The sequence below is a fragment of the Escherichia sp. HH091_1A genome (genome assembly GCF_030295175.1).
Taxonomy (GTDB): domain Bacteria; phylum Pseudomonadota; class Gammaproteobacteria; order Enterobacterales; family Enterobacteriaceae; genus Escherichia; species Escherichia coli_F.
This window is the reverse complement of sequence record NZ_AP025747.1, coordinates 576,717-692,059: the sequence shown is the minus strand read 5'-3', so window position 1 is coordinate 692,059 and position 115,343 is coordinate 576,717. Positions and strand designations below refer to the sequence as shown.

Genomic DNA, 115,343 nt, shown 5'->3' with positions numbered 1-115,343 from the left:
CCGTTTTCGCTGGCAACCCGCCTGACCTTTTTTATCAGCCTTGCCACCATTGCAGCGTTTTTCGTCTTTGCCTGGATCATGATCCACTCGGTAAAAGTGCATTTTGCCGAGCAGGATATTAATGATTTAAAAGAGATTAGCGCCACATTCAGGCGTGTTCTTAATCATCCCGAAGAGACACAAGCCCGACGCTTAATGACGCTGGAAGATATCGTCAGTGGTTATTCCAACGTGTTGATTTCTCTGGCAGATAGCCACGGTAAAACGGTGTATCACTCCCCCGGTGCGCCGGATATCCGCGAGTTTGCACGTGATGCCATACCCGATAAAGACGCTCGGGGCGGCGAGGTGTATCTCCTTTCCGGCCCGACAATGATGATGCCAGGCCACGGTCACGGGCATATGGAACACAGCAACTGGCGGATGATTAACTTGCCGGTTGGCCCGCTGGTGGACGGCAAACCGATTTATACGCTCTACATCGCACTGTCTATCGATTTTCATCTTCATTACATTAATGATTTGATGAATAAACTTATTATGACCGCATCGATCATCAGCATCCTGATCGTCTTTATCGTGCTGTTGGCGGTACATAAAGGCCACGCGCCAATTCGCAGCGTCAGCCGTCAAATCCAGAACATTACCTCGAAAGATCTCGACGTTCGCCTTGACCCGCAGACCGTGCCGATTGAGCTGGAACAGCTGGTACTGTCGTTCAACCATATGATCGAGCGTATTGAGGATGTCTTTACCCGCCAGTCCAATTTCTCAGCGGATATCGCCCACGAAATTCGCACACCAATTACGAATCTCATCACGCAAACGGAAATCGCCCTCAGCCAGTCGCGCAGCCAGAAGGAGCTGGAAGATGTGCTCTACTCTAATCTCGAAGAGCTGACGCGAATGGCGAAAATGGTCAGCGATATGCTGTTTCTCGCTCAGGCCGATAACAACCAGTTAATCCCCGAAAAGAAAATGCTCAACCTGGCGGATGAAGTTGGTAAAGTGTTCGATTTTTTCGAGGCGTTAGCGGAAGATCGCGGCGTAGCACTACGGTTTGTTGGCGACAAATGTCAGATTGCGGGCGATCCGCTGATGCTGCGTCGGGCGCTAAGCAACCTGCTTTCTAACGCCCTGCGTTATACGCCGCCCGGAGAGGCAATTGTAGTGCGCTGTCAAACGGTCGATCACCAGGTGCAAGTTACCGTCGAAAACCCCGGTACGCCCATTGCGCCCGAGCACTTACCGCGTTTGTTTGACCGTTTCTACCGCGTTGATCCTTCCCGCCAGCGAAAAGGTGAAGGTAGCGGTATTGGTCTGGCGATAGTGAAATCGATTGTTGTCGCGCATAAAGGCACGGTTGCGGTAACGTCAGATGCGCGGGGGACAAGGTTTGTTATCGGGCTACCGGAGAGGGAGTGATTGGTCAGATAATGCAGTGGATGTTAATTGAATTGAGAATTAGCTATTTCGTCACGAGAAAAAGCGTAAAATCCGTTTCGTGCAGATGGTGAGTTTTATCAGGGTATGGCAGTAGCGCAACTGCCTTCGGATAATATATATAGTGTGAATGTATACCCCAGATAACTTCACCATCCAAATATATTCTTGAGATTAAAATATCGTATATTAATCGTATGGGTGAAAATCCTGTTAATATTTTAACGAATCATGAGTACTATAAAGTGGAAAAAATCATAGAACAGATAAAACCATTTTGGACAAAATATGATTCTTTGTCAGAAAAAGATATGATGTTGTTAGAGTCCAATTTCACGCATCGTTTTCCAGAAGATATGAAAGAGTTTTTTCTGTGGTCTAACGGTGGAGCAGGTAAATTTCACAATATTTACATTTCCTTGTGGCCATTAGACGAAATCAAGGAATTAAATGATGGTTATTTAATCAATCATTATCTAGGTGAACAGTTCATGGCTTTTGGTTCTGATGGTGGGCCGATATGTTTTTTACTGGATTATCGTAATCCAGAACACACCAGAATATCTTCCGTAAATTTTGGTGACCTGGATATAGCTGAAGTAAAACAAATAGCAATTTCATTCGATGTTTTTTTAGAGTTGGCAGGAAATGGAGAAATTATAAGTAATAATTTATAATCAAGTAATTTCCCCTCACGCTGGCGATTGTCGTGGAATGCAGCGAAATTAATTTTATGAATAATAAAGTATTAGGGCAGGATTAAGACATAAGATACGGATAAAATTCTCATATACAAAGGATTACGAATGGCAACTGCAAGGATAAATGTTTTTTGCACGAATGAAGAGCTGTCTGATTGGCTCGCTATTATAGCCTCAAAGTATCAATTACATTCGATTTGGTTTGCGCTACAAGATGAATACTCTCAACAACTAAATATTTTAACAGAAAAAAATCCCTGTTGTAGCATATCGAATTTATCTTATGCCCAGCATTAAATCTAACAATAGAAAAATAAAGTTTAGTAGCATTGATCGTTGTTGTGGTTGGATTGAAATAAAACCGGGGCATTTAGTTGAGCATAACGGGGCAAAGATGTTACAACTTACTGAAATTAACACTACTGATTCTGAGAATAAATTAATATGTTTATGCAAAGCCATTAACTGGCTTAAACGACAGATTAAAACCAATGAATTTTCCGGTGTAACGGGAAAGAATAAAATTTATGGTGGAGAAACTATTCACCCTCATATTTTCTATACGCATCAAGCCAAATCTCTTTTTTATGATAAAGTAATATGGAAACAAGACTTCCTATTCAATTCTGTATATGAGCCATTTATTTCATAGTTTTCAGCAAACAATATTAACCACGATGAATATGACTAAAAAAGAAGCATTAGCATTCCTTGCTCTAAATCACCCTATGCCTAATGATTATGACATCACACAGGAACTTATCAATAAATATGACGACGTAAGACTTTATTTTTGTGCAAATCCTGCTGAAGAGGCTATCCCATTATTTTTACAATCCTTTGGGGAAGGTGATGGCTTAGGAGTATATCAGTTGGTTGAAGATTTTTTGTTTAAATGTGATGAAAATATTGTAGTATCCAATATAGCCAGCATACTGGAAAATCCTCTGACAATAAAAAGCGTCCGATATTGGTGTACATTATTGGCAATGGCTTTCCCGGACAACATCTTAATTAAAGGATTAAATATTTCTCTACATTCTGATGATGAGGATACTCGAGACATGGCTATGTTAAGTTTAAAGATGATTACAGAGGAATATAAAACATTTGAATTCCAATAATTCCCCCTTGCATAAAAGATCACCATCATGACAAAAACACAAGCAAAGTTGCTTATTTATAAAGCATTTGTTATTTTAACGTTCTTTATTTCCTGGTTGAATATTAAACTTAATTAATCTAAAGAGAAATGAAGTTAGCCTTCCTGTACCCACAGCAACGCCGTCTTTTTGTTCAGCACGGGGAAAATGTTCTCCCCTGCTCACCTCCTCCAGGCACTTCCACAACATGATGACCTGATCGGTTGCCGCCTATCCTCCTCACTATGACCTTCACCTCCGCGCTTTTGTCTACATTCTACACAATCGGCAACTTTTATAACCAGTGTAAAAATAACGTGCCGCAATAATCCTACCTATTAATGATAAAAAGCTGTCACAATTCATAAAAAACTTTAATATACGCCACCCTAAACATAACCAGCGTTAATGTAAGGTTTTTGTGTGGACTGGCTTCTTGATGTTTTTGCAACCTGGCTCTACGGCTTAAAAGTAATCGCGATAACGTTAGCGGTCATCATGTTCATCAGCGGGCTGGACGATTTTTTTATTGATGTCGTCTACTGGGTACGCCGCATTAAACGCAAGTTGAGTGTTTATCGCCGCTACCCGCGAATGAGTTACCGCGAACTGTATAAACCAGATGAAAAACCGTTAGCGATTATGGTTCCGGCGTGGAATGAAACGGGCGTCATCGGCAATATGGCCGAGCTGGCGGCGACCACGCTCGACTATGAAAACTATCATATCTTTGTTGGCACCTACCCCAACGACCCAGATACTCAGCGTGATGTTGACGAAGTGTGCGCTCGCTTCCCAAACGTGCATAAGGTAGTCTGCGCGCGTCCTGGCCCCACCAGTAAAGCCGACTGCCTGAACAATGTGCTGGACGCCATCACCCAGTTTGAGCGTAGCGCCAATTTCGCTTTTGCTGGTTTTATTCTGCATGACGCCGAAGACGTAATTTCACCGATGGAATTGCGTCTGTTCAACTATCTGGTCGAGCGTAAAGATCTGATTCAGATCCCGGTATACCCATTCGAACGCGAATGGACGCACTTCACCAGCATGACTTACATTGATGAGTTTTCAGAACTGCATGGCAAAGATGTTCCGGTGCGTGAAGCCCTCGCCGGACAAGTGCCCAGCGCAGGCGTCGGCACCTGTTTCAGCCGCCGCGCCGTGACTGCACTGTTAGCTGACGGTGACGGTATCGCTTTCGACGTGCAGAGTCTGACTGAAGATTACGACATTGGTTTCCGCCTGAAAGAAAAAGGTATGACGGAAATTTTTGTCCGTTTTCCGGTGGTGGACGAAGCCAAAGAACGCGAGCAGCGTAAATTTTTACAGCACGCGCGGACATCAAACATGATCTGCGTGCGCGAATATTTCCCCGATACCTTTTCAACGGCGGTTCGGCAAAAGTCTCGCTGGATTATCGGCATTGTTTTCCAGGGCTTTAAAACCCATAAATGGACCTCCAGCCTGACACTCAACTACTTTCTCTGGCGTGACCGCAAAGGGGCAATCAGTAACTTTGTCAGCTTCCTCGCGATGCTGGTGATGATCCAGCTTTTGCTGTTGCTGGCGTATGAAAGTTTCTGGCCCGATGCCTGGCATTTCCTTTCTATTTTTAGCGGCAGCGCATGGTTAATGACCCTGCTGTGGCTAAACTTTGGCCTGATGGTTAACCGTATCGTACAGCGGGTGATTTTCGTCACTGGCTACTATGGCCTGACGCAGGGGCTGTTATCTGTCCTGCGTCTTTTCTGGGGCAACCTGATTAACTTCATGGCCAACTGGCGCGCGTTAAAACAGGTACTTCAACACGGCGATCCACGTCGTGTCGCGTGGGATAAAACAACGCATGACTTCCCCAGCGTGACTGGCGATACCCGCTCGTTGCGTCCGTTAGGTCAAATCCTGCTGGAAAATCAGGTCATCACTGAAGAACAACTCGATACAGCACTGCGTAATCGCGTCGAAGGTCTACGCCTGGGCGGTTCAATGCTGATGCAGGGGCTGATTAGCGCCGAGCAGCTGGCACAGGCGCTAGCAGAGCAAAACGGCGTGGCGTGGGAGTCCATCGATGCCTGGCAGATCCCTTCTTCGCTGATTGCCGCGATGCCGGCCTCCGTGGCGCTGCATTATGCGGTGCTACCGCTGCGTCTGGAAAATGATGAGTTAATTGTCGGCAGTGAAGATGGTATTGACCCGGTTTCGCTGGCAGCCCTGACGCGTAAAGTCGGACGCAAAGTGCGTTACGTCATTGTTCTGCGTGGACAAATTGTCACGGGGTTACGTCACTGGTATGCACGCCGACGCGGTCACGATCCGCGGGCAATGTTGTACAATGCGGTTCAGCATCAGTGGCTCACGGAACAGCAGGCCGGTGAAATCTGGCGGCAATATGTGCCGCATCAGTTCCTGTTCGCCGAAATACTGACCACGCTCGGTCATATTAATCGTTCAGCAATTAACGTGTTGTTATTGCGCCATGAACGCAGTTCTCTGCCGCTCGGCAAGTTTTTGGTCACCGAAGGCGTTATCAGCCAGGAAACGTTGGATCGCGTCCTGACAATTCAACGCGAATTACAAGTTTCGATGCAATCACTATTACTCAAAGCAGGTTTAAACACAGAACAGGTTGCGCAACTGGAGTCCGAAAATGAAGGAGAATAACCTTAATCGCGTCATCGGATGGTCTGGTTTACTGCTGACGTCTTTATTGAGTACCAGCGCACTCGCAGACAATATCGGCACCAGCGCAGAAGAGCTGGGGCTGAGCGATTATCGCCATTTTGTTATTTATCCCCGTCTCGATAAGGCGCTGAAGGCACAGAAAAATAACGACGAAGCAACCGCCATCCGCGAATTTGAATATATACACCAGCAGGTGCCGGATAATATTCCGCTGACTTTATACCTTGCGGAAGCCTATCGCCATTTTGGTCATGATGACCGGGCGCGGCTGTTGCTTGAGGATCAACTGAAACGTCACCCAGGAGATGCCCGACTTGAGCGCAGTCTGGCGGCTATTCCAGTTGAAGTGAAAAGCGTTACGACTGTTGAAGAACTGCTTGCCCAGCAAAAAGCGTGCGACGCTGCGCCGACCCTGCGTTGTCGCAGTGAAGTCGGGCAGAATGCCCTGCGGCTGGCACAATTACCTGTCGCCAGAGCGCAACTGAACGATGCGACGTTTGCTGCATCGCCGGAAGGAAAAACGCTGCGAACCGATCTGCTGCAACGGGCAATCTACCTCAAGCAGTGGTCGCTGGCAGAAACGTTGTTCAGTGAATCACGGCAACAAAATACATTAAACGCAGCTGAGCGCCGTCAGTGGTTTGATGTTCTGCTCGCAGGCCAGCTGGATGATCGGATCCTGGCGCTGCAATCAGAGGGGATCTTCACCGATCCACAGTCGTACATTACTTACGCGACCGCGCTGGCTTATCGTGGCGAAAAAGCACGCCTTCAGCGTTATCTCGCTGAAAATAAGCCGCTGTTTACCACGGACGCACAAGAGAAAAGTTGGCTCTATCTGTTATCTAAATACAGCGCCAACCCCGTTCAGGCGTTGGCGAATTATACGGTACAGTTTGCCGATAACCGCCAGTATGTTGTTGGCGCGACGCTACCGGTGCTGTTAAAAGAAGGTCAGTACGACGCAGCGCAAAAACTGCTTGCCACCCTCCCCGCCAATGAAATGCTTGAGGAGCGTTATACCGTTAGCGTGGCGACTCATAACAAGGCTGAAGCTCTGCGTCTGGCACGATTGCTGTATCAGCAAGAACCGGCAAATCTTACCCGCCTGGATCAACTGACCTGGCAACTGATGCAGAACGAGCAGTCACGCGAAGCTGCCGATTTATTGCTGCAACGCTATCCTTTCCAGGGCGATGCGCGTGTCAGCCAGACTTTAATGGCGCGACTGGCGTCTCTGCTGGAAAGTCATCCTTACCTGGCAACTCCGGCGAAGGTGGCGATTTTATCGAAACCCTTACCGCTGGCGGAGCAACGTCAGTGGCAAAGTCAGTTGCCGGGTATTGCAGATAATTGCCCGGCAATAGTTCGCTTGCTGGGCGATATGTCGCCTTCCTACGATGCCGCCGCCTGGAACCGTCTGGCAAAGTGTTATCGGGACACGCTACCCGGTGTGGCGTTGTATGCATGGCTTCAGGCCGAACAACGGCAACCGAACGCCTGGCAACATCGTGCGGTAGCCTATCAGGCGTATCAGGTTGAGGATTACGCCACCGCACTGGCGGCCTGGCAGAAAATCAGTATTCACGACATGAGCAATGAGGATCTGCTTGCTGCTGCCAATACCGCCCAGGCGGCAGGAAATGGTGCGGCTCGCGATCGCTGGCTTCAGCAGGCAGAACAACGTGGGCTGGGAAACAATGCCCTCTACTGGTGGCTGCATGCGCAACGTTACATTCCTGGTCAGCCGGAACTCGCACTGAACGATCTCACGCGCTCAATCAATATTGCGCCTTCTGCCAACGCTTACGTTGCGCGGGCGACAATTTATCGCCAACGTCATAATGTCCCGGCGGCGGTGAGTGATTTGCGCGCCGCTCTGGAACTGGAACCGAATAATAGCAACACCCAGGCAGCGCTCGGTTACGCCTTGTGGGATAGCGGTGATATCGCACAGTCGCGGGAAATGCTCGAACAGGCGCATAAAGGGCTACCGGACGATCCGGCACTTATCCGACAACTGGCCTACGTGAACCAGCGTCTGGATGATATGCCTGCGACGCAGCACTACGCCCGGCTGGTGATTGATGACATTGATAATCAGGCGCTGATAACCCCACTGACCCCAGAGCAAAATCAGCAACGCTTCAATTTCCGCCGTCTGCATGAGGAGGTCGGTCGCCGCTGGACGTTCAGTTTCGATTCTTCTATCGGCTTGCGTTCCGGCGCAATGAGTACCGCTAACAATAATGTCGGCGGCGCAGCGCCAGGGAAAAGCTATCGTAGCTACGGGCAACTGGAAGCCGAGTACCGCATCGGACGCAATATGCTGCTGGAAGGCGACCTGCTCTCGGTTTACAGCCGTGTATTTGCCGATACCGGAGAAAACGGGGTGATGATGCCGGTGAAAAATCCGATGTCCGGCACCGGTCTGCGCTGGAAGCCGCTGCGCGATCAGATCTTTTTCCTCGCCGTCGAACAGCAGTTGCCGCTGAACGGGCAAAATGGCGCATCCGATACCATGCTGCGCGCCAGCGCCTCATTCTTTAATGGCGGCAAATACAGCGACGAATGGCACCCGAACGGTTCAGGCTGGTTTGCCCAAAACCTGTACCTCGATGCGGCGCAATATGTCCGCCACGATATTCAGGCGTGGACGGCAGATTATCGCTTAAGCTGGCATCAGAAGGTGGCGAACGGACAGACTATTGAGCCTTACGCTCACGTTCAGGACAACGGTTATCGTGATAAAGGCACTCAGGGCGCGCAGCTTGGCGGTGTCGGGGTCCGCTGGAATATCTGGACCGGCGAGACGCACTACGACGCCTGGCCGCACAAAGTCAGTCTCGGCGTCGAATATCAACATACCTTTAAGGCGATTAATCAACGTAACGGAGAGCGCAACAACGCGTTTCTCACCATTGGAGTGCACTGGTAAATGCGTAAGTTCATTTTCGTATTGCTGACACTGCTTTTGGTCAGCCCTTTTTCCTTTGCGATGAAAGGTATTATCTGGCAACCACAAAACCGTGATAGTCAGGTTACCGATACCCAGTGGCAGGGGCTGATGAGTCAGTTACGTTTGCAAGGCTTCGATACCCTGGTTTTGCAATGGACCCGTTACGGCGATGCATTCACCCAGCCAGAACAGCGCGCATTATTGTTTAAGCGTGCCGCAGCTGCGCAACAGGCTGGCCTGAAGCTGATTGTCGGACTGAACGCCGATCCGGAATTTTTTCTGCATCAGAAACAATCATCCGCGGCGCTGGAAAGCTATCTTAATCGCCTGCTGGCAGCCGATCTCCAGCAAGCCAGATTATGGAGCGCTGCGCCTGGCGTAACGCCGGATGGCTGGTACATCAGCGCGGAAATTGACGACCTGAACTGGCGCAGCGAAGCCGCCCGTCAGCCTTTGCTAACATGGTTAAACAACGCGCAGCGGTTGATTAGCGATGTTTCGGCAAAACCGGTTTATATCAGTAGTTTTTTCGCCGGAAATATGTCGCCCGATGGCTATCGCCAACTGCTGGAACACGTTAAAGCAACCGGCGTTAATGTCTGGGTACAGGATGGCAGCGGCGTTGATAAACTCACCGCTGAACAGCGTGAACGTTATCTACAGGCCAGCGCCGATTGCCAAAGCTCCGCCCCAGCAAGCGGCATTGTTTATGAACTGTTTGTCGCCGGTAAAGGCAAAACCTTTACAGCGAAACCGAAACCGGATGCTGAGATCGCCTCGCTGTTAGCGAAACGTTCCTCTTGCGGTAAAGACACGCTCTATTTCTCTCTGCGCTATTTGCCCGTCGCACACGGCATTCTCGAGTATTAAATCCCCTCCAGGTAAGTCGGGTACGACCTGACTTACCACTTTCGCTCTCGTCAGAATTCCATCAAGATTAATTGCTAAAAAGCGTGCTAAAGAAAGAAGATCGTTATCGGCGAACGGGCCGATCACTCATGCAGGAAGCATAGATCCTTTGAGCGGAGTTTCTGATATCTGAGGAGTGCGAAATGCAATTGAGCAGCAGTGAACCTTGCGTGGTGATCCTGACCGAAAAAGAAGTAGAGGTAAGCGTCAATAACCATGCCACGTTTACCCTTCCGAAAAACTACCTGGCCGCCTTCGCGTGCAACAATAACGTCATTGAACTCTCAACGTTAAATCACGTATTAATCACCCACATCAACCGTAACATCATCAACGATTATCTGTTGTTTTTAAATAAGAACTTAACCTGTGTAAAGCCCTGGTCGCGGCTGGCAACCCCGGTTATCGCTTGTCATAGCCGTACACCGGAAGTGTTCCGGCTAGCCGCCAACCACAGCAAGCAGCAACCCAGCAAACCCTGCGAAGCGGAGTTGACGCGCGCATTGCTTTTTACCGTATTGTCTAACTTTCTTGAGCAATCGCGGTTTATTGCCCTACTGATGTATATCTTACGCAGCAGCGTCCGCGACAGCGTCTGCCGCATTATTCAAAGCGATATTCAGCATTACTGGAATCTGCGAATTGTCGCCAGTTCGCTCTGTTTAAGCCCCAGCCTGCTCAAAAAGAAATTAAAAAACGAAAATACCAGCTATAGCCAGATTGTCACAGAGTGTCGTATGCGTTACGCCGTACAGATGTTATTGATGGATAACAAAAATATCACTCAGGTAGCGCAATTATGTGGCTATAGCAGCACGTCGTACTTTATCTCTGTTTTTAAGGCGTTTTACGGCCTGACACCGTTGAATTATCTCGCCAAACAGCGACAAAAAGTGATGTGGTGAAGGGCAAAGCGGAAACAGATAAGACTGGCATAAATGAAGAAGAAATGGCGCGCCCTGCAGGATTCGAACCTGCGGCCCACGACTTAGAAGGTCGTTGCTCTATCCAACTGAGCTAAGGGCGCGTTGATACCGCAATGCGGTGTAATCGCGTGAATTATACGGTCAACCCTTGCTGAGTCAATGGCTTTTGATCTGGTTGCTGAACAAGTGAACGACCACGTCTGATTTTCTGATTTATTTCGCTATAGCGGCAAACAAACGCACCCCGCTGCGCATCTGAATCAAGAAAACCCGTATTTTCATGTATCAAAGTACAATTTCCAGCCCTAACGGAAAATTGTCCTACCCTGTGAGACTGGTAACTATGAAACCAACGTCGGTGATCATTATGGATACCCATCCTATCATCAGAATGTCCATTGAAGTTCTGTTGCAAAAAAACAGTGAATTGCAGATTGTCCTGAAAACGGATGATTACCGCATAACCATCGATTATCTCCGAACCCGTCCTGTTGATTTAATCATTATGGATATAGACTTGCCCGGTACAGACGGTTTTACCTTCCTGAAAAGAATCAAACAAATCCAGAGTACGGTGAAGGTATTATTTTTATCATCAAAATCAGAATGCTTTTATGCGGGCAGAGCGATACAAGCGGGTGCTAACGGTTTTGTCAGTAAATGCAATGATCAGAATGATATTTTTCATGCCGTCCAGATGATTCTCTCTGGATACACTTTTTTTCCCAGTGAAACGCTCAACTATATAAAAAGTAATAAATGCAGCACCAATAATTCAACAGCTACGGTGCTATCTAATCGTGAAGTGACTATATTACGCTATCTGGTTAGCGGATTATCTAATAAAGAAATTGCCGACAAACTATTACTTAGCAATAAAACAATTAGTGCGCATAAATCTAATATTTATGGCAAACTCGGTTTGCATTCAATTGTAGAACTTATCGACTACGCCAAATTATATGAATTAATATAATATTAATTATAATTGATCATAAATATCGCATCCGCTTTCGCCACACCTGGTTGGACACCGCTGGCTAACGCTCGATAATTGGCAAAAAAGTTTAGCGTTACATTGCCATTTGCATCTACCTCCTCAGTCGGGCTCGCCTCGCCCAGCGCAAGCCGGGAGCGATCGCTCTTGCGTAATTCGATGGCGACGGTTTGTGCCATTGCGGGATCGTCCAGGGCCAGCAGGTTGGCATCGGATGCCGGCGTTCCCGTAAATAAAATCGCGACTGATCCCGGAGGACATCCTTCCAGGCGCAGACTAAAAGGAACAGGTGCCGTGGTATCGCCAGCGGTCAGTAGTTGTGTCGTAGGCCATCTGCCTAAATCTACCGTCTTATCAACATCCGCTGTGTTTACGGTACAGGAGAAATCAACAACGTTACCGTGCAAATTGATATTAATCGTTCCTAAAGGGTCAGCTGCCCATCCACTGGAACTCCACAGTAGCCCGCAGAAACAGCTAAAGATTACTCTTCTCATTCTCCGTACCTCATTGATAATCGACGCGTAAATACCCCAGCGCGCTAAACGGCCCTTCGGTCGGTTTTTGACCGGTAATACTGATAGGCCAGGCGCGAAGTGTGACATTGGCTGCCGCAGCTGCATCCAGACGGAAAGGAATAACGCTATTGAGATCGTTAGGCGTGATCGGCGTATCGTTCTGATCGGCGACAATAAAACCTAAATCCTGATTGTCCGACACCATCGCCTGACCAGAAACGGCACTGGCTTCCAGACGCATTGTTAAATAAGCCTGCGCAGCAACATTCGTACATTTGATCGCAATATTCTTGGTTTGTGGCATGACACCATTAGGTCGATTCCCCGGCCCTGCCGCACTAAATAACGATGCACCGATATCACCAAAATCAAATTCAACAATTTGCCCGGCATTTAATTCGCAGTTTTGCGGTACTTCAACCCGGCCACCAAAACTAATGGTATAAACAGGTGTAACCAACGGATCGTAAGGCGTTGATGTCACATACACGGTAAACATCACCTGTCTGGGGATCTCCACCATGTTAATAAAAGGACGAATAACCTTTAAACGAAATATCAAACGAGAATCCATCACCCCGAACGGAAGGTTTTGCGAAACGTTAGGATCTGTTCCCATACGGATATAATTTTGCGGGGGAAACTGAATATCCATCACGCTATCAACCAGACTCATCGCACCTAATAGATAATCATTTAATTGCATATATTTATAATTATCGATAGTTTCCTGAACAACAAAGTTGGTGACATAACTACGGTATGTATAATTCACCAGCGTACCGGGTGGGCAAATTGCTGACACACCTACCCAGCCGGATTTTTCCGGTAAAACAACAATCTGACCTGGCTGGTTATTGGTGCTATTAAAGACATTTGAGAGATCATAGTGTTCATCTTCTGCTACGCCAGTACTATTTGCACAAACAGTAGCCCACGATATGTTCGTTAACCACAAACATGCCATTGCCAATAATGACCTGCAGATTATCTTCATTGATAATTTCCTTTATGAGCCAGGATGTGTGCAAACTGCCGAAATAACAGTGACGGCTTGCTGTAAGCTTTGCTTCGGCAATACATAGTGCGCAATGCAGCGTGAGTTCGCGCCGTCTCCCCACTGAACCAGTAATTCACCAGACAATGGCGCACCACTTAAATAAACTTGCCCGTCATCACCCACCATACTGGTTATTCCGGTACTGTTTTCCCGTACCAGTGATCCAAACGGCACCGGTTTTCCGCCCTGGGTAACGGTAATGAGCGCCCGCACGCCTATGCGGGTATCAAAATTGGCACGAACCAACGCGCCTTGCGTCGGCACAACGCTGCTAATATTTTTTTCAACATCGATGGAATTCCCCATCGTATTGGTATCAAGCGCGATACGGTTATACCGATAAACCGTGGCATACGGCATCACCGCATAGCCGCGCCAGTCGGTTAAAATTCCAGTTTGATTTTCAATGCGTACACCGCCTGCGCCAGGCGCTTTAATCAAAACATTGGTATCCCCTAAAGGCTGGCTCAGCGTTATACCATTTTCATGCCCGACCACACCGCCAGACAGCTGCCAGTTAACGTCATGTTGATCGCGGTCGTAGTTATACCCGACCCCCAGCGTACCGTAAGCGGCCTGCCAGTTTGCCGTGGCGCTGCCCGTGTACCCATTATTCGAGGTATCGCCCTGGCTTACGTGATAACTCAGGTTGTGGCCTTCCAGTAAGGTCCCACCAACGCCTGCCAGCCAGCTATTTTGCCCGTTGCTGTTACGGTTGGCGTTAAAGGAGGCATAAGCGCGATCGAGCGCATTTTCCCGGGTGTAGCGACGTTTGGTCAGAACATTGAAAGGCACTGAAACATTAAGTCCGACAATACGTTCGTTATCGGGGATCCCTACAGATTCATTCCACGAAAATGAGAGTGAATAACTGATGCCAACCCAGCTGCTGGTATACCCCACCTGATACCAGGTATCTGAATCCGAAGTATTCCAGTATTTTTGATGGGTACCAGAAATATAAAGCGAGCCAAAGTCATTAAGTGATTGTGAAATATTTAACTGCAAACGGTCTTTACGACTAAAGCGTAAATTGTGGTAATTCACGATTATCGGTTCATCGCGATGCTCACCGTCATAATCGTAATCATATTCGTACCCCTCCATTCGACGATACGCAACATCATCAAGGGTATAAAAACCTTGTGTCGAATAGCGGTAACCCATTAACTGAAAATTGGTGCCGAAAGTGTTCATTGATTTCGCATAGAGGAAGCGAATGGAATCCCCCTCATGACGACTGTCGTCGGCTAACTGACTGCGCGCATGCGTTACATCCAGCGACACTGCGCCCCAGTTCCCGAGGTTGCGCCCCAGCCCTAACAAAAAGGCGGTGTAATTTGCAGATAATTGCGTCCCGCCGTAGGCAGTAAATTCCTGTGGTAAACCGCCGAGTGCCGTGCCCTGAAAAAAGAAAGGCGACGATTGCTGACTATTACCGCTACGAAAATCGCCCGCCGTCAGGTCAAATTTGAAACGCCCTTCGCGTTGTAAAATTGGCACTGTTGAATACGGAATAGTGTAATTCTGCTGATTACCATCGCGTTCGTCGATGGTGACGTCCAGATCGCCATTTGAAGATGTCGGGTGCAAATCTGTAATTTCGAAAGCGCCGGGGGAAACATAGCTTTGATAGATAATAAAACCATTTTGCCGAATCGTTAGCTGGGCCGCCGTACGGGCAATCCCACGTACCGTTGGGGCAAACCCTTGCTGGCTATCTGGATACATATTATCAGAAGAATAAAGCCGTACACCTCGAAATCCGACGCCATCGAAAATATCACTCCCTGTATTACCGTCTCCCATTACCAGTTCACTTTTCAGCGGAATAATGGCGCGCTGTACCCAGGTGCCAATATTATTCCACTGTTCTGAATGATATCCATTTCCGCGAAAATAGTTCCAGGAACCATTGTTGCGTAAACGCCACGGGCCAATATTAATCCCACTAAGTTCACTAAAAAAATAGCTATCGTTACCATTACCTCTGTTACCGGTGAAATTATAATTCAGGAGTAAAGCAGGAATACCTTCATCCCACTCTTCAGGCGGAATGTAACCGTGAGCGCTACTCAACAACGCTATCTGAGGAATAGTGATGTTCAGGCGCATCGCTGCAAAATCAAAGTTAATTGTGGCATCAGGTACAGCTTTCAGTAAATTAATGCATTTATTATTTTGCTGCTGGGCTAACTCGGGGAATGCACTGCTATTAAGGCCAATTCGTTCAAGGAGTGCCTGGTTAAAACAAGGCATTAACCCACCTGATTTATCACCTGTATTTACTGTCGTCGATTCAAATACGATATCCTGTGAACCAATGAACTCATCATTACGCCAGAGATCCACCCGATACACACCCGCAGGTTGATGATTACCTCTCTCAAAGCGCGATAAATCAGCAACGGATGTGCCATTCTCTAATAAAAATGCCGGGTTGAAATAACTTTCCGCATAACTTAAAAAGGAGGGTAAAATGGCAAGAGATGAATAACAAATTCCGGCCAGACACCAGGTATACCTCTGCGGAATATCCGTAGTAGTGGGTATTTTCATAATTAGCTCTGATATTGTCAGATGATTCGGTTAGTTTAAGTTCACTTCTCTGACCGGAGTTACTGAACCATAATCATTAACGGTCTGAAATTTCAGTTTTCCCCGCACTCCTGAGGGTAAGGGAATTTGTGAATTAACTCTGGGTGCAGCCATAGCATTCCCCAACTTTTGGCTGCCCACTTGCAGGTTAACCAGGGTGACATAAAAAGGTGATGGATTATGAACATTGATATAGTTACCGGATCGCGAAAACTTGAGTGTGTCCGGCGCTTCTGCGGGTAATTCTTGTAGCTGAATTGGACGGAGAAATAACTTCATGCGCGATAAAATCGCCAGTTGCAAAACATTCCTGCCGTTCAATGCATTTTTATCTACCGAAGGGATCGTCTTAACATTCATCCAGAACAAAGACTCACGATCTGCCGCCAGCGGTGGACCGGTGTAAATAATACGCAAGGTATTTTCGCTTTTGGGTTCACTAACAAACAGTGGCGGTGTAATGATGAATGACTTTTCTTTTACACCGCTACTGTTTTCAATCCACGAATTGACCAGAAAGCGCTCATTGGTATGGCTATTTCTAATCCATACCGCAGTCTGTTTAGCATCAGCGGGATAAATAATACGCGTGGCACCTAATGCGATCCCTCCGGCAGCATGGGCGCTGGCCGAAATGATTAAATAAAATATAATGGGCATCAATAACTTTATTTTAGTCATCATAGTTAATACGCCTTGTGTATTCCTGACGGCAAAAATAAGGAGTATAAAGAAATGATTGCTTTGGTTTATTACAACACATCATTCCCTTTTCATTTAATAAAGCGGCATGATACAAAGTGAGCGTGATTTCGATTTACATTGCCACCATACCGCTTCAGACAACCGGTACATTACTTTGTTATAAGACGTGATATATAATTCAAAACTACGTAGTTTTGATTATTCGTATCTCATAATAAAAGTCGCGTCAGCATTTGCTTGCCCTGCTGATGCACTTGTACCGGTGCCTTTATAACGCGCAGAAAAATGAAGAACGTTGGTCCCGGGGATCAAGTTCTGGTTGGTTGAGAAGCTATTCCCATCAGGTTTGAGAATTGCGGATGTATTATCAAGTATTTCAATACCGACACCCGTTGCTGTTGTTGTATTGGTACTGGATGCAATGGCCAATAAATTATCATTGATTGCATCCGCCTGACCAGAAAATGCAACGGCAGCATTAGCGGCAACAACAGGATCGCAGTCGTTCAACTGTATAGTGAATGGAATTAATGCAGAGGTATTACCAACAGCATTGAAAATATCGGTACGATATTGACCGAGTGTGACAACCTGGTCTGCCGAGTCAGTATTCACTGAACAGGCAGCATTCACCAGTTCGCCTTCAAAGTGAATTGTACCGCCATCTACAACGGCAGCATAACTACCCGTAGCGGCGAATAGTGCGGCAGCCAGCGCAGACGAAATAAATCTTAATTTCATATATATTCCTTCAATCTCATTTATCGACTCCACATCCGTATATAACCGATTACTTTATTTAAGACACTGATAGTAGTAAAATTCCTTTTTATCCTCTAAGAATGTCTTAATTGAAAATATGCACTCTATTCTAAAAAATAGAGAGCCCCGTTAGATGAATATTTCCGCGCAAAATATATTCAACACAAATATAGACCTGAAGCGGTAAATTACCAGGCTGAAAATTCTTTTTATATTGTCAGGTATTTCTTAAATTATCTTAATCCTTAGACAAGGAAATAAATCAGTTCCAGATTTACAACGTCATCATGGACGAAAAATGAAGCTTTCAATCTCAGCGACGGTGCGCCTCACCTTCGCAAGAGGTCGCTTCACGCGATAAATCTGAAACGAAACCTGACAGCGCGCCCCGCTTCTGACAAAATAGGCGCATCCCCTTCGACCTACGTAACAGATGGAATCCTCTCTCTGATGGCAGCAAAGATTATTGACGGTAAAACGATTGCGCAGCAGGTGCGCTCTGAAGTTGCTCAAAAAGTTCAGGCACGTATTGCAGCTGGACTGCGGGCACCAGGACTGGCCGTAGTACTGGTGGGTAGCAACCCTGCATCGCAAATTTATGTCGCAAGCAAACGCAAAGCTTGTGAAGAAGTCGGGTTCGTCTCCCGTTCTTATGACCTCCCGGAAACCACCAGCGAAGCGGAGCTGCTGGAGCTTATCGATGCGCTGAATGCCGACAACACCATTGATGGCATTCTGGTCCAACTGCCGTTACCGGCGGGTATTGATAACGTCAAAGTGCTGGAACGAATTCACCCGGACAAAGACGTTGACGGTTTCCATCCTTATAACGTCGGTCGTCTATGCCAGCGCGCGCCGCGTCTACGTCCTTGCACCCCGCGTGGTATCGTCACACTGCTTGAGCGATACAACATTGATACCTTCGGTCTTAACGCCGTGGTGATTGGCGCATCGAATATCGTCGGTCGCCCAATGAGCATGGAACTGCTGCTCGCAGGTTGCACCACCACCGTGACTCACCGCTTCACTAAAAATCTGCGTCATCACGTAGAAAATGCCGATCTACTGATCGTTGCCGTCGGTAAACCGGGCTTTATTCCTGGTGACTGGATCAAAGAAGGCGCGATTGTGATTGATGTTGGCATCAACCGTCTGGAAAATGGCAAAGTTGTGGGCGACGTGGTGTTTGAAGACGCGGCTAAACGCGCCTCATACATTACGCCTGTTCCGGGCGGCGTTGGCCCGATGACGGTTGCCACGCTGATCGAAAACACGCTACAGGCGTGCGTTGAATATCATGATCCACAGGGTGAGTAACATGGCGACATTTTCTTTAGGTAAACATCCGCACGTTGAGCTGTGCGACTTGCTGAAACTGGAAGGCTGGAGCGAAAGCGGTGCGCAGGCGAAAATCGCGATTGCCGAAGGCCAGGTGAAAGTCGACGGCGCGGTTGAAACGCGCAAACGCTGCAAAATCGTCGCCGGTCAGACAGTGAGTTTTGCAGGTCACAGCGTACAGGTTGTTGCCTGATCCCTTTCCCGGCCTGTATCAACAGGCCGGTTCTCTTTTCAGACTTTTGCCCTCTACGCCCCGTTCATCCATGCTGATAGCATCGACATTTTGCCGAAGCGACCATCATGCCAACCGTTATTACGCACGCCGCCGTTCCCCTTTGCATTGGTTTAGGGTTGGGTTCGAAAGTCATCCCTCCGCGCCTGTTATTTGCCGGAATCATCCTGGCGATGCTGCCCGATGCTGATGTATTGACATTTAAATTTGGCGTTGCTTACGGCAATGTTTTTGGTCATCGCGGGTTCACCCATTCGCTGGTGTTTGCGTTTGTTGTCCCGCTGTTATGTGTGCTGATTGGACGTCGATGGTTCAGGGCTGGGCTGATTCGCTGCTGGCTGTTTTTAACCGTTTCGTTGCTATCGCACAGCTTGCTGGATTCGGTAACCACTGGCGGTAAAGGCGTTGGCTGGCTGTGGCCGTGGTCAGATGAACGCTTTTTCGCTCCCTGGCAGGTGATTAAAGTCGCGCCGTTTGCATTGTCTCGTTACACCACGCCGTACGGGCATCAGGTGATTATTTCTGAATTGATGTGGGTGTGGTTGCCGGGGATGCTACTGATGGGAATGTTGTGGTGGCGCAGACGATAACCGGATGCGAAAACTCGCATCCGGCAATAGCGCAATTACTTACGACGCCAGGTGGTCCCTTGCGGGCCATCTTCCAGCACGATCCCCATCTCGTTAAGACGGTCACGCGCCGCATCTGCCGCCGCCCAGTCTTTCGCTTTACGGGCATCCAGACGCTGTTGAATTAAGGCTTCAATCTCAGCCACTTCGCTGTCGTCTGCCTGCGCGCCGCTTTGCAGGAACGCTTCCGGTTCTTGCTCCAGCAGGCCCAGCACGGCTGAAAGTTTACGCAGATGAGACGCCATCGCGTTTGCCGCTGCCATATCTTCTGCTTTCAGACGGTTCACTTCACGCGCCATATCAAACAGCACGGAATAGGCTTCCGGGGTGTTGAAATCGTCGTCCATCGCTTCAATAAAGCGCGCTTCAAACGCTTCGCCACCGGCAGGCGCAACGGTTTTATCTGTGCCGCGCAGCGCAGTGTAGAGGCGCTCCAGCGCCGCACGCGCCTGCTTCAGGTTCTCTTCGCTGTAGTTCAGCTGGCTGCGATAGTGGCCCGACATCAGGAAGTAACGCACGGTTTCCGCGTCGTAGTATTTCAGCACATCACGCACGGTAAAGAAGTTACCCAGCGATTTGGACATCTTCTCTCGGTCAACCATTACCATCCCCGAGTGCATCCAGTAGTTCACATACTGACCATCATGGGCACAGGTGGACTGCGCGATTTCGTTCTCGTGGTGCGGGAACATCAGGTCTGAACCACCGCCGTGGATATCAAAGTGGTTACCCAACTGCTTGCAGTTCATTGCCGAACATTCAATGTGCCAGCCTGGACGGCCTGCGCCCCACGGAGACGGCCAGCTCGGTTCGCCCTCTTTCGACATCTTCCACAGAACGAAGTCCATCGGGTTGCGTTTGTCGTCGACCACGTCAACGCGCGCGCCTGCCTGCAGCTGGTCGAGATCCTGACGCGACAGCACGCCATAAGTTGGATCGGTCGGTACGTCGAACATCACGTCGCCGTTGTCCGCCACATAAGCGTGACCTTTGGCGATCAGTTGTTCAGTGAGTTCAATAATTTCTGCGATATGGTGCGTCGCACGCGGTTCCATATCCGGGCGCAGAATATTCAAAGCATCAAAATCTTTGTGCATTTCGGCGATCATGCGATCCACCAGCGCTACAAAGCTTTCGCCATTTTCATTGGCACGCTTGATGATTTTGTCGTCGATATCGGTAATGTTGCGCACATACTTCAGCTTATAGCCGAGGAAACGCAAATAGCGTGCAACCACGTCAAAGGCAACAAAGGTACGCCCGTGACCGATATGACAGAGATCGTAAACGGTGATTCCACACACGTACATGCCGACTTCCCCGGCGTGAATAGGCTTAAATTCCTCTTTTTGGCGTGTCAGAGTATTGAAGATTTTTAGCATCGAAGATTCCGTTTAGACATGTGTGGGTAATTGAGTTGCGTATAATACCCATATTTCCCGCGCGAATCAGCATACATTGCGTGATGATCCGATCGTGCGGTTATGCTATAACACCACCCTATATATGACCCGAATCGGGTTGAAGCACCAATCAAACGGAACAGGATGCAAAAATGGTTACTTTCCACACCAATCACGGCGATATTGTCATCAAAACTTTTGACGATAAAGCACCTGAAACAGTTAAAAACTTCCTGGACTACTGCCGCGAAGGTTTTTACAACAACACCATTTTCCACCGTGTTATCAACGGCTTTATGATTCAGGGCGGCGGTTTTGAGCCAGGCATGAAGCAAAAAGCCACCAAAGAACCGATCAAAAACGAAGCCAACAACGGTCTGAAAAACACCCGCGGTACGCTGGCAATGGCCCGTACTCAGGCACCGCACTCTGCAACTGCACAGTTCTTCATCAACGTGGTTGATAACGACTTCCTGAACTTCTCTGGCGAAAGCCTGCAAGGTTGGGGTTACTGCGTGTTTGCTGAAGTGGTTGAAGGCATGGACGTGGTAGACAAAATCAAAGGTGTAGCAACCGGTCGTAGCGGTATGCACCAGGACGTGCCTAAAGAAGACGTTATCATTGAAAGCGTGACCGTTAGCGAGTAATCGTGGCGACACTCTTTATTGCAGATCTTCATCTCTGCGTGGAAGAACCGGCGATCACCGCCGGTTTTCTGCGTTTTTTAGCGGGGGAAGCCCGCAAGGCCGACGCGCTGTATATTCTTGGCGATCTGTTTGAAGCATGGATTGGCGATGACGATCCCAACCCACTCCATCGCCAGATGGCCGCAGCGATCAAAGCGGTATCCGATTCCGGCGTTCCCTGTTATTTCATTCATGGCAACCGTGATTTTCTGCTTGGCAAACGCTTTGCCCGTGAGAGTGGCATGACGTTATTGCCGGAAGAAAAAGTGCTCGAACTTTATGGTCGTCGGGTGTTGATTATGCATGGCGACACGCTGTGCACCGATGACATCGGTTATCAGGCTTTTCGCGCCAAAGTCCATAAGCCGTGGCTGCAAACGCTATTCCTCGCCCTGCCGTTGTTTGTGCGCAAACGCATTGCCGCGCGAATGCGAGCGAACAGCAAAGAAGCCAACAGCAGTAAATCGTTGGCGATCATGGACGTTAACCAAAACGCGGTGGTCAGTGCGATGGAAAAACATCAGGTGCAATGGTTGATTCACGGGCATACCCATCGCCCGGCGGTGCATGAACTGATCGCCAATCAGCAACCTGCTTTCCGCGTGGTACTGGGTGCCTGGCATACGGAAGGTTCGATGGTGAAAGTCACGGCGGATGACGTTGAGTTGATCCATTTTCCATTTTAAAAAACGCGCAACTTTGCTGATTTCATAGCCGCGCAACCGTTTTCCTTGCTCTCTTTCCGTGCTATTCTCTGTGCCCTCTAAAGCCGAGAGTTGTGCACCACAGGAGTTTTAAGACGCATGTCTTCCCGCAATAATCCGGCGCGTGTCGCCATCGTGATGGGGTCCAAAAGCGACTGGGCTACCATGCAGTTCGCCGCCGAAATCTTCGAAATCCTGAATGTCCCGCACCACGTTGAAGTGGTTTCTGCTCACCGCACCCCCGATAAACTGTTCAGCTTCGCCGAAAGTGCCGAAGAGAACGGTTATCAGGTGATTATTGCGGGCGCAGGCGGCGCAGCGCACCTGCCGGGCATGATTGCCGCCAAAACGCTGGTGCCAGTGCTGGGTGTGCCAGTACAGAGCGCCGCACTGAGCGGTGTCGATAGCCTCTACTCCATCGTACAAATGCCGCGCGGCATTCCGGTGGGTACGCTGGCGATAGGTAAAGCTGGCGCGGCAAACGCGGCGTTACTGGCAGCACAAATTCTTGCAACTCATGATAAAGAACTGCACCAGCGTTTGAATGACTGGCGCAAAGCCCAGACTGATGAAGTGCTGGAAAACCCGGACCCGCGAGGTGCGGCATGAAACAGGTTTGCGTCCTCGGTAACGGGCAGTTAGGACGTATGTTGCGCCAGGCAGGCGAACCGTTAGGCATTGCTGTCTGGCCGGTCGGGCTGGACGCTGAACCGGCGGCGGTGCCCTTTCAACAAAGCGTGATTACCGCTGAGATCGAACGCTGGCCGGAAACCGCATTAACGCGCGAGTTGGCACGCCATCCAGCCTTTGTGAACCGCGATGTGTTCCCAATTATTGCCGACCGTCTGACTCAGAAGCAGCTTTTCGACAAGCTTCACCTGCCGACTGCACCGTGGCAGTTACTTGCCGATCGCAGTGAGTGGCCTGCGGTGTTTGATCGTTTAGGTGAACTGGCGATTGTTAAGCGTCGCACTGGTGGCTATGACGGTCGCGGTCAATGGCGTTTACACGCCGATGAAACCGCACAGTTACCGACTGAATGCTACGGCGAATGTATTGTCGAGCAGGGCATTAACTTCACTGGTGAAGTATCGCTGGTTGGCGCGCGCGGCTTTGATGGCAGCACTGTGTTTTATCCGCTGACGCATAACCTGCATCAGGATGGTATTTTGCGCACCAGCGTCGCTTTCCCGCAGGCCAACGCACAGCAGCAGGCGCAGGCCGAAGAGATGCTGTCGGCGATTATGCAGGAGCTGGGCTATGTGGGCGTGATGGCGATGGAGTGTTTTGTCACGCCGCAAGGTCTGCTGATCAACGAACTGGCTCCGCGTGTACATAACAGTGGTCACTGGACGCAAAACGGTGCCAGCATCAGCCAGTTTGAGCTGCATCTGCGGGCAATTACCGATCTGCCGTTACCGCAACCGGTGGTCAATAGCCCGTCGGTGATGATCAACCTGATTGGTAGCGATGTGAATTATGACTGGCTGAAACTGCCGCTGGTGCATCTGCACTGGTACGACAAAGAAGTGCGTCCGGGCCGTAAAGTGGGGCATCTGAATTTGACCGACAGCGACACATCGCGTCTGACCGCGACGCTGGAAGCATTAATCCCGCTGCTGCCGCCAGAGTATGCCAGCGGCGTGATGTGGGCGCAGAGTAAGTTCAGTTAACCTGGTACTCATATTCCTGCCGGATGCGGCGTGAACGCCTTATCCGGCCTACTAATCCGGTACCCATTGTAGGCCTGATAAGACGCGTCAAGCGTCGCATCAGGCATGGTGCGCCGATTACCGGATGCGGCGTGAACGCCTTATCCGACTACCAATCCGGTACCCATTGTAGGCCTGATAAGACGCGTCAAGCGTCGCATCAGGCATGGTGTGCCATATGCTGGATGCTCCCATCACGACAGCGAAATACAGGTCCCCGCTTCGCCCGCCAGCGTCTCTTCAATCCGCGATAACGCCCCAATCCACGCAGGTTTACCACGGCTTCTGACATAGCCACTTACCGCCGTCACCTTCGGTCCCATCGCCCCATCGGCTTTGGCAAATGGCGCTAACTCATCCGGTGTGGCATGGCGAATGGCGCGTTGCTGCGGCGTTCCCCAGTTTTCATAAACCGCGTCAGCATCGGTGAGGATCACCAGTCCATCGGCATTAATCTGCTCGGCAAGCAGCGCCGCGGCGAGATCTTTATCAATCACCGCTTCACTCCCTGCTCCGTCATCCGTCACCGGAACACCGCCGCCGCCACTGCAAATCACCACATGCCCCTCTTTGAGCAACAACTCGATGGCTTCACTGTCGAGAATTTTACGCGGTTGCGGAGATGCCACCACCCGGCGTAAATATTTACCATCACGTTTCATCTGCCAGCCATAAGCCGCTTCCAGTACCTCTTGTTCTTCTGGCTGATAAACCGGACCGATAAACTTCTCTGGCTGCAAAAACGCCGGATCATCAGGCGAAACTTCAATGCGCGTCAGCACCGTCGTGACAGGCGGCATCTGCGGCTGTGCGCTCAAGCTCTGCGCCAGCATATAGCCAATCATGCCCTGGCTTTCCGCCACCAGCACATCCAGCGGATACGGTTCTACCTCTTTCCACGCCAGATTCTGTAACGCCAGCAGCCCCACCTGCGGCCCGTTGCCGTGAACAATCGCCAGCCGATAAGTACGCGCCAGGCGCGCCAGCGCGGGAACAGCACTGGCAATATTGCGATATTGATTTTCTGCCGTCAGCGCCTCACCGCGCTGGAGTAAGGCATTGCCCCCAAGAGCTACAACCAGTGTTTTCATGGTGTTCCTTGTAATAATTGTTGACCAAGCCAGAACCCCAGCAGCGTATCTGCCCCTGACGTATGCCCCAGCGCCAGCAGCGAATCAATCGCAACAGCGGTACGTTTCGGGCAACTCAGAGCATGAACAAAGTGCAGGAGTGGCGAGGCGAAATAGCCGTGCGCGGCGTAACGTAAATAATTAACGCTCACCGCCGTGGTAACGAGTTGAAGATTGTCGGAACAGGCAAAAAACGGGCGACCGGAGCGCGCATCTAAAGCGCCATAATACCAGGCTGCCAGCAGCATTCCGCTCAGCGTGTCATCATGACTCGGCGTTAATCCGGGGCCTTTACCCAGCCAGTGCCGCCAGTCGGTCTTAACGCCATTGAGCGCGGCCTGAAAACAGTGACGAAACTGGCGTAATTCAGCGGGAAGCGGATCACCTGCCGCCAACGCCAGCGGCCCGAAAAGCCCGGTTTCCTCCGCGCGTTGCATCCATGCCGCTGCAAGCGGTTGAGGATGCGCAGGCGGCGTAATACGCAGCAAACAATAACGCTGTGGCTGTTTAACCGTGAAACGCCCGAGGCGAATCCCTTGAGCCATAACCTGTGGTCGTTCATTGCCGCATAATCCACCGCATAACGCATCGAATTGCGCGCGGCGAAGCACCCATCCTCCGGGACCGAAACCACTTCCCTGACGATGCAGCGTTAACAATTCACCGCTTTCCGTCATCAGGTTAATCGCCCGCCGCCACACGCCCGCTAACCGCCAGGACTGGCGATAATTCGGTGCACTACGGCTGGCAAGCAGAGGATGGATGATCGTCATTGCGCGTTCCTCAACCAATCCCCATGCTTTCAGCCAGAGCTTCCAGCGCCTGTTCAAAGCACGCCAGCGGTGCCCGCACAGTGCCTGCACCAATCTGCCCGATCCCCGCCTCTTTATGGGCGATACCCGTATTGATGAGTGGTGTAATGCCGGTTTCTACCACGCGACGAATATCCAGCCCCAGACACGCGCCCTGGAAATCCCAGCCAGGGATCTGCAACTGCATATTGCGCTCAAGGAAGATTTCTGCCATCTCTTCAGATACAGCTCTGGCTGCTTCCATACCACCTGCACCGACAAAGCGTGTTACGCCAGGGGCGGCGATCATTGCCGCACCACCGATACCAAAGGTTTCGGTAATCGCGCTATCGCCCATATCCGGGTTCGCCTGCTCCTGCGAGAAGCCGGTGAAAAACAGACCTTGCGGAGTGTTAACTGGCGCAGTAAACCAGCGCTCGCCCAGCCCACTTACCCGAATCCCGAACATATTGCCGTTGCGGGTCATAGCCGTGACGATGCTGCCCGCGCGGATCATCGCGCCTGCATCCATCGCCGCCTTGCAATAGGCCATCGCGAGGTTGAGGAAGAACTGATGGTCACGCTGAGGAAATCCATCACTTCCGCAATGTGCTGTTTATCATGATCGAGGCGAGCAATTTGTGGGGCCAGCGCACGCATTAACAGTGCTGAGGAAGCAATATTGCGCTGATGGAATTCATCGCCCATCGTAATGCCCTGCGCCATCATCGCGGTGAGATCGATACCGCGCTCCATGCGCCCCAGCGCCGCGCTTAATACCGGCATTAACACATCACGCATCCAGCGATGGCGAGTCAGGACATCTTCGCCGTAAGCGCCAAAACGCATCACTTTACCGATACCTTCATTGAGGTTGCAGTACGCCCGGTTACCGTCGGTCACGTTCTCGACCACCAGCATCGGCATACTGGCAGAAGTAATTCCGCCCATTGGCCCGACGGCATTCACATGGTGACAAGGAATGAAGTTCACTTCCCCCTGCTCCAGCATCGCCAGTGCCTGCGCTTCATCTTTCGCCCAGCCTTCAAACAGACACGCACCCACGCACGCCCCTTTCATGGGGCCGGTCATCTCCTGCCAGCGCATCGGCGGCCCGGCGTGAAGCAGTGTTTTACCCTGATTTAATTCATTAATGAGTGAAGACGCCGGTTGCACATCCAGCCAGTGTGGACGAGCGCGACGAATTTGTTCGATAACCGCAGCATTGGCTTGCGCCACTGATGTAAACATGGGAACCCCTTATTGCAAACATTCTAATAAACGAGCCAGTTTTTTATTGCCGCCAGCGACTGGTGACCATTGGTAATGCACAACCGGTTTGCTGGCGCTTTGTAGTTCCAGCGCAAAGCTGCGTAATCCGATGTTAATCATGGCGACGTTTTCCAGTAATGACGGTGTGTGTGGCTGTGTGGCAGGCGAGTGCGGATGAATTAACGCCGCCGCCAGCAAGGTGGCTTCCGGCAGCGAACTCACTACCGCGATCCCTGCATCTTCCAGCGTGGCGATTTGCTGCGAGCGGCATTGCGGGTCACGTTCAGTGCCTGTCACTGTGGCAATGGCATACAGTGGTTGATTGTCTGAACGCGCGGCACAGGCTTTTTGCCAGGCGCTTACCAGCGAGGCTGCAGGATCGGTGGTCGCACCGAAGCCAATCACCACATCAAGCAGCAATACGCGCACTTGCGGTTTAGCGCCGAGATCGGCAATTAACTGGTTGCGTAAGGTTGGGTCGATCATCGGATGGGGACGCCCGACGGTGTAAAAATCATCGCCCAGGTCGAGGATCTGATGTCCGTCGGCGTCGAGCATCATGCCGTGATGATGGGCATCGTCGGCTACCACGCCAAGATGCCTGGCAAGTAATCCCGCCGCTTCGGCGGCTAACGTACCGCCGGTATACAAGCCGCAAATAAATCCGCTGCTGACAGGTGCTATCGCGTTACGTCGCGCCGTAACGCGTGAAAGCAGGCAAGCCAGGCGCGCAGCCTCATCCAGCGAGGAGGCAAACCAGACATTTTCTTCGCGGGCCACCGCTGGGGTATAACCTAAAAACAGCGCCACCGTCGGTTTGCCGGTTGCTTTCATGGCATTAACAATTTTCAGACGCACAGCTTCGGCAGGCGGTTTTGAAACAAACGCCAGCACTTCGCTTTTCGCATCGGTGCTTAACATTTCCAGCGCCGTTAGCGCACTGATGCCGCCCACTTCACGGCTGAGATCGCGCCCGCCAAGACCAATCGCGTGAGTAATTCCCTCACCTGCCAGCGCAATCTGTGAGCACAGCTCCTGAATCCCGGTACCGGAAGCGCCAATGACGCCAATGTTGCCTTCCGGCATCACGTTAGCAAAAGCCAGCGGCGTGGCGGCAATCATCGACGTACCGCAGTCTGGCCCCATCACCAGCAAGCCTTTTTCCCGTGCGCGGGTTTTAAGTTGGATTTCATCTTCCAGCGTGACGTTATCGGAGAACATCATCACGTTGAGGTTGCGATCCAGCGCCTGGTTCGCCAATTCCGCCGCATACTCGCCAGCCACTGAAATCAGCGCCAGATTGGCATCGGGTAATTTCTGACAGGCACTGTCCCAGCGACGCACCAGCGTCAACGCCTGGCTGCTGCCCGTTCCCTGCGCCAGTTGCTTTAGCGCCTCTTCAAGCTGCCGCATAATCGCCTGCGCGATCCCTGCATCCGCCGCTTCGCTACGAATCGCCACGCAAATATCGTTCGGCGTGGCGTTATTAAAATCGTCATGCCAGAAACCTGTAGTCTCTAATAACGCTTTATTGGCGGGCGTACCCATCATTACGGAAACATCATCAACATTTTCTGATTCGCTGAGTTTTCGTGAAATAATCATTAAACTGACCGAATCCTGAAAACACCCTTTTTTAATAAAGGCGTGGATCATAACAACTCCTTAAAAATTGCACCCATGGCAATTGCACGAGCAGTGTTAATGTGGCGATTACGGTATCGATGACAACGAGTAAATAAGGTGATGAATATCACACAGACATTATTAACAAAAGAATTCAAATAACCGCCAGACTATTACGCGTTATTTTTTAATAAGCATAGTTGTATTAAAAACCAGGTTAAAAGCGAGCGGATTATCAAATAAATTCTAACTATATTTTTTTGCATGTCTGGATCACATAATCCAGATATTTTCCCTGTATGTTAATTGCAGTCATGCTTCACACCGTCGTTAAAAAGGAAGACAGATGAAAATCAGTCGGGAAACACTCCACCAGCTAATCGAGAATAAACTCTGCCAGGCTGGGTTAAAACGTGAGCACGCTGCAACCGTGGCTGAAGTATTGGTTTACGCCGATGCCAGAGGGATCCACTCTCATGGCGCGGTGCGCGTTGAATACTACGCAGAGCGCATATCAAAAGGCGGCACCAACCGCGAACCAGAGTTTCGTCTTGAAGAAACCGGACCGTGCTCGGCAATTTTACATGCCGACAATGCCGCCGGACAGGTCGCGGCAAAAATGGGTATGGAACATGCCATCAAAACCGCCCAGCAAAAAGGCGTTGCGGTGGTCGGTATCAGCCGGATGGGTCACAGCGGCGCAATCTCTTATTTTGTGCAGCAGGCAGCCCGCGCCGGATTGATTGGCATTTCGATGTGCCAGTCCGATCCAATGGTGGTGCCGTTTGGCGGCGCGGAAATTTACTACGGCACTAACCCACTGGCCTTTGCCGCACCGGGAGAAGGCGACGAGATTCTTACTTTTGATATGGCGACTACCGTACAGGCATGGGGAAAAGTGCTCGACGCCCGCTCGCGCAATATGTCTATCCCGGATACCTGGGCGGTCGATAAAAACGGTGCACCAACAACCGATCCCTTCGCGGTTAACGCCCTGCTCCCGGCTGCCGGACCGAAAGGTTATGGCCTGATGATGATGATCGACGTCCTCTCAGGCGTCTTACTCGGCTTACCGTTCGGGCGTCAGGTCAGTTCGATGTATGACGATTTACACTCCGGACGTAATTTGGGGCAATTACATGTAGTTATTAACCCGAGCTTTTTCTCCTCCAGCGAATTATTCCGTCAACATCTTAGCCAGACCATGCGCGAATTAAATGCCATTACCCCCGCGCCCGGTTTTAACCAGGTTTATTATCCCGGACAGGATCAGGATATTAAGCAACGCAAAGCCGACGTCGAAGGCATCGAAATTGTTGATGATATTTACCAGTATTTAAATTCCGACGCGCTTTATAACACGTCATACGAAACGAAAAATCCCTTTGCGCAATAATTGTTGAGACAGGACTTTCTTATGATTACACATTTCCGTCAAGCCATAGAAGAAACGCTGCCCTGGCTTTCCTCTTTTGGCGCTGACCCAACGGGTGGAATGACCCGTTTACTTTATTCGCCGGAGTGGCTGGAAACCCAGCAGCAATTTAAAAAAAGAATGGCAGCAAGTGGGCTGGAAACACGTTTCGATGAAGTGGGGAATTTATACGGCCGCCTGAACGGCAGCGAATACCCTCAGGAAGTGATTCTGAGCGGTTCGCATATTGATACCGTGGTTAACGGCGGTAACCTCGACGGACAATTCGGCGCACTGGCGGCGTGGCTGGCGATTGACTGGCTGAAAACGCAATACGGCGCGCCGCTGCGAACGGTCGAAGTGGTGGCAATGGCGGAAGAAGAAGGCAGCCGCTTCCCGTATGTCTTCTGGGGCAGTAAAAATATCTTTGGGCTGGCGAATCCTGACGACGTGCGGAATATCTGTGATGCCAAAGGAAATAGTTTTGTCGATGCAATGAAGGCTTGCGGATTTACTCTGCCGAACGCCCCACTAACTCCGCGTCAGGATATTAAAGCCTTTGTCGAACTGCATATCGAACAGGGCTGTGTGCTGGAAAGTAATGGGCAGTCAATTGGCGTGGTGAATGCAATTGTCGGGCAACGTCGCTATACGGTGACGCTGAACGGCGAATCAAACCATGCAGGCACCACGCCGATGGGTTATCGTCGTGATACGGTTTACGCTTTCAGTCGCATTTGCCATCAGTCAGTTGAGAAAGCGAAAAAGATGGGCGATCCGCTGGTGCTGACCTTTGGCAAGGTGGAGCCGCGCCCGAATACGGTGAATGTAGTGCCGGGTAAAACCACGTTCACTATTGATTGTCGTCATACCGACACTGCCGTGTTGCGCGATTTTACCCAACAGTTAGAAAACGACATGCGGGCGATTTGCGATGAAATGGACATTGGTATTGATATCGATTTATGGATGGACGAAGAACCCGTGCCGATGAACAAGGAGCTTGTCGCCACCCTGACAGAATTGTGTGAAAGCGAAAAACTGAATTATCGGGTAATGCACAGTGGTGCCGGGCACGACGCACAAATTTTCGCGCCTCGCGTGCCGACCTGCATGATTTTCATTCCCAGCATCAACGGGATCAGCCATAACCCGGCGGAACGCACCAATATTACCGACCTTGCCGAAGGGGTCAAAACGTTGGCACTCATGCTTTATCAACTTGCCTGGCAGAAATAAGGAGTTATAAATGGGATATTTAAATAACGTCACCGGTTACCGCGATGATTTACTGGCTAACCGTGCGATTGTTAAACACGGTAATTTCGCGCTGCTAACCCCGGACGGTCTGGTAAAAAATATTATTCCGGGCTTTGAAAATTGTGACGCAACAATCCTCTCCACGCCAAAGCTGGGGGCCTCTTTTGTTGATTATCTGGTCACACTGCATCAAAACGGGGGTAATCAGCAGGGCTTCGGTGGCAAAGGAATTGAAACCTTCCTGTATGTGATTTCTGGAAATATCACTGCCGAAGCTGAAGGGAAAACATTTTCCTTAAGCGAAGGTGGTTATCTTTATTGCCCGCCAGGCTCCTTAATGACTTTTGTTAACGCCCAGGCCGAAGACAGCCAAATCTTTTTATATAAGCGTCGCTATGTTCCGGTAGAAGGTCATGCGCCGTGGCTGGTTTCTGGCAATGCCAGCGAACTGGAACGCATTCATTATGAAGGCATGGACGATGTTATTCTGCTGGATTTTCTGCCCAAAGAGTTAGGTTTTGATATGAACATGCATATCCTCTCTTTTGCGCCAGGTGCCAGCCACGGTTATATCGAAACTCACGTCCAGGAACACGGTGCCTATATTCTTTCCGGTCAGGGGGTTTATAACCTCGACAATAACTGGATCCCGGTGAAAAAAGGCGATTACATCTTTATGGGCGCTTATTCCTTACAGGCCGGTTATGGCGTAGGGCGTGGTGAAGCGTTCAGCTATATTTACTCGAAAGATTGCAACCGTGATGTTGAGATTTAAGTCATACCACTCGCCTGATTATTTTTAGCTATGTTGGATTTTGCCACGGTTTATACCGTGGCTTTTTTTGTAGTCAATTCAGGTAAAAAAAAGATGCGATATAAATCGCATCCGCTTTAAAGGTAAGAGTCAGTTTTTAATTCCCTGACCTATTTTAATGGCGCAGGCAATATTTCGCGCACAGTTGAAGAGATTGGTTTCACCGCTGGCGAGCACTTCGGCTAAAGGTGCCAGACGTGGCAAAATGCTGAATACCGCGTCAATGCCGTACTGGTGCACCACTTCCACACCATCACCCAATACACCAGCAATCCCAATCACCGGGACATTAAACTGCTTCGCCACCGATGCCACACCCAGCGGCGCTTTACCGCCTGCCGTTTGCGAGTCGATGCGCCCTTCCCCGGTGATCACCAGTGCTGCACCCTGCACCGCGTGCGCAAGATTGACCGCATTCAACACAATCTCAATACCCGGTTTAATATCCGCATTGAGGAATACCGCCGCCGCAATGCCCATACCGCCCGCCGCGCCGCCGCCCGCCATCTGGCAGACGTTGATTTCGGTTAGCTGTTGTAAAACACGGGCGTAATTTTGCAGCCCCTGTTCCAGCTCTTCGACCATTTCTGGCGTTGCCCCTTTTTGCGGGCCAAACACCGCCGCCGCGCCGCGTGCCCCTACCAACGGATTATCTACATCGCACGCTACTTCAATATGGCAGTTCGCCAGTCGCGGATCGCATTCCTCTATCTCAATGCTTGCCACGCGCGCTAAATTGCCGCCGTTAGCCGCCAGCACCTGACCGTCGGCATCGAGAAAATGCACACCGAGCGCCTGCGCCATGCCCATACCGCCGTCGACCGTCGCGCTACCACCAATGCCGAGAATAATATGGCGAATATCGTTATCCAGCGCATGGCGAATTAACTCCCCCGTACCAAAACTGGAGGCCAGCAACGGATTACGCTTCTCAGGCGCGACCAGCATCAGGCCACTTGCCGCCGCCATCTCAATCATCGCAGTTTTCCCGTCGCCGGTAAGGCCATAAAAAGCATTCACTTTTTCGCCCATCGGTCCACAGACTTCAAGTGTCACGATTTTGCCGCCCGTCGCTGCGACCATCGCCTCCACCGTCCCTTCGCCGCCATCCGCTATCGGCAAACAGATATAGTGCGCATCGGGAAATATGGTCGAAAACCCGGCTTTAATTGCCTGACAACATTTTTCTGCACTTAAGCTCTCTTTAAACGAGTCTGGCGCAATGACAATCTTCATTATCAATCCTTTTTCAACAAATTATTCGATGCGTTCCCACGGAATAAGATTATCCATAAGAACAGCCAGTAAAATTCCGACCAGTAAGCCGTTACTGAGCAGAGGACGAAGCGTTAATGGAAGGTCTTGCAGATACACAGGCGGTAATGCCATTAAAAATATGCCGACAAATAACGGCAATGCGAGTCGATAAATATTGCGAGCGGTAAACGTTATTTGCTGACTAAACACCAGCGCGGAAAAGAGTAAAGGCAGATAAGAAACCAGCATGACCGCGCTACTCACTGGTAAGGGGATACTGCAAAACAGTCGCGTGAGTGCCGGAACCAGTGCCACCAGCAGGCAAATAACGCTGCCATAAATAAACGAACGCCGCGTGTAATCGCCAGTCTGGGTTAATAAACCAATGGATGAAACAAACGGTGAAAATGGAATTACCGCCAGCGGCACGGTTATCAGCGTCATAAATCCGGTCGCCACAAAGCTGCGACGATAACGCGTATTCCCCGCGCCCTGTTGCGGATAAAAAACATCCGTGCCACGAATCGCACCGTAGGTATTGCTGATATTTACCAGACCTGTAATCACCGCCGTCAGAATAATCCCCGGCAACAAAGCACCGCCACTGCCAAGCGGGAACCACTGCCAGTGCAACTCACCGGAAAGCGAATGCGAAGAAGAAAAGCAAAAGTACCACAACAACCAGCCGGTTATCGTACCAACCAGTAAGCCGTAACGGGCAAAACGTTGCGGCAGAAAAATAATCATTGCCAGTACCAGGCACATCACCGCGACCGAGAGCGCGAACGGCGGTAACTGAATTTTAAAATTCGGGTCGGCTATGCCAAACGGCAGGCCGAGCATACCTTTGAAAAAGATAGTGGTCAGCTGCGCGCCCAGCATCAACATAAACAAGACCATCACCGACGGCGTAAATAACCGCGCCAGGCGATGACCTAATCCGCTAAAACCAATCAACATCGTCAGCACGCCAGAAATCGCAATCCCCACCGCCAGACTGGTAGCGATATCGTTGATCGGGGTCCCGCGCGATGCTTCGCCAAGGGTGATAGTAAGGATGGTTCCCCACCACAGGCCGCCCGGACCTTCCATAATAGCGCGACGATGACCGCAGAACGCCTGAGCGAAACAGGCCAGCGCGGTAGCAAGAAAAGCATATTGCGTGAGCGTAAGCAGGCTACTTTGCGGCAACTGAAAAGCCGAAAGTAGCGTAGGAGGAACCACAACCGTGTTGCAAAAAATAAAGAAAAACCACTGAAATCCTGATAACAGGCTTTCACGGCTCACTGCAAAATTGAACATAAACACACCTTAACCGGAGAATGCCCGCCGCAAGGACGGGCATTGCAGGGGCCAGATTACTGCTGATGTTTAAGGATAAATTGACCTTTCGGCGCAACAGGGAAGCCCTGTTCGATGTCGTAAATCACATCACCACGTAAGAGGGTTTTCGTGATACGCGCGCCAATGGTACGGCCAACATACGGGCTGACTTTGTGGCGATATTCCAGATCGTCATTGGTAAGAACGTAGCTGCTATTCGGCTGAATGAAGACGAAGTCGGCATCTTTTCCTGGGGCGATACGGCCTTTTTGCTGCAGACCGAAAATATCTGCTGCGTTAGTCGCCATTAATTTGCCGAACATCGGCAGAGACATACCGCGTTTCTGTACTGCTTCATCGAACATCACGTCCATGCAGCTTTGCAGACCGGCGATACCGCCCCATGCTTTCATGATGTTGCCTGCTTTCATTTCCGGCGGGCATGGAGAGTGGTCGGAAACCAGGCAGTCGATTTCACCGTTAAACAGTTTTTCCCACATGCCTTTCTGGTTTTCCAGATCGCGGATCGGTGGTGAACACTTCGCCAGAGTACCGATTTCTTCGAACTGATCGGTATCCAGTACAAAGTAATGCGGGCAGGATTCACAGGTAACGTCCTGGCCTTCCTGACGCGCACGAGTCACCTCTTCAACACCTTCCGGGCTGCTGATGTGGCAAACGTGCAGACGGCAACCGGCGACTTTCGCCAGGTACAGTACGCGGCGAATCGCTTCCACTTCGGTAAATACCGGACGCGAAGCCACATAGTCATGAGCGGTTACGCGACCTTCGCGCTTCGCTTCTTCCCCCAGTTCGTCACAGATCAGCGCGTTTTCGCAGTGCACCAGCACCGGCTGTCCCAGTTCGCCCAGCTTCTGCGCACCTTTGAAGAACTGCCAGTCATTGACGTCACGGAAGTCGTTGTCGATACCGCGATCGCCACAGGTCGCAACGAAGCATTTGAAGCCGACAACGCCCACTTCATCCAGCTCATGCAGACGGTCGATGTTGTAAGACACCAGGCCACCGAGTTGCGCCGCATCGATAGTCAGCTTGCCTTTAGCGGCATCAAATTTCAGTTCAATCGATGCGCGGTCAACCGTTGCAGGCAGCTGGTTGAGCGGCATTTCGATCATGGTGGTGATACCCCCTTTTGCCGCTGCGCGAGTACCCGTTTCATAACCTTCCCAGTGGCTACGACCCGGTTCAGAAATATGGGTGTGCGCATCAACCATGCCTGGCGAAACCACCAGACCAGACGCATCCATCACTTCTTTTGCATCGCCCAGATCCTGACCGATAGCGGCAATTTTTCCGCCTTTAACGGCGATATCTACAACGCGAGCTTCGTTTTCTAAAATAACGGTGCCGTTTTTAATGATTAAATCAAAAGACATAACAAACTCCTTGTAAAATACAGATTGGTTTTTTAACTCAATGTTCAATATCGGGATTAATTAACCTGTGACTTTTTGTTCTCCTGTTTTTTCTGCTGCAGTACGTTTCTTTAATAAGGCGTAGGCCGCAAAGGCGACGATGACGCCGACAAACCATGAAACGCGTGATAAAGGCTCCATGAACGGAATAAATTTACCACCGAGAGATAAAATAACGGCGACCAGAGTTACTGAGAACGCGGTGAGGTTAAAGCCGTTATCGTAATATTTATAATCGCCTGCTGCGGTGTACAGCTCATCAAGATTAATTTGCCCACGCATCACCACAAAATAATGCGCCATCATCACACCAATGACCGGACCAAGCATTCCGCCGATAATATCGAGGAACAGATAAATACTGTCCTGATTTTCCATTAACTTCCACGGGCAGATCAGCAGGCTGATAATACTGGCAATCAGTACGCCGTTTTTATAGGTCAGTTTCGTCGGTGCAATAGCGGCAATCTGATAACCAGCCGGAATAATATTACCGGTGGCGTTAGTGGAGATAGTCGTCATCAGAATAACCAGTACCGCAAAGAACGAGGCAAACAGGCTATCCCAACGCTGAACAATATCCAGCACGTTCCAGGTGTCAGCGCCGTAGTGAATACTGGCTCCGGCAATAATACATACCCCGGCGACCGCAAACAGAATATAGGCCACAACTAAACCCAGCGTTTGCCCCAGCGCCTGCTCACGAAACGAGTGGGCGTTTTGCGTAAAGTCGGATGCGCTCACCGCCGGTGCCGCCCAGACCGCAACCACCGCGTTGATCACCACCAAAAACAGGAAGCCACTGTTTTCTGCTTTCTGAATACCGCTCGGGATGTAGTCAAAGATGGGACCAATCCCGACGAGCGAAATCGCCCAAATTGCCATGCCGCCGAAAACGATATAGATACACGGATTAAGAATAGCGGTGAATTTATTTAAAACTTTGCCACCACCGAAACCGATTCCGACGTTCACCAGCCAGAAGAGTACGAAAGTGATTAAGCCCGGTAGAGAAAGCCCTAACAGGGTAAAATCACCACCGAGAGTTAAAAATCCCGGCCAGATTTTGCCAATCAGGATCAAGCAGGCCAGCGATCCGGCGTAACATTGCAGGCCAAACCACATAATGGCAGCAATCCCGCCTCTTAATAATCCGGGAAACAGTGCACCACGTACGCCGTAAGAAGCACGCAGGATCATGGCAAACGGTACGCCGTATTTACTGCCCGCAGCACCGTTTAATACCATTACCGCGGCAATGAAAAAGGCACTGAGGATAATTGCCAGCATAATACTAAAGGTAGACAAGCCGAGAATAAAAAAGCCGCCAACCATCACATAATTGGGAACGTTATGAACCGAACCCATCCATAAGGTAAAATAGTTAAATGTTTTCCAGGTCCGCTGGCTTTGCGTTTTCGGCAATAGATCTTCGCTATAGCCGCGTTGCTGGAATAGTTTTCTCTGATGTTCCATAAATCCCTCTTAATTTCACGTATCGAATAACGCTGTTTTTAATCTAGCTATGAGGAACAAATAAAAAACAAATATTATTTTAAATACTGAAGCAACATCTTTGGCTGCTTTCTTTTTTAATATTGCTGGCCGATTCATTTTCTGATATCGGCCATTTTTATTGCGGGTATCAGGCCAGTTTATGGTTAGCCATTAATTCCAGCGCCTGCACTAACGCAGAGTGATCCAACTGGCTGCCACCGTTTGCCGCACAGGTATTAAACAATTCCTGGCAGGTCGCGGTGTTTGGCAGGTTCAGCGCCAGTGCTTTCGCACTTTGCAGTGCCAGGTTGAGATCTTTCTGGTGCAGCGCAATTTTGAAACCTGGATTAAAGGTGCGTTTAATCATGCGCTCACCGTGAACTTCCAGAATACGTGAGGAAGCAAAGCCGCCCATCAGCGCCTGGCGCACACGTACCGGATCCGCTCCGGCTTTTGAAGCAAACAGCAGGGCTTCAGAAACCGCTTCAATATTGAGCGCCACGATAATCTGATTTGCCACTTTGCAGGTCTGGCCGTCGCCGTTACCGCCCACGAGGGTGATATTTTTACCGAGCAGTTCAAACAGCGGTTTAACACGTTCAAATACCGCTTCGTCGCCGCCAACCATAATCGACAACGTCCCTTCACGCGCGCCGATTTCACCGCCGGAGACGGGCGCATCGAGATAATCGCCGCCCAGTTCATTCACCTGACGAGCGAAACGCTTAGTTTCAATCGGGGAAATGGAGCTCATATCAACAATGGTTTTGCCCTTCAGCGAGGCTTTGGTACAACCATTTTCACCAAACAGAACTTCTTCAACCTGTGGCGTATCCGGCACCATAATAAAAATGATGTCCGATGCTTCCGTTACCTGGCGCGCAGTTTCAACACTGACGGCACCCAGTGACAGTAATTCATCAACAACCGGACCAATGGTTGTGACATGCAGTTGATGACCGGCACGCGCCAGATTAATGGCCATCGGTGTACCCATAATGCCTAAGCCAATAAATCCCAGTTTCATAATTAACCTCTTTTAAATTTCGCTTTTCCTGAATTCAGACAACACGATCCCCTGCCAACTTAGCGGCCTAAAAAAGCATTGCCTGAACAGCGTTACGTTTTAACGGTACGGATCCATCCAGTGTAAACCGGCTTCCGTGGTGGTTTGGGGTTTATATTCACACCCAACCCAACCGTTGTAGTCAGAATTTTCAATTACCGTAAAGAGATACTCATAATTAATTTCTCCGGTTCCCGGTTCGCCGCGATGCGGATTATCGGCAATTTGCAGGTGGCCAATTTTATCGGCCCATTGAGTCATAGTGTTGGTTAATTCACCTTCCATCCGCTGCATATGATAAATGTCATACTGAATTTTCAAATTGCAGCAACCAACATCATCAATCAATTTCAGCGCCTGTTGAGTTCCGGTGAGATAGAAACCAGGAATATCAAAATGGTTAATAGGTTCAATCAGTAATAAAATATCTTCTTTCATCAGCATATTCGCGGCATAACGCAGGTTTTCTACAAGCGTTGCGTGAATCTGTTCACTGCTGAAACCAGCCGGCGTTTTACCGACCAGACAGTTGATTTTTTTATTACCCAGCGCACGAGCATAACGAATCGCTGCTGCTACGCCATCCCGAAACTCTTCTTCACGGCCAGGAATACAAGCAATACCGCGCTCCCCCGCCGCCCAGTCACCCGCCGGTAAATTGTGCAGAGTATGTTCGAGTTTATTACTCGCCAGCACCTGTTTTAATTCTTCAATGTCGTAGTCATAAGGAAACATAAATTCAACGCCGCGAAAACCACACTGCGCTGCTTTCTCAAAACGGGCGAGAAAATCATATTCACCAAATAACATCGATAAATTCGCAGAGAAACGTAACATTATTTATCTCCCTTATTCATAGTGCATGAAGCAGGTTTCAGTCGGTGCATCCACTGCGTTATCGGCGATATCTTCAAATTCCATGACATTATCCAGTTCGCTGCCCATCGAAATATTGGTCACACGTTCGAGAATAACTTCCACAACTACCGGAACACGGTATTGATTCATTAATGCTTTCGCCTGTTCAAATGCCGGAGCAATATCTTCCGGTTTGAAAACACGAATCGCTTTACAACCTAAACCTTCCGCTACTTTTACGTGGTCTACGCCGTAACCGTTCACTTCGCTGGAGTTAATATTTTCGAATGCGAGCTGTACGCAGTAATCCATATCAAAGGCGCGTTGCGACTGACGAATCAGCCCCAGATAGGCGTTATTCACCAGCACATGGATGTACGGAATGTTGAACTGTGCGCCAACGGCTAATTCTTCAATCAGGAACTGGAAGTCGAAGTCACCGGAAATCGCCACCACATTGCGCTCTGGATCAGCGGCACACACGCCCAGCGCTGCCGGAATGGTCCAGCCCAACGGGCCTGCCTGCCCACAGTTGATCCAGTGGCGGTCTTTAAAGACATGCAGCATTTGTGCCGCAGCGATTTGTGACAGACCAATGGTGGTGACATAACAAACATCGCGACCAAAGGCTTTGTTCATCTCTTCATACACGCGCTGCGGTTTCACCGGCACATTGTCGAAGTGGGTTTTGCGCAGCAAAGTGCGTTTGCGCTGCTGGCAGTCGGCGACCCATTCTTTACGACACGGCAGACGACCCGCTTTTTGCATCTCCTGCGCCACTTCAACCAGTAAAGTCAGGGCAGCTTTAGCATCAGAGACAATCCCCAGATCCGGGCACAGCACGCGGCCAATTTGCGTCGGCTCAATATCGATATGGACGATTTTGCGCCCTTCGGTGTATTTCTCTACCGAACCGGTATGACGGTTGGCGAAACGGTTACCGATACCAAACACCATGTCGGACGCCAGCAACGTTGCGTTACCGTAACGATGCGCGGTTTGCAGACCCACCATCCCGGCCATCAGTTCGTGGTCGTCCGGGATACAGCCCCAGCCCATCAGCGTTGGGATCACCGGAACGCTGGTCAGTTCAGCGAACTGTTGTAACAGTGCAGCTGCGTCAGCATTGATGACCCCGCCCCCGGCAACAATCACCGGACGTTCAGCCTGGATTAACATTTCGACCGCTTTTTCAATCTGCATACGGCTGGCAGCAGGTTTATAGACCGGCAGCGGTTCGTACATGTCAGGATCAAACTCGATTTCCGCCACCTGAACGTCGAACGGTAAATCCACCAGTACCGGACCCGGACGACCAGAACGCATCAGGTGAAATGCCTGTTGCAGCACGCGAGGCACCAGCGCCGCTTCACGAACTGTAACCGCCATTTTGCTGACCGGTTTAGCGATAGCTTCGATATCTACGGCCTGAAAATCTTCTTTATGCAGACGGGCGCGCGGTGCCTGGCCGGTAATGCACAAAATAGGAATAGAATCAGCAGAAGCGGAATAGAGCGCGGTGATCATGTCCGTGCCCGCAGGACCGGAAGTCCCCAGACATACGCCGATATTCCCTGCCGTTGCGCGGGTATAACCTTCCGCCATGTGCGAAGCACCTTCCACATGACGCGCCAGAATGTGACGAATACCGCCGTGCTTACGCATCGCTGAGTAAAACGGATTGATTGCAGCTCCCGGAACGCCGAAGGCGGTGGTGATACCTTCTTTCTCCAGCACATACATTGCCGCGTCAACGGCTCTCATTTTTGCCATTTTATTCCTACCTCTATTAATTGGAAAAATTTTCCAACTTTCAAATTTTGTCAAAAAAACCCGCTCCGCAGAGCGGGATGCGACAGACACTATGGATGTGCTTTCAGTCCCAACGCCGTGCTGATATCGCGGGCGGTGTCTCTGACCAGCTCACCCTGACTGACAAAACGATCTTCTGTCAGTCTTGATGAAGGCCCGGAGATGGAGATAGCGGCAACAACGCTACCTACATCATCGTAAATTGCTGAAGCTATGCAATTCAGACCTACAACATGCTCTTCTTTATCTACGGTATAGCCCAGTTCACGCGCTTGTTCCAGGTCCTTCAGCAAGGTGGGCATATCCACAAGCGTAGTTGGCGTAAACTGCTGCAAACCGGTTTGCAGAATGATGCTCATCAACTCCTCTTCCGCCAGCGGATAAAGCAGCGCTTTGCCCGCACCGGAAGCATGCAACGGCAGACGACTGCCCAGCGGCGCACACATCCTGACCATCGATTTACATTCTAACTGACCAATTAATACTGCTTCATTGCCGTTACGAATCGCGACATTGACCGTTTCGCCGGAAAGTAACATCAAGCGGCGCATAAACGGCCCGGCGACGGAGAGGACATCGCGGTTATGGATGTACGCCGCACCGACGTTAAAGACACCTAATCCTATATGCCACCAGCCTAACTGACTGTCCTGATAGACAAAATCCGCTGCCTGTAAAACCTTCAGCAAGCGAAAGGTCGTGGAGAGCGGCAAATCCAGATTGAGAGAAATATCGCTAACCGACGAACTTCCCCCACTTTTTTCCAGATATTGCAGAATCGCAATTCCCCGCTCTAACGCCTGTGCGCCCTTTTGTGCCACAGGCTCCGCCTGTCCTGGCCTGCCGCGCCGTCTAACTTCCGTCATACCTACGTTAACTCCGACCTACAAGTGAGCATAAACAATGAACAATTAGTTTATCTTATGCAAGTCGGTTGCAGGCGTCACGCAAAACAGAGTTCCTGTTCAGGAATACTTTCAACATCACAGTTGTCACTGCCGCCGCGATCGATGGTCAGAAAATCGGTGACGCGCTGCCAGGCAAAAAGTGGGTGATGCCAGACGTTACGATGATAATTCACTCCCTGTTCACCGTTGGTGATAAACGCCCGCAGGGTTGACAGGTCTGGTTTGTCGTCACCTAACGCCACGACCACCACAAACACTTCCCCTTTCATCGGAATAAAGGCCTGAGTGCCCAGCGGATGACGTTCGAGTTCGTGAATGGTCAGCGGCAGATTCGCCGGTTGCGCGCGGTTAATGCTAATAAGCGTACGGTCTTGCTCAAGAATCTCAACCAGCGCCAAATCGTGGTAACGCTCCACCAGGCCATTGTTAATATGGAAAAAATCCCGTTGCTGCGTTTCGATTACGTCGCCATAAGCACTAAAGGCTTCCTGACTTAACGGTAATACCTGAAGTTTCATCTTTTTGTCCTTGTAACATAATTCCGTTCAACCACCGCCGACCGGTCAATGTGGTTCAATAACAGGCAATCTAAAACCTTAAGAGAACAACATCAATACAAAAGTTGGAATATTTTTCCAAAACTAGATTTAGTCCACAAATCACACAGGGTTATCATGTAAAAATACTGATAAATCAGAGGATAAGAAAATCACGCAACTTGCGGATTTAAAAGGGGATACCTGAAGATGTTCGATCCAGAAACCTTGCGGACTTTCATTGCGGTTGCTGAAACAGGAAGTTTTTCAAAAGCGGCAGAACGATTATGTAAAACCACGGCGACGATCAGTTATCGCATTAAACTTCTGGAAGAGAATACCGGAGTGGCGCTGTTTTTCCGCACGACTCGCAGCGTGACGTTGACAGCGGCTGGCGAGCATCTACTTTCTCAGGCCAGAGACTGGCTGAGCTGGCTGGAAAGTATGCCCAGCGAGCTGCAACAGGTGAATGATGGCGTGGAACGCCAGGTGAATATTGTCATCAACAACCTGCTCTACAACCCCCAGGCCGTCGCCCAGCTGCTGGCGTGGCTGAATGAACGTTACCCCTTTACCCAGTTTCACATCTCCCGACAAATCTATATGGGCGTCTGGGACTCGCTATTGTACGAAGGTTTTTCACTGGCTATCGGCGTCACGGGAACCGAGGCGCTGGCAAATACCTTTAGTCTTGATCCCTTAGGATCGGTGCAATGGCGCTTTGTCATGGCGGCGGATCATCCGCTGGCGAAAGTTGAAGAGCCGCTAACAGAAGCGCAGTTGCGGCGCTTTCCGGCGGTTAATATTGAAGACAGCGCCCGCACCTTAACCAAGCGCGTCGCCTGGCGTTTGCCGGGGCAAAAAGAGATTATTGTTCCCGATATGGAAACGAAAATCGCCGCCCATCTGGCGGGCGTTGGCATTGGTTTTTTGCCAAAATCACTTTGCCAGTCAATGATCGATAATCAACAATTGATCTGCCGGGTAATCCCAACGATGCGCCCTCCTTCGCCATTGAGTCTGGCATGGCGCAAATTTGGCAGTGGCAAAGCGGTAGAAGATATTGTGACCTTGTTTACTCAGCGCAGGCCGGAAATCAGCGGATTTTTAGAAATTTTCGGCAACCCACGCAGTTAAAAATCAAGTTTCCTTGCGCGTTGGCGCGTAAAATAGCGTGCAAGCTGATTTGAGGTTCACTTTTAACTATGCAAGAGAGACACACGGAACAGGACTATCGTGCCCTGCTGATTGCTGATACGCCCATTATTGATGTTCGCGCCCCTATCGAGTTTGAGCAAGGCGCAATGCCCGCCGCTATCAATCTGCCGTTAATGAATAACGATGAACGCGCCGCCGTTGGCACCTGCTATAAACAGCAAGGGTCAGACGCGGCGCTGGCGCTGGGGCATAAACTGGTGGCGGGTGAAATTCGTCAGCAGCGTATAGACGCCTGGCGGGCAGCATGCCTGCAAAATCCGCAAGGTATTCTCTGCTGCGCCCGTGGCGGTCAACGTTCGCACATTGTGCAACGCTGGCTGCATGAAGCGGGGATTGATTATCCACTGGTGGCAGGCGGTTATAAGGCGCTGCGCCAGGCCGCGATTCAGGCGACCATTGAACTGGCACAAAAACCGATAGTGCTGATTGGCGGTTGTACCGGCTGCGGTAAAACGCTGTTAGTGCAACAACAGCCGAACGGAGTTGATCTGGAAGGGCTGGCGCGTCATCGCGGTTCGGCGTTTGGTCGCACGTTGCAACCGCAACTTAGCCAGGCGAGTTTTGAAAATCTGCTGGCTGCCGAAATGCTAAAAACCGACGCCCGTCAGGATTTGCACCTGTGGGTGCTGGAAGATGAAAGCCGGATGATCGGTTCGAATCACCTGCCGGAATGCCTGCGCGAGCGAATGACTCAGGCGGCGATTGCGGTGGTAGAAGATCCGTTTGAGATCCGTCTTGAACGCCTGAACGAAGAGTATTTCTTGCGTATGCATCATGCTTTTACCCATGCGTACGGCGACGAACAGGGCTGGCAGGAGTATTGCGAATACCTGCATCACGGACTTTCGGCGATTAAGCGTCGGCTGGGGCTACAACGCTATAACGAACTGGCTGCAAGGCTGGATGCGGCGCTGACAACGCAACTTACCACCGGCAGCACCGACGGTCATCTGGCCTGGCTGGTGCCGTTACTTGAAGAATATTACGACCCGATGTATCGCTATCAGATTGAGAAAAAAGCGGAAAAAGTTGTCTTTCGCGGTGAGTGGGCGGAAGTGGCGGAATGGGTTAAGACGCGGTAATGAGGGACACGGTGCCTGTTTCATAAAGATCATTTATACCCGTCATACTTCAAGTTGCATATGCGTTGGCAAGTTATTCAGGGATAGCCGGATGAGTGACATCACCATCCGGCTTAAGATTCCATACTATAATAATTCGAGTTGCAGGACAAAACGCCAGTGGCGTTTTGAACAACGCTTGCGTTGACCCTGAAAGGGTGAGGCCTAAGGCCGAGTAACGCGACAGGCGAGTGACAAATTCGTCGGGAACGAATTTGACCAGCCTCTGGCTGGCCTTCGGTGAAAGGCATCCTGCCTTTCAGTCATCCCCAGTCACTTACTGGGGTGAGCGACAAATCCGCATGGAGCGGATTTGAACGCTGCTTGCAGCGGTCCCGTAAGGGGTGAGGCCCATGGATGGGCCGAATAACTCGCAGACGCAGCACATGCAACTTGAAGTATGATGGGTATATACACAATGAACTTCAAGACACTTGCTTCGGTATCTGGAAATTATCATTAATTCTAGATGCGACCAGCCTTGCTATATCTGGCAATGTTTCTTCAAAAACGTCGATATTGTATCCCAGAAATCTCACACACTGCTGAACCGGCATGTTCATTAATTATTTATCCAGGCCATTTGCAATCAGTACCATCACTATTATATGCCTCAATATTTTCTTCAAACTCAGTTATTTTTCCACTTTTCGATTTATAGTAAGAGCTATTAAATCTTGCACCCTGCGTAGCAACAACATACAATCCGTTGACTTTACATCCTATAACCTCACTCCATGTATATGTAAACTCTGAAGGTCTATCATCGAAAGTCACTTCCAATTTTTTCGTAAATGCAAGAGGTATGAAATTTGAGGATATTCCATAAACCACATAACCTAAAACAACATCACCAGAAGATACTTCAACAAATTTTAAATTTATCTTCCCGAAACTAAAACAGCCAACCGTAGTTTGATATTTAGCAAATAAGAAAAAGGGCATCAAACAAAAAATTAAAACAAATAATTTAACTTTCATATCATTTACTCCAATTCAGTTATTCGCCTCTGTACAAAAGCACACACAGATTTTGAATTAATGGCGTACAAAAACATAATCGGATGAAAATACCACACCGGAATATTACTGATATAGCGGGATCTTACTCATTCGCTAGACTGAAAATGCAATTGAACAGAAATTTCTTACTAGTGTTTTTATCAGATGATCGGAAAGGAAATCAACTCACTGGCAAGTATCATAAGCTCAAATTGGCATATTGTATATTCCCATAAATACTTTTATTTTTTGATTAACATACTCAATACTACACATCACTAATTGAGAGAAGATTAACTTCATCATCTTTGATTAGGTACGTTTTTTAATTTTCAATGACGCATCATAAAAAAGGGCTTACCAAGTTTAACACTAATAACAGGATATAAAGAAAACATATTGCTATATGAATCCTTTGGCGATGTTTTGGTTATGGTAATCTTTCCTTCTTTCAAGTGCTCTGCTATTATATGAAATTGAATCGGTCTTGTTGCATCACTTACCCGCAATGGATTACCAGCGTAAGCTTCATATCCTCCACCATTATTCATATGTAAAATAGTGTATTCGTCATTTAAAAATGACTGCTTACTATCGTAGACTTGGTAGTATATATTACTTATATCAAGATAAATTACTAGACTGGCCCCCTGAATCTCCAGACAACCAGTATCACTTAAATAAGTGATAGTCTTAATACTAGTTTTTAGACTAGTCATTGGAGAACAGATGATTGATGTCTTAGGGCCGGAGAAACGCAGACGGCGTACCACACAGGAAAAGATCGCAATTGTTCAGCAGAGCTTTGAACCGGGGATGACGGTCTCCCTCGTTGCCCGGCAACATGGTGTAGCAGCCAGCCAGTTATTTCTCTGGCGTAAGCAATACCAGGAAGGAAGTCTTACTGCTGTCGCCGCCGGAGAACAGGTTGTTCCTGCCTCTGAACTTGCTGCCGCCATGAAGCAGATTAAAGAACTCCAGCGCCTGCTCGGCAAGAAAACGATGGAAAATGAACTCCTCAAAGAAGCCGTTGAATATGGACGGGCAAAAAGTGGATAGCGCACGCGCCCTTATTGCCCGGGATGGGGGGGAGTAAGCTTAGTCAGCCGTTGTCTCCGGGTGTCGCGTGCGCAGTTGCACGTCATTCTCAGACGAACCGATGACTGGATGGATGGCCGCCGCAGTCGTCACACTGATGATACGGATGTGCTTCTCCGTATACACCATGTTATCGGAGAGCTGCCCACGTATGGTTATCGTCGGGTATGGGCGCTGCTTCGCAGACAGGCAGAACTTGATGGTATGCCTGCGATCAATGCCAAACGTGTTTACCGGATCATGCGCCAGAATGCGCTGTTGCTTGAGCGAAAACCTGCTGTACCGCCATCGAAACGGGCACATACAGGCAGAGTGGCCGTGAAAGAAAGCAATCAGCGATGGTGCTCTGACGGGTTCGAGTTCTGCTGTGATAACGGGAGAGACTGCGTGTCACGTTCGCGCTGGACTGCTGTGATCGTGAGGCACTGCACTGGGCGGTCACTACCGGCGGCTTCAACAGTGAAACAGTACAGGACGTCATGCTGGGAGCGGTGGAACGCCGCTTCGGCAACGATCTTCCGTCGTCTCCAGTGGGTGGCTGACGGATAATGGTTCATGCTACCGGGCTAATGAAACACGCCAGTTCGCCCGGATGTTGGGACTTGAACCGAAGAACACGGCGGTGCGGAGTCCGGAGAGTAACGGAATAGCAGAGAGCTTCGTGAAAACGATAAAGCGTGACTACATCAGTATCATGCCCAAACCAGACGGGTTAACGGCAGCAAAGAACCTTGCAGAGGCGTTCGAGCATTATAACGAATGGCATCCGCATAGTGCGCTGGGTTATCGCTCGCCACGGGAATATCTGCGGCAGCAGGCTTGTAATGGGTTAAGTGATAACAGATGTCTGGAAATATAGGGGCAAATCCAATTACTATAGAGATATACTTAATTTTTCATTTAGCATTAATGATGTATCCATGGAATCTATACATCTTTCAATATCAGTTATTTTTTCTTCTATATACGTAGCATAATTTTTTGGCACTGGCGTGTTTAGCCCTCATATACCCTCATTAACTAAGACACCATTTTGCTTGCTTTTTACATTGTAATAAAGACAATCAATATTGAATTTATTATTTTTATATTTCAGTGTTGTATATACAGTAAAATCATGCAGCGAACGCCCATCTAAAACAATTGCGAGCGTGTCAGAAAAAAGTCAAATGAATAAGATGGATTATTTTCATAATCAGTCATAAATTTCATCTTTCTTATTTCATGATCAACGATCGCATAGATCTCATGATTAGATTCATCATATCCATAAATGATTTCACCACCAGTACTGGCAGTAGCAGTAGCAGTAGCACTACTACAAATCAACATAATTACAAGTACATATCTAGTCAAGTTGAAAATCCTTAGGGGCAGATGATGTTTTTTCCAAGATGGATTGAAATTTTTCAACATAAGAATCCATTAATTGCTTCTGATATTTTTCATTAATTATTTTTCGCGTATTATTATATTAAATTTTATCACTGTTAATATATGTGGGGATTTTTACTCGTAAAAATCCCCGCCTCAATCCCAAATCATAATTGATACAGGACACAACTCTAGCAATGGTATCGTGAATAGTTTTCTTTAATAAGGCACGTCTCAATTCTTGAACATAAATTCGAATTATTTAGTAAAAAAACATCATCCACGGGAGTATTACCTATTTTTGTATAATGCTATATTTATAGTAAACAATTCACAAGAAAATATTATTACTAATATTTATATTCCTCCCACTGAGCACCGTATCGATGCTTTAACAGTTTAACTTTAATTTCATCATATGTTTTAACTTTACTACCATCAATCTTAAGGCGAATTTTATTCGAGGTGATATCAACATAATTTCTATTTTCCCCACCCGCAGGGAAAAAATCAAACATAAAATTAGACATGTTTTGTTCTTTTTTCATGAGAGCTCCATACTCACACATGTCATTTATATTTTGTATGTATGGAGTGCCCCCCTGACATGATGGATAATGAAAATCAATTATAGTAAAAAGCGATTTATTGACACTCCTCTGAAAGAACCACTTATTATTTACAATACGATAGGTTAAAGATTTAAATGTATACCAGTGACTTCCTGGAAGAAAAGAGTAAGCTTCATTAAGATTGACAGTAAATACCTTAGTTTCTCCAGAGGAAAGCTTTACCCATTCTGATTTTATATCACAATTATCGCCCATACCAAAATAAAGCTCATCATTGGCATCATCCTCAACAAAATCACATATATTGTTGCGGAAGGACGGAATTTCAGATAGAAACCACTTGTGGATATTAAAAAAGAATCCTCACATAAAGGAGAAAAAAAATAAGGCTCCGATGTGTGTGAGGAGATAGGTAATAATCGTCTATGAATGAAATTTTCGCTACCCCCCAAATTTGTAAAACTTATTTTTGCTAACACACGAGAGTCAATTTGCTTAACGGTTAATCTAACATCAACATCAAACATATTACGATTTGGCAATTTTTCCTCGACTCCGTCAGTGTAATGTGATAACTCAAGTATATTGTCCTCAAGAGTCATCGAATTTAATTTTTGTTCGGAAACATATTGTGCAATAACCTCATCATTGCAGTATCCATGAAATGAAATAAACATTAGCACTGCAATCTTAACTAATCTCAAAATACTTTTCAATATTGTATGCATTATTAAAAACCAGCGGGTCATGTTTTGATTTTAATTCTTTTGCATTGGCAATTTCTCTTTTTTTTCCCAAATCGTTACTGCTTAATCCACCATAATACTGTTCTCCATCCCAGATAATAAAAAGGTGAGATAACTCATGGCATAATGTGGAGACTCGAGAGTTTTCTCCCGTTGGATTTTTACATGTGAAATTTTGTAAGATATCTATAGATATTCTTTCTCGATACTCTAACTTTAAAAGTTCAGCCTTCGACTTATTTTTATACTCACTACTTTGGTATTGGGGCCGATTTAGATCTATATGAGTCGTCTGAGCAGCCGGTATACGGGCTGAACCATTGACTAAATTGGTATAATTTTTAAAATTGCCATATATTAGTTGTACATTATCTTGCGTTCGAGTTTCAATGATCAAGCTATCACAAATCATGATCATTCTGTAAACCCCCTCTTTTATAAAAGTATGTGCGTCAATATTCTTGGTTTGTGGAGTGAAGTTCCCATTATTATCTGACTTTTGACAAGGAGCATAGTGTTCCATTGTTATAATAGCATCACCTGGTAATCCAAATATATCTTCAAAATTTTTCTGATCTGCTGGTGTCCATGCTTCCAGATTTTTCGCTCTGATATTCAATACTCGCTTTGTTTCTTCCAAAGCAGGCGTTATCATGTTGTAAAATTGATCAGTAACCTTTGCTTCTTTTTTACATATATTGCCTTTTTGAGTTACCCCTTGTGAACTTCCTTTGTTATTATTCATAAACACCTCCCTCAATCATATCTATACTTTGATGCAATAGCCTGACTTTTATCGTCAGCTCACTGTCAGTGATAAATATTTCCGTATACCCATCCTTATCCGTTTCCCCTCGCGCTTGTGTGCCGTCCTCAAAAAAGGCAATGTAGCGTGTTTCTGAATACGGTATCCCGTCATCGTCTGTAAAATGAAACTGGAGGGTGTATTTCTCAGGTTCATCCTTATCTTCATTGTCGTTCCCAGAATCATTTCCATCGCCACCACCGACCCCGCCATTGCCTTGCCCGCCCTCTGCACCACCATCTTTATCACTACCTTCATCCGTCAGTGCCTCCAGCACGCCCGGTTGCAGTGTCGGTACCGGAGTCCCCGGACTACCCCCACCATTCAGATTTATCTTCGGCCCCCAGGGAAAGATTACGAAAGCCCGCTCCCCGCAAGGACTGACGCCAGATACTTTCTGTCCATGGCTGCTTTTCGCATCTTACGTCTTAACCCTGCCTTGAATACCTTATCATTCGTCAAAATATTAATAGCGATGTGCCGTATCCCTGAAAATAATTCTGCTGCATTTCCTCTTCTTATTTTGCAGTCGTCTTCATTCATTACCACGTCCAGACGCCAGTGCAGCTTATTCTCCACGTGCCCGTGGTTTCGGATTGCTGTGGCGAACTTCTCTGCGGTTAAATCAGCAGAACTGATATAATATCTGACCGTCATTTCTGGCTCTTTCTTTTGTTCTGCTATTATGGACCGAAAGGAGACTGCCACGCATAATTTCTTCAGCCCTTTCCATTCAAACGTGAAATCAATAAGTTCATCAGGGACATCGCAAACAATATGAAGACGGATTTCTTCTCTGCCGTGACTAAAATGCGAATTATTTAGTACAAAAAAAGCGGCGCACCTTGTTCTTTCCCAGATTCCTAATATGGCAACTTTAAGTTATCGCCGTCTATACTTATAGAAATTTCATCAGGGGTGACGTAAATAGAATTTTTTTCATCCTCAATTGCCCATAACTGATTAATAAAAAAGTGTTTTTTTTCATCTAATAACAAATTATCACATGTAGTAAAATTATTAATATCAAAAAGATCATCAGCACAATTAATTTTTAAATTTAAAAAATAAAGAAAAATATTATTGATTGATTTGAGTGTAAACCACTTGTCATTAACAAATTTATAGCCAGATGATTTTATAAAATAATAATTATCTCCTGGTATAAAGGCATACATATCATTTAAGGTTATACTCAACAAAAAACTACGACCTGGTTTAATAGTATTCCACCGTTCAGGATTCGTATTAATTTCAAAAGGACATGAACCACCTAAGTAGTCCAACGTGATATTCCCAGAGTTGATTCTGAATGGTTTTTTGCATATTGCATCATATTCATCTCCTTTTCCATCTTTTACTTTCATAGGTAGATAATATTTAGAAAAAAAATACGTGGTAGAGCTTTTGTTAGTAAAGGTTATGTTAGCAAAAATCCTGTTATTTTTTTTACTCATAGCTAATTGAGCATTGACATCCGCTATATAATTTATATGATTACATTTTTTCTTACACTCATCATAATTTTCGATAGGATAAATTAATGGCCTTCCTTTGATATCTCTCTCAAGCCCAAACCCGTATTTTTTTATTAAAACCATTTCATCTGCAGTCGATTGAAAGGAATAGAAAAATATAATATTTACGATTGTCATTATTATGATTTTTTTTATAGCTTGCAGCATTAATATATTTCTCGACTTATTAGTTAATGGAGAAGTGCTTTTTCTAATTCCGCTATTTTTTTCTTAACTAAATTGCTTAATATTTCATCATTAATCGAGTCTATCTCACTTTCAATTAATCTTATTTCAAAATATCTTTCTATGTTATATGCATTCTCAAATATTTGATCTTTTTGTTTAGAGATCAGTTTAGTTGCAATACGGATATGTTCGTCATATGAAACTTCATCCTCTTTGCACGTTGAATATTTATCAGTAGTTGTATAATCCTGTGACCACATACCACCTTTTTTATTATCCCTATAATACCACTGAATATGAGACATTTCATGACATAAAGTAGCAACATGAGAATCCTTTCCCGTTACTGGATTTTTTTGCCATCTCTATACTCAAATTTTGCGCCTATGTTAATTATATAGGGCATATCCTTACTTGGGCTGACGAATGCTGCAAATTCATTACAACCTGTATAATTTATAAAACTGCTCATTGTTAAATCATTAGCTATAATCATTAATCTTCTCACACCATCCATCATAAGAAATCTAGCATTCATGCGCCTGCCTGTATTATGTCCATATTTTCTTATATTAACTTCCTTATTTCCTTTAACACCAAAGATCTTACTGAAATCATATTCCTCCTGTGCTCCCCATCTCAAAAGATCATCTGCTCTTTTTATCAAAACCAACTTTTGTGCCTTACGAGCCTTATCAATCATTATTTTAAAATGATCAGTTATTTTTTGCTCTTTCACACATTCTTCTGGCTCTGGCTTTGGTTGTCCAGAAGTTTGATTATTATCGTCCATAGTGTCCTTCCATTGAGAGAAAATCATCATTCGCAAATAGCAACTTCACTTTAATTTCATGTTTGCTAGATACAAAAAAACGCTCTGTATACCCCTCTTCATCCGTTTCTCCGCGGGTCTGCGTGCCATCCTCAAAGAAGGCAATGTAGCGGGTTTCTGAATACGGTATCCCGTCATCGTCTGTAAAATGGAACTGGAGAGTATATTTTTCAGGTTCATCCTCATCGTCACCTCGATCATCACCACCACTTCCGGTCACGCAGTTCCCTCCAGAGTTTTCATTTTCTTCTCCGGAATCACTGCCATCACCACTCTTCTCATCCCCCAGTGTCTTCAGCACCGCCGGTTGCAGCGTCGGTACAGGCGTCCCCGGACTGCCTCCCCCGTTCAGATTTATCTTCGGCCCCACTATATCCACGCCCCCTGAATGGATGACCACAAACGAGCCACCCAACTTCAGGCTTATCCGGCTGCTGCTCTCCAGCACGATATCCCCGTCCACCTTTATCCCCAGCGCACCACTCACCTTCCTCGCCAGGTCCCCCTTCACCACCAGGCTGTGTTTCCCCTCCACCAGACTGATATGGTTCCCCGTCGTCTTATGCTCCTGCTTCCCTTCCACCGTCACTTTACGGTCGTTTCTGACGTACAGACCGTCATCGTGACTCACGCTCACCGTCCGGTCATTCGTCACCTTCAGAGTCTGGTCATTACGTACCGTGATACGCCGGTCGTTCGCCACCGTGATACTCTGGTCGTGGCCCCCCTCTTTTCTGGTACCGACCTGAACCGTCTGACCCTTCACCACCGTTATCTTCTGGTCGTTACCGATGGTTTCCGTATGGTCATGTTTCACATCCGTTGTCCGGTCGTTGAGCACCTCCGTATCCATGTTCTTCTGGGCGTGGATATACACCTGCTCACTGTCCGTCGCATCCTCGAAACGCAGTTCATTAAAGCCGCTTCCTTTATAGGTCTTCGAGCGGATGGTCATCTGCGTCCGCGTGCCCGGTAAATCCCCCGGTGAACGGTTGTCTTCATGGTAGGTCCGCCCCGTCACAATGGGCTGGTCCGGGTCGCCGTTCAGAAAGTCCACTATCACTTCCTGACCCACACGCGGTATCGCCAGGTTACCGAACCCCGGTCCCGCCCATGCCTGCGACACCCGTATCCAGCACGAACTCTCCTCCGTCATCCCGTGATAACGGTCCCAGTGAAACTTCACCCGTACCCGGCCATGCTCGTCGCAGAATATCTCCTCACCCTTCGGCCCGGTCACGATGGCACTCTGCGGGCCGTCCACCTTCGGCTTCGGCAGCGGCGCGTGACGCCACGTCCTGTCTGCCGGTATCACCTCAAACTGATTGCTCAGTGTCGTCCCTTCACCGTGACTCCCGTGCAGCGCCTGCGGCTGTTCTCCCCGCAGTGTGCTTCCCACAACCTGCCATTCCCGGTTCAGCGTCGCTGACGGATGGCCCGTCAGCCGGAACCGCGTTCCCGGCCACAGTCGCGCCGTGTTACACACCCCGCTCGCCGTCTCCGCCCCGTTCCGCCACCCTTCCGTCTGGTAACGCGCAAAATCCTGGCCATGCTGCTCATCCTTGAAACGCCCCGGATAATCAAATATCTCGTACTGCGTTCCCTGTCCGTTCAGGCTCTCCCCGTCATGGCTGTAGTACCCCGGCCACCCCGGCGTTTTGAACGTATAATCCTGCGTCTCCACCGACGCCACGCTTATCTGCGCACGGTAACGGAAGTCGCGGATGTACTCTGTCGTGCCTCCGGTCGTGGTATTCGGGTTAAACGCCAGCGCCCCCATTCCCGTCAGCCCCGCCACGTCATCACACACCGCCAGCTTCTGTTCCGGCCCGTCCTGACTGCAGCGTTCATAAAAGAAGATACCTTCCTCCGCCCACAGCCGGGTCAGGAATGTCAGGTCGCTCTCCCCGTACTGCACGCAGAACTCCCGCGCCGGGTGCGCCTCATAGAACAGCGGCATCCACGCCGTCACCCCGTTCTCTCTCAGAAGCTGTGCTGATATCGTCTGAATGTCCTGCTGCTGGAAGATACGGAAGTTCTGCCGTAACCCTGCCCGCCACAGCGGCGGGCTGATGCTCAGGGAATAACGCATCTGCCAGTCGTTGTTCTCACCGAGCTGCACCTCCGTCACGATACCGCTGACGTAACGCTGCGGGATATCACCCTGCCAGACCGTCAGCACCGCGCTCTTCTCCAGAAAATCCTCCGCCGTCAGGTCGGACAGCCCGCTGGCGATATCCACATCCAGGATGAACGGTGTGCAGTGGTGCTGGTACAGACGGAAGCTCACCACCGCCGTCGCCATCTCCACGATACCGTCCACCGACAGCGTGAAACGTAATCCTTCTGAGGACATATAAACCCCATAGCTACCGCACTCATGGTGCAAACCCTACAGAATTATAAGAAAGACTTAAGTGAGATATCCGTCAGATAGCAACTATTAGGAAAATATTTATATACATTTCATGAATACATTCATTAATACCGAGATGTTTTTGTCTATATAAACAGAGCAAGCTAACGTCCTCACTCCATGAAAGAAACTACGTAGGGGCCTTTCGGTCCATAACAACTTTTTCCCTGTTATATCCTGACGTTCTGGTCTACTGGTGTAGTCATGCATATTGCAACGTTCTACCCATGGAAAGATAAATAAAGCCAGCTCTCCGCAAGGACTGAAGCGAGGTGCTTTCTGTCCATAGCTGCTTTTCGCAACTTACTCCTTAACCCAACACTGAATTTCTTATGATTTGTCACAGTATGAACTTTTAATTTCATACATTGCTCTTTAGTCAATAGAAGAAAAATAAGGACCCTCTCCCAAACGACACAAATAACCTGCAAATGGGAAATGACTTATTACTTAGAAATTTGCAGAGATATAAATCACGAGATATATCCACCTTTTGAGTTAACAGTTACAGACGTTATAACATTATCTTTTATCCAGATATCAACAAAAAAGTCCTTACCACAATAAAGACATTCACAATATCCTTCAGAGATAAAGTTGTCCTTAAGTTTATTTCTGGTTATATTAATAAGTTTATCGCCAGGATTGTAATGTACTAAATTTCCAGATGGCACAAACATCTCAATTTCACACTGTCCTGACGTTCCACATCGAGGGCAAACGCACCATGCTTTCAATAAATCATAATTCGACATTATATTACCTTAATTTATTTCACATTAGCATCCCCCCTTGCAAACCACAACTAAACTATTCCCATAAAATACAACGAGATAATTTTACTGTTAAACATACATTCACAAAACTCAGGGGAAGAAAAATGACCATCAGTCAAAAATAAAGATAGTTTGCTTAGGGCGAAATCTATTGAATCAAGCGACAAGTATAATTTTATTACTAGTGAGTCCTGTATCAGGACATCATCTTCATTGGACGATTGTAAAAGTAGTAAATTTTTATACGCTACAGGTGATATGTTTTCCAGTCTGATAGGTTTGCTTGCTCCCGTCTCCAATAAACTATAAAGAGCACAAACCATCTCATGAGCATCATCTTTCTCAAAATGTAAATGAAACCCGCCCAGAGATTTATTAGCAATCATAATACGTTTCTAAAGTTGATTTGAAATTTTGCATTTCATGCTCATCAAAAAAATAAATATATTTTAACTACAAAGCAAACATCACAGCGCATAGCGGTTAATATTCTACCTTAACGACTTTCATTCCTCTTTCAATCATACCATTAATTAATTGATAATACTCTTTATCCCCTACATCTACTATTAGAACATGTCCGGTAAGTTCATTGATGAATAAATACTCAGGTTCCTCATCTGTACCAGCATTTGAAATAACCCAACCTGGATCAGTACCATCTATAAAAAACTCCCACTCTTTAAAATTAACACTCATTTAATCCTCCTTTTTATACTCGCAAGAAAAGGAGAGTATCGTTTCTAACTCTGAAATAAAAGTATGATAAAAGACAGGACCTGGCCTCATTGAATGTTATTTCTCAATTCTTGATAGTTTTTGCCGGATGCGGCTTGAACGCTTATCTGGCCTACACAATCTTGCAAAATCAATATATTGCACGCTCTTCGTAGACCAGATAAGCGTAGCGCATCAGGCAATCTAACACCTGTCATCACCCCGCAAACTGCCTGAACAGCGCCTTACCCTTAACCAGTCGCGCACCCAACCAGCCGCCGAAAAGCGACAGCAGCAGTGCACCGCTACAAGGCAGAACAATCCACAATCGCCAGTCTGGCTCCCACGGGAAATCAAACACTTTTGATTGCAGTACCGCCAGTGCCGTTTCCGCACCAATTGCGGCCACCAGGCCGGAGACAAACCCGAGCATGGCGAACTCACACCACAATGTCGTGCGCAGCAGTTTTTTGCCCGCACCGAGAGTGCGCCACACCACCAGCTCCTGATGACGCTGACGCATTCCCACCTGCACCTGTGCCAGCAACAGCAACATACCGCAGGCGGTGACCAGCACCACCATCACTTCCAGCGCCCGACTTACCTGCTCCAGCACCTGACCGACCTGTTTTAAAATCGCGCCAATGTCTAACAGGCTAATGGTCGGGAACTGGCGGTTGAGTTGCGTCAACATGCCGTTGCCATTCTCCCAGCGGAAACTGGTAAGCCAGCTCTGCGGTTGCCCGTCTAATGCCCCTTCCGGGAAAATAAAATAGAAATTAGGCCGCAGACTTTCCCAGTCCACTTTGCGCAGGCTGGTCACTTTAGCGCGGAACTCCTGGGTATCGCCCATAAAGGTGACGGTATCGCCGAGGGTAACATTTAAGCGTTTCGCCAGCCCCTCTTCCATCGATACTTCATCGGCTTTTGGCGGCCAGTTACCAGCGACAATCGGATTATGATCGGGCCGCGTATTTTGCCAGGTGAGATTGAGTTCGCGGTTGAGCGCCTCATCTTCATTGCCTTCTGTCGGCTTGCCGTTAATCGCCGTCAGCCGCGCCCGCACCACCGGATAAAACGATTCCGGGACTATCTGATGTTCCGCGAGGAACGCTTTTAGCGGAGTAACCTGTTCTGTGGCGATGTTGATTAAAAAGTAGTTCGGGCTTTCTGGCGGTAGCTGCTGCTGCCAGCGGTCGAGCAGATCGCCACGCAACACCAGCAGCAGTGCCAGCAGCATAAAGGAGAGCGAAAATGCCGAAAGCTGGCTTAACGTTGACCACGGCTGACGTAACAGGCGGCTAACCGCCAGGCGCAGAGGTAGCGATTTCAGCGTCATGCGGCGAAGTACATTCAGCAGCATCCAGCCCAGGACACCGCACAGCAAAGCCAGTGCTACCGCGCCCGCCAGCACCGCCCAGAGCAGCATACTGCCGCCCATCAGTCCGGCGAGCAGTAGCACAACCACCACACTGACAATCGGCAGATAAAACTTGAGCGGCCAGATGTTCGCTACCACATCATTTCGTAATACCCGTAAAGGCTGCGTTGCCAGCAACAGTCGGTATGGTCGCAGCCCTACCAGCAGCGAGATGACGGTCATGGTGCCGAGCGCCCACAGCCACGGCCAGAGGCTGGCAGGCGGTAGTGCGGCTGGCAGCACGGGTTTGAGCAGTACCATCAACACGTTTTCGAACAACAGACCTATAGCCCCGCCGGTAACGGCTGAAAGTACCAGCACCATCAACCACTGACCGACAATTAACTTACGCAATTGCGCTCGCCCTGCTCCCAGCGTTTTGAGGATCGCCACCAAGTCGTAGCGACTGCGACAGTAATGATTCATCGCCACCGCGACCGCCGCCACCGCCAGCAGCAAGGTCAGAAGCGCCGAAAGCAGCAGGAACTGTTGCGAGCGTTCCATTGAGCGCCCCAGCGCGCCTTCGTCCTGTTCCAGACCGTACCAGCGTTGTTCGGGTTTAAGCTGAGGTAACAACCATTTCTCATAGCCGTCGAGCTGGTTCTCGCTGCCGCCGAATTTATAGCGCCAGGTGACCCGACTCCCCGGCTGCACGGCTCCGGTTTTATCGACATCCGCCAGATTCATCATCAGACGCGGAGCCATCTGGAAGGGGTTAAAACCGGAATCCGGTTCCTGAATCACTTCTCCGGCAATCCGCAAGGTGGCATCGCCCACGTCAATGGTGTCGCCTGTTTTCAGGTTAAGCAGTGCCATCAGGCGTGGGGCCAGCAATACGCTGCCCGCCTGCGGTTTCAGGCCAGGGGGATTGGTTTGCAGATCGCCATACATCGGGTAGATATCATCCACCGCTTTAACATTCGCCAGCTGCGGCGTATCGCCCGCAAAAGTCATCGTGGCGAAAGTCAGCTGCTTGCCGACTTTCAGGCCGCGCTTTTGCGCTTCCTCCAGCCACGCTTGCGGCACTTCGCGTGAACTGCGCAACGCCCGATCGCCCGCCATAAACTCACGGCTTTGCTGGCTTAAGCCCTTCTCCATGCGATCGCTGATATTGCCCAGCGCCAGCACGCAGGCCACCGCCAGGCTTAGCGCCAGCCAGACAATTAATAGCGACGGCGAGCGCCATTCGCGCCAGAACCAACGTGCAATCATGCTTCCTCCTGCAACTGCCCGTTCACCAGCCGTAAGCAGCGGTCGCAACGTGCCGCCAGTTGAAGGTCGTGGGTCACCATAATCAACGTGGTGCCATGTTCACGGTTGAGAGAAAACAGCAGGTCGGCAATTTTATCGCCTGTCTGGCGGTCAAGGTTGCCGGTGGGTTCGTCGGCAAACAGCACATCAGGCCGACCGTTAAAGGCACGCGCCAGCGCCACTCGTTGCTGTTCGCCGCCGGAAAGCTGTGCCGGAAGATGATCAAGACGTTTACCCAGCCCTAACTGTTCGAGCAACGCTTTCGCCCCATTACGACTTTCCACGCTACTCTCACCGCGCAGCAGCGCCGGAAGCTCGACGTTTTCCAGCGCGTTAAGGGTAGGAATTAACATAAATGACTGAAAAACAAAGCCTACGTGCTTCGCGCGCAACTTTGCCCGCGCTTCTTCGTCCATATTATGTAGCGGTTGTCCCACCAGATTTACTTCGCCACTGCTGCCGTCATCCAGTCCGGCGAGGATCGCCAGCAACGTTGACTTACCCGATCCCGACTCGCCTACCAGCGCGATGGTCTCGCCACGTTTGACAACCAGCTCAACTCCGGTGAGGATGGAGAGTTCATGCTCCCCCTGACCGACGGACTTCTTAAGATGATGAACTTCAACAATGTTTTCCGCTGGCATTTGCCCTTCCTGTTCCTGGTCCTGTTAACCTTCCGTGCCGCCGCAGCGGACACGTTATTGATTCTGGGTGATAGCCTGAGCGCCGGGTATCGAATGTCTGCCAGCGCGGCCTGGCCTGCCTTGTTGAATGATAAGTGGCAGAGTAAAACGTCGGTAGTCAATGCCAGCATCAGCGGCGACACCTCGCAACAAGGGCTGGCGCGCCTTCCGGCTCTGCTGAAACAGCATCAGCCGCGCTGGGTGCTGGTAGAACTGGGCGGCAATGACGGTTTGCGTGGTTTTCAGCCACAGCAAACCGAGCAAACGCTGCGCCAGATTTTGCAGGATGTCAAAGCCGCCAACGCTGAACCATTGTTAATGCAAATACGTCTGCCTGCAAACTATGGTCGCCGTTATAATGAAGCCTTTAGCGCCATTTACCCCAAACTCGCCAAAGAGTTTGATGTTCCGCTGCTGCCCTTTTTTATGGAAGAGGTCTACCTCAAGCCACAATGGATGCAGGATGACGGTATTCATCCCAACCGCGACGCCCAGCCGTTTATTGCCGACTGGATGGCGAAGCAGTTGCAGCCTTTAGTAAATCATGACTCATAAAGCAACGGAGATCCTGACAGGTAAAGTTATGCAAAAATCGGTCTTAATTACCGGATGTTCCAGTGGTATTGGCCTGGAAAGCGCGCTCGAATTAAAACGCCAGGGTTTTCATGTGCTGGCAGGTTGCCGGAAACCGGATGATGTTGAGCGCATGAACAGCATGGGATTTACCGGCGTGTTGATCGATCTGGATTCGCCAGAAAATGTTGATCGCGCAGCCGACGAAGTGATCGCTCTGACCGATAATTGTCTGTATGGGATCTTTAACAATGCCGGATTCGGCATGTATGGCCCCCTTTCCACCATCAGCCGTGCGCAGATGGAACAGCAGTTTTCTGCCAACTTTTTCGGCGCACACCAGCTCACCATGCGCCTGTTACCCGCGATGTTGCCGCACGGTGAAGGGCGTATTGTGATGACCTCATCGGTGATGGGATTAATCTCCACGCCGGGTCGCGGCGCTTACGCAGCCAGTAAATATGCGCTGGAGGCGTGGTCGGATGCGCTGCGCATGGAGCTGCGCCACAGCGGAATTAAAGTTAGCCTGATCGAACCCGGTCCTATTCGCACTCGCTTCACCGACAACGTCAACCAGACGCAAAGCGATAAGCCGGTCGAAAACCCCGGCATCGCCGCCCGCTTTACGTTGGGGCCGGAAGCGGTGGTCGACAAAGTGCGCCATGCTTTTATTAGCGAGAAGCCGAAGATGCGCTATCCGGTGACGCTGGTGACCTGGGCGGTAATGGTGCTCAAACGCCTGCTGCCGGGGCGCTTGATGGACAAAATATTGCAGGGGTGAGTTGAAGCCCGCGCTTAAGCCCCCATGTCAAAGAAAATATCGACAACAGAGAGCGACTCCATGTCCGTAGAAAATATTGTCAACATTAACGAATCTAATCTGCAACAGGTTCTTGAACAGTCGATGACCACACCGGTGCTGTTCTATTTTTGGTCTGAACGTAGCCAGCACTGTTTGCAGTTAACCCCAATTCTGGAAAGCCTCGCGGCGCAGTACAACGGGCAATTTATTCTGGCGAAGCTGGACTGCGACGCGGAGCAGATGATTGCCGCCCAGTTTGGTCTGCGCGCGATTCCGACCGTGTATCTGTTCCAGAACGGGCAACCGGTAGACGGCTTCCAGGGGCCGCAACCGGAAGAGGCGATCCGCGCCCTGCTGGATAAAGTGCTGCCGCGCGAAGAAGAGCTGAAAGCGCAGCAGGCGATGCAACTGATGCAGGAAGGCAATTACACCGATGCCCTGCCATTGCTGAAAGACGCCTGGCAGCTGTCAAGTCAGAACGGGGAGATCGGCCTGCTGCTGGCAGAAACGCTGATTGCGCTGAACCGTTCTGAAGATGCAGAAGCCGTGCTGAAAACCATTCCTTTGCAGGATCAGGACACCCGCTACCAGGGGCTGGTGGCGCAAATTGAACTGCTGAAGCAGGCGGCTGATACGCCGGAAATTCAACAGTTGCAACAGCAGGTGGCAGAGAATCCAGAAGATGCCGCACTGGCGACGCAACTGGCACTGCAACTGCATCAGGTTGGGCGCAATGAAGAGGCACTGGAGTTGCTGTTTGGGCATCTGCGTAAAGATCTCACCGCAGCAGACGGTCAGACACGTAAAACGTTCCAGGAGATCCTTGCTGCGCTGGGTACGGGTGATGCACTGGCGTCGAAGTATCGCCGCCAGCTGTATGCGTTGTTGTATTGATTTTCCGTTGAAATGCGATGCTGTGCTGGTTTGTAGGCCTGATAAGACGCGCCAGCGTCGCATCAGGCATCCGCGCATAGCCGCCGGATGCGGCGTGAACGCCTTATCCGGCCTACCAAACCGTGCTAATTCAATATTTATTTCTTCGTCAATTGCGTCACCACCAACTGGTGGCGCGAATTATAAAACTTACGATAGGTTAAATAGCAGGCAATAATGGTCGACAAGCTGGCGGTTGAGAGCAGCATAAAGGTCACCATAATCTGATATTTAATCGCCTTCACCGGATCAATCCCGGCAAATATCAGCCCGGACATCATTCCCGGTAAACTCACTAAGCCTACCGTTTTTGCTGAATCGACCGTCGGAATTAAAGCCGCGCGAATACTGTCGCGAATCAATATCGCTGAAGCCTGTTTCGGCGTCGCGCCAAGACTCAGTTTCTCCTGAATCTGTTGTTGTTCGCTAATCACCCGTTGCCCTAAATTGTTGTAACACAGCCCTACCGCCACCATCGCGTTACCAGCAATCATCCCGGCAATAGGAATCACCTGCATCGGGATAAACTCAATCGACCCTGAGAGAATCAGCACCGCCAGGGTAATTCCTGCCCCGACCGTAATGGCAATAAACGATGAGATAAAAGCTTTAGCAATATATTTACTGCGTTTTTGCGCGTTCCACGCCGCATTAAAGCAGATAAATAACACCATCAATAATGTCAGGCTGGCATCATCCACGCTGAAAATATACTTCAGCACATAGCCGACAATAATCAGCTGAATTATCGCGCGCCCGACGCTCCAGAGAATATCTTTCTCCAGCGCCAGTTTTTCTTTATGGCTAATTAAGATTGCCACCACCACCAGCATCAATGCCAGTGCTAATGATTCATTAGTAATATTATGCGAGTTCATAGCGTGCTTCCTGCATTTCTCCGGCATGCGGTTGCAGTGTAATCACTTTATCCGCATGATTAATTTCGTCTTTATCGTGTGTCACCCACAGCACGGCAATATTTTGCTCGCGCACATAACGGTGGATCATCTCATTAACGTTATGTTTATTACTTTCATCCAGCGCACTGGTGATTTCGTCGAGCAATAAAACCTTCGGCATAAATTGCAGGTTACGAATCAATGAGATGCGTTGTTTTTCACCACCAGATAGCTCGGCGATATTCTTCGTCAAAATGCTGTCCGGTAAAGCGAAGCGTTCAAGAAAATCGAGAAAAATGGCCGGGTCAGGCTGCTGGTTACGGATCTGCCAGGGAAAAATCAGGTTATCGTATACCGTATCGCCAAACAGCGTCGGCGTCTGGGCGCAGTAAGATACTTGCTGGCGGTAGATTTCTGGCTTGAGTGTACTGACATCCTCACCTTCAAACAGCAACGTTCCGCTGGTTGGGCTGATTAATGAAGCAACAATTTTCAGCAGCGTACTTTTGCCACAACCGGAAGGGCCGGTAATTAACTTAAATTCGCCAGCACGTAGCGAAAAATTGATGTTATTAAGAATCTTCGTATCACCCGCCAGATATCCTACGTTTTGTAGCTGAAGCAAAGGACTATTTTCCTGCATCGCTGTTCCCTTTTTCTGATTTTTACTAAAAACAGTTTATCCTTCGCAGGAATAAGGGGGAACTCTCTTTCAGTAATCAGGTATAATTTGTTTAATCAAGCAGCAATTTTGCTGATTATGGACGGTACAACAGGAGGTTTTTCCGATGCTTATCTTTATCCCGATTCTCATTTTTGTCGCGCTGGTCATTGTCGGCGCGGGTGTTAAAATCGTGCCGCAGGGCTATCAATGGACGGTAGAACGCTTTGGTCGCTATACCAAAACGTTACAGCCGGGGCTCAGTCTGGTCGTGCCGTTTATGGATCGCATTGGTCGTAAGATCAATATGATGGAGCAAGTGCTCGATATCCCTTCTCAGGAAGTTATCTCGAAAGATAACGCCAACGTTACCATCGACGCCGTGTGCTTTATTCAGGTGATTGATGCCCCGCGCGCGGCTTATGAAGTCAGCAATCTGGAGCTGGCGATCATCAATCTGACCATGACTAACATCCGTACCGTACTGGGTTCAATGGAACTTGATGAAATGCTCTCTCAGCGCGACAGCATCAACTCACGCCTGCTGCGTATTGTCGATGAGGCCACCAACCCGTGGGGGATTAAAGTCACCCGTATTGAAATTCGCGACGTGCGCCCACCGGCAGAGCTTATCTCTTCGATGAACGCGCAGATGAAAGCGGAACGTACCAAACGCGCTTACATCCTTGAAGCGGAAGGGATCCGTCAGGCGGAAATCCTCAAAGCCGAAGGTGAAAAACAGTCGCAAATCCTGAAAGCGGAAGGTGAACGTCAGTCGGCATTCTTACAGGCCGAAGCGCGTGAACGTTCTGCCGAAGCGGAAGCCCGCGCCACCAAAATGGTGTCTGAAGCCATCGCCTCCGGTGATATTCAGGCGGTGAACTACTTCGTAGCGCAGAAATACACCGAAGCGTTACAGCAGATCGGTTCGTCCAGTAACAGCAAAGTGGTGATGATGCCATTAGAGGCCAGCAGCCTGATGGGGTCGATTGCCGGGATTGCTGAGCTGGTGAAAGACAGCGCCAACAAACGGACTCAACCATGATGGAGTTAATGGTCGTTCATCCACATATTTTCTGGCTAAGTCTCGGCGGTTTGCTGCTGGCAGCCGAGATGTTGGGCGGCAATGGTTATCTGTTGTGGAGCGGCGTGGCAGCGGTGATTACCGGCCTGGTGGTCTGGTTGCTGCCGCTGGGCTGGGAGTGGCAAGGGGTGATGTTTGCCATCCTGACGCTGCTCGCCGCCTGGCTGTGGTGGAAATGGTTGTCGCGACGGGTTCGCGAACAAAAGCACAGCGACAGTCATCTTAACCAGCGCGGGCAGCAGCTGATTGGCCGACGTTTTGTGCTGGAATCACCGCTGGTCAATGGGCGAGGTCATATGCGCGTCGGCGACAGTTCATGGCCTGTCAGCGCCAGCGAGGATTTATCCGCAGGTACGCATGTTGAGGTGATTGCGATAGAAGGGATAACGCTGATTATCCGTGCGGTCATCGCCTGACGCGTCTTATCATACCTGGAAATCTGTACCAAAACCCATGCCGGATAAGGCGCTCGCGCCGCATCCGGCATGTGGCCCTCGACATGGGGGTTAATTGAATTTTCGGCTAAGGAGTGGCCATGCTTTTTCCCTTTCGAAAACCTGAAGTACGTCTGCTGAAAAATACCGCTGCGGGCGTCATTTTTTCGGTGAAGTCAGGTAAAGGATTTCTGCGTCAATGTGTGAGTTACGATCCGCACCCTTATGGGCTTATCCGTTCGCTCTGCTGGCAGGATGTCCCGTTAATACGTTTCTGGTCCGAGACTGGCTGCCCCACCTGTGCGGAATTTGTCTACAGCGGTTTTGCGGATGATGAACAGGGAGCCGCCCGGTTTTTGTCTGCTCTCGAAAACTGGAATCGCCCGTGGTCTGGCATGACGGACGCTTTTGCCGCGCTGACACCGCTGTTCTCATGCATGGCTGATGGCTATTATCTGCTCGAAGATCGTGAACTTTACCCGACGGATGGCAACGGGCATTTCTTTTGGGCGGCAACGGACCATAGCGCCAGTAATCCGGCGACCGTTGCCGTCTGGGATCCTGAATATTGCTATTTCAGTGACACCGCCCCCTGTTTTCTTCTACCCGGCCAGCCGCCATCACATTTTAATCCTGAGCGTGCGACGTTTTATCGCGATAAACCGGACGCCCGCGCTCTGGCCTGGTATCGCCCTGATTCCTATCTCTGCGTTCTGCTCGACGGACACCATAAAGCAACAGCCGCCGCGCTGGAAGGGCGACCGCTCAAAACACTGGTACTCAGCACGGCAACCCGTTTTAATGATGAGCAACAAACCCTGGTATTTCCGGGCGGAGAATGTCTGCACAAAACAGAGCTACTGTGCCAGGTTCCCAAACTCACTGAGTGGAAAACATTACCGCCCGGCGCATGGGAGAGTTTCGGCCCTGATAAGCACATCAGCCCATCCGAAACCTGGTCAGAAGAGTTGCAGCAGAGCGTCAGTCGGTACCCTTCACTGGATCAAGCCTGGCAAATTGTTGAGGCCGGGAATTTGAGCGAAGCTCGTATTAAGCGCATGATCCAACAAGGTTTGGAGGGGGATGAAAAGGCTGATGTTATTTTGCAGGCACTGTTTTCCACATACTCGCCGCTTTTTGTTGACTTTGCTCGATTCGTTATCAGCCATCCGGCATACGCCATTTATCGCCCTCTCACCTTCCGGTTGATGGCGCAAAACCGAACGCCGCAAGCAGATGCTTTTTTTCTGGATTTTGCCATCAATGATGACGGCGAACGTCCGGAGTTGACGAAAATAATGGACGACTATTTTCGCAAGCCTTAATCACCCCGCCCGATGATGACAGCAGCCGGAGAGATTTTCGATAATTGGGCAGTCGGCGCTGTCATCACCGGGGCAGGCATTCGCCAGCGCCAGTAGCTGGTCGCGCATGGATTGCAGCTCCTCAATGTGCCGTTCGATCTCCGCTACCTTCTCCAGCGTACGACGTTTGACGTCGGCACTGTGACGCTGCGGATCGTTAAACAGATTCACCAGTTCGCCGCTCTCTTCCAGGTTAAAGCCCACCTGGCGCGCCTGGCGCAGTAAGGTCAGTTCGTTGAGATGCTGCTGCGTGTAGGTTCGATAACCATTTTCGCTGCGCATCGGCGGTGTCACCAGTCCCTTCTCTTCATAGAAGCGAATGGCTTTGCTGGTCAGGCCGGTAATTTTTGCTACATCGCTAATGTTCATCGTTCGCGCAACGCCTCCTGTGCTTTGTTAAAGGGTTTCAACAGATAATCCAGCACGCTTTTTTTGCCGGTGCGGATATCGACCGTCGCCACCATGCCGGGAAATATCGGAAACTGCTGTTTATGTTTATTTTCCAGATGGTTGCTGAAAGTGCGAATGTACACCCGATAGTAATAAACATCGCGTCGCACTTCATCCTGCACGGTGTCTGGTGAAATCACCGCCACTTCCCCCGGCAGGCCGCCGTAGATGGAGTAATCGTAAGCGGTTATTTTCACCAGCGATTTTTGCCCCGGATGGATAAATGCCACATCGCGTGGGGAGATTTTTGCCTCGATCAGCAGTTGCTCATCCAGCGGCACGATAGTCATAAGTTTACCACCAGGGGCGATGACGCCGCCAACCGTGGTGACGTCAATGTCCTGAACAATGCCTCGCACCGGCGCGGTAAAGTTGAGCCGGGTGAGAGAATCTTCCCGCCCGCGGATCACCGAACGCTGGGTTTCCACTTCCGCATTGGCTTTCGCTAACTCTTCGCGCGCCTGTACGTAGTATTGCGTACGCACGTCGCTAAGTTTGTTTTCCAGTTCATTGGCCTGGCGTTGCAGGCGCAGCACTTCAACGCTGCTCGCCGCCCCCTGTTTCACCAGCGGCTGGGTCATCGCCAGTTCGCGGTTGACCAGGCTAATCCCCTGCGTCAGCCCGGTGGTGGCTTTGTTCAACCCGTCGCGGCGAGTGTTATATAACGCCGTTTCCGACTCGATAAGTTCGGGGAATTTATTCAGTTCGTCAGGGAAGACCAGCGGTTTATTACTCACTTCCGCCCGCAGCCGCGCCGAGGTTGCCAGTGCCGCATACAGCCGCGACATCGCTTCCTGGACGTCGGATTCCGTTTTGGTGCGGTTAAGCTGCGCCAGCGGCTGCCCCTGTTCGACAATATCGCCAACCTTCACGTCGAGATGATACAAAATCCCGCCTTCCAGAGACTGCACCACCTGTTCGCGTCCAGAAGGTTCTACCGTGCCGCTGCCGGTGGTGACTTCATCAAGCTGGAAGTACCACGCCCAGCCGAGAAAACAGAGCAGCATCACAGCGGTAACGCGCACCGCCAGCGCCGAACGTGGCAGGCGGGGTTCAGTCAGGCCACGGTTGTATTGCAGTTGTCCGTTCATGCGGCAGACCCCTTATTCTTCTCCTGCAACACCACGCGTCGCGTCGTGGGTTCGCCCTGTTCACGCAAAATGGTCTCTTTCGCGCCGTCCATCACAATGCGCCCCTGATCCATCACAATTATCCTGTCCACCAGTTGCAGCATTGCCGTGCGGTGAGTAGCGATGACCAGCGTGCGATGCCCAATCCACTGTTTTAGTTGTTCAATTAAATACGCTTCCGCCATTTCATCCAGCGAGGCGCTGGGTTCATCAAGCAGGACGATATTGGGTTGAGAGATGAGGAGCCGCGCCAGCAGCAGCGTTTGCCGCTGGCCGCCAGAAAGACCAAATCCCCCTTCCTGAATCATGTAGTTAAGGCCGTTTTTCTGCTTCTGCACAAAGGGCAGCGCCCCGCTGAGGGTTAACGCGCGTTCGATATCTTCATCGCTGGCTTCCGGCATCCCCATGGTGAGGTTTTCCCGCAGCGAACCGAAGAACAGTCGCCCGGTCTGGCTGAGCAGCCCCATGTCGCGACGCAGATCTGCCGGATCAAGCTGCCCGATGCTGATGTTATCCAGCAGCACCTGCCCCTGCTGGGCGATACGCATTCCGGCGAGCATTTGCAGTAGCGTTGATTTACCCGCGCCGTTGCGCCCGAGAATGGCGATTTTCTCTCCGGCCTGAATGTTGAGTTTGCCGATCGCCACATCGGCAATCTTCTCTTCTTCGTCGTAATAAAACACCGCGTTGCTAAACTGATAATTACCGTGCAGTACCGCTTTATGCACCAGTTTGCCGTGCTCCGGCTGATCCACCGGGCGCTTCATCAGTTCATCAAGCCCGTTACGCGCCACTTTCGCCTGCTGCCAGCGCGAAAGCACGCCGGATATCTGCGACAGCGGCGCGATGGTGCGCGAAGCCAGAATCGTCGTCCCCACCAGCGCGCCGGTGGTCATGTCGCCGTTCATCACCATGAAGCATCCCACCAACAGCACCACCACATAGACGATGGATTGCACTTCCTGCGTCCAGGTGAGCAGTAGCCCGGTGAGAAAACGTTGCTTCATGCTGATAGATGACGCCACGTCGTTGGTGTGATTCCACTGATTCTGGAAACGCTGCTCAGCACGCAGCAGTTTAATGTCTTCAATCGACTGCACGGCCTCGACAAGCGTAGCGTTGCGCACTGCCGATTCGCGCATCCCTTCGTTCGCCAGCCGCGCCAGCGGGCGTTGTACCAGCAGACCGGGGATCACCAGCAAGGGCAGCGCCAGCAAAACCACCAGCACCAGCCAGCCGCCGATCATCCACAGAATAAAAACAAACAGCAGGAAGAACGGCAGATCCGCCACCGCGCCGATGGTGGTGGAGGTGATCAGCTCCCGCACCGATTCCAGTTCGCGGATCTGTGAGATAAACGATCCGGTGGATTTCGATCGCACGTTATTTTTCAGCCGTAATGCGTGACCAAACACGCGATCCGAAATACGCAGATCCGCCCGTTTGCCGATCACATCGGAAAGGTGTGTGCGCACCATGCGCATACAGAACTCAAACAGGATCGCCATCATCACCCCGGCGAACAGCACCCATAGCGTCGGGTAGGACTGCGCCGGAACAACGCGGTCGTAAACCTGCATCGAGAAAATCATCGCCGCCAGCGCAAGGACGTTCGCCACCAGCGAGGCCAGCATAATATCGCCGTAACGCCGCCAGTCTTTTAGCGAGAGATTCCAGAACCAGTTCGCCTGATACGGGCGAATGTAGTCATCTACCCGCATGTCAGGGATGGCGCTGAGCGGGCGCAGCAGCGCCAGTTCAACGATTTTATCCTCAACATCCGCGACGTTTAGCGTAGTTTCCAGCCCTTCGTCACCGCTGAACTGAACGCTGATATTGTCGTGGCTGTCGCGGCGGGTGATCACGCCAACCTGCTGATTATCAAACACCGCGATCAGCGGCAGCCGCCACGGGTTAAGCGAGTCGGCGGAAAATTCCACCAGTCGTAGCCCCATCCCTAACTGCCGCGCCATATCAGTGAGTAACTCTTCCCGTTTGCTGTCGCGCTCCCAGTTGACGGTCGCGCGCAAGTTCTCCTGGGAAAAATCGAGGCGGTAATAGCGCGCCACGGCGATCATCGCCTCCAGCCAGGCTTCCACGGACTGGGCATTTTTTTTCATTCTCTACACCACCATCAACTGATGATTCGCCAGTAAGGTGGCGAGGTCGGTATGCACGCCCGTCAGCGTGACCACGTTAGTTGTCGCAAAGCCGCCGCCCGTGCCGTCACGGTCGATCTGCACGATGGTGTCGCTGCCGCTCTGGGTGACTTTGACAAAATCACCGATGTTTCCGGCCTGGGCATCCAGCGTTGCCACACCGTTGACATAGCTGGCTTTGCCGTTTCCGGTGTAGCCGCTGCCCTGTAACAGTTCACGAATATCAATGCGATCGGTGTCGGCGGTGCCTTCCCAGGTGCCTACCGTAAAGCCATTCACCACGTCCGAACCGTTGCCCCCGGTGGCGTCACTGGCGTTAAGCAGTTTATAGAGCAAGGTATCGTGGCCGCCGTTGCCGATGTTGAGCGTGTCGTTACCACCGCGCCCTTCCAGTTGGTTATCGCCGCTGCTGCCGGTCAGAGTGTCATTAAAATTCGAGCCGGAAATCCCTTCGATATTGGTAAATGTCGAGGTATTAAAACCGGTGGCCTGTGCAGTGGTGACGCTTAAGTTAGCGGTGACGCCCACCGTTGAGAGACGGAAATCGACCACGTCCATGCCGCCGTTTGCCAGCCAGGTTCCTGTGCCGGAACTGTACACCCAGCCGCCGGAACCGTCGTAGGTGTCGGTGCCTGCGGTGGCGAAGAAGGTGTCGTTATAGCCAGTGCCGACAAACTTGCCGTTGTTGCTCGCCGTACCCGCTTCAGCACTGAGGTCGTAAGCGTGAGTAGCATCGGTGGCCTGTAAGCCGCCCCAGCTGGTATTCACCGTCTGGTCGATATTGCTGGCGGTAGTGCCGGTGGATTTGATCAGCACCGCGTTGTAGGTTTCTCCCGCGTTAAGTCCGTAGAAGTTGACCAGCGCCGAGGTGTCGTTAACGCCCATTCCCGACTGCGGGTTGATGATTTGTGTGGCAACCAGCACACCCGCCGAGTTGTACAGCTTCACGGTATTGCCGTAATAGACGTTAATACCGTTAGGATCGGTGATACGCAGGTGCAGCGAGGTGCCGTAGCTCACCGTGTTAGTGTTACGGATGAGGAACACGCTGCCCGACTGTTTGGTTACCAGCACATCCACCGCGCCGTCCCAGTCGTAGTCCATTGCCGCCACGCCGCTGGTGGTGCCGCTCTGGCTGCCGCCGAGTGCCGACTGTGTCCAGTTGCTGGCGTTGCTGACGTTGGTATAAAGATACGACTGCCCGGTCTGGGCGATACGGGCGATATCCATTAACCCGTCATGATCCCAGTCGACGGCCTGACTGAATTGACTGGCATAGGTGGTTGCCGTCGCGCCGACCGCCACCGGGCTACCCAGCACGCCGTTGGTGTTGAATAACAGCGAGCCGTAGTTAGCTCTTCCCTGGCTGGCGGGCAGGAAGAGGTCCATATCGCCGTCACCATCGAAATCGGCCCATGTCATGGAAACGGATGTCGAGTTCCCCCCCGAGCCGGGACTACTGAGGAAAGTATTGACGGTGTTTTGTCCCCAGACGAAGGTGCCATTGCCCTGACTTATCAACGATGAGAGGGTGAAGTTGTTGTTCAGGTTGAAAGTGTGCTGAACCAGGTCAATCCTGCCGTCATTATTAAGATCGACACCGGAACCTTCGTTGAGTGACAGATAACCTGTCACCGCCCCACCGACCGTAGCACTCCCCCCGTTATTAGCAGTGGTCGAGTTGCCTGTCAGGGTGCCGGCGTTGTTCCACAGGAAAGTGTTGGAGTCCGGCCCCCCGGCGTCGCCAATCCAGAAATCAAGATAACCGTCGCCCTCTTTATCAAACGCCACAATCGAGCCATACCACGTCAGGGTGCCAACGTTCACCTGGATGGCGCTGGAAAACGTACCATCGCCGTTATTAGTAAAGCCGTTGATATAACCCGTGCCGTAGTCATCACGGGTAATAAACAGATCGCCCGTACCGTTACGGTTGTAATCGGCGATGGAGCTGGTGGCATAGTTGTTGCCACTTTGCACCAGCGTCAGGGCGGTTTTCGACCAGGTGAGCGGATCGGTGGATTGCATAATTTGCTGGTTGGCCAGCACTGTCCACATCCCGTGTGTGTCGAGGCCGTAGGTCAGCCCCCATGCGGTGGATTTGCTGGCGGTGGTCCAGGTCGGTGTGTAATCAATCGCTGCGTTAACCGTTACCGTGCCAGTGCTGACGTTAGCGGTGTTACCGTTACCCGCCGAGCTTTTCACCTGCGCGGTGACGTTATAGGCGGTCGCAGACGCCGCCAGCGCGTCGGTATCCGGCAGTTGCACATACCAGGTGTTGTGCGCCGGATCGACCACCACCGCACCGCCTGGCTGCGAAGTGTAAGTTTTGCCGTTGATCACCACTTCAACATACTGTCCGCTGGCGAGTGCCGCGGTGAGTACGCCGCTGATAATCGGCGTGGTATCGCGCGTGGTTTGATTGGTGATTTGCGCCAGCGTCGTCGGAATTGAGGTATCGACCGTCAGAACAAAATCGCTGGAGGAGGTGATATTCCCTGCCAAATCCACCACTCGTGCGCTGTAGGTATAGGCACCGCTGACCAGACCACTGTCGCTGTAAGTCCAGTTCAGCGCGCCGACCATCGTTACCGCACCTAACAGCAGACCGTTACGGTAGAGGTAAACGACTTCACCGCTGGCCAGCGGGCCGGAGAGCACACCGTTCAGCAGCGGCGTGGTGTCGTCGGTGGCCTGCGAATTGCTAAACGTCCCCTGCCGCTGCCCGACATCATCGGTATACGACACAATGGTCGGCGTGGCGGTGGGGTTAATCGTATCGACCACCACCGTTTTCGATACCACCGGGCCTGTATTTCCCGCCAGATCCAGCACCCGTACCTGATAAACATAGCTGCCGTCGGTCAGCGTGCGGCTGTCAGTGTAAGTCCACTGCGTACCGTTGGTGGTGAGCGTGGTCCAGGTCGCGCCGCCATCGAGGCTAATCTGCGCCACTTCGCCGCTGGCAAGCCCCGCCCCCAGCGAACCGGTCAGCGTGAGCGTGGTATCGCTGGTGATAAAGTCGGTGGCCGAACTCCCCGTATCGGTGCTGATGCTGGCGATGGTGAGCACCTGCGCCGGGTTAACGGTGTCAATCTGCGCCGACTGGCTGCCGGTTGCGCCAACGTTGCCCGCTAAATCAACCACCCGCACCTGCCAGGTGGTGGTGCCGTTGGTCAGCGTACGCCCGTCCACATATGTCCAGTTCAGACCGTCTGCGGCAACGGTCACGTTCACCCAGGTTGAGCCGTTGTCGGTACTGATTTGCGCGAACTCATTAGCGCCGAGCGCCGCGCCCAGCACGCCGCGCACGGTAAGCGTGGTGTCGCTGGTAATAAAATCGCTGCTGCTGGCTCCGGTGTCATCGCTGATACCGGTAATAGTGATGCTTTTCGCCGCTTCCGGGATGATGGTGTCGACCACCACATTTTGCGTCGCGGTCTGCCCGACGTTCCCCGCCAGATCCACCACCCGCACCGTGTAGTTCCAGGTGCCGTCGGTCAGTGTGCGACCATCGGCATAGCTCCAGCTGGTGCCGATAACGGTTAACGTAGCCCAGGTAACGCCACCATCAAGGCTGATTTGCGCCCGTTCATCTGCCGCCAGCGCCGCGCCGAGCGTCCCGCGCACGGTCAGCGTAGTGTCACGGGTCACAAAATCGCTGCTGCTTAACCCGGTGTCATCGCTGATGCCCGCAATGACGATGGTTTTGCTCGCCAGCGGCGCGGTGGTATCCACGGTGACTATCTGGCTGGCGGTCGCGCCGATATTTCCGGCGGTGTCGATCACCCGTACCTGATAGTTGTAGTTACCGTCGGTCAGCGTGCGCCCGTCAAGATAAGTCCAGGTTAATCCATTTACCGCCAGATTCTGCCAGGTGGTGCCGCCATCGATACTGATTTGCGCGAACTCACCAGCAGAGAGCGCCGCGCCGAGCGTACCACTCACCGCAAGCGTCGTGTCGCTGGTGACAAAATCATTAGTAATCAGACCTGTATCGGTGGTGATCGCGCTAATGGCGATGGTTTTCACCGCGGGATCTGGCGCAGTAGTGTCGATCACCACATTCTGGCTATCAGTCGCCCCGACGTTGCCCGCCGCATCAATAACCCGCACCTGATAGAGATAGTTACCATCGGTCAGCGTGCGGCTGTCGTTATAGCGCCAGGTCGTGCCAGTAACGGTAAGCGTGCTCCAGGTTATACCGCCGTCGATACTGATTTGCGCCGTCTCGTTACTGGCAAGCGCGGCGGTGAGTGAGCCGTTGACCACCACCGGGCTGACGCTGGTGATAAAGTCGCTGGCGCTAAGGCCAGTGTCGGCTTGCAGGGAATCAATATTAATGCCCATCGCCGGGGCGCTGAGATCGACGGTAATGGTGTGATTGCTGCTACCGATGTTGCCAATGGCAATTGCTCACCGAAGCGTTAATCACATAGGCATTGCCGTCCGCCAGCGCGGTGACATCGGCGCTGCCGAGGGTGTAGCTCCAGCTACCGCCGGTCTGTACCGTGGTGGTGTAGGTTTTGCCATTTAAGGTCAGGGTTAGCGTCTGCCCGACCGGTGCGGTCGTGGTGCCGCTGATAACCAAAGACGCGCCGTGTTCCGCCGCGTTCACTACATCATCGCCCGCAAAGGTGTTGATGGTGACGGTGGGCACGTCGCCATTCAACGTCACGCCACGGCTGGCGCTACCGGGGTTTCCAGCCTGATCGCTGACCGTCGCGCTGATGGTGTAGCTGCCGTCGCTTAATCCGGCAAACTGCTGCGCCGGAATAAATACCGACCAGCTTCCGCCACTGCCGACCGTTGCGGTCCAGGTCTGTCCGTTAAAGGTGACGGTGACAGTCTGACCTACTTCGGCGGTGGTGGTGCCGCTGATAGTCTGCCCGGCAAGCTGTTCGGCGTTGTTGATAATATCGTCACCCGCAACGGTGGCGATGGTGACCGTCGGCGCAACGGTGTCAACAGTCAGGGCGTGCGTGGTTTGACCGGGGTTACCGGCGCGATCGTTCACGCTGGCGGTAATGGTCTGCGCGCCTTGCCCGAGTGCTGCCAGATCCGCCGCAGGCACGTTCAGCGCCCAGGTGCCATTGGCGGCAACCGTGGCGGTATAGGTTTTGCCGCCAAAGGTGACAGTGACCGTCTGCCCCACTTCCGCGCTGGTCGAGCCGTTAAGGGTTAACGGCTGCTGCTGTTCGGCGGCGTTGAGTCGGTCATCCGTCGAAACGGTATTAATGTTGATAACCGGTGCGGTGAGATCCACCGCCACGCTGCGCGAGGCCGTGGCGCTGTTTCCTGCGCTGTCCTGGGCGGAGGCGCTAACCGTGTAGCTGGTGCCATCCGCAAGTGCCGCGACGTCTGCCGCCGACACATTCACGCTCCAGCTCCCGTTGTTCTGAATGGTGGCGCTGTAGCCCTTGCCATTAAGCAACACGGTCACCACCGTGCCTGTCGCGAAATTAGTGCCAGTGCCGCTCAGGGTCAGCGCACTGCCTGCTTCGGCGGCGTTAATAATATTATCGCCACTGATGGTGCTGACTGAGAGCGACACCACCGCCGTATTGACCTGCACGTTGTGCGTCTGCGTGCTGCTGTTGCCTGCGCTGTCGGTGATGGTGGCGCTGATGGTCACCGTGCCGTCTGCAAGGCCGGAAACCACGCTGGCTGGCACGCCAACGCTCCAGTTGCCGCTGGCATCGGTGCTGGTGACATACTGCAGCCCGGCGATGGTCACCACCAGGCGGTCACCCGCCACCGCGCCCGTGGCGGTGCCGCTGATAATCTGCGCCTGAGAGTGTTCGACGTTGTTAATCACGTCATCGCCTGCCACGGTGTTGAAGCTGATGACGGGCGCGGTGGTATCGACGGTGACGCCTTTGCTGGCGCTGCCAGGGTTACCCGCCAGATCGCTGACCGTGGCGGTCAGGGTGTAGCCGTTATTAGCAAGTGCGGTTAAGTCACTGGCAGGCAGCGTTAAGCTCCAGCTGCCGTCTGCCTGCACCGTGGTCTGGTAGTTAGTGCCGTTTAGCGTGACGGTGAGCGTTTGCCCTGTTTCCGCGGTGCTGGTGCCGGACACCGTGACGCCCGCCGCCGCTTCGCTGGCGTTGATGATGTTATCGCTGGCAATGGTGTTGATGGTCACCGTTGGCGCAGCGCTATCGATGCTGTATTCATGCGTTGCCGTGGCGCTGTTGCCGTTGACGTTAGTCACCCGTACCTGGGCGCTGGCATCGCCGTCACGAAGAGCCGCCATATCCGCTGCCGGAACGGTGGTGCTCCAGCTACCGTTTGCCGCCACCGTGGTGGTGTAGGTTTTGCCGCCAAAGGTAATAGTAACGGTTTGCCCCGCTTCGACGCCGGACGTGCTGCCGGAAAGCGTTAGCGCCGCGCCTTTTTCGGCGGCGTTAATCACATCATCAGGGGTAATAGCGTTAATGCTGATGGCGACGGTAGTGAGATCAACGCTCACCGGATGGGTAATGCTGGTTTGCGTTCCGGCACTGTTCGCGCCGCTAACGGTAATATTCAGCATTCCCGCAGGCCAGTTACTGACATCCGCCGCCGGAACGCCGACGCTCCAGGTGCCGTTCGCCAACACCGTGGCGGCATAAGTTTGGTTATTTATCACCACGGTCAGCGCCGTGCCTGCCGTAAAGCCGGAGCTGCTCCCGGTAATCACCTGCGCCTGAGCGTGTTCGATGATATTGACCACATCATCTCCTGCGACGGTATCCACCCGCAGACCGGGCAGACTGGCATCGATGGTGATATCACGCATGCCGCTGCCGGTGTTGCCAACGGCGTTGGTCACCGAGGCATTAACGGTTAATTCACCGTTACCTAACGCCTGCCAGTCAGCGGCTGGTACGCTTACATTCCAGCTTAAATCAGCCTGGACGGTGGCGGTGTAAGTTTTACCACCCAGTTCAACGGTGACGGTGCTGCCCGCCGCCGCACCGGTTACCTGGCCGCTGATAGTTTGCGCACTGCCTGCTTCGGCGGCATTGATAATATCGTCCGTCGCCACCGGATTAATGGTGACGCCCGGCAGCGCGGTATTGACCTGCACGTTATGGCTGGCGGTGCTGCTGTTGCCCTGGGCGTTGGTGACGCTCGCCGTGACGCTATATGTCGCTTCGCCCAGCGCACTGACCGCCGAGGCAGGCACAGTGACGCTCCAGTTGCCGGAGGCATCGGTGGTGGCGCTGTAGTTTTGTCCATTCAGCGTGACGGTGATCGCCGTGCCCGCAGGCTGATCGCTGGTGCCGGAAAGCGCCAGATTCGATCCTTTTTCCGTCGCGTTGATCACGTCATCGCCCGCGATGGTGTTGATGCTAATCGCTGGCGCGGTGAGGTTAACGGTGACGGTTCGGCTGGCGTCGTCGCTGTTGCCCGCCCGATCGCTGACGCTGGCGGTGATGGTCTGTGCGCCTCTACTGAGTGCCGCAACATCCGCTGCTGGAACGCCAACGCTCCAGTTACCGGAGGCATCCAGCGTCGTGGTATACGTTTTGCCATTGAGCACAACGCTCACCACATCGCCCGCTTCCCCGCCTGTACTGGTACCGGAGATCACCAGCGCCTGGGCGTGTTCGGCGTCGTTAAGGATGTCATCGCCCGCCACGGTGTTAATGGTGAGAACCGGCGCGGTGGTGTCTATCGCCAGATTATGGCTGGCGCTGCCGGGGTTGCCCGCTTTGTCGTTGACCGTGGCGCTGACGGTGTAATTGCTTGCGGTGAGCGCGACCAGGGCTGAAGTGGGAACGCTGACGCTCCAGCTGCCGTCCGCCTGTACATTACCGGTGTAAGTTGCGCCGTTAAGGGTGACGGTGACCGTCTGCCCGGTTTCGGCGGTGCTGGTGCCGCTGATGGTGAGCGGGTTTCCCGCCTCCGTGGCGTTAAGGATGTCATCGCTGGCGATGGTGTTTATGGTAAGCGTCGGTGCGCTGGCATCGACGCTATACGCATGAGTTGCCGACGCGTTGTTGCCGCTCGCACTGCTGACACTGGCCTGCACGGTCGCCGCGCCGTCTGGCAAGGTTGCCAGATCTGCCGCTGGAACGTTCACGCTCCAGCTACCGTTGGCGGCGACGCTGGCGGTGTAGGTTTTGCCGCCAAAAGTGACGGTAACGGTTTGCCCACTTTCAATTCCGCTGGTGCTGCCAGAAAGGGTCAGGTCGGTGCCTTTTTCGGCGGCGTTAATTACGTCATCGCTGGCAACGGTGTTGATGCTGATTGCCACCGCCGTTAAATCGACGGTGAACGGATGGCTGACGCTGACCGGGTTTCCGGCGCTGCTCTGGCCTGTCACGTCAACGGTTAACGGCCCCGCAGGCCAGGCGCTGACGTTTGCCGCCGGAATGCCGACACTCCAGCTCCCGTCTGCCTGTACCGTGGCAGAATAAGCCACACTGTTGATGGTAACCGTCAGCACAGCACCTGCATTCAGGCCACTACTGCCACCAGTGATCACCAGTGCCTGACCATGCTCGATGCTGTTGACGATATCATCGCCCGCGACGGTATCCACGCGCAGACCTGGCAGGTTGGCGTCAATGGTGATATCCCGCGTACCGCTGCCAGTGTTGCCATTCGCGTTGGTGACTGAGGCGGTAATGGTCAGATCGCCATTGCCCAGCGCCTGGAGATCGGCTGCCGGAACGGTGACGCTCCAGCTTAAGTTGCCCTGTACCGTGGTGGTGTAAGTGTTGCCGCCCAGCGTCACAGTAACCGTATCGCCAGCGGCGGCGCGGGTCACCACCCCGCTGATGGTTTGAGCGGCACCTGCTTCGGCGGCGTTGATAATATCGTCGCCTGCCACGGGGTTGATGGTGACGCCCGGCAGGCCGCTGTCGACCAGTAAATTCGCCTGGCTGCTGGCGGTGTTGCCTGCCGTACTGGTGGCGCTGGCGCTGACGGTATAGTTAGCCTGGCCTAATGCCGCCAGATCGCTGACAGGCACGGTTAAGGTCCAGTTGCCTGCTGCGTCGGTGGTGGCGCTGTAATTGTGACCGTTGAGCGTGACGGTAACCTGTGCGCCTGTCGCCAGCCCCGTACTGCTACCGCTAATGGTCAACGGCTGGCCTTTTTCATCGGCGTTCAGGACGTTATCGCTGCTGATGGCGTTAAAGGTAATGGTCGGCAGCCCGGTATTGACCGTCACCTGATGGGTGGCGCTGCCGCTGTTTCCGGCGGCGTCAGTGACGCTGGCGTTAATGGTCACCGTGCCGTTTGTCAGTGCCGAAACAACGCTTGCCGGGACACCGACGCTCCAGTTGCCGCTGGCATCCAACACGGTGGTGAAGGTATTTGAGCCGATAGTCACCGTCACGGTGCTACCGGTTGCCGCACCAGTGGCGGAGCCGCTGATAATCTGCGCCTGGGCGTGTTCCGTCGCGTTGATCACATCATCACCCGCGACAGTGTTGATGGTGACGACCGGAACGGAAGTATCCACCGTCAGGTTGTGGTTAACCGAGGTCGGGTTTCCGGCCTTGTCGCTCACCGCCGCGCTGACGGTGTAGTTGCTGGCGGTCAGGGCGCTTAAGTCGGCTGGCGGTACGCTGATACTCCAGCTGCCGTCCGTTTGTACCGTGCCAGTATAGTTTGCGCCATTGAGCGTGACGGTCACCGTCTGCCCGGCTTCCGCCGTGCTGCTGCCAGTGATGGTCAGCGCCGCACCCGCTTCGGCGGCGTTAAGAATATCGTCGCCCGCAATGGTGTTAATGGTCACCGTTGGCGCGGTGGCATCGACGCTGTAAGCGTGGGTAGTGGTGGCACTGTTGCCGTTAACGTTGCTGACGCTGGCCTGTGCGCTGGCATCGCCATCACGCAGGGCCGCCATATCTGCCGCCGGAACCGTGGTGCTCCAGGAACCATTCGCCGCGACGCTTGCCGTGTAGGTTTTGCCGCCAAAGGTCACGGTGACCGTTTGTCCGGCTTCGACGCCGGAAGTGCTGCCGGAGAGCGTTAACGCCGCGCCTTTCTCAGCGGCGTTAATCACATCATCGGCGGTAATGGCGTTGATGCTGACCGCCACCGCCGAGAGATCGACAGTCACCGGATGGGTGACGCTGACCGGGTTTCCGGCAGTAGTGCTGCCGCTCGCCGTAATCGTCACCGCCCCCGCAGGCCAGGCGCTGACATCCACCGCCGGAACGCCGACGCTCCAGGTGCCATCCGCCAGCACTGCCGCAACATAGGTTTGCCCGTTAATGGTCAGCGTGACATTGCTGCCCACCGCCAGCCCAGAGCTGCTGCCGGTAATCACCAGCGCCTGACCGTGCTCGATAATGTTGACCACATCATCGCCCGCCACGGTATCGACCCGCAGACCGGGGAGATTCGCGTCTATGGTGATTTCGCGCGTGCCGTTACCGGTATTGCCTACGCTGTTCGTTACCGAAGCCGAAATGGTCAGCTCTCCGTTGCCCAACGCCTGTAACGCCGAAGCCGGAACATCGACACTCCAGCTTAAGTCTGCCTGTACCGTAGCGGTGTAAGTCGCCCCACCGAGCGTCACGGTCACCGTATCGCCCGCCGCGGCCCTCGTAACCTGCCCGCTGATAGTTTGAGTTGCCCCCGCTTCGGCGGCGTTAATAATATCGTCCGTTGCCACAACGTTAATGGTGACGCCCGGTAGCGCGGTATTAACCTGCACGTTATGGCTGGCGGAACCGCTATTGCCATCAACATCGGTTGCGGCGGCAGTCACCGTATAAGACGCTTCACCGAGCGTACCAACCGCAGACGCCGGAACGGTCACGCTCCAGTTCCCGGAAGCATCGGCAGTGGTGGTGTAATTTTGCCCGTTGAGCGTAACAGTTACCTGCGTGCCCGCAGGCTGGTTGCTGGTGCCGGAAATCGACAGATCCGCGCCTTTCTCCGTGGCGTTGATGATGTCATCGACGGCGATGGTGTTAATGGCGAGTATCGGTGCACCGAGCGCCACGCTGACAGTGTGCGAGGCCGTGCCGCTGTTGCCTGCGGAGTCGGTAACCGTGGCGGTAATGGTCACATCGCCCTGGGCCAGCGCGGAAATCACGCTGGCAGGCACACCGATGCTCCAGTTGCCGTTGGCGTCCAGCACGGTGGTGTAGGTGGTCGTGCCAATCATCACGGAAACCGTGTTACCCGTCGTCGCGCCCGTTGCCGAGCCGCTGATAATCTGCGCCTGAGCATGTTCCGTGGCGTTAATCACGTCATCGCCCGCTACCGTGTTAATGGTGACGACCGGAGCGGCAAGGTCTACCGTCAGGTTATGCGTTGCCGAGGCCGGATTTCCGGCTTTGTCGCTTACCGAGGCGTTGACGGTATACGAGCTGGCAGTGAGGTTGGCTAAATCGCCAGTTGGTACGCTGACGTTCCAGCTCCCGTCTGCCTGCACGTTGCCGCTGTAATTAACACCGTTTAGCGTCACGGTCACCGTCTGCCCGGCTTCCGCCGTGCTGGTGCCGCTGATGGTCAGCGCCGATCCCGCTTCGTCGGCATTAAGAATATCGTCGCTGGCGATTGTGTTGATGGTGACGGAGGGCGCGGTGGCATCGACGCTATAAACATGCGTTGCCTGGGCGTTGTTACCCGCGACGTTGCTGACGCTGGCCTGGATGTTTGCTGCGCCATCCGGCAAGGTTGCGAGATCGGCTGCTGGGATCGTCAGCCCCCAGGTATTATCCGCGGCAACCGTGGTGGTGTAGCTTTTGCCACCGAAAATAACGGTAATAGTCTGCCCCGCTTCCACATCTGAGGTGGTGCCGGAAAGCTGCAAATCAGTGCCTTTCTCGGCGGCGTTTATCACATCGTCAGTGGAAAGGGTGTTGATGGTAATCGCCACGGCCGCAAGATCGACGGTGACCGGATGAGTAATGCTGGTTGTGGTTCCTGCGGTATTGGTGCCAGAGACGGCAATATTGACCGTCCCCGCAGGCCAGTTAGCCACGTCCGCTGCCGGAACGCCGACGCTCCAGGTGCCATCGGCGAGTACCGTTGCGCCGTAGGTGACGTTGTTGATGACTACCGTCAACGCCGCGCCCGCCGCCAGTCCGGTACTACTGCCGGTGACCACCAGTGCCTGAGTGTGCTCAATGCTGTTAATCACATCATCGCCTGCCACGGTATCAACCCGCAGACCTGGCAAGTTGGCATCTATCACAATATCGTGCGTCGCGGTGCCGGTATTATTTGCGGAATTGGTCACCGAGGCGCTGATGGTCAGTTCACCGTTACCCAGCGCCTGCAAATCTGCCGCAGGCACGCTGACGCTCCAGCTTAAATCTGGCTGCACGGTGGCAATGTATTGATTACCGCCGAGCGTGACAGTGACCGAATCTCCTGCTGCTGCCGTCCCCGTAACCTGTCCGCTGAGGGTCTGGTTAACGGCGATTTCAGCGGCGTTGATAATGTCATCACCCGCCACAGTATTAATGATTACCCCTGGCAGGAGCGATTCGACATTCACCGTATGGGTAGTACTACCGCTGTTACCCGCGCTGTCGGTGGCGCTGGCGCTAATCTGGTACACCGCCTCGCCCAGCGCGCCGACCGCCGAAGCCGGCACGGTAACGCTCCAGTTGCCGGAGCCGTCGGTGGTGGCGCTGTACGCCAGGCCGTTCAACATCACGGTGACCGTAGTGCCTGCCGCCAGGCCGCTGGAGACGCCGCTGATGATCAGATCCTGGGTTTTCTCCGCATTATTAATAATGTCATCACCGGAGACAGTGTTAATGGTCAGCGTCGGGCCACTGAGATCAACGGTCACATCGTGAGTCGTGCTGTCGCTGTTGCCCGCGCGATCGCTCAGGCTGGCGGTGATGGTCTGGCTACCGGTTGCCAGCGCCGTGACATCCGCTGCCGGAATGCCGACGCTCCAGTTACCGGACGCGTCCAGCGTGGTGGTGTAGTTTTTACCGTTCAGCGTGACGGTCACCACATCGCCCGCCGCCGCGCCCGTACTGGTGCCGCTCACCACCAGCGCCTGACCATGTTCGATGGCGTTGATAATGTCATCGCCCGCGACGGTATTAATGGTGAGATCCGGCGCGGTGACATCCACCGCCAGCGCGTGGTCGGCGCTTGCCGGGTTACCCGCTTTGTCGCTCACCGTGGCGGTCACGGTGTAACTGCTGGCGGTTAATCCGCTTAAATCCGCTGCCGGAACGTTCACGCTCCATGTGCCATCCGCGAGAACAGTGGTCTGGTACGTGTTGTTATTGAGCGTGACAATCAGCGTCTGCCCGGCCTGCCCGTGGTGGTGCCGCTGATGGTTATCCCCGCGCCCGCTTCACTCACGTTGAGAATATCGTCGCTGGCGATGGTGTTGATGGTCACAAGCGGCGCGGTGGCATCGACGCTGTACGCGCGATCGGCCTGGGCGCTGTTGCCGTTAATGTTGCTGACGCTCGCCTGCACGTTGCCCGCGCCGTCCGGCAACGCAGCGAGATCGGCAGGCGGCACATTCACCGTCCAGCTACCGTTGGCTTCCACAGTGGTGGTGTAATTTTTGCCGCCAAAGGTGACGGTCACCGTCTGCCCGGCTTCTACACCGCTGGTACTGCCGCTCACCACCAGCGTTTCGCCTTTTTCGACGGCATTGATCACATCATCGCCGGAGAGAGTGTTAATGGTTATGGCGACCGCCGCCAGATCGACGGTAACCGGATGGGTAATGGTGGAGGTTGTTCCGGCGCTGTTGGTGCCGCTTACCGTGATATCCACCGTACCCGCAGGCCAGTTGCTGACGTCTGCCGCCGGAACGCCGAGGTTCCATGTACCGTCAGCTAACACCGTGGCAGCGTAAGTGACGTTGTTAATCACGACCGTTAATGCCGTTCCTGCCGTCAGCCCGGTGCTGCTACCTGTTATCACCAGCGCCTGATTGTGCTCAATGCTGTTAATAACATCATCGCCCGCTACGGTATCGACCCGCAAACCAGGCAGATTGGCGTCGATCGTGATATCCCGCGAGCCGCTGCCCGTGTTGCCAACGCCATTGGTGACCGAGGCGTTAACTGTCAGAGAACCGTTACCCAGCGCCTGAATATCCGCCGCCGGAACGTCCACACTCCAGCTTAAGTTGGCCTGGACGGTGGCGGTGTAAGTTTTACCGCCCAGTTCAACGGTTACGGTACTGCCCGCCGCTGCACCCGTGACCTGGCCGCTGATGGTCTGGGCGTTACCAGATTCAGCGGCGTTAATAATATCGTCAGTCGCCACTGCGTTAATGGTGACGGCAGGCAAGGCGCTGTTGACCAGCACATTATGGCTGGCGGAATTACTGTTGCCTGCCGTATCAGTGACGTTCGCGGTTACTGTGTAGTTAGCTTCACCCAACGCGCTAACCGCTGACGCTGGCACCGTGGCGCTCCAGTTGCCACTGCTATCGGTGGTAGCGGTGTAATTTTGTCCGTTCAGCGTCACTGTAATGGTGGTGCCTGCGGGCTGATTACTGGTGCCAGTAATTTGCAGATCCGCGCCTTTTTCTGTGGCGTTAATCACGTCATCGCTGGCGATAGTGTTGATGCCAATGGTTGGCGCGGTGAGATTTACGGTGACCGTGCGGCTGGCATCATCGCTGTTGCCTGCCGCATCGGTAATGGCCGCAGTGATGGTTTGCGGGCCGCTGCCCAGCGCAGTGACGTCTGCTGCCGGAACGCCGACGCTCCAGTTGCCGGAGGCGTCCAGCGTGGTAGTGTAGGTTTTACTGTTTAACGTGATGGTGATGACATCGCCCGCTTCGCCGCCAGTGCTGGAACCGGAGATCACCAGCGCCTGTCCGTGTTCGGCGGCGTTAATGATGTCATCGCCGGAGACGGTGTTAATGGTTAAAACTGGCACGGTGAGATCCACCGCCAGGCCGTGAGTGGCGGTCGCCGGGTTACCCGCTTTGTCGCTTACCGAGGCGCTGACCGTGTACGGGCTGGCGGTCAGATTGCTGAGATCTGTTGTCGGCACGCTGACGCTCCAGCTACCGCCCGCCTGAACGGTGCCGATGTAAGCCACACCATTAAGCGTGACGGTTACCGTTTGCCCCGCTTCGGCGGTGCTGGTGCCGCTGATGGTTAACGGATTTCCCGCCTCAGCGGCGTTAAGAATATCGTCGGTGGCGATGGTGTTAATGGCAAGCGTCGGGGCCGTGGCATCGACGCTATAGGCGTGGGTTGCCGAAGCCGTGTTGCCGTTAATATTGCTGACACTGGCCTGTACCGTGGCGTCGCCGTCACGTAACGCGCTGAGATCGGCGGTGGGTAGCGTAGTTGTCCAGCTACCATCGCCCGCTACGGTAGCGATATAGGTTTTGCCGCCAAAGGTGACGGTGACGGTTTGCCCCGCTTCCACGCCGGAAGTGCTGCCGGAAAGGGTTAAATCTGCCCCTTTTTCGGCGGCGTTAATCACATCATCGCCGGAAACGGTGTTAATGGAGATCGCCACCGCCGCCAGATCGACGGTGACCGGATGGGTGATGGTGGAGGTTGTTCCGGCAGTGTTAGTGCCGCTTACCGTGATATCCACCGTCCCCGCAGGCCAGTTGCCCACGTCTGCCGCCGGAACGCCAACGCTCCATGTGCCATCGGCTAATACTGTCGCGCCATAGGTGACGTTATTGATCACCACCGTCAGCGCCGCGCCCGCCGCCAGCCCGCTGCTGCTACCGGTTATCACCAGTGCCTGACCGTGCTCGATGCTGTTAACCACATCATCGCCCGCCACGGTATCAACGCGCAGACCTGGCAGATTGGCATCTATCACAATATCGCGCGCACCGCTGCCGGTATTACCAACGCCGTTGGTTACCGAGGCATTAACCGTCAGGTCGCCATTACCAATAGCCTGAATATCCGCCGCCGGAACGTCCACGCTCCAGCTTAAATTGCCCTGCACAGTAGCGGTGTAGGTTTTCCCGCCAAGCGTTACGGTGACGGTATCGCCCGCCGCCGCGCCCGTCACCTGGCCGCTGATGGTCTGCGCCACGCCCGATTCCGCCGCGTTAATAATATCGTCGGTCGCCACCGGATTAATGGTGACACCCGGCAGCGCGGTATTCACCTGCACGTTATGGCTGGCGGAATTGCTGTTGCCCGCGCTGTCGGTGACGTTCGCCGTCACCGTGTAACTGGCTTCGCCCAGCGCACCGACGGCAGAGGCTGGCACCGTGGTGCTCCAGTTGCCTGCGGCGTCCGTCGTGGCGGAGTAATTTTGCCCGTTCAGCGTCACCGTAATTGTGGTGCCTGATGGCTGATTGCTGGTGCCGGAGATTTGCAGATCCGCGCCTTTTTCCGTGGCATTAATCACGTCATCGCTGGCAATGGGGTTGATGCCAATGGTCGGCGCGGTAAGGTTAACGGTGACCGTGTGCGTCTCGTTGTCGCTGTTGCCAGCCACATCGGTAACGGTCGCCGTCACGGTTTGCGGGCCGCTGCCCAGCGCAGAGACATCCTCAGCCGGAACGCCGACGCTCCAGTTTCCGGAGGCGTCCAGCGTGGTAGTGTAGGTTTTATTGTTTAGCGTGACGGTGACGACATCGCCCGCCTCCCCGCCAGTGCTGGAACCGGAAATCACCAGCGCCTGCCCGTGTTCGGCGGCGTTAATAATATCATCGCCCGCAATGGTGTTAATGGTCAGTACCGGAACGGTGAGATCCACCGCCAGATTATGCGTGGTGCTCGCCGGGTTGCCCGCTTTGTCATTGACCGTCGCCGTCAGGGTATGGCTGCCATCGGTCAGAGCGGCAAGATCTGCCGCCGGAATAGTAATACTCCAGCTGCCGTCGGCCTGTACCGTTGCCTGATAGGTCTGCACAGTTGGGCTATTGAGCGTTACCGTAACAATCTGCCCCGCTTCAGCGGTGGTGCTGCCGCTCACCGTCACGCCCGTATCGGCTTCGCTGGCGTTAACGATATTGTCGCTGGCGACGGTATTGATAATGATGGTTGGCGCGCTGCTATCGACGCTGTAGTTATGCACCGCCGAGGCGCTATTGCCATTGATATTGCTGACGCTGGCCTGCGCGGAGGCGCTGCCCTCAGGTAATGCTGCCAGATCGGCGGCAGGAACGGTGGCAGTCCAGCTACCATCGCTCGCCACGCTGGCGGTGTAATTTTTCCCGCCAAAGTTGACGGTGACGGTTTGTCCTGGCTCTACATTAGTGGTGGTGCCGGAAAGAGTTAAATTAGCGCCTTTTTCTGCGGCGTTAATCACGTCGTCCGTGGCGATGGTGTTGATGGTGATCGCCGCCGGCGTGAGATCGACCGTTACCGGATGCGTAATGCTTATCGGATTTCCGGCGCTACTTTCCCCGGACACGGTAACTGTCACTGTTCCCGCAGGCCAGGCGCTAACCTGCGCCGCCGTGACGCCCACGCTCCAGCCACCATCGGCCTGCACCGCAGTGGTGTATTCCACATTGTTAATCGTAACGGTAAGCGGCGTGCCTTCAGCCAGCCCCGAGCTGCTGCCGGTGACCACCAGCGCCTGCCCGTGTTCGATGATATTGACCACATCATCGCCCGCTACTGTATCGACCCGCAGACCGGGCAGATTGGCGTCAATGGTGATATCCCGCGTGCCGCTGCCGGTGTTGCCGTTTTGATTGGTGACCGAGGCGCTCACCGTTAAATCGCCATTACCCAGCGCCTGAATATCTGCCGCCGGAACGCTCACGCTCCAGCTTAAACCGGCCTGCACGGTGGTGCTGTAAGTATTACCGCCCAGCGTAACGGTTACCGTGTCGCCAACGGCGGCTCCAGTCACCTGCCCGCTGATGGTTTGCGCAGCACCCGCTTCGGCGGCGTTAATAATATCGTCGGTTGCCACCGGGTTAATGGTCACGCCGGGCAGCGCGCTGTCTACCAGCACGTTATGGCTGGCGGTGTTGCTGTTGCCGATATTACTCGTCACCGCCGCCGTTACCGTATAGTTGGCCTGGCCCAGTGCGGTTACCGCCGATGCCGGAACGGTGACGCTCCAGTTGCCGGAGGTGTCGGTTGTAGTGGTGTAATTTTGCCCGTTCAGCGTCACGGTGATGGTGGTATTAACAGGCTGATCGCTGGTGCCGGTGATCTGGAGATCGGCTCCTTTTTCGCTGGCGTTGATCACATCATCGCCCGCGATAGTGTTAATGCCAATCACCGGCGCGGCGGTATCAACCGTGACGGTCAGTGACTGGCTACCCGTATTTCCGGCGCGATCAGTCACTGAAACGTTGATCGGATAACTGCCGTCCACCAGTCCGCTGACAACGGAGGCCGGAACGCCCAGACTCCAGTTGCCGGAAGCATCCACCACCGTGGTGTAATCCACATCATTCAGCGTAACGGTGACAATATCGCCCGCCTGCGCGCCGGTGACCGTGCCGCTGATGATTTGCGCCTGGGTATGTTCCGGCGTGTTAATGACGTTATCGGTTGCCACCGGATTAATGGTCACCACCGGCGGCGTGGCATCGACCAGCGCCACCCGTGAGACGCTGGTCAGGTTACCCGCGACATCGTTAACGCTGGCGGTCACCGTGGCGTTGCCGTCAGCCAGTGCGTCAACGTTGGCGGCGGGAACGGTCACGCTCCAGGTGCCATCTGACTGCACGAGCCCCTGATAGGTCTGCCCATTAAGCGTGACGGTCACCGTCTGCCCCGGCTGAGCGTCAGTGGTGCCCGTGATTTGCAGATCCTGCCCGCTTTCGGCGGCGTTGATGATGTTATCAGCCGTCAGCGAGTCGATGCTTAAGGCCGGGGCCTGGCTGTCGACGGTAATGGTGCGGGAGGTGTCGCCTGTGTTACCGCTGATATTAGTGACGGTCGCAGTGATTTCCGCCGCACCGTCTGCCAGGCTACTCACCGCGCTGGCGGGAACGGTCAGGCTCCAGCCGCCACCTGCCTGAACGGTAGTGGTAAAGGTCTGCCCGGCGAATTTCACTACCACTGTTTGCCCGGTTTCCACCAGCTGCGTGGTGCCGGTCAGCGTCAATGGCGCGCCTTTTTCTGCGGCATTAATAATGTCATCGCCGGAGACGGAATTGATGGTGATAAGCACCGTGCCCGGATTAACCTCCACGTTGCGATCGATAGTAACCGGGTTCCCGGCGGGGTCCGTTGCGCTGGCATTAACCACTATCGTACCTGGCGTCAGTGCCTGTAGATCTGCCGCAGGCACGCCTACCTGCCAGTTGCCGTTGCTGTCGGTCACCCCCTGGTAGGTGTTGCCGCCGAGCAAAACAGTGACCACTCTTCCGGCGGGCAAATTAGTACTGCTACCGGTAATAATCAGGTTTTGCTGCTGCTCAACGGCATTGATCACATCATCGCCCGCGATGGTGTCAATGCGCAGCCCCGGCAGCCCGGCACTGATGGTGATATCAAGCGCACTGCTGCCTGTGTTGCCATGCACGTTGGTAACCGAGGCGTTAATGGTTAACGCGCCATCGTCCAGCGCCTGTAAATCTGCCGCCGGAACGTTCACGCTCCAGGTGAGATTGCTGCCCACCGTCGCCGTGTAAGTATTGCCGCCCAGTTCAATAGTGACCGTATCGCCCTGCGCGGCGCCCACGACGACGCCACTCAGGGTTTGATCTGCTCCCGCTTCGGCGTTGTTGACAATGTTGTCGCCCGCAAAGGTGTTGATGATCACCTGCGGCAGCACCGTATCGACCAGCAAATTGCTCTGCGCGGTGCCAGTGTTGCCGGTCACATCGGTGGCGCTGGCAGTGACGGTGTAATTGGTGTTCGCAAGATTAACAACATCACTCACCGGAACGCTCAGCGACCAGACGCCGCCGCTGACCTGAGCGCTATACGTGACATTATTCAACGTCACGCTAACTGTACCGCCATCGGGCAAATTGCTGGTGCCGCTTAACGTTAGCGGCTGCTGAGACTCCAACGCATTCAGTACGTTATCTCCGCTGATCGCATCTATCGCGACTTGCGGCGCGACGCCCGCCAGGGTGATGTTATGAGTCGCTGTACCGGTATTTCCGGCGGCATCGGTCACCGTGACGATAATATCGTTAGGGCCACGCGCTAAAGTGCGAGTTACCGCCGGATCAAGCGCCACATTCCAGCTACCGTCTGCCTGCACCACGCCGGACAGAACTGTGGCGCCTAACTTGACGGTGACCGTGTCGCCAGGGGAAGCCCCACTGACCCGCCCGGAAATAATCTGTGCCACAATCTGTTCAGCGGTGTTAAGAATATCGTCGCCCGCCACGGTGTTAACGCTGACCACGGGTGCTGAGGTGTCTACCGTGAAATTCGCGCTGTTGCTGGTGGTGTTCCCTGCCCGATCGCTGACACTGGCATTGACAGCGTAGTTCCCCTCCGCCAGTGCCTGGACCTCCGTGGCAGGCAGCGTCACTTGCCAGGTTCCGTCGCTACCGACGGTTGCTGAATGGCTTTTCCCGTTAACGTTCAGTGTTACGGTTTGCCCGGCTTCTGCGTTCGAAGTGCCGCTCACTACCAGCGCGGCGTTATGTTCTGAGGCGCTGACAATGTTGTCCTGAGCGATGGTGTTGATAGCAAGTGTTGGCGGCTGGGTATCGACCGTTAGCAGCTGCGCTCCGGTGACCGTATTGCCCGTGGCATCTTTCCCACTGACCAGCACCGCCTGATTCCCTTCGCCTAACGCTTGCGCGTCGGCGGTCGGCACCTGCACGCTCCACGCGCCGTTAGCGCCTACGCTGGTGGTGTAGGTTTTACCATTTAGCGTGACGGTGAGTTCGGTTCCCTGCGCCAGGTTGCTCGTCGTGCCAGAAAGCGTAAACCCGGCGGCCTGTTCGCTGGCGTTAATGATGTTATCGCCTGCGGTGGTGGCAACCTGTACGACAGCCTGACTATTGTCGATGGTTAACGTTATCGACCCAGCGTTGGTAATGGTGCTGCCGACGATTTGCACCACTGACCAGGTATGTTCGCCCGCGCTTTGTGTGGGTAAATCGACGCTCCAGCGCCCGTTGCTGTCTACCTGAGTGCTGGCGATAGTATTGCCGTTACTGTCTTTGATCTGAATGGTCGCCCCCGCCTGACCGCTGCCGCTAAAGGTTGGCGTGGTGTCATCGGTGATATCGTTGGCGGAAAGAATACCGCGTTGATCGCCCTGATTATCGGTTACCAAAAACGATGGCGTGGCATTGCCGGGTTCGGCTGGCGGTGGGTTGTTAACCACTTCAGTTTTTGAGTCATCATCACCACCGCTTGCCAGTAAAGCGCCAAGCGCGCCACCACCTACCGCGGCACCCGCTAACCATCCCCACGGGAAGGCACTGGTCTGAGCGACGGTATCAAGATACGGCGCAATGCTTTCAATTGCGGTAGTCTGAGCGGTCAGCTCCACGGGCGCTAATCCACCCGCCGCGGTATCGGCAAAGGTGACATGAGTCAGCTGTTGACCATCGGCAAACACCAGTTGAGATTGTTCGCTGGTATTTGCCGCTTGCAGGAAATAACCGTTGCAGCGGATCACCGTGCCGTCTTGCATATAGATCAACAGGTCATTTCCGTCACGGACATAACGCGCAACGGCAGATGCCTGAGCATGAACCTGCACTACAGAGGGCTCATAAATGACAACCGTAACGTCGCCAGGATTAATCAGCGTTTGTTTGACGGATGTTTTTCGCGAAATAACATCAATAATCAGGCTCATAATGGCATTCCTGATAAATGGCGCACATCCTTAGCGAGTCCATTTATCTAAATAAGACAAAGGTAATCACTCAACAACGATGCATACCTGATATTAATAATGGCAGGATTATTTCAAGTCGGGTAAGTCGTTGTATAAGCCCTGCTTAATTCCCGCTAATGGAATAAGGTTATTCACCGCAGCGGCATAATTCACTGCGGCAACCCAGCCATCATAATTGGCATTTATTTCAGCTGATTGCGCCTGAAAGACATCTTGCTCGACGGTTAAGAGATCGTTCAGGCTGCGTTTACCCAATTTATATTCATTTTGGTACACATCTCGCGTTCTGTGCGCACTTTCGGATTGTGCTAAACCGGCTTCTTCGCGACCCCGTGCGCCGGTCCAGTTCGCATATGCCACAGACGCTCGTTGCAGCACATCCAGTTTTGCCTGTTCGACCTGCGAGGCAGAGATTTTTTGTTGCCCTTCAGCCTGTTGCACCTGGGCTGAAACTGCGCCGCCCTGATACAGCGGCGCGTTAACGTTCAGTTGTAACTGGTCGTCCCAATACGAGCGGTCGCTGGTCTGGTAGCGCGTTTTGCCCCCCTGAATACTCAGCGTTGGCCAGTATTGCGCTTTCGTTTTTTCCACACCGTACTGTGCTGACTGGCGTAAGTTTTCTGCCGCCAGCACCAGTGGGATGGACTGGTAATCAATATTTTTCAGCGATACCGGCTGCTCGGCTAATTCAGCAGGTGGCGCGGCTATCGCCTCCGGCTGTACGCCAGTAAGCACCGCCAGTTGCGCTTTGGCGCTCGCCATCTGCGCTTGATATTGCTCCAGGGTTGAGCGCATTCCGGCAATACGCGTCTGGGCCTGTAATTCATCCGACGATGAGTTCAGGCCAGCGTTAGCGCGCAGCGCCGCCATGTTGTAGACGTTTTCCAGCGAGTGGATATTGCGTTGAGCCGCATCGCACAACGCCTGATAACGACTGACCTCCATATAGGCAGTCGCCGTTTTTTCGGCAACATCGGTTAAAGTTGCCATCAATTTAAAGCGGTAGCTGTCACGAGCGGCGGTTTGCAGTTTGATATCGTTATCTGTTTTACCGAAGTCATACACCAGCTGTGTCAGGGTTATGCCATACGAAACGTTGTTATCAAGCCTGCCGCTGGAGTCCGTTTGCCGTGACGGCCCCGCGTTGCTGGTTAATCCAACGTGTGGATACCAGGCACTTTTGGCTTCATCAATTTGCGCTTCGCCAATACCTATCTGCGCCGCCTGTTGAGTGACGTCGGGATTTCGCGCAAAGGCGCGTAATATACTTTCCTGTAAAGATAATCGAGCAATTGGCGTTACCGCAGGGGCGTTCGCCCATTGTGGCAGCGGTGCAGCAATTGCTGCTTTTCCCATTACCATAAAACTTATTAAAAAAATAAGTCCATTATTTTTACGGTTTTTAAACTGGAATCGCGCCATAGATAAGTCACTTCCTTCCAGGTCATTATTTTAACTGGTTTTTATAACCAGTCTCATTTTATTAAGAAGGGTAATAACTTGTGCACCTCTTTTGTCGAACATTGAGATTGGAAAAGAAATGCAGTTAAAAAGCTTATACGTTATTTATTTAGAATACACTACGACTTTTAGATTACCATCATACGCATTAAGAATAATCCACAGCAATAAGTGATTAGCATCACAGATTTATCGCGTATATATCATTTTTTTGTGACTTATTTATTAAAGGAATAAGAAAGGAAATTTGAATTAAAGACAAAGGCGCAGTACAGAAAGTACTGCGCCCAGAGAGGTTTTATACGGCTTTATTGCGCTTCATGACCATTGCCACAATAAGGCTGAGTAAGAGTGCGCCAATAATCCATATCAACGCACGGCTGCCCTGGGACCACAGGCTGTAGATAAAGCCAACGATCACCAACAACATAACCAACGTACCAACGATAAGAATCGGCAACGAGGCGTGAATATCATGACGCAGGCGGATCGCCACCACAAACACCGCCAGATAGCAGATCAAAAAGGTGGCGCTGGCAACGCTGGCGAGTGAGCCTAAATTCAGCGCCGCCGTCATCAGCATAATCAACACCACGACGATGATGTTACCCCAGGTACTCTGCCGCCACAGAGGTTTATTCATTAGCTTCGGCAGTTCGCGTTCGCTTCCCATGTTGTCCATGATGTTAAACACGGCGAACAGGTTCGCGTTTATGGCTGAAGCCGTCGCCAGTAAAGCGCCGATGACGACGATCACATAACCCACATGCCCGAGCAGCGGAGAAGCTGCCTGCGCTACGGCGGTATCGGCATATTTTTCTAACTCTAATGCCGATACATCGCTAAGCAGTACCAGCGCCAGCGAGATATAAAGCAACGTGGTAACGCCAATCGCCACCAGAAACGCCCGTGGCATAATGACCGCCGGATCTTTCACTTTATCCGCCGCGTTCGCCATCATGCCAAAGCCCGCATAGGCAAGGAAGGTTATCCCGATACAGGAGAAGAACGCACCGGAGCTGGGAGGCGCAGAGACGGAAATATGCGCCGGTTGTAGCGACCAGACACCGGCAATAATCAGCAATAACAGGATCATCATTTTAATGCCGACGAGGATCACTTCCAGCCGTCCTACCGCATGGTTGCTTAAGGAGTTGAATAGCGTCATCACCGCAATGATCCCCAACGCGTAGAGCAGAATAAGGTGCTCCTCCTGGCTGCCTTCATGCAAAAACTGCACGGCATAAGCGCCAAAAGCACGGGCGACCATGGCGATGCTTACCGCCAGCGTCAACAGGTACAGTAACGAGAGCGCCAGCGAAAAGACGCCGTTGCCTAATCCGCGACGAAAGAAGTCGATAATACCGCCATTGCTGGGATAGCTCGCCCCCAGACGCGCATAGGCATAACCAGAAAACATCGCCACAATACCACCAAAAGCAAAGGCGACCCAGGTCGAGGCTTCCATTAGCAACGCAGCCTGCCCCAGCAGCGCGAAGATCCCCGCCCCCACCATTGCCCCAATGCCAATGGAAACGACGTTCCATAGACCGAGGGGTTTGTTACCGTTATTACCTTCCGTGTTCATCATGATCAGCCCTTAAACACGTTATAGCCGAGTTGCTTAGCGACCGATGCCACCATTTTTTGACCGCGAACACTATTGCCTTCTTCGTCCAGCGGTGGTGAGAACGCGGCAATTCCCATCACACCAGGAACGACCGCCAGAATACCGCCACCTACACCGCTTTTGCCCGGTAAACCAACGCGATATGCCCAGTCACCGGAGCGACCATACAGCCCTTCCATCATCATTTCGGCCAGAATGTACGGCACATTGTCGGCCTGAAGAACGCGTTTATGCGTCAGCGGATTCACTCCGCCCGCCGCCAGCGTCGCGCCAAGCGTTGCCAGTTCAATAGTATTGATGAGCGTGGAGCACTGACGGGTGTACACGTCACAGGCTTCCATTGCATCACAATAGAGATATCCGGCGGAGTACAGCAGCCAGGCAATGGCCCGGTTATGGAAGTTGGTTGTTTGTTCCGACTGGTTGACTTCATCAGAGAGCGCTACCTGCTCACCAGCCAGTTGTTGTTGGATATGTAAAATTCGCTGCCAGCGTTGTTCGGCATTTTCAGCGTTAATCAGGCTGGTGGTGGCAATAGCGCCAGCATTTACCAGTGGCGAAAGCGGTTTGCCGCCATGCAACTCTAAGGCGATAACCGAGTTAAAGGGCAATCCGGTCGGGTCAGCGCCAATTTTGTCCTGTACCGCCTGCGGGCCGACATCTTCTAACGCGAGGGCTAACGTACAGACTTTTGAGATGGATTCCAGCGCAAAGCGGTAATCACTGTCACCCGCGCTAAAGACTTTACCATCGCAGGTCACGATAGCCACTGCCGCCAGTTGACTGGGCACATTCGCCAGAAAGGGAATGTAATCGGCATTTTGTCCGCCGTTAAGTGAGTGAAATTGGGTGTAAGCCTGATCCACTGCCTGCTGTAATGTGTTTGCATCTAACATCTTTTGTTAACTCCTTTTTATAGATGCGGGAGGGGATTCCTCACCCCGGTGCCGATTTTCAGGCATCCTGATTTAACTTAGCACCCGCGACTTAACTACAGGAAAACAAAGAGATAAATATCTAATCCTGATGCAAATTGAGCCGATTTTTTAATCTTTACGGACTTTTACCCGCCTGGTTTATTAATTTCTTGACCTTCCCCTTGCTGGAAGGTTTAACCTTTAACACAGTCAGTCAACACTGTCTTAAAGGAGTACGTTATGTCACAAACTATCGACCTGACCCTGGACGGCCTGTCCTGCGGTCACTGCGTTAAACGCGTGAAAGAAAGTCTCGAACAGCGCCCGGATGTTGAGCAGGCGGATGTGTCTATCACTGAAGCGCACGTTACCGGTACTGCCAGTGCAGAACAGCTGATCGAAACCATCAAACAAGCGGGTTATGACGCATCTGTAAGCCACCCAAAGGCTAAACCGCTGGCGGAGTCATCAATCCCGTCGGAAGCACTGACAGCGGTTTCTGAGGCGCTTCCGGCAGCAAACGCCGATGACGATGACAGTCAGCAGTTGCTGCTGAGCGGCATGAGCTGCGCCAGCTGTGTTACCCGCGTACAAAATGCGCTGCAAAGCGTACCGGGCGTCACTCAGGCACGGGTAAACCTGGCGGAGCGTACTGCGCTGGTGATGGGCAGTGCCTCCCCACAAGATTTAGTGCAGGCGGTGGAAAAAGCGGGCTACGGCGCGGAAGCGATTGAAGATGACGCTAAACGCCGCGAGCGCCAGCAGGAAACCGCCGTCGCTACCATGAAGCGCTTCCGCTGGCAGGCAATTGTCGCTCTGGCGGTAGGTATCCCGGTGATGGTCTGGGGGATGATCGGCGATAACATGATGGTCACCGCCGACAACCGCAGTCTGTGGTTAGTTATCGGCCTGATAACGCTGGCGGTAATGGTTTTCGCCGGCGGGCATTTTTACCGTAGCGCATGGAAAAGCCTGCTGAACGGTGCGGCGACAATGGATACGCTGGTGGCGCTGGGTACTGGCGTGGCGTGGCTCTATTCAATGAGCGTCAACCTGTGGCCGCAGTGGTTCCCGATGGAAGCGCGACATCTTTATTACGAAGCCAGTGCGATGATTATCGGTCTGATTAATCTCGGTCATATGCTGGAAGCGCGCGCACGTCAGCGTTCTTCAAAGGCGCTGGAAAAGTTACTCGATTTAACCCCGCCGACGGCGCGCCTGGTCACTGACGAAGGTGAAAAAAGCGTGCCGCTGGCAGATGTTCAGCCTGGTATGTTACTACGCCTGACGACCGGCGATCGCGTACCGGTAGATGGTGAAATTACCCAGGGCGAAGCGTGGCTGGATGAAGCAATGCTGACGGGCGAACCTATCCCACAGCAAAAAGGCGAAGGCGATAGCGTTCATGCAGGTACCGTGGTGCAGGACGGTAGCGTGCTGTTTCGTGCCAGTGCGGTTGGCAGCCATACTACGCTGTCACGGATCATTCGTATGGTGCGCCAGGCCCAGAGCAGTAAACCGGAAATCGGCCAGTTGGCGGATAAAATCTCTGCCGTATTTGTGCCGGTAGTGGTGGTGATTGCGCTGGTCAGTGCGGCAATCTGGTACTTCTTTGGTCCGGCACCGCAAATTGTTTATACCCTGGTGATTGCCACCACGGTACTGATTATCGCCTGCCCGTGTGCGCTGGGGCTGGCAACGCCAATGTCGATTATTTCCGGCGTCGGGCGTGCGGCTGAATTTGGTGTGCTGGTGCGGGACGCCGACGCGCTGCAGCGCGCCAGTACGCTCGATACCGTAGTGTTCGATAAAACTGGGACACTGACGGAAGGGAAGCCGCAGGTTGTCGCAGTGAAAACATTTGCTGATGTTGACGAAGCGCAGGCGCTGCGTCTGGCGGCGGCACTGGAACAAGGTTCCAGCCATCCGCTGGCACGAGCGATCCTCGATAAAGCAGGCGATATGCAACTGCCGCAGGTCAACAGCTTCCGTACATTGCGTGGGCTGGGCGTGAGCGGTGAAGCAGAAGGTCATGCGTTATTGCTGGGTAATCAGGCGTTGTTAAATGACCAGCAAGTCGATACTAAAGCGATTGAAGCAGATATTTCAGCTCAGGCATCGCAAGGGGCAACGCCTGTGCTGCTGGCGATTGACGGGAAAGCGGTGGCCCTGCTGGCGGTGCGCGATCCGTTGCGTAACGATAGCGTGGCGGCACTGCAACGTCTGCATAAAGCGGGATATCGTCTGGTGATGCTAACCGGGGATAACCCGACCACCGCCAATGCGATCGCCAAAGAAGCAGGGATTGATGAGGTGATAGCCGGGGTGCTGCCAGACGGTAAAGCCGAAGCGATCAAACGTCTGCAAAGTGAAGGACGTCAGGTGGCAATGGTGGGTGACGGCATTAACGACGCGCCAGCACTGGCCCAGGCGGATGTCGGTATTGCGATGGGGGGCGGCAGCGATGTTGCCATTGAAACCGCGGCGATTACCCTGATGCGCCATAGCCTGATGGGTGTTGCGGATGCGCTCGCAATTTCCCGCGCAACGCTGCGCAACATGAAGCAGAACCTGCTCGGTGCGTTTATCTACAACAGCATTGGTATTCCGGTCGCCGCCGGTATTTTGTGGCCGTTCACTGGAACGCTGCTTAACCCGGTAGTAGCCGGGGCAGCAATGGCACTCTCGTCGATTACCGTAGTGAGTAACGCCAACCGGTTGCTGCGGTTTAAACCGAAAGAGTGATTGGTATTTACTTAATGCGTTTGTGAGATCCAGTTCTTGTTGCGCTCCTTTTATGAGTCATGCCATATAAAGTGACTGGCGCAAGGAGCGCGCAGGGGGCGGCCAATCGCCGCCGCCCCCTGCACCCCCGGGCTCTGGCGAACAAAATCGCCGCTGCGCGGTACCCTCGGCTTATCCCTTGCGGCTACCGGGTCGGGCGCGAGGTAACATCCCTGTAAAACGCGCCCTCAGCCCACATCCATGTGGGCTGCCCCGGCCTTCAGGGAACGCCTCGGCGATTTTGACGCCACCAACACCCGTGCAGTCTTTCGTTTCAAAGCAAAAACAATTTTTCGATCATATTTAAGCTACCACTGAACAAGCCTCATAACTCCATTTGCGCCATCCCTCACCGCGCGCTAGCATGATATTTCACAAAGGGAGGTCGTATGGATCTGTTGTACCGGGTAAAAACGCTTTGGGCCGCGCTGCGCGGCAATCATTACACCTGGCCTGCTATCGATATCTCTCTTCCCGACCATCGCCATTTTCATCTGATCGGCAGTATTCATATGGGTAGCCACGATATGGCTCCCCTGCCCACCCGTTTGCTCAAAAAGCTCAAAAACGCCGATGCGCTGATCGTCGAGGCGGATGTTTCTACCAGCGATACGCCTTTTGCCAATTTGCCTGCCTGCGAGGCGCTGGAAGAGCGCATTAGCGAGGAGCAACTCCAAAACCTGCAGCACATTAGCCAGGAGATGGGCATTTCTCCGTCGCTCTTTTCTACCCAACCACTATGGCAAATCGCGATGGTTCTTCAGGCAACGCAAGCGCAAAAACTGGGGCTGCGGGCAGAATATGGTATCGATTACCAGCTATTGCAGGTGGCGAAGCAACAACATAAACCCGTGATTGAACTGGAAGGGGCAGAAAACCAGATTGCCATGTTGCTCCAGCTCCCTGACAAAGGACTGGCGCTGCTGGACGATACGCTGACCCACTGGCACACCAACGCTCGTTTGCTGCAACAAATGATGAGTTGGTGGCTGAATGCACCACCGCAAAATAATGAAATAACGCTGCCTAATACGTTCAGTCAGTCGCTGTACGATGTGTTGATGCATCAGCGAAATCTCGCCTGGCGGGACAAATTACGCGCTATGCCGCCGGGACGCTATGTGGTCGCGGTCGGTGCACTACACCTGTATGGAGAAGGGAATTTGCCACAAATGTTGCGCTAAAAAAATGGCCAATATCGCTATTGGCCCGTCAAAGAGGAATTTCATTTTTTTATTATTATGCCGTCACTTTAAGCGACGGTGTAACTCGATTGTCGCTCAATCTCACCATCCTGCCAATACTCTTAGGCAAGATGACTCTTTTTTTTGGACCGCCATCAGGCGTATGCTTGCTTCGTTTTTTTGTTTAAGGCAGGAAAATTACCATGACACCCGCAGTTAAATTACTCGAAAAAAACAAGATTTCGTTTCAAATCCATACCTACGAGCACGATCCGGCTGAAACCAATTTTGGCGATGAAGTCGTCAAAAAATTAGGTTTGAATCCGGATCAGGTCTACAAAACGCTGCTGGTCGCAGTGAACGGTGATATGAAACATCTGGCAGTGGCCGTTACGCCGGTCGCCGGTCAACTGGATCTTAAAAAAGTAGCAAAGGCGTTGGGTGCCAAGAAAGTTGAGATGGCCGATCCGATGGTTGCGCAGCGTTCGACGGGGTATCTGGTTGGGGGGATTAGCCCACTGGGGCAGAAAAAACGCCTGCCGACGATTATCGACGCCCCCGCGCAAGAGTTTGCCACTATTTTTGTTTCTGGCGGCAAGCGCGGGCTGGACATCGAACTGGCGGCAAGCGACCTGGCGAAGATCCTCGATGCCAAATTTGCTGATATCGCCCGCCGCGATTAAGTGATGCACACGGAAGATGAGATGTGGAAAGGATTACAGAGACATTAAGTATCGCTTGTGCAGATGAGATACCGGATATCGCCTTACTTCGGCAAACATCGAGAGAGAAGGTATTACATCTGCATTTTGCCAGCGAAGCAGAGAGGTATCGTGAGGAATTCGGGCTGGTGCTGAAAGCACAGCTCGATGAATTTGTTGTTGGCATGCATTCTGCCGACCCGGTTATCAGGATCGCCAGATTAATATCGCTTGAAGAGATTAACCGCCATCAGGATTTTTTCGAACACTGCGCGAAAGAATATCGTAAGCTGGCGACAGAGCTTATATTTGCATTGGCTGAACAACTGAATGTTGAGATGGCGGAAAATAACCCGCTAGTTACCTTTGCCCCCTTCAAATGCAACCGTAAGCGAAAAGGCAAAATGGGAAAGTGGCAGTATTGTTTTCACGGTTTTCATTGTGCATTTGAGAATAAAAAAACAGAGCAAAATATTGAAGTTCCCCTCGCCTACGGCTTTGATTTCGGCGATCTGGACCCGTATTTTTTTTCCGGATTTATCAAATCGACCCCCGCCTGGCAGCCTCTGCCAGTGGCTATTTACGATGATTACCACGACGGTAGCAGGATCATTCAACAACTGCTGGCGCTGGGAAAGTTACAAAAAATCCCTTCACCGATCCCACAATACACGGGGGTTGCTGCGGTAGATCGGTCCAATGTCGACATCGCAAATTTTCGCTCAACACTGGAGAGTCGCCTGCACCGATGTAAATTACGCTGGCTTTTGAAGCGTGTAAAAAATTCACAAAGGAGCGAAAGATGAAATTTGACCATCTTGTTGATGTTAGCTTCCACAATTTTGTCTTTAACGGAAAATTCGATTTTGTCGAACCGGGGCAAACAATGGCATGGCTGGAACAAAACTTTGTTGAGCCGGACTCTAAAAATGATATGGGAAATGGTTTTTTATATCTGGCTATTTGGCAATGTTGAGTTTCATTTCGAAAACAACAAGCTATATATGATTTGGTGCGATTATCTGAGCCAAATCCATTTGGGCAAAGCGATCCGATTTGATAAAGGAATATTGAATAACGTCGCTGAGTTGAACGTTACGCGTGTATTTAACATGCTTGTTAACGAAGGCGCTGATCTGCAAATCCACCGTCAATCGCCCCATACACTATTAATCCACGTCAATCGCTCAGGCGTGACACTTTGGTTTGAAGCAGATGAAGAACAGTCTGGTGAACCGCAGAATTATATGCTGATGGCATTTGGTTTGACACATCGCGATTACGATGCAAGATTTCAATATTCATAAATGGCGGCGTCATATCATGACGCCGCGACAGGGTTCATTACTGCCAGCTCACCTCACCTTTCGGTTCATAGACACTCACATCCAGCGGCGAGTTTTTCTGGATATACGCTTTCAGCACTTCAGCATCAATAAAGCCGGTATTCACATAGCCCGGTTTGTTATCCAGACGCGGATAGCCATCACCGCCAGTGGCATTGAAGTTTAATGTCGCCATACGGTAAGTTTTCGCCGGATCGACCGGTTCGCCTTTGATTTTCAGGTCGTTCAGTTTGCCGTCTTTCGCCACAAAGCTAACGTTGGCAAATTGCGGATAGGCACCAGAATCAGGCTTCATTTGTGCGACGGCGGTCAGGTAATCAATCACCTCTTTACCGGTCATGTCGGCATACACCACCACATTGCCGAACGGCTGCACTTTCAGCACATTTTTATAGCTGATATCACCTGCTTCGATAGAATCACGAATTCCGCCTCCGCTCATCACCGCAAAGTCGGCACCAGTGCGATCCATTTGTGCTGCCAGAATCAACCGCCCCATATTAGTCTGTACAAAACGCACTTTGCTGCGGTCGCCTTCCAGACGACCATTGGTTTCGCCTATTTTCACTTCCAGCTGCGCTTTGCCTTTGTTCTGGAACGGTGATAACAGCGAAATCATTTGCTGGTTTTCGGCGATTTCAGGGGTGTAAAGCACACGCTCGCTTTTCCCGTCTTCCCAGGTCACTTTCTTCTTCAGGTTTACCGGAATCAACTGGTAGTTGACCATTTTCATTTCGCCGTTGCGAAACTCAAAGTCGGCCCGACCAACGTACTTGCCCCACTCATGCGCCTGTACAATCCAGATGCCATTTTGTTGATCCGGTTTGCATGGCGTACCAGGAACGTAATCGACCTGTTTTTTATTTTCTGCCGCCATACAGACTGGATCTTGCGAGTGACCTCCGACGATCATCGCCAGCGATCCGGCAGGCAGCGCGCGTGCCATCTCCACATCGCCCGGTGCATTAGAGCCGTGCTCACCGTTGTCGTAATGCCCCATATGGGTCGCCGCGATAATAATGTCTGGCTTTTCTGTCTGTTGCAGCTCCTGAATCACCAGCTTCGCTTCATCAGCGGGCTTACGAAATTCGATATCAGTGAAATATTCCGGATTACCAATTTTGGCTGTGTCATCGGTTGTCAGCCCAATAACGGCAATTTTCAGATCCTGACGCTTAAACAGCGCCCATGGTTTAAACAGGCGCTCACCAGTGCTTTTTTGGTAGATATTGGCGGAAAGCAACGGGAACTTAGCCCACTTTTCCTGCTGGCGTAATACGGTCAGCGGGTTATCAAATTCATGATTACCGATTGCCATCGCATCATAGCCCACCAGATTCATACCGCGAAAATCAGGTTCGGCATCCTGTAAGTCGGACTCGGGCACGCCAGTATTAATGTCGCCACCGGAAAGTAGCAGCACGCTACCGCCTTCAGCCGCAACCTCTTTGCGGATACCATCCACCAGCGTTTTTTGCGCCGCCAGACCATATTCGCCATATTCATTGCGCCAAAAATGCCCATGATGATCATTGGTATGCAGAACTGTAACTTTGTAGGTTTTATCCTGCTCATACGCCAGAGCAGTTTCACTCGCCAGTGTAAATGTGGTTAACAGTGCTAACGCCACGCCCCGCTGCAATAATTTCATACTTCTCTCCCTGATCAGATTTCAACGTGTTGAAAAATAGTATGACGCGACATCATAGACAAGTCTGCGTCCGGTGAAGATAAATCTGCATCCAGATTAGAAATTCTGTATTCAGCGTTGAGACTTCCTTCAGGCGGCGCATACAGGTATGTTAGTCGGGTAATAATCACAAATAAGATCATTCTTTACATCGCAACCCTGAAAAAGTGACTTTCCTATGGCAATGAGTGAACAAACCCAGCCAGTGGCTGGCGCTGCTGCGTCAACGACCAAGGCCCGAACATCGTTTGGTATTTTAGGTGCTATCAGCCTCTCACATCTGCTGAACGACATGATCCAATCGCTGATTCTGGCGATTTATCCCCTGCTTCAGTCAGAATTTTCTCTGACATTTATGCAAATTGGCATGATAACCCTCACCTTCCAGCTCGCCTCTTCACTATTGCAACCGGTGGTCGGCTACTGGACGGATAAATATCCGATGCCGTGGTCGTTGCCGATTGGCATGTGCTTTACCTTAAGCGGTCTGGTGCTGCTGGCGCTGGCGGGCAGTTTTGGCGCAGTTCTGCTGGCGGCGGCGTTGGTCGGCACTGGTTCGTCGGTCTTTCATCCGGAATCCTCACGCGTGGCCCGAATGGCGTCTGGTGGCCGTCATGGTCTGGCGCAATCTATCTTCCAGGTCGGCGGAAACTTTGGCAGTTCACTTGGTCCCTTGCTGGCGGCGGTAATTATCGCACCTTATGGCAAAGGTAACGTGGCGTGGTTTGTACTTGCAGCACTGCTGGCAATCGTGGTGTTGGCGCAAATCAGCCGTTGGTACTCTGCACAGCACCGAATGAATAAGGGCAAACCCAAAGCAACGATTATCAATCCACTGCCGCGCAACAAAGTGGTACTGGCGGTCAGCATTCTGTTAATCCTGATTTTCTCGAAATATTTCTATATGGCGAGCATCAGCAGCTATTACACCTTTTATCTGATGCAAAAATTCGGATTATCTATCCAGAATGCCCAACTTCATCTGTTTGCCTTCTTGTTTGCCGTTGCGGCAGGTACGGTGATTGGCGGGCCTGTGGGGGATAAAATTGGGCGGAAATATGTGATTTGGGGCTCTATCCTCGGCGTTGCGCCGTTTACGCTGATTTTACCCTACGCCACCCTGCACTGGACGGGGGTTTTGACGGTGATTATTGGATTTATCCTCGCTTCGGCGTTCTCTGCCATTCTGGTCTACGCTCAGGAGTTACTTCCAGGACGTATCGGTATGGTTTCTGGACTCTTTTTCGGTTTTGCTTTCGGCATGGGAGGTCTGGGAGCGGCAGTTCTGGGGCTTATCGCCGACCACACCAGCATTGAGTTAGTCTATAAAATCTGTGCTTTCCTGCCACTATTGGGGATGCTAACCATATTCCTGCCTGATAACCGGCCTAAAGACTGATTTCATCGCAGCCAAAGGCAAACTTTGGCTGCATCGTTTTACAGTCGCCATAAGCCTTTCCTCTGTTAAACCGCCTTCTGTTTTCCGATCCGTGCTTTTTTTGCCGCTAATTCCATTTTTCTGCAAAATTCAACAATTATTCATAAACATCATCAATGAAATTGTCATAAACTATTACCTGTAATTTTGGTTTTCCCGGCCAAAAATGGACAATAACCACCAGGAAAAGGAGACGGAATGCATCACGCCACCCCGCTTATCACCACCATTGTTGGCGGCCTTGTGCTCGCCTTTATCCTCGGCATGCTGGCCAATAAACTACGCATTTCTCCTCTGGTGGGATATCTGTTAGCGGGTGTGCTGGCGGGACCATTCACTCCTGGCTTTGTTGCCGATACCAAGCTCGCGCCGGAACTGGCGGAGCTGGGCGTTATTCTGCTGATGTTCGGCGTCGGTTTGCACTTTTCGCTGAAGGATTTGATGGCGGTAAAGGCCATCGCCATTCCCGGCGCGATCGCCCAGATAGCCGTGGCGACGCTGCTGGGTATGGCGCTCTCCGCCGTGCTGGGCTGGTCGTTAATGACTGGTATCGTGTTCGGCTTATGTCTTTCCACCGCCAGTACCGTGGTGTTACTGCGCGCACTTGAAGAACGGCAATTAATAGACAGCCAGCGTGGGCAAATCGCCATCGGTTGGTTGATTGTGGAAGACCTGGTCATGGTTCTGACGCTGGTGTTGCTGCCCGCAGTGGCAGGAATGATGGAACAGGGCGATGTGGGCTTTGCCACTCTTGCAGTCGATATGGGGATCACCATCGGCAAGGTGATCGCATTTATCGCCATTATGATGCTGGTAGGTCGCCGTCTGGTGCCGTGGATTATGGCACGCAGCGCGGCAACCGGTTCCCGCGAGCTGTTTACCCTGTCGGTGCTGGCGCTGGCGTTAGGGATTGCCTTTGGTGCGGTGGAGCTGTTTGATGTCTCCTTTGCACTCGGTGCGTTCTTTGCCGGGATGGTACTGAACGAGTCTGAACTGAGTCACCGTGCTGCCCACGATACGCTGCCATTGCGCGACGCGTTTGCGGTGCTGTTTTTTGTCTCCGTCGGAATGCTGTTTGATCCGTTAATTCTGATTCAGCAACCACTGGCGGTGCTAGCGACGCTGGCGATTATTCTGTTTGGTAAGTCATTAGCCGCGTTTTTCCTGGTGCGACTGTTTGGTCACTCTCAACGTACGGCATTAACTATCGCCGCCAGCCTGGCGCAAATTGGTGAGTTCGCTTTTATCCTGGCGGGGCTGGGGATGGCGCTGGATCTGCTGCCGCAGGCCGGGCAGAACCTGGTGCTGGCAGGGGCAATTCTGTCGATTATGCTTAACCCGGTGCTGTTCGCGCTGCTGGAGAAATATCTGGCGAAGACCGAAACGCTGGAAGAGCAGACGCTGGAAGAAGCTATCGAAGAGGAGAAGCAGATTCCGGTGGATATCTGCAACCATGCGCTGCTGGTAGGTTATGGTCGTGTGGGTAGCCTGCTGGGGGAGAAATTGCTCGCGTCTGATATTCCTTTAGTGGTGATTGAGACGTCACGTACTCGCGTCGATGAACTGCGCGAGCGCGGGGTCCGGGCGGTATTGGGCAACGCGGCGAATGAAGAAATTATGCAACTAGCGCATCTGGAATGCGCAAAATGGCTGATCCTGACGATTCCTAATGGTTACGAAGCAGGCGAGATTGTGGCGTCTGCTCGCGCGAAAAACCCGGATATTGAGATTATCGCCCGCGCCCATTATGACGACGAGGTAGCATATATTACCGAGCGCGGGGCGAATCAGGTGGTAATGGGCGAGCGTGAAATCGCCCGCACTATGCTGGAACTGCTGGAAACGCCACCGGCGGGTGAAGTGGTGACGGGGTAAGACATTGATTCCATTGCCGGATGCGATGCTGGCGCATCTTATCCGGCCTACAGGTGCCACCTTCCGAAGGTCGGATAAGGCGTTTATGCCGCATCCGACTGTCATTGCCGGATGCGATGTTGACACATCTTATCCAGCCTACAGGTGCCATCTTTCGTAGGTCGGATAAGGCGTTTATGCCGCATCCGACTGTCATCAGTCCGATAACTTAACGATCCCAGTAAGACTCTTCCAGACTGTCTTCACGCTCCGGTAAGCCGCGCGTTAAACGAGGTGAATGCTGGTTCAGTACCTGATAGCTCACACGGTTAGCATATTTACACACCTGCGCTAATGACGAATACGTTAACCAGGTGAATTTATGTTTGCTGGAGTTTGGTACGTTGCTACGGTGGTAGCTGTTGGCGGTAATGTCATGCAGCAATGCTGCCAGTGCGCCATCCCCCGCTCCGTTAGTGTTCATGATTTTTTCCGGCCCGCCCATGTACGGCGCAATGTGCGAATAGACACGCAACGGATTCTGACAATCCTTGTGGCGCATGGCGCGGCTAAACTCATACTGGTTAAATTCCGCGATAGCGCCCGGCAGCAGCGGATGCTGGGTTTTGCGTTTCGCTTCGTCTTCGGTAAAGCCCGCCATATACAAGCCGATTGGTCCGGCGGTACACAGCACCAGATCAACCCAGTCCAGCGCCTTGTCAGATGCCAACAACGGATCGCTTTCTCCGGTCAACGCTTCGGCCTCATCTTCGTTCATCGCAAGGATAGAGACGTGATCTTTGAGGAATTGCTGCCACCACTGCGGATTCTCGGCAATGACAAACTTGGTGCCCAGCGTCAGCACCACCGGTACGTTATATTTCTTCGCGTACTCAATGGCTTTCATGGTTGCTTCCGGCATGGGTTCACCCGGCTTGCAACGCACCAGATAAGAAGTGAGAACCAGCGCCGAGGCTCCGGCAATCACATCTTCCGGAATACTTTCAGCCCGCAGCTGGTTCATGTGGCCAGGGCTGATAGCAAAGGTACGTTCCCCGGACTCGCCAATCAGCGTAAAGCAACGACCAATCGGGCCATCCACGCCTTGTAGATAGTTAAGATCGGTACGGCTGGAGGTGTTACATAGGTAACGATAGGCATAGCTGCCAATTTCAATATTGCTGCACATGACGCCCAGCAGCACCGAACGGTCGTCCGCGAGCACCGAGTAGTTGTGCATGGTGTTACCAATAGTGCCACCCGCAAATTGATGGGTAATCAGGTTTTTCTGTTTCAGCTCCTGATAAAGTGCTTCGGCAACATCATCCTCAATCACCAGTGAATGCCCGGCGCTTAATCCATAACGCTCAATGAACTCATCATCCACTTTCGCTTCAATATCGACCAGCGTTTGATCGATACCCACTACCCAGGCAGCGCTGGTTTCGTTTTCTGGCTGGAATTGCTGAAGCAGCGGATCTCGTGCGTTTACGGGAAAATAATGTTTGGATTTACGTTTGCCGGGAAATTTCATGGTTGTTTTTACGGGTGGTTAACTGAGCGGCGAATGTTAACACAATCTGACGGGAGCGCGCGAGACGCAGCCAGTTTCAATATCAGCAGGCGGGATCGCATTTTCATGGCAGTGGTTCCTTACAATGACGTAATTTGAAAGGAGTTTTTGCATGAAGCCGGAAAACAAATTACCCGTTCTGGACCTTATTTCTGCTGAAATGAAGACCGTTGTGAATACTCTTCAGCCGGATTTACCGCCCTGGCCCGCAACGGGAACGATTGCAGAGCAACGTCAGTATTACACGCTTGAACGCCGATTCTGGAATGCTGGCGCTCCAGAAATGGCAACCAGCGCTTACATGGTTCCCACACCTTATGGTCAGGTCGAGACTCGCCTCTACTCACCCAAAAGTCACAGCCCGGCGACACTATTTTATCTGCATGGTGGTGGTTTTATTCTCGGCAATCTTGATACCCACGATCGGATTATGCGACTGCTGGCAAATTACACCCAATGTACAGTGGTTGGTATTGCTTACACTCTTTCGCCGGAAGCACGTTTTCCGCAGGCAATAGAGGAAATTGTGGCTGCCTGTTGCCACTTCCACCAGCAGGCAGAGGATTATCAAATCATTATGTCCCGCATTGGTTTTGCCGGTGATTCCGCAGGTGCCATGCTGGCGCTCGCCAGTGCGTTATGGTTACGTGATAAACAGATAGATTGCGGTGAAGTTGCGGGCGTTTTGCTGTGGTATGGGCTTTACGGATTACGGGATTCCGTGACTCGTCGTCTGTTGGGCGGTGTCTGGGATGGCTTAACGCAACAGGATTTACAGATGTATGAAGAGGCGTATTTAAGCCACGACGCTGACCGCGAGTCGCCGTATTACTGCCTGTTTAATAATGATCTCACTCGCGAAGTTCCGCCCTGTTTTATTGCCGGGGCGGAGTTCGATCCGCTGCTGGATGACAGCCGTCTGCTTTACCAGACGTTAGCGGCGCATCAGCAGCCCTGTGAGTTCAAACTCTACCCAGGCACGCTGCACGCCTTTTTGCATTATTCACGGATGATGAAAACCGCCGATGATGCTCTTCGCGACGGCGCTCAGTTCTTTACCGCTCAGCTTTAGCGATACGCAGCAACAAGATTAGCCATCATTTCGATATGTTCCGGTGTGGCATTAAGCGCCGGAATATATTCGTATTTTTTCCCGCCCGCACCGAGGAAGACCTCACGGTTTTGCTCGGCAATCTCTTCCAGCGTCTCCAGACAATCTGCAGCAAAGCCCGGGCACATCACCTGAATATGACCTACGCCTTTTTCTCCGAGCATTTTCAGCGTTTCGTCGGTATAAGGCATCAGCCAGGGTTCCCGCCCAAAGCGCGACTGAAAGGTCATCATCACTTTTTCCGGTGCCATCCCCAGTACGGAAGCCAGTTCTCGAGTCGTTGTGCGACAACGTTGCGGGTAATCATCGCCTTCATCGGCATAACGCTGGGGAATACCGTGATAAGAGAGCAGCAGTAGATCCGGTTCGCCATGTTTGGCAAAAGAAGCACGTACGCTGTTCGCCAGTGCATTAATGTAATCGTGGTTATCGGCGTAATCACGAATAAACGATATCCCCGGAATGCTACGTTTGCGCGCCAGAATGCGTGCCAGTTCATCCCATACCGCACCGACCGTTGAACAGGAGTATTGCGGATAAAGCGGCAGCACCACAATATGATCTACATGCTCTGCCAGGAGTTCATCTACGGCGCTTTCCAGTGATGGCGAGCCGTAGCTCATTCCCAGCACTACGGGCGTCTCCGGTAAACGTTGTGCCAGCGCCTGCTGTTGCTGGCGGCTGTAAACCATCAGTGGCGAGCCACCTTCCATCCAGACAGAGGCATACAACTTCGCCACACGCGGCGAGCGCAGCGGCAAAATCACGCCGCGCAGCAACGGCCACCACAACAGCCGTGAGGTATCAACCACGCGTCTGTCGCTTAAAAATTGTTTCAGGTAGCGTTTTACCGCTTCAGGAGTGGGGGCATCGGGTGTACCCAGGTTTGCCAGCAGAATACCGGTTTTAGTTTGACGCATTACCGCCTCTTATCGATTCAACTTGTTGATAATTGTAGCGGAAAAGTGAAGAAGAAGAACTAATTGCTGTGAGAGGTTTCGCCTGAGGAGAATGAGCAGACCTGCCCGAAAGCAGATCTGCTGCGGCTTGATTAGCCGAGGATTTTTTCCAGATCAGCGCGAACTTCAGCAACCGGTTTGGTGCCGTCAACTTTCGCGTATTTGGTGTTACCCGCTTCCGCTTCTTTGGAGTAGTAGCCGATCAGCGGCGCAGTCATCTGATGGTATTCAACCAGACGTTTACGCACGGTTTCTTCCTGATCGTCTTTACGGGTAGTCAGTTCTTCACCGGTAACGTCGTCTTTGCCTTCTACTTTCGGCGGATTGAATTTAACGTGATATACACGACCAGACGGCGCGTGAACGCGGCGGCCTACGATACGGTCAACAATCAGTTCGTCCGGTACGTCGAATTCCAGAACGTAATCAACGTTGATGCCCGCTTCTTTCATCGCGTCTGCCTGCGGAATGGTACGCGGGAAGCCATCCAACAGGAAACCATTACGGCAGTCTTCCTGAGCAATACGCTCTTTAACCAGCGCGATCACCAGCTCGTCGGTAACCAATTTGCCAGCATCCATAATGTCTTTTGCTTGTTTACCCAGCTCGGAGCCAGATTTGACCGCAGCACGCAGCATATCGCCAGTGGAGATTTGCGGAATACCATATTTCTCCATGATGAACTGAGCCTGAGTCCCTTTCCCCGCGCCCGGAGCGCCAAGCAGAATGATACGCATTGCGAAAATCCCCTTAAAATGTGTCGAATTTTTTGAAAAAGCGATAAACGATACCACCATCAGGCGATTGCCTCAAGAAAGGTACCTGAGGCTGAAACGGTTAATGGAGAGATAATTTGCGGAAAGTACAGATGATGAAAAGAAAAATGCCGGATGACACGAGGGTCATCCGGCATTACATCAGGAAACCAGCAGCTGGTTCATACGACGAATAAACAGGTTCGGATCTTCCAGCGTACCGCGCTCTGCCAGCAGCGCCTGATCCAGCAGCAGTTCTACCCACTCGCTGAACTTCGCTTCATCTTCAGTATCTGCCGCACGTTTCACCAGTACGTGATCCGGGTTCAGTTCGAAGATGTATTTCACTTCTGGTACTTTCTGGCCCGCCGCAGCGAACAGTTTCGCCATCTGGGTGCTCATTTCGTCCGCGTCGGTCGAAACGATCGCTGGCGTATCGGTCAGACGGTGAGTCAGACGGACATCTTTCACGCGCTCGCCGAGCAGGGCTTTCACACGGTCGATGAACGGAGTCAGTGCTTTCTCCGCTTCTTTCGCGCTCTCATCAACTTCGTCAGCCAGTTTTTCCAGCGACTCGTCAACTTTAGACACAGACTGGAACGGTTTACCGTCGAACTCAGTCAGATAGTTCATCATCCACTCATCAATGCGGTCGGAAAGCAGCAGAACTTCGATGCCTTTCTTACGCAGCAGCTCCAGGTGCGGGCTGCTCTTCGCTGCCGCGTAGCTGTCTGCGGTGATGTAGTAGATTTTCTCCTGCCCTTCTTTCATGCGGGAAACGTAGTCTTCCAGAGACACGGTCTGCGCAGAAGAGTCGGTATGTGTAGAAGCAAACCGCAGCAGTTTGGCGATCGCTTCCTGGTTAGCGAAATCTTCCGCCGGACCTTCTTTCAGCACCAGGCCAAACTGTTGCCAGAAGGTCTGATATTTTTCCGCGTCGTCTTTCGCCAGTTTTTCCAGCATTTGCAGCACACGCTTAGTCAGCGCATTGCGCAGGTTGCGCGTTACTGTGCTGTCCTGGAGGATTTCACGGGAAACATTCAGCGGCAGATCGCTGGAGTCAATCAGACCACGCACGAAGCGCAGATAGTTCGGCATGAACTGTTCTGCGTCGTCCATGATGAACACACGCTGGACGTACAGTTTCAGGCCGTGCTTATGATCGCGGTTCCACATATCCCACGGTGCCTGCGACGGGATGTACAGCAGGCTGGTGTACTCCTGCTTACCTTCGACACGGTTGTGGCTCCAGGTCAGCGGATCGTTAAAGTCGTGAGCGATGTGTTTGTAGAACTCTTTGTACTCTTCATCGGTAATTTCCGACTTGTTACGGGTCCACAGCGCCTGCGCTTTGTTGATTTTCTCCCAGGAGATAACGGTTTCGCCGTCTTTCTCTTCGCGTTTTTCGATCTCTACCGGCAGCGCGATATGGTCGGAGTATTTGCTGATGATGGAACGCACACGCCAGTCATCGAGGAACTCGTCTTCGCCTTCACGCAGATGCAGGGTGATTTCAGTACCACGATCTTCTTTGGTGATGTCGGCAACGGTATATTCACCTTCGCCAGCCGATTCCCAGAAGACGCCGTTTTCTGGTTTTTCGCCTGCCGCGCGAGTACGCACGGTCACTTTGTCGGCCACGATAAACGCAGAGTAGAAACCAACACCAAACTGACCGATCAGTTGGCTGTCTTTCGCCTGGTCAGAACCCAGGGATTCGAGGAATGATTTGGTGCCGGATTTAGCGATAGTCCCCAGATGGTCAATCACTTCGTCGCGGGTCATCCCCACGCCGTTATCGGAGATGGTCAGCGTACGCTTGTCTTTATCGAAAGAGACACGAACGCGCAGTTCGCCATCACCTTCGTACAGGTCCGGGTTAGAGAGCGCGCGGAAACGCAGCTTGTCCGCCGCATCGGAGGCGTTAGAGATAAGCTCACGCAGGAAGATTTCTTTATTGGAATAGAGAGAATGGATCATCAGGTGCAGAAGCTGTTTCACTTCTGACTGAAAACCACGAGTTTCTTGTCCTTTCATGTAGGTCTACCTCAATAATGCCATTTTAAGGTTAAAAACAGGATGAGGGAGAGATGGGGACAAGGGAGAATAATTTCAAGCGAGAGCAGGTGATCCTGCTCTCGTTTGCTTAAAAACGAATCTTATGACGCCCGGCAAGGGAGTGTGACAGCGTGGTGCCATCGACCATTTCCAGCTCGCCGCCAACCGGTACGCCATGAGCGATTCGGCTGGCTTCCACGTCATATTGCGCGCAAAGCTCGGCAATGTAGTTAGCGGTAGCTTCACCTTCAACCGTGGGGTTGGTGGCGAGGATCACTTCAGTGATTTTTTCCTCTGCCAGACGCTGTTCCAGACGATCAAGGCCGATATCATCCGGACCGATGCCGTCCAGCGGTGACAGATGCCCCATCAACACAAAATAACGACCTGAAAACTGCCCCGTCTGCTCAATGGCGTAAATGTCCGCCGGACTCTCCACCACGCAGATTTGACCGTTTTCCTGACGACGCGGATTCGAACAGATGTTACAGACTTCCTGTTCGGTGAAAGTGCGGCAATCGGCGCAGTGGCCGATTTCCGACATCGCCCGGGTGAGCGCCTGCGCCAGACGCATCCCGCCGCTACGATCGCGCTGAAGCAGCGTGAACGCCATACGCTGCGCCGACTTCGGGCCAACGCCCGGCAGACAGCGCAGTGCTTCCATAAGCTGTGTTAACAGCGGGCTGGTTTGCATCAGAACGGCATCTTAAAGCCAGGCGGCAGCTGCATTCCGGAGGATACAGAGGCCATTTTTTCTTTCTGCGTTTCTTCGATACGACGTGCCGCGTCGTTGAATGCTGCAGCCACCAGGTCTTCCAGCATCTCTTTGTCGTCTTCCAGCAGGCTCGGGTCGATCTCTACGCGACGGCAGTTGT

At 51.9% G+C, this 115,343-nt stretch carries 80 protein-coding genes, 1 tRNA gene and 6 pseudogenes (2 of these 87 cut by a window edge); 37 read left to right on the top strand and 50 right to left on the bottom strand.

Annotated elements, in window-relative coordinates; all coding sequences use genetic code 11:
- The 8 genes from cusS to envY form a co-directional block, all read left to right on the top strand.
- Positions 1 to 1,425, top strand: the 3' portion of a protein-coding gene (cusS, locus tag QUF14_RS03125) for a Cu(+)/Ag(+) sensor histidine kinase CusS (protein WP_000157206.1). The gene continues 24 nt to the left of window position 1, outside the view; 1,425 of the gene's 1,449 nt are visible here — the last part of the coding sequence; its start codon lies beyond the left edge, outside the window; its stop codon occupies positions 1,423 to 1,425.
- Positions 1,426 to 1,640: 215 nt separating this feature from the next.
- Positions 1,641 to 2,120, top strand: coding sequence for an SMI1/KNR4 family protein (locus QUF14_RS03120; protein WP_000504427.1), 480 nt, complete (start codon positions 1,641 to 1,643; stop codon positions 2,118 to 2,120).
- 307 nt (positions 2,121 to 2,427) lie between these two features.
- On the top strand, positions 2,428 to 2,796 hold the full coding sequence (locus tag QUF14_RS03115) for a hypothetical protein (protein WP_001139243.1): 369 nt from the start codon (positions 2,428 to 2,430) through the stop codon (positions 2,794 to 2,796).
- Positions 2,797 to 2,827: 31 nt separating this feature from the next.
- Positions 2,828 to 3,268, top strand: coding sequence for a hypothetical protein (locus QUF14_RS03110; RefSeq protein WP_032193927.1), 441 nt, complete (start codon positions 2,828 to 2,830; stop codon positions 3,266 to 3,268).
- Positions 3,269 to 3,709: 441 nt separating this feature from the next.
- Complete coding sequence (nfrB, locus tag QUF14_RS03105; RefSeq protein ID WP_000383913.1) at positions 3,710 to 5,947, top strand: cyclic di-3',5'-guanylate-activated glycosyltransferase NfrB; 2,238 nt, start codon at positions 3,710 to 3,712, stop codon at positions 5,945 to 5,947.
- The gene (gene nfrA, locus QUF14_RS03100; RefSeq protein WP_100733803.1) at positions 5,934 to 8,906 is read left to right on the top strand and encodes a bacteriophage adsorption protein NfrA; all 2,973 of its coding nucleotides are present in this window, start codon (positions 5,934 to 5,936) and stop codon (positions 8,904 to 8,906) included. Before nfrB ends, nfrA begins: the two co-directional genes overlap by 14 nt.
- Positions 8,907 to 9,797, top strand: coding sequence for a DUF4434 family protein (locus tag QUF14_RS03095; protein WP_001224561.1), 891 nt, complete (start codon positions 8,907 to 8,909; stop codon positions 9,795 to 9,797).
- A 182-nt stretch (positions 9,798 to 9,979) separates the two neighbouring features.
- Complete coding sequence (gene envY, locus QUF14_RS03090) at positions 9,980 to 10,741, top strand: DNA-binding transcriptional regulator EnvY (RefSeq protein ID WP_001177464.1); 762 nt, start codon at positions 9,980 to 9,982, stop codon at positions 10,739 to 10,741.
- Between the two features lie 45 nt (positions 10,742 to 10,786).
- Here the strand turns inward: envY and QUF14_RS03085 are convergent.
- Positions 10,787 to 10,863, bottom strand: a tRNA-Arg gene (locus tag QUF14_RS03085).
- 242 nt (positions 10,864 to 11,105) lie between these two features.
- Here QUF14_RS03085 and fimZ point away from each other — a divergent pair.
- The gene (gene fimZ / locus QUF14_RS03080; RefSeq protein ID WP_000805420.1) at positions 11,106 to 11,738 is read left to right on the top strand and encodes a fimbria biosynthesis transcriptional regulator FimZ; all 633 of its coding nucleotides are present in this window, start codon (positions 11,106 to 11,108) and stop codon (positions 11,736 to 11,738) included.
- Positions 11,739 to 11,740: 2 nt separating this feature from the next.
- On the opposite strand, the gene sfmF is transcribed toward fimZ, so the two are convergent.
- The 5 genes from sfmF to fimA all read right to left on the bottom strand — a co-directional run bounded on the left by sfmF (position 11,741) and on the right by fimA (position 17,381).
- Positions 11,741 to 12,256: a fimbria assembly protein gene (gene sfmF, locus QUF14_RS03075; RefSeq protein WP_001255203.1), complete on the bottom strand. Its 516-nt coding sequence runs from the start codon at positions 12,254 to 12,256 to the stop codon at positions 11,741 to 11,743.
- Positions 12,257 to 12,266: 10 nt separating this feature from the next.
- On the bottom strand, positions 12,267 to 13,274 hold the full coding sequence (gene fimH, locus QUF14_RS03070; RefSeq protein WP_000691082.1) for a type 1 fimbria D-mannose specific adhesin FimH: 1,008 nt from the start codon (positions 13,272 to 13,274) through the stop codon (positions 12,267 to 12,269).
- 12 nt (positions 13,275 to 13,286) lie between these two features.
- A complete protein-coding gene (locus tag QUF14_RS03065) occupies positions 13,287 to 15,896 on the bottom strand; it encodes a fimbrial biogenesis usher protein (RefSeq protein WP_001308462.1) in 2,610 nt (869 codons plus the stop codon).
- A 30-nt stretch (positions 15,897 to 15,926) separates the two neighbouring features.
- Positions 15,927 to 16,619: a type 1 fimbria chaperone FimC gene (gene fimC / locus QUF14_RS03060; protein WP_000988390.1), complete on the bottom strand. Its 693-nt coding sequence runs from the start codon at positions 16,617 to 16,619 to the stop codon at positions 15,927 to 15,929.
- A 219-nt stretch (positions 16,620 to 16,838) separates the two neighbouring features.
- Positions 16,839 to 17,381: a type 1 fimbrial major subunit FimA gene (gene fimA / locus QUF14_RS03055; RefSeq protein ID WP_000776555.1), complete on the bottom strand. Its 543-nt coding sequence runs from the start codon at positions 17,379 to 17,381 to the stop codon at positions 16,839 to 16,841.
- Between the two features lie 471 nt (positions 17,382 to 17,852).
- Between fimA and folD the strand changes: the two genes are divergently transcribed.
- The 3 genes from folD (at position 17,853) to QUF14_RS03040 (ending at position 19,562) form a co-directional block, all read left to right on the top strand.
- Positions 17,853 to 18,719: a bifunctional methylenetetrahydrofolate dehydrogenase/methenyltetrahydrofolate cyclohydrolase FolD gene (folD, locus tag QUF14_RS03050; RefSeq protein WP_000729155.1), complete on the top strand. Its 867-nt coding sequence runs from the start codon at positions 17,853 to 17,855 to the stop codon at positions 18,717 to 18,719.
- A 1-nt stretch (position 18,720) separates the two neighbouring features.
- Entirely contained in the window at positions 18,721 to 18,933 is a 213-nt protein-coding gene (gene ybcJ / locus QUF14_RS03045; RefSeq protein ID WP_000190288.1) for a ribosome-associated protein YbcJ, read from the top strand.
- 107 nt (positions 18,934 to 19,040) lie between these two features.
- Entirely contained in the window at positions 19,041 to 19,562 is a 522-nt protein-coding gene (locus QUF14_RS03040; protein WP_001143562.1) for a metal-dependent hydrolase, read from the top strand.
- Positions 19,563 to 19,597: 35 nt separating this feature from the next.
- On the opposite strand, the gene cysS is transcribed toward QUF14_RS03040, so the two are convergent.
- Complete coding sequence (gene cysS, locus QUF14_RS03035; RefSeq protein ID WP_000912345.1) at positions 19,598 to 20,983, bottom strand: cysteine--tRNA ligase; 1,386 nt, start codon at positions 20,981 to 20,983, stop codon at positions 19,598 to 19,600.
- 173 nt (positions 20,984 to 21,156) lie between these two features.
- Between cysS and ppiB the strand changes: the two genes are divergently transcribed.
- From ppiB to purK, 4 genes are all read left to right on the top strand, one after another.
- On the top strand, positions 21,157 to 21,651 hold the full coding sequence (ppiB, locus tag QUF14_RS03030; protein WP_000256002.1) for a peptidylprolyl isomerase B: 495 nt from the start codon (positions 21,157 to 21,159) through the stop codon (positions 21,649 to 21,651).
- 2 nt (positions 21,652 to 21,653) lie between these two features.
- A complete protein-coding gene (lpxH, locus tag QUF14_RS03025) occupies positions 21,654 to 22,376 on the top strand; it encodes a UDP-2,3-diacylglucosamine diphosphatase (RefSeq protein WP_000212257.1) in 723 nt (240 codons plus the stop codon).
- A 117-nt stretch (positions 22,377 to 22,493) separates the two neighbouring features.
- A complete protein-coding gene (gene purE / locus QUF14_RS03020) occupies positions 22,494 to 23,003 on the top strand; it encodes a 5-(carboxyamino)imidazole ribonucleotide mutase (protein WP_001295318.1) in 510 nt (169 codons plus the stop codon).
- The gene (gene purK / locus QUF14_RS03015) at positions 23,000 to 24,067 is read left to right on the top strand and encodes a 5-(carboxyamino)imidazole ribonucleotide synthase (protein ID WP_000815517.1); all 1,068 of its coding nucleotides are present in this window, start codon (positions 23,000 to 23,002) and stop codon (positions 24,065 to 24,067) included. The genes purE and purK overlap by 4 nt, the downstream gene beginning before the upstream one ends.
- 233 nt (positions 24,068 to 24,300) lie before the next feature.
- Here the strand turns inward: purK and QUF14_RS03010 are convergent, their stop codons facing one another.
- The 4 genes and pseudogenes from QUF14_RS03010 to QUF14_RS02995 form a co-directional block, all read right to left on the bottom strand.
- Positions 24,301 to 25,197 (bottom strand): carbamate kinase, encoded by an 897-nt coding sequence (locus QUF14_RS03010; protein ID WP_000855401.1) that lies wholly within the window; start codon positions 25,195 to 25,197, stop codon positions 24,301 to 24,303.
- Positions 25,194 to 26,009 carry an oxamate carbamoyltransferase subunit AllH family protein gene (locus QUF14_RS03005; protein ID WP_024212037.1) on the bottom strand — a complete coding sequence of 272 codons (816 nt, stop codon included), beginning with the start codon at positions 26,007 to 26,009 and terminating at the stop codon, positions 25,194 to 25,196. The genes QUF14_RS03010 and QUF14_RS03005 overlap by 4 nt, the downstream gene beginning before the upstream one ends.
- Before the next feature lie 10 nt (positions 26,010 to 26,019).
- Positions 26,020 to 27,278 (bottom strand): annotated as a pseudogene (locus tag QUF14_RS03000) (YlbE family protein).
- 9 nt (positions 27,279 to 27,287) lie between these two features.
- Entirely contained in the window at positions 27,288 to 28,955 is a 1,668-nt protein-coding gene (locus QUF14_RS02995; RefSeq protein WP_100733802.1) for an acyl-CoA synthetase FdrA, read from the bottom strand.
- A 316-nt stretch (positions 28,956 to 29,271) separates the two neighbouring features.
- Between QUF14_RS02995 and allD the strand changes: the two genes are divergently transcribed.
- The 3 genes from allD to allE are packed head-to-tail and all read left to right on the top strand — an operon-like array spanning position 29,272 to position 32,374.
- Positions 29,272 to 30,321 carry an ureidoglycolate dehydrogenase gene (allD, locus tag QUF14_RS02990; protein WP_000703888.1) on the top strand — a complete coding sequence of 350 codons (1,050 nt, stop codon included), beginning with the start codon at positions 29,272 to 29,274 and terminating at the stop codon, positions 30,319 to 30,321.
- A gap of 21 nt (positions 30,322 to 30,342) precedes the next feature.
- Complete coding sequence (gene allC / locus QUF14_RS02985; protein WP_022645297.1) at positions 30,343 to 31,578, top strand: allantoate deiminase; 1,236 nt, start codon at positions 30,343 to 30,345, stop codon at positions 31,576 to 31,578.
- Between the two features lie 10 nt (positions 31,579 to 31,588).
- Positions 31,589 to 32,374, top strand: a complete 786-nt coding sequence (gene allE, locus QUF14_RS02980) for a (S)-ureidoglycine aminohydrolase (RefSeq protein ID WP_000540966.1) — start codon at positions 31,589 to 31,591, stop codon at positions 32,372 to 32,374.
- 129 nt (positions 32,375 to 32,503) lie between these two features.
- On the opposite strand, the gene glxK is transcribed toward allE, so the two are convergent.
- The 9 genes from glxK to allA all read right to left on the bottom strand — a co-directional run bounded on the left by glxK (position 32,504) and on the right by allA (position 43,088).
- Positions 32,504 to 33,649: a glycerate 3-kinase gene (gene glxK / locus QUF14_RS02975; RefSeq protein ID WP_024212036.1), complete on the bottom strand. Its 1,146-nt coding sequence runs from the start codon at positions 33,647 to 33,649 to the stop codon at positions 32,504 to 32,506.
- Between the two features lie 21 nt (positions 33,650 to 33,670).
- Positions 33,671 to 34,972 carry a uracil/xanthine transporter gene (locus tag QUF14_RS02970; RefSeq protein ID WP_024212035.1) on the bottom strand — a complete coding sequence of 434 codons (1,302 nt, stop codon included), beginning with the start codon at positions 34,970 to 34,972 and terminating at the stop codon, positions 33,671 to 33,673.
- Between the two features lie 56 nt (positions 34,973 to 35,028).
- On the bottom strand, positions 35,029 to 36,390 hold the full coding sequence (gene allB, locus QUF14_RS02965) for an allantoinase AllB (protein ID WP_000006898.1): 1,362 nt from the start codon (positions 36,388 to 36,390) through the stop codon (positions 35,029 to 35,031).
- A gap of 60 nt (positions 36,391 to 36,450) precedes the next feature.
- A complete protein-coding gene (locus tag QUF14_RS02960; protein WP_000401153.1) occupies positions 36,451 to 37,905 on the bottom strand; it encodes an allantoin transporter in 1,455 nt (484 codons plus the stop codon).
- 169 nt (positions 37,906 to 38,074) lie between these two features.
- Positions 38,075 to 38,953, bottom strand: coding sequence for a 2-hydroxy-3-oxopropionate reductase (gene glxR / locus QUF14_RS02955; protein ID WP_000765850.1), 879 nt, complete (start codon positions 38,951 to 38,953; stop codon positions 38,075 to 38,077).
- Between the two features lie 99 nt (positions 38,954 to 39,052).
- The gene (gene hyi, locus QUF14_RS02950) at positions 39,053 to 39,829 is read right to left on the bottom strand and encodes a hydroxypyruvate isomerase (RefSeq protein ID WP_000943561.1); all 777 of its coding nucleotides are present in this window, start codon (positions 39,827 to 39,829) and stop codon (positions 39,053 to 39,055) included.
- Positions 39,830 to 39,841: 12 nt separating this feature from the next.
- Positions 39,842 to 41,623 carry a glyoxylate carboligase gene (gcl, locus tag QUF14_RS02945; RefSeq protein ID WP_024212034.1) on the bottom strand — a complete coding sequence of 594 codons (1,782 nt, stop codon included), beginning with the start codon at positions 41,621 to 41,623 and terminating at the stop codon, positions 39,842 to 39,844.
- 89 nt (positions 41,624 to 41,712) lie between these two features.
- Positions 41,713 to 42,528 (bottom strand): HTH-type transcriptional repressor AllR, encoded by an 816-nt coding sequence (gene allR / locus QUF14_RS02940; protein WP_000141275.1) that lies wholly within the window; start codon positions 42,526 to 42,528, stop codon positions 41,713 to 41,715.
- A 77-nt stretch (positions 42,529 to 42,605) separates the two neighbouring features.
- The gene (allA, locus tag QUF14_RS02935; protein ID WP_000776388.1) at positions 42,606 to 43,088 is read right to left on the bottom strand and encodes an ureidoglycolate lyase; all 483 of its coding nucleotides are present in this window, start codon (positions 43,086 to 43,088) and stop codon (positions 42,606 to 42,608) included.
- Between the two features lie 228 nt (positions 43,089 to 43,316).
- On the opposite strand from allA, the gene allS reads away from it, so the two are divergent.
- Positions 43,317 to 44,243 carry an HTH-type transcriptional activator AllS gene (gene allS / locus QUF14_RS02930; RefSeq protein WP_000460134.1) on the top strand — a complete coding sequence of 309 codons (927 nt, stop codon included), beginning with the start codon at positions 43,317 to 43,319 and terminating at the stop codon, positions 44,241 to 44,243.
- Between the two features lie 68 nt (positions 44,244 to 44,311).
- On the top strand, positions 44,312 to 45,406 hold the full coding sequence (gene mnmH, locus QUF14_RS02925; protein ID WP_100733801.1) for a tRNA 2-selenouridine(34) synthase MnmH: 1,095 nt from the start codon (positions 44,312 to 44,314) through the stop codon (positions 45,404 to 45,406).
- A gap of 609 nt (positions 45,407 to 46,015) precedes the next feature.
- On the opposite strand, the gene QUF14_RS02920 is transcribed toward mnmH, so the two are convergent.
- Positions 46,016 to 46,426 carry a hypothetical protein gene (locus tag QUF14_RS02920; protein ID WP_000865233.1) on the bottom strand — a complete coding sequence of 137 codons (411 nt, stop codon included), beginning with the start codon at positions 46,424 to 46,426 and terminating at the stop codon, positions 46,016 to 46,018.
- Positions 46,427 to 46,779: 353 nt separating this feature from the next.
- Positions 46,780 to 47,166, bottom strand: coding sequence for a hypothetical protein (locus QUF14_RS02915; RefSeq protein WP_286333326.1), 387 nt, complete (start codon positions 47,164 to 47,166; stop codon positions 46,780 to 46,782).
- A 10-nt stretch (positions 47,167 to 47,176) separates the two neighbouring features.
- Here QUF14_RS02915 and QUF14_RS02910 point away from each other — a divergent pair.
- Positions 47,177 to 48,404 (top strand): annotated as a pseudogene (locus tag QUF14_RS02910) (IS3-like element IS2 family transposase).
- 865 nt (positions 48,405 to 49,269) lie between these two features.
- On the opposite strand, the gene QUF14_RS02905 reads toward QUF14_RS02910, so the two are convergent.
- From QUF14_RS02905 to ybbA, 12 genes and pseudogenes are all read right to left on the bottom strand, one after another.
- Entirely contained in the window at positions 49,270 to 49,746 is a 477-nt protein-coding gene (locus tag QUF14_RS02905; RefSeq protein ID WP_249822547.1) for a hypothetical protein, read from the bottom strand.
- A complete protein-coding gene (locus QUF14_RS02900; RefSeq protein ID WP_286333324.1) occupies positions 49,725 to 50,207 on the bottom strand; it encodes a hypothetical protein in 483 nt (160 codons plus the stop codon). Before QUF14_RS02900 ends, QUF14_RS02905 begins: the two co-directional genes overlap by 22 nt.
- Positions 50,182 to 50,982 (bottom strand): M35 family metalloendopeptidase, encoded by an 801-nt coding sequence (locus QUF14_RS02895; RefSeq protein WP_001063571.1) that lies wholly within the window; start codon positions 50,980 to 50,982, stop codon positions 50,182 to 50,184. Before QUF14_RS02895 ends, QUF14_RS02900 begins: the two co-directional genes overlap by 26 nt.
- Positions 50,975 to 51,319 (bottom strand): hypothetical protein, encoded by a 345-nt coding sequence (locus QUF14_RS02890; protein WP_000888476.1) that lies wholly within the window; start codon positions 51,317 to 51,319, stop codon positions 50,975 to 50,977. Before QUF14_RS02890 ends, QUF14_RS02895 begins: the two co-directional genes overlap by 8 nt.
- A 77-nt stretch (positions 51,320 to 51,396) precedes the next feature.
- Positions 51,397 to 51,858 (bottom strand): annotated as a pseudogene (locus tag QUF14_RS02885) (ISAs1 family transposase); the annotation flags it as partial.
- 47 nt (positions 51,859 to 51,905) lie between these two features.
- Complete coding sequence (locus tag QUF14_RS02880) at positions 51,906 to 52,727, bottom strand: hypothetical protein (protein ID WP_001355187.1); 822 nt, start codon at positions 52,725 to 52,727, stop codon at positions 51,906 to 51,908.
- A 23-nt stretch (positions 52,728 to 52,750) separates the two neighbouring features.
- Positions 52,751 to 53,541, bottom strand: a pseudogene (locus QUF14_RS28855) (M35 family metalloendopeptidase).
- Positions 53,531 to 55,936, bottom strand: coding sequence for a type VI secretion system tip protein TssI/VgrG (gene tssI / locus QUF14_RS02865; RefSeq protein WP_286333317.1), 2,406 nt, complete (start codon positions 55,934 to 55,936; stop codon positions 53,531 to 53,533). Before tssI ends, QUF14_RS28855 begins: the two are co-directional and overlap by 11 nt.
- Positions 55,937 to 56,217: 281 nt before the next feature.
- Positions 56,218 to 56,337: pseudogene (locus QUF14_RS28980) on the bottom strand (hypothetical protein); the annotation flags it as partial.
- Positions 56,338 to 57,255: 918 nt separating this feature from the next.
- Positions 57,256 to 57,471 (bottom strand): hypothetical protein, encoded by a 216-nt coding sequence (locus QUF14_RS02860; RefSeq protein WP_000115621.1) that lies wholly within the window; start codon positions 57,469 to 57,471, stop codon positions 57,256 to 57,258.
- 235 nt (positions 57,472 to 57,706) lie between these two features.
- Entirely contained in the window at positions 57,707 to 60,121 is a 2,415-nt protein-coding gene (gene ybbP / locus QUF14_RS02855) for a putative ABC transporter permease subunit YbbP (protein ID WP_000561893.1), read from the bottom strand.
- Positions 60,118 to 60,804 (bottom strand): putative ABC transporter ATP-binding protein YbbA, encoded by a 687-nt coding sequence (gene ybbA, locus QUF14_RS02850; RefSeq protein ID WP_001110563.1) that lies wholly within the window; start codon positions 60,802 to 60,804, stop codon positions 60,118 to 60,120. Before ybbA ends, ybbP begins: the two co-directional genes overlap by 4 nt.
- Here ybbA and tesA point away from each other — a divergent pair.
- From tesA to cnoX, 3 genes are read left to right on the top strand one after another with little or no spacing between them, the layout of a single operon-like run.
- The gene (gene tesA, locus QUF14_RS02845; protein WP_001295836.1) at positions 60,775 to 61,398 is read left to right on the top strand and encodes a multifunctional acyl-CoA thioesterase I/protease I/lysophospholipase L1; all 624 of its coding nucleotides are present in this window, start codon (positions 60,775 to 60,777) and stop codon (positions 61,396 to 61,398) included. The genes ybbA and tesA overlap by 30 nt on opposite strands.
- On the top strand, positions 61,388 to 62,197 hold the full coding sequence (gene ybbO, locus QUF14_RS02840; RefSeq protein ID WP_000148951.1) for an NADP(+)-dependent aldehyde reductase: 810 nt from the start codon (positions 61,388 to 61,390) through the stop codon (positions 62,195 to 62,197). Before tesA ends, ybbO begins: the two co-directional genes overlap by 11 nt.
- A 60-nt stretch (positions 62,198 to 62,257) precedes the next feature.
- Entirely contained in the window at positions 62,258 to 63,112 is an 855-nt protein-coding gene (gene cnoX, locus QUF14_RS02835) for a chaperedoxin (protein ID WP_024211993.1), read from the top strand.
- A 137-nt stretch (positions 63,113 to 63,249) separates the two neighbouring features.
- On the opposite strand, the gene fetB is transcribed toward cnoX, so the two are convergent.
- Both fetB and fetA read right to left on the bottom strand, forming a co-directional pair.
- Positions 63,250 to 64,029, bottom strand: a complete 780-nt coding sequence (gene fetB / locus QUF14_RS02830) for an iron efflux ABC transporter permease subunit FetB (protein ID WP_001353389.1) — start codon at positions 64,027 to 64,029, stop codon at positions 63,250 to 63,252.
- The gene (gene fetA, locus QUF14_RS02825; protein ID WP_001157551.1) at positions 64,016 to 64,693 is read right to left on the bottom strand and encodes an iron efflux ABC transporter ATP-binding subunit FetA; all 678 of its coding nucleotides are present in this window, start codon (positions 64,691 to 64,693) and stop codon (positions 64,016 to 64,018) included. Before fetA ends, fetB begins: the two co-directional genes overlap by 14 nt.
- A gap of 145 nt (positions 64,694 to 64,838) precedes the next feature.
- On the opposite strand from fetA, the gene QUF14_RS02820 reads away from it, so the two are divergent.
- The 3 genes from QUF14_RS02820 to QUF14_RS02810 all read left to right on the top strand — a co-directional run bounded on the left by QUF14_RS02820 (position 64,839) and on the right by QUF14_RS02810 (position 67,554).
- A complete protein-coding gene (locus tag QUF14_RS02820) occupies positions 64,839 to 65,756 on the top strand; it encodes an SPFH domain-containing protein (RefSeq protein ID WP_000904502.1) in 918 nt (305 codons plus the stop codon).
- Entirely contained in the window at positions 65,753 to 66,211 is a 459-nt protein-coding gene (locus QUF14_RS02815; RefSeq protein ID WP_000970315.1) for an NfeD family protein, read from the top strand. Before QUF14_RS02820 ends, QUF14_RS02815 begins: the two co-directional genes overlap by 4 nt.
- Positions 66,212 to 66,330: 119 nt before the next feature.
- Positions 66,331 to 67,554 carry a hypothetical protein gene (locus tag QUF14_RS02810; RefSeq protein WP_000898668.1) on the top strand — a complete coding sequence of 408 codons (1,224 nt, stop codon included), beginning with the start codon at positions 66,331 to 66,333 and terminating at the stop codon, positions 67,552 to 67,554.
- Here QUF14_RS02810 and cueR read toward each other — a convergent pair whose 3' ends face one another.
- From cueR to glsA, 7 genes and pseudogenes are all read right to left on the bottom strand, one after another.
- Entirely contained in the window at positions 67,555 to 67,962 is a 408-nt protein-coding gene (gene cueR, locus QUF14_RS02805) for a Cu(I)-responsive transcriptional regulator (protein ID WP_001026747.1), read from the bottom strand.
- Positions 67,959 to 69,134: an HlyD family type I secretion periplasmic adaptor subunit gene (locus QUF14_RS02800; protein ID WP_001014326.1), complete on the bottom strand. Its 1,176-nt coding sequence runs from the start codon at positions 69,132 to 69,134 to the stop codon at positions 67,959 to 67,961. Before QUF14_RS02800 ends, cueR begins: the two co-directional genes overlap by 4 nt.
- Complete coding sequence (locus QUF14_RS02795; RefSeq protein WP_000739037.1) at positions 69,131 to 71,293, bottom strand: type I secretion system permease/ATPase; 2,163 nt, start codon at positions 71,291 to 71,293, stop codon at positions 69,131 to 69,133. Before QUF14_RS02795 ends, QUF14_RS02800 begins: the two co-directional genes overlap by 4 nt.
- A gap of 3 nt (positions 71,294 to 71,296) precedes the next feature.
- Positions 71,297 to 92,965 (bottom strand): annotated as a pseudogene (siiEA, locus tag QUF14_RS02790) (BapA-related adhesin SiiEA).
- 108 nt (positions 92,966 to 93,073) lie between these two features.
- Complete coding sequence (locus QUF14_RS02785; protein WP_100733865.1) at positions 93,074 to 94,429, bottom strand: TolC family outer membrane protein; 1,356 nt, start codon at positions 94,427 to 94,429, stop codon at positions 93,074 to 93,076.
- Positions 94,430 to 94,766: 337 nt separating this feature from the next.
- Positions 94,767 to 96,059 carry an APC family permease gene (locus QUF14_RS02780; RefSeq protein ID WP_000982159.1) on the bottom strand — a complete coding sequence of 431 codons (1,293 nt, stop codon included), beginning with the start codon at positions 96,057 to 96,059 and terminating at the stop codon, positions 94,767 to 94,769.
- Between the two features lie 2 nt (positions 96,060 to 96,061).
- Positions 96,062 to 96,994, bottom strand: a complete 933-nt coding sequence (glsA, locus tag QUF14_RS02775) for a glutaminase A (RefSeq protein WP_000883053.1) — start codon at positions 96,992 to 96,994, stop codon at positions 96,062 to 96,064.
- 261 nt (positions 96,995 to 97,255) lie between these two features.
- Here glsA and copA point away from each other — a divergent pair, with 261 nt between their 5' ends.
- From copA to QUF14_RS02745, 6 genes are all read left to right on the top strand, one after another.
- On the top strand, positions 97,256 to 99,760 hold the full coding sequence (gene copA / locus QUF14_RS02770) for a copper-exporting P-type ATPase CopA (RefSeq protein WP_000083932.1): 2,505 nt from the start codon (positions 97,256 to 97,258) through the stop codon (positions 99,758 to 99,760).
- Between the two features lie 428 nt (positions 99,761 to 100,188).
- Complete coding sequence (locus QUF14_RS02765; RefSeq protein WP_000365144.1) at positions 100,189 to 100,983, top strand: TraB/GumN family protein; 795 nt, start codon at positions 100,189 to 100,191, stop codon at positions 100,981 to 100,983.
- Between the two features lie 203 nt (positions 100,984 to 101,186).
- Complete coding sequence (gene ybaK, locus QUF14_RS02760; protein WP_000186628.1) at positions 101,187 to 101,666, top strand: Cys-tRNA(Pro)/Cys-tRNA(Cys) deacylase YbaK; 480 nt, start codon at positions 101,187 to 101,189, stop codon at positions 101,664 to 101,666.
- A gap of 167 nt (positions 101,667 to 101,833) precedes the next feature.
- Positions 101,834 to 102,490 (top strand): DUF6896 domain-containing protein, encoded by a 657-nt coding sequence (locus QUF14_RS02755; RefSeq protein ID WP_249822554.1) that lies wholly within the window; start codon positions 101,834 to 101,836, stop codon positions 102,488 to 102,490.
- On the top strand, positions 102,487 to 102,660 hold the full coding sequence (locus QUF14_RS02750) for a hypothetical protein (protein WP_237710171.1): 174 nt from the start codon (positions 102,487 to 102,489) through the stop codon (positions 102,658 to 102,660). The genes QUF14_RS02755 and QUF14_RS02750 overlap by 4 nt, the downstream gene beginning before the upstream one ends.
- Positions 102,626 to 102,991 carry a hypothetical protein gene (locus QUF14_RS02745; protein WP_000232352.1) on the top strand — a complete coding sequence of 122 codons (366 nt, stop codon included), beginning with the start codon at positions 102,626 to 102,628 and terminating at the stop codon, positions 102,989 to 102,991. The genes QUF14_RS02750 and QUF14_RS02745 overlap by 35 nt, the downstream gene beginning before the upstream one ends.
- Positions 102,992 to 103,028: 37 nt before the next feature.
- On the opposite strand, the gene ushA is transcribed toward QUF14_RS02745, so the two are convergent.
- The gene (ushA, locus tag QUF14_RS02740; RefSeq protein ID WP_000771785.1) at positions 103,029 to 104,681 is read right to left on the bottom strand and encodes a bifunctional UDP-sugar hydrolase/5'-nucleotidase; all 1,653 of its coding nucleotides are present in this window, start codon (positions 104,679 to 104,681) and stop codon (positions 103,029 to 103,031) included.
- A 217-nt stretch (positions 104,682 to 104,898) separates the two neighbouring features.
- Here ushA and fsr point away from each other — a divergent pair, with 217 nt between their 5' ends.
- Positions 104,899 to 106,119: a fosmidomycin MFS transporter gene (gene fsr / locus QUF14_RS02735; RefSeq protein WP_001251637.1), complete on the top strand. Its 1,221-nt coding sequence runs from the start codon at positions 104,899 to 104,901 to the stop codon at positions 106,117 to 106,119.
- Between the two features lie 237 nt (positions 106,120 to 106,356).
- Positions 106,357 to 108,033 carry a YbaL family putative K(+) efflux transporter gene (ybaL, locus tag QUF14_RS02730; protein ID WP_000546224.1) on the top strand — a complete coding sequence of 559 codons (1,677 nt, stop codon included), beginning with the start codon at positions 106,357 to 106,359 and terminating at the stop codon, positions 108,031 to 108,033.
- Positions 108,034 to 108,241: 208 nt separating this feature from the next.
- Here the strand turns inward: ybaL and gsk are convergent, their stop codons facing one another.
- Positions 108,242 to 109,546 (bottom strand): inosine/guanosine kinase, encoded by a 1,305-nt coding sequence (gene gsk / locus QUF14_RS02725; RefSeq protein ID WP_000671574.1) that lies wholly within the window; start codon positions 109,544 to 109,546, stop codon positions 108,242 to 108,244.
- Positions 109,547 to 109,697: 151 nt separating this feature from the next.
- Between gsk and aes the strand changes: the two genes are divergently transcribed.
- Complete coding sequence (gene aes / locus QUF14_RS02720; RefSeq protein ID WP_000801818.1) at positions 109,698 to 110,657, top strand: acetyl esterase; 960 nt, start codon at positions 109,698 to 109,700, stop codon at positions 110,655 to 110,657.
- Here aes and hemH read toward each other — a convergent pair.
- The 5 genes from hemH to QUF14_RS02695 form a co-directional block, all read right to left on the bottom strand.
- Positions 110,654 to 111,616 (bottom strand): ferrochelatase, encoded by a 963-nt coding sequence (gene hemH / locus QUF14_RS02715; protein ID WP_001250122.1) that lies wholly within the window; start codon positions 111,614 to 111,616, stop codon positions 110,654 to 110,656. The two genes, aes and hemH, sit on opposite strands and share 4 nt — an antisense overlap.
- A 131-nt stretch (positions 111,617 to 111,747) precedes the next feature.
- Positions 111,748 to 112,392: an adenylate kinase gene (gene adk / locus QUF14_RS02710; RefSeq protein WP_001220233.1), complete on the bottom strand. Its 645-nt coding sequence runs from the start codon at positions 112,390 to 112,392 to the stop codon at positions 111,748 to 111,750.
- Between the two features lie 180 nt (positions 112,393 to 112,572).
- Entirely contained in the window at positions 112,573 to 114,447 is a 1,875-nt protein-coding gene (gene htpG, locus QUF14_RS02705; protein WP_000678201.1) for a molecular chaperone HtpG, read from the bottom strand.
- A 109-nt stretch (positions 114,448 to 114,556) separates the two neighbouring features.
- A complete protein-coding gene (recR, locus tag QUF14_RS02700; RefSeq protein ID WP_001195025.1) occupies positions 114,557 to 115,162 on the bottom strand; it encodes a recombination mediator RecR in 606 nt (201 codons plus the stop codon).
- Positions 115,162 to 115,343 carry the 3' portion of a YbaB/EbfC family nucleoid-associated protein gene (locus QUF14_RS02695; protein ID WP_000467098.1) on the bottom strand. Its footprint extends 148 nt past the window's final position, so 182 of the gene's 330 nt are visible here — the last part of the coding sequence; its start codon lies off the right edge, out of view — the gene reads right to left on this strand; its stop codon occupies positions 115,162 to 115,164. The genes recR and QUF14_RS02695 overlap by 1 nt, the downstream gene beginning before the upstream one ends.

What these genes read in the sequence shown, in the direction of transcription:
- QUF14_RS03120 (WP_000504427.1), top strand. Translation starts at nt 1,641, where the DNA reads ATGGGTGAAAATCCTGTTAATATTTTAACGAATCATGAGTACTATAAA.
- QUF14_RS03115 (WP_001139243.1), top strand. Translation starts at nt 2,428, where the DNA reads ATGCCCAGCATTAAATCTAACAATAGAAAAATAAAGTTTAGTAGCATT.
- QUF14_RS03110 (WP_032193927.1), top strand. Translation starts at nt 2,828, where the DNA reads ATGACTAAAAAAGAAGCATTAGCATTCCTTGCTCTAAATCACCCTATG.
- nfrA (WP_100733803.1), top strand. Translation starts at nt 5,934, where the DNA reads ATGAAGGAGAATAACCTTAATCGCGTCATCGGATGGTCTGGTTTACTG.
- QUF14_RS03095 (WP_001224561.1), top strand. Translation starts at nt 8,907, where the DNA reads ATGCGTAAGTTCATTTTCGTATTGCTGACACTGCTTTTGGTCAGCCCT.
- envY (WP_001177464.1), top strand. Translation starts at nt 9,980, where the DNA reads ATGCAATTGAGCAGCAGTGAACCTTGCGTGGTGATCCTGACCGAAAAA.
- fimZ (WP_000805420.1), top strand. Translation starts at nt 11,106, where the DNA reads ATGAAACCAACGTCGGTGATCATTATGGATACCCATCCTATCATCAGA.
- sfmF (WP_001255203.1), bottom strand. Translation starts at nt 12,256, where the DNA reads ATGAGAAGAGTAATCTTTAGCTGTTTCTGCGGGCTACTGTGGAGTTCC.
- fimH (WP_000691082.1), bottom strand. Translation starts at nt 13,274, where the DNA reads ATGAAGATAATCTGCAGGTCATTATTGGCAATGGCATGTTTGTGGTTA.
- QUF14_RS03065 (WP_001308462.1), bottom strand. Translation starts at nt 15,896, where the DNA reads ATGAAAATACCCACTACTACGGATATTCCGCAGAGGTATACCTGGTGT.
- fimC (WP_000988390.1), bottom strand. Translation starts at nt 16,619, where the DNA reads ATGATGACTAAAATAAAGTTATTGATGCCCATTATATTTTATTTAATC.
- fimA (WP_000776555.1), bottom strand. Translation starts at nt 17,381, where the DNA reads ATGAAATTAAGATTTATTTCGTCTGCGCTGGCTGCCGCACTATTCGCC.
- folD (WP_000729155.1), top strand. Translation starts at nt 17,853, where the DNA reads ATGGCAGCAAAGATTATTGACGGTAAAACGATTGCGCAGCAGGTGCGC.
- ybcJ (WP_000190288.1), top strand. Translation starts at nt 18,721, where the DNA reads ATGGCGACATTTTCTTTAGGTAAACATCCGCACGTTGAGCTGTGCGAC.
- QUF14_RS03040 (WP_001143562.1), top strand. Translation starts at nt 19,041, where the DNA reads ATGCCAACCGTTATTACGCACGCCGCCGTTCCCCTTTGCATTGGTTTA.
- cysS (WP_000912345.1), bottom strand. Translation starts at nt 20,983, where the DNA reads ATGCTAAAAATCTTCAATACTCTGACACGCCAAAAAGAGGAATTTAAG.
- ppiB (WP_000256002.1), top strand. Translation starts at nt 21,157, where the DNA reads ATGGTTACTTTCCACACCAATCACGGCGATATTGTCATCAAAACTTTT.
- purE (WP_001295318.1), top strand. Translation starts at nt 22,494, where the DNA reads ATGTCTTCCCGCAATAATCCGGCGCGTGTCGCCATCGTGATGGGGTCC.
- purK (WP_000815517.1), top strand. Translation starts at nt 23,000, where the DNA reads ATGAAACAGGTTTGCGTCCTCGGTAACGGGCAGTTAGGACGTATGTTG.
- QUF14_RS03010 (WP_000855401.1), bottom strand. Translation starts at nt 25,197, where the DNA reads ATGAAAACACTGGTTGTAGCTCTTGGGGGCAATGCCTTACTCCAGCGC.
- QUF14_RS03005 (WP_024212037.1), bottom strand. Translation starts at nt 26,009, where the DNA reads ATGACGATCATCCATCCTCTGCTTGCCAGCCGTAGTGCACCGAATTAT.
- QUF14_RS02995 (WP_100733802.1), bottom strand. Translation starts at nt 28,955, where the DNA reads ATGATCCACGCCTTTATTAAAAAAGGGTGTTTTCAGGATTCGGTCAGT.
- allD (WP_000703888.1), top strand. Translation starts at nt 29,272, where the DNA reads ATGAAAATCAGTCGGGAAACACTCCACCAGCTAATCGAGAATAAACTC.
- allC (WP_022645297.1), top strand. Translation starts at nt 30,343, where the DNA reads ATGATTACACATTTCCGTCAAGCCATAGAAGAAACGCTGCCCTGGCTT.
- allE (WP_000540966.1), top strand. Translation starts at nt 31,589, where the DNA reads ATGGGATATTTAAATAACGTCACCGGTTACCGCGATGATTTACTGGCT.
- glxK (WP_024212036.1), bottom strand. Translation starts at nt 33,649, where the DNA reads ATGAAGATTGTCATTGCGCCAGACTCGTTTAAAGAGAGCTTAAGTGCA.
- QUF14_RS02970 (WP_024212035.1), bottom strand. Translation starts at nt 34,972, where the DNA reads ATGTTCAATTTTGCAGTGAGCCGTGAAAGCCTGTTATCAGGATTTCAG.
- allB (WP_000006898.1), bottom strand. Translation starts at nt 36,390, where the DNA reads ATGTCTTTTGATTTAATCATTAAAAACGGCACCGTTATTTTAGAAAAC.
- QUF14_RS02960 (WP_000401153.1), bottom strand. Translation starts at nt 37,905, where the DNA reads ATGGAACATCAGAGAAAACTATTCCAGCAACGCGGCTATAGCGAAGAT.
- glxR (WP_000765850.1), bottom strand. Translation starts at nt 38,953, where the DNA reads ATGAAACTGGGATTTATTGGCTTAGGCATTATGGGTACACCGATGGCC.
- hyi (WP_000943561.1), bottom strand. Translation starts at nt 39,829, where the DNA reads ATGTTACGTTTCTCTGCGAATTTATCGATGTTATTTGGTGAATATGAT.
- gcl (WP_024212034.1), bottom strand. Translation starts at nt 41,623, where the DNA reads ATGGCAAAAATGAGAGCCGTTGACGCGGCAATGTATGTGCTGGAGAAA.
- allR (WP_000141275.1), bottom strand. Translation starts at nt 42,528, where the DNA reads ATGACGGAAGTTAGACGGCGCGGCAGGCCAGGACAGGCGGAGCCTGTG.
- allA (WP_000776388.1), bottom strand. Translation starts at nt 43,088, where the DNA reads ATGAAACTTCAGGTATTACCGTTAAGTCAGGAAGCCTTTAGTGCTTAT.
- allS (WP_000460134.1), top strand. Translation starts at nt 43,317, where the DNA reads ATGTTCGATCCAGAAACCTTGCGGACTTTCATTGCGGTTGCTGAAACA.
- mnmH (WP_100733801.1), top strand. Translation starts at nt 44,312, where the DNA reads ATGCAAGAGAGACACACGGAACAGGACTATCGTGCCCTGCTGATTGCT.
- QUF14_RS02920 (WP_000865233.1), bottom strand. Translation starts at nt 46,426, where the DNA reads ATGAAAGTTAAATTATTTGTTTTAATTTTTTGTTTGATGCCCTTTTTC.
- QUF14_RS02915 (WP_286333326.1), bottom strand. Translation starts at nt 47,166, where the DNA reads ATGACTAGTCTAAAAACTAGTATTAAGACTATCACTTATTTAAGTGAT.
- QUF14_RS02905 (WP_249822547.1), bottom strand. Translation starts at nt 49,746, where the DNA reads ATGGGCGATAATTGTGATATAAAATCAGAATGGGTAAAGCTTTCCTCT.
- QUF14_RS02895 (WP_001063571.1), bottom strand. Translation starts at nt 50,982, where the DNA reads ATGAATAATAACAAAGGAAGTTCACAAGGGGTAACTCAAAAAGGCAAT.
- QUF14_RS02880 (WP_001355187.1), bottom strand. Translation starts at nt 52,727, where the DNA reads ATGCTGCAAGCTATAAAAAAAATCATAATAATGACAATCGTAAATATT.
- tssI (WP_286333317.1), bottom strand. Translation starts at nt 55,936, where the DNA reads ATGTCCTCAGAAGGATTACGTTTCACGCTGTCGGTGGACGGTATCGTG.
- QUF14_RS02860 (WP_000115621.1), bottom strand. Translation starts at nt 57,471, where the DNA reads ATGAGTGTTAATTTTAAAGAGTGGGAGTTTTTTATAGATGGTACTGAT.
- ybbP (WP_000561893.1), bottom strand. Translation starts at nt 60,121, where the DNA reads ATGATTGCACGTTGGTTCTGGCGCGAATGGCGCTCGCCGTCGCTATTA.
- tesA (WP_001295836.1), top strand. Translation starts at nt 60,775, where the DNA reads ATGAACTTCAACAATGTTTTCCGCTGGCATTTGCCCTTCCTGTTCCTG.
- ybbA (WP_001110563.1), bottom strand. Translation starts at nt 60,804, where the DNA reads ATGCCAGCGGAAAACATTGTTGAAGTTCATCATCTTAAGAAGTCCGTC.
- ybbO (WP_000148951.1), top strand. Translation starts at nt 61,388, where the DNA reads ATGACTCATAAAGCAACGGAGATCCTGACAGGTAAAGTTATGCAAAAA.
- cnoX (WP_024211993.1), top strand. Translation starts at nt 62,258, where the DNA reads ATGTCCGTAGAAAATATTGTCAACATTAACGAATCTAATCTGCAACAG.
- fetB (WP_001353389.1), bottom strand. Translation starts at nt 64,029, where the DNA reads ATGAACTCGCATAATATTACTAATGAATCATTAGCACTGGCATTGATG.
- fetA (WP_001157551.1), bottom strand. Translation starts at nt 64,693, where the DNA reads ATGCAGGAAAATAGTCCTTTGCTTCAGCTACAAAACGTAGGATATCTG.
- QUF14_RS02820 (WP_000904502.1), top strand. Translation starts at nt 64,839, where the DNA reads ATGCTTATCTTTATCCCGATTCTCATTTTTGTCGCGCTGGTCATTGTC.
- QUF14_RS02815 (WP_000970315.1), top strand. Translation starts at nt 65,753, where the DNA reads ATGATGGAGTTAATGGTCGTTCATCCACATATTTTCTGGCTAAGTCTC.
- QUF14_RS02810 (WP_000898668.1), top strand. Translation starts at nt 66,331, where the DNA reads ATGCTTTTTCCCTTTCGAAAACCTGAAGTACGTCTGCTGAAAAATACC.
- cueR (WP_001026747.1), bottom strand. Translation starts at nt 67,962, where the DNA reads ATGAACATTAGCGATGTAGCAAAAATTACCGGCCTGACCAGCAAAGCC.
- QUF14_RS02800 (WP_001014326.1), bottom strand. Translation starts at nt 69,134, where the DNA reads ATGAACGGACAACTGCAATACAACCGTGGCCTGACTGAACCCCGCCTG.
- QUF14_RS02795 (WP_000739037.1), bottom strand. Translation starts at nt 71,293, where the DNA reads ATGAAAAAAAATGCCCAGTCCGTGGAAGCCTGGCTGGAGGCGATGATC.
- QUF14_RS02785 (WP_100733865.1), bottom strand. Translation starts at nt 94,429, where the DNA reads ATGGCGCGATTCCAGTTTAAAAACCGTAAAAATAATGGACTTATTTTT.
- QUF14_RS02780 (WP_000982159.1), bottom strand. Translation starts at nt 96,059, where the DNA reads ATGATGAACACGGAAGGTAATAACGGTAACAAACCCCTCGGTCTATGG.
- glsA (WP_000883053.1), bottom strand. Translation starts at nt 96,994, where the DNA reads ATGTTAGATGCAAACACATTACAGCAGGCAGTGGATCAGGCTTACACC.
- copA (WP_000083932.1), top strand. Translation starts at nt 97,256, where the DNA reads ATGTCACAAACTATCGACCTGACCCTGGACGGCCTGTCCTGCGGTCAC.
- QUF14_RS02765 (WP_000365144.1), top strand. Translation starts at nt 100,189, where the DNA reads ATGGATCTGTTGTACCGGGTAAAAACGCTTTGGGCCGCGCTGCGCGGC.
- ybaK (WP_000186628.1), top strand. Translation starts at nt 101,187, where the DNA reads ATGACACCCGCAGTTAAATTACTCGAAAAAAACAAGATTTCGTTTCAA.
- QUF14_RS02750 (WP_237710171.1), top strand. Translation starts at nt 102,487, where the DNA reads ATGAAATTTGACCATCTTGTTGATGTTAGCTTCCACAATTTTGTCTTT.
- QUF14_RS02745 (WP_000232352.1), top strand. Translation starts at nt 102,626, where the DNA reads ATGGTTTTTTATATCTGGCTATTTGGCAATGTTGAGTTTCATTTCGAA.
- ushA (WP_000771785.1), bottom strand. Translation starts at nt 104,681, where the DNA reads ATGAAATTATTGCAGCGGGGCGTGGCGTTAGCACTGTTAACCACATTT.
- fsr (WP_001251637.1), top strand. Translation starts at nt 104,899, where the DNA reads ATGGCAATGAGTGAACAAACCCAGCCAGTGGCTGGCGCTGCTGCGTCA.
- ybaL (WP_000546224.1), top strand. Translation starts at nt 106,357, where the DNA reads ATGCATCACGCCACCCCGCTTATCACCACCATTGTTGGCGGCCTTGTG.
- gsk (WP_000671574.1), bottom strand. Translation starts at nt 109,546, where the DNA reads ATGAAATTTCCCGGCAAACGTAAATCCAAACATTATTTTCCCGTAAAC.
- aes (WP_000801818.1), top strand. Translation starts at nt 109,698, where the DNA reads ATGAAGCCGGAAAACAAATTACCCGTTCTGGACCTTATTTCTGCTGAA.
- hemH (WP_001250122.1), bottom strand. Translation starts at nt 111,616, where the DNA reads ATGCGTCAAACTAAAACCGGTATTCTGCTGGCAAACCTGGGTACACCC.
- adk (WP_001220233.1), bottom strand. Translation starts at nt 112,392, where the DNA reads ATGCGTATCATTCTGCTTGGCGCTCCGGGCGCGGGGAAAGGGACTCAG.
- htpG (WP_000678201.1), bottom strand. Translation starts at nt 114,447, where the DNA reads ATGAAAGGACAAGAAACTCGTGGTTTTCAGTCAGAAGTGAAACAGCTT.
- recR (WP_001195025.1), bottom strand. Translation starts at nt 115,162, where the DNA reads ATGCAAACCAGCCCGCTGTTAACACAGCTTATGGAAGCACTGCGCTGT.